At 47.5% G+C, this 115343-nt stretch carries 96 protein-coding genes (2 of these 96 cut by a window edge); 58 read left to right on the plus strand and 38 right to left on the minus strand.

Translation table 11 applies throughout. From position 1 onward, the window contains the following. Both ACXAFQ_RS12665 and ACXAFQ_RS12670 read left to right on the plus strand, forming a co-directional pair. A protein-coding gene (locus ACXAFQ_RS12665; protein ID WP_474822664.1) for a response regulator crosses the window boundary here: on the plus strand, nucleotides 1–576 show its 3' portion. 447 nt of this gene lie to the left of the window's left edge; the window shows 576 of its 1023 coding nt (coding positions 448–1023); the start codon falls outside the window, past its left edge; its stop codon occupies nucleotides 574–576. After that, nucleotides 573–1568: a GGDEF domain-containing protein gene (locus ACXAFQ_RS12670; RefSeq protein WP_474822668.1), complete on the plus strand. Its 996-nt coding sequence runs from the start codon at nucleotides 573–575 to the stop codon at nucleotides 1566–1568. The genes ACXAFQ_RS12665 and ACXAFQ_RS12670 overlap by 4 nt, the downstream gene beginning before the upstream one ends. Here the strand turns inward: ACXAFQ_RS12670 and ACXAFQ_RS12675 are convergent. From ACXAFQ_RS12675 to rapA, 6 genes are all read right to left on the minus strand, one after another. Then, on the minus strand, nucleotides 1543–3726 hold the full coding sequence (locus ACXAFQ_RS12675) for a response regulator (protein WP_474822670.1): 2184 nt from the start codon (nucleotides 3724–3726) through the stop codon (nucleotides 1543–1545). The two genes, ACXAFQ_RS12670 and ACXAFQ_RS12675, sit on opposite strands and share 26 nt — an antisense overlap. 66 nt (nucleotides 3727–3792) lie before the next feature. Beyond that, a complete protein-coding gene (locus ACXAFQ_RS12680; protein WP_474822675.1) occupies nucleotides 3793–5133 on the minus strand; it encodes an AmpG family muropeptide MFS transporter in 1341 nt (446 codons plus the stop codon). A gap of 85 nt (nucleotides 5134–5218) precedes the next feature. Next, nucleotides 5219–5581 (minus strand): hypothetical protein, encoded by a 363-nt coding sequence (locus ACXAFQ_RS12685; protein WP_474822679.1) that lies wholly within the window; start codon nucleotides 5579–5581, stop codon nucleotides 5219–5221. A gap of 81 nt (nucleotides 5582–5662) precedes the next feature. After that, complete coding sequence (locus ACXAFQ_RS12690) at nucleotides 5663–6547, minus strand: DUF3530 family protein (RefSeq protein ID WP_474822684.1); 885 nt, start codon at nucleotides 6545–6547, stop codon at nucleotides 5663–5665. Between the two features lie 100 nt (nucleotides 6548–6647). Further along, nucleotides 6648–7358 (minus strand): pseudouridine synthase, encoded by a 711-nt coding sequence (locus ACXAFQ_RS12695; protein ID WP_474822688.1) that lies wholly within the window; start codon nucleotides 7356–7358, stop codon nucleotides 6648–6650. Further along, entirely contained in the window at nucleotides 7355–10180 is a 2826-nt protein-coding gene (gene rapA, locus ACXAFQ_RS12700; RefSeq protein ID WP_474822692.1) for an RNA polymerase-associated protein RapA, read from the minus strand. Before rapA ends, ACXAFQ_RS12695 begins: the two co-directional genes overlap by 4 nt. A gap of 213 nt (nucleotides 10181–10393) precedes the next feature. On the opposite strand from rapA, the gene ACXAFQ_RS12705 reads away from it, so the two are divergent. The 3 genes from ACXAFQ_RS12705 to ACXAFQ_RS12715 all read left to right on the plus strand — a co-directional run bounded on the left by ACXAFQ_RS12705 (nucleotide 10394) and on the right by ACXAFQ_RS12715 (nucleotide 13049). Continuing rightward, complete coding sequence (locus tag ACXAFQ_RS12705) at nucleotides 10394–10846, plus strand: TA system antitoxin ParD family protein (RefSeq protein ID WP_474822694.1); 453 nt, start codon at nucleotides 10394–10396, stop codon at nucleotides 10844–10846. Continuing rightward, nucleotides 10843–11424 carry an ATPase gene (locus tag ACXAFQ_RS12710; RefSeq protein WP_474822698.1) on the plus strand — a complete coding sequence of 194 codons (582 nt, stop codon included), beginning with the start codon at nucleotides 10843–10845 and terminating at the stop codon, nucleotides 11422–11424. Before ACXAFQ_RS12705 ends, ACXAFQ_RS12710 begins: the two co-directional genes overlap by 4 nt. A 227-nt stretch (nucleotides 11425–11651) precedes the next feature. After that, nucleotides 11652–13049 (plus strand): PhoH family protein, encoded by a 1398-nt coding sequence (locus ACXAFQ_RS12715; protein WP_070125522.1) that lies wholly within the window; start codon nucleotides 11652–11654, stop codon nucleotides 13047–13049. A gap of 73 nt (nucleotides 13050–13122) precedes the next feature. Here the strand turns inward: ACXAFQ_RS12715 and ACXAFQ_RS12720 are convergent, their stop codons facing one another. The 4 genes from ACXAFQ_RS12720 to ACXAFQ_RS12735 form a co-directional block, all read right to left on the minus strand. Further along, a complete protein-coding gene (locus ACXAFQ_RS12720; RefSeq protein ID WP_474822704.1) occupies nucleotides 13123–14025 on the minus strand; it encodes a hypothetical protein in 903 nt (300 codons plus the stop codon). A gap of 75 nt (nucleotides 14026–14100) precedes the next feature. Then, nucleotides 14101–15051 carry a hypothetical protein gene (locus ACXAFQ_RS12725; RefSeq protein ID WP_474822706.1) on the minus strand — a complete coding sequence of 317 codons (951 nt, stop codon included), beginning with the start codon at nucleotides 15049–15051 and terminating at the stop codon, nucleotides 14101–14103. A 58-nt stretch (nucleotides 15052–15109) separates the two neighbouring features. Further along, nucleotides 15110–16498: a siroheme synthase CysG gene (gene cysG / locus ACXAFQ_RS12730; protein WP_474822710.1), complete on the minus strand. Its 1389-nt coding sequence runs from the start codon at nucleotides 16496–16498 to the stop codon at nucleotides 15110–15112. 152 nt (nucleotides 16499–16650) lie between these two features. Continuing rightward, the gene (locus ACXAFQ_RS12735; RefSeq protein WP_474822713.1) at nucleotides 16651–18378 is read right to left on the minus strand and encodes a DEAD/DEAH box helicase; all 1728 of its coding nucleotides are present in this window, start codon (nucleotides 18376–18378) and stop codon (nucleotides 16651–16653) included. A 184-nt stretch (nucleotides 18379–18562) separates the two neighbouring features. On the opposite strand from ACXAFQ_RS12735, the gene prsT reads away from it, so the two are divergent. Next, a complete protein-coding gene (prsT, locus tag ACXAFQ_RS12740) occupies nucleotides 18563–21343 on the plus strand; it encodes an XrtA/PEP-CTERM system TPR-repeat protein PrsT (RefSeq protein ID WP_474822715.1) in 2781 nt (926 codons plus the stop codon). Between the two features lie 109 nt (nucleotides 21344–21452). Here the strand turns inward: prsT and ACXAFQ_RS12745 are convergent, their stop codons facing one another. Next, nucleotides 21453–22259: an ion transporter gene (locus tag ACXAFQ_RS12745; RefSeq protein ID WP_474822717.1), complete on the minus strand. Its 807-nt coding sequence runs from the start codon at nucleotides 22257–22259 to the stop codon at nucleotides 21453–21455. Between the two features lie 113 nt (nucleotides 22260–22372). Here ACXAFQ_RS12745 and ACXAFQ_RS12750 point away from each other — a divergent pair, with 113 nt between their 5' ends. Further along, nucleotides 22373–22537: a hypothetical protein gene (locus tag ACXAFQ_RS12750; RefSeq protein WP_474822721.1), complete on the plus strand. Its 165-nt coding sequence runs from the start codon at nucleotides 22373–22375 to the stop codon at nucleotides 22535–22537. 80 nt (nucleotides 22538–22617) lie between these two features. Here ACXAFQ_RS12750 and tolC read toward each other — a convergent pair whose 3' ends face one another. Next, entirely contained in the window at nucleotides 22618–23994 is a 1377-nt protein-coding gene (gene tolC / locus ACXAFQ_RS12755; protein WP_474822723.1) for an outer membrane channel protein TolC, read from the minus strand. A gap of 246 nt (nucleotides 23995–24240) precedes the next feature. Between tolC and nudF the strand changes: the two genes are divergently transcribed. The 6 genes from nudF to ACXAFQ_RS12785 all read left to right on the plus strand — a co-directional run bounded on the left by nudF (nucleotide 24241) and on the right by ACXAFQ_RS12785 (nucleotide 32073). Further along, entirely contained in the window at nucleotides 24241–24867 is a 627-nt protein-coding gene (nudF, locus tag ACXAFQ_RS12760; RefSeq protein ID WP_474822726.1) for an ADP-ribose diphosphatase, read from the plus strand. Between the two features lie 38 nt (nucleotides 24868–24905). Beyond that, nucleotides 24906–25301 carry a DUF1249 domain-containing protein gene (locus tag ACXAFQ_RS12765; RefSeq protein ID WP_070125514.1) on the plus strand — a complete coding sequence of 132 codons (396 nt, stop codon included), beginning with the start codon at nucleotides 24906–24908 and terminating at the stop codon, nucleotides 25299–25301. Beyond that, nucleotides 25301–26038, plus strand: a complete 738-nt coding sequence (locus ACXAFQ_RS12770) for a metallophosphoesterase family protein (protein ID WP_474822730.1) — start codon at nucleotides 25301–25303, stop codon at nucleotides 26036–26038. Before ACXAFQ_RS12765 ends, ACXAFQ_RS12770 begins: the two co-directional genes overlap by 1 nt. Continuing rightward, a complete protein-coding gene (locus ACXAFQ_RS12775) occupies nucleotides 26035–26619 on the plus strand; it encodes a YqiA/YcfP family alpha/beta fold hydrolase (protein ID WP_474822734.1) in 585 nt (194 codons plus the stop codon). The genes ACXAFQ_RS12770 and ACXAFQ_RS12775 overlap by 4 nt, the downstream gene beginning before the upstream one ends. Nucleotides 26620–26733: 114 nt before the next feature. Continuing rightward, nucleotides 26734–28629 carry a DNA topoisomerase IV subunit B gene (parE, locus tag ACXAFQ_RS12780; RefSeq protein ID WP_474822736.1) on the plus strand — a complete coding sequence of 632 codons (1896 nt, stop codon included), beginning with the start codon at nucleotides 26734–26736 and terminating at the stop codon, nucleotides 28627–28629. Between the two features lie 495 nt (nucleotides 28630–29124). After that, on the plus strand, nucleotides 29125–32073 hold the full coding sequence (locus tag ACXAFQ_RS12785; protein ID WP_474822738.1) for a TonB-dependent receptor: 2949 nt from the start codon (nucleotides 29125–29127) through the stop codon (nucleotides 32071–32073). A gap of 88 nt (nucleotides 32074–32161) precedes the next feature. On the opposite strand, the gene ACXAFQ_RS12790 is transcribed toward ACXAFQ_RS12785, so the two are convergent. Further along, on the minus strand, nucleotides 32162–32614 hold the full coding sequence (locus tag ACXAFQ_RS12790; protein WP_474822741.1) for a GNAT family N-acetyltransferase: 453 nt from the start codon (nucleotides 32612–32614) through the stop codon (nucleotides 32162–32164). Nucleotides 32615–32819: 205 nt separating this feature from the next. Here ACXAFQ_RS12790 and ACXAFQ_RS12795 point away from each other — a divergent pair, with 205 nt between their 5' ends. The 3 genes from ACXAFQ_RS12795 to ACXAFQ_RS12805 all read left to right on the plus strand — a co-directional run bounded on the left by ACXAFQ_RS12795 (nucleotide 32820) and on the right by ACXAFQ_RS12805 (nucleotide 40546). Beyond that, entirely contained in the window at nucleotides 32820–34430 is a 1611-nt protein-coding gene (locus ACXAFQ_RS12795; protein WP_474822745.1) for a PAS domain-containing sensor histidine kinase, read from the plus strand. A 174-nt stretch (nucleotides 34431–34604) separates the two neighbouring features. Next, the gene (locus ACXAFQ_RS12800) at nucleotides 34605–39080 is read left to right on the plus strand and encodes an EAL domain-containing protein (protein WP_474822748.1); all 4476 of its coding nucleotides are present in this window, start codon (nucleotides 34605–34607) and stop codon (nucleotides 39078–39080) included. 2 nt (nucleotides 39081–39082) lie between these two features. Beyond that, nucleotides 39083–40546: a GAF domain-containing protein gene (locus ACXAFQ_RS12805; protein ID WP_474822752.1), complete on the plus strand. Its 1464-nt coding sequence runs from the start codon at nucleotides 39083–39085 to the stop codon at nucleotides 40544–40546. Nucleotides 40547–40682: 136 nt separating this feature from the next. Here the strand turns inward: ACXAFQ_RS12805 and ACXAFQ_RS12810 are convergent, their stop codons facing one another. Then, nucleotides 40683–41861: a GGDEF domain-containing protein gene (locus ACXAFQ_RS12810; protein ID WP_474822754.1), complete on the minus strand. Its 1179-nt coding sequence runs from the start codon at nucleotides 41859–41861 to the stop codon at nucleotides 40683–40685. A 169-nt stretch (nucleotides 41862–42030) separates the two neighbouring features. Between ACXAFQ_RS12810 and ACXAFQ_RS12815 the strand changes: the two genes are divergently transcribed. Both ACXAFQ_RS12815 and ACXAFQ_RS12820 read left to right on the plus strand, forming a co-directional pair. Further along, nucleotides 42031–42702, plus strand: coding sequence for an HAD family hydrolase (locus ACXAFQ_RS12815; protein WP_474822757.1), 672 nt, complete (start codon nucleotides 42031–42033; stop codon nucleotides 42700–42702). Nucleotides 42703–42786: 84 nt separating this feature from the next. Next, a complete protein-coding gene (locus ACXAFQ_RS12820; RefSeq protein ID WP_474822761.1) occupies nucleotides 42787–44073 on the plus strand; it encodes a hypothetical protein in 1287 nt (428 codons plus the stop codon). Nucleotides 44074–44110: 37 nt separating this feature from the next. Here ACXAFQ_RS12820 and ACXAFQ_RS12825 read toward each other — a convergent pair whose 3' ends face one another. Beyond that, entirely contained in the window at nucleotides 44111–44422 is a 312-nt protein-coding gene (locus ACXAFQ_RS12825) for a hypothetical protein (RefSeq protein ID WP_474822764.1), read from the minus strand. A 108-nt stretch (nucleotides 44423–44530) separates the two neighbouring features. Here ACXAFQ_RS12825 and ACXAFQ_RS12830 point away from each other — a divergent pair, with 108 nt between their 5' ends. Then, entirely contained in the window at nucleotides 44531–44722 is a 192-nt protein-coding gene (locus ACXAFQ_RS12830; RefSeq protein ID WP_070123760.1) for a hypothetical protein, read from the plus strand. 1 nt (nucleotide 44723) lies between these two features. Here ACXAFQ_RS12830 and epmB read toward each other — a convergent pair whose 3' ends face one another. Then, a complete protein-coding gene (gene epmB / locus ACXAFQ_RS12835; RefSeq protein ID WP_474822768.1) occupies nucleotides 44724–45749 on the minus strand; it encodes an EF-P beta-lysylation protein EpmB in 1026 nt (341 codons plus the stop codon). Nucleotides 45750–45785: 36 nt separating this feature from the next. Here epmB and efp point away from each other — a divergent pair, with 36 nt between their 5' ends. The 5 genes from efp to ACXAFQ_RS12860 all read left to right on the plus strand — a co-directional run bounded on the left by efp (nucleotide 45786) and on the right by ACXAFQ_RS12860 (nucleotide 51226). Continuing rightward, entirely contained in the window at nucleotides 45786–46355 is a 570-nt protein-coding gene (efp, locus tag ACXAFQ_RS12840; RefSeq protein ID WP_070123762.1) for an elongation factor P, read from the plus strand. A gap of 56 nt (nucleotides 46356–46411) precedes the next feature. Next, complete coding sequence (gene epmA, locus ACXAFQ_RS12845; protein WP_474822773.1) at nucleotides 46412–47392, plus strand: elongation factor P--(R)-beta-lysine ligase; 981 nt, start codon at nucleotides 46412–46414, stop codon at nucleotides 47390–47392. Between the two features lie 164 nt (nucleotides 47393–47556). Next, nucleotides 47557–49965, plus strand: a complete 2409-nt coding sequence (locus ACXAFQ_RS12850) for a TonB-dependent receptor (RefSeq protein WP_474822777.1) — start codon at nucleotides 47557–47559, stop codon at nucleotides 49963–49965. Between the two features lie 122 nt (nucleotides 49966–50087). Further along, nucleotides 50088–50717 (plus strand): gamma-glutamylcyclotransferase, encoded by a 630-nt coding sequence (locus ACXAFQ_RS12855; RefSeq protein ID WP_474822781.1) that lies wholly within the window; start codon nucleotides 50088–50090, stop codon nucleotides 50715–50717. Beyond that, complete coding sequence (locus ACXAFQ_RS12860) at nucleotides 50714–51226, plus strand: GNAT family N-acetyltransferase (protein WP_474822786.1); 513 nt, start codon at nucleotides 50714–50716, stop codon at nucleotides 51224–51226. The genes ACXAFQ_RS12855 and ACXAFQ_RS12860 overlap by 4 nt, the downstream gene beginning before the upstream one ends. Nucleotides 51227–51257: 31 nt before the next feature. Here ACXAFQ_RS12860 and ACXAFQ_RS12865 read toward each other — a convergent pair whose 3' ends face one another. Then, nucleotides 51258–51857, minus strand: coding sequence for a peptidylprolyl isomerase (locus ACXAFQ_RS12865; RefSeq protein ID WP_070123767.1), 600 nt, complete (start codon nucleotides 51855–51857; stop codon nucleotides 51258–51260). An 11-nt stretch (nucleotides 51858–51868) separates the two neighbouring features. Beyond that, a complete protein-coding gene (locus ACXAFQ_RS12870; RefSeq protein ID WP_474822790.1) occupies nucleotides 51869–53062 on the minus strand; it encodes a methyltransferase in 1194 nt (397 codons plus the stop codon). A gap of 26 nt (nucleotides 53063–53088) precedes the next feature. On the opposite strand from ACXAFQ_RS12870, the gene ACXAFQ_RS12875 reads away from it, so the two are divergent. From ACXAFQ_RS12875 to tyrS, 4 genes are all read left to right on the plus strand, one after another. After that, on the plus strand, nucleotides 53089–53724 hold the full coding sequence (locus ACXAFQ_RS12875) for an alpha-ketoglutarate-dependent dioxygenase AlkB family protein (RefSeq protein ID WP_474822793.1): 636 nt from the start codon (nucleotides 53089–53091) through the stop codon (nucleotides 53722–53724). Between the two features lie 2 nt (nucleotides 53725–53726). Next, nucleotides 53727–54047: a BolA family protein gene (locus ACXAFQ_RS12880; protein WP_070123770.1), complete on the plus strand. Its 321-nt coding sequence runs from the start codon at nucleotides 53727–53729 to the stop codon at nucleotides 54045–54047. Nucleotides 54048–54144: 97 nt separating this feature from the next. Beyond that, complete coding sequence (locus ACXAFQ_RS12885) at nucleotides 54145–54945, plus strand: LuxR C-terminal-related transcriptional regulator (RefSeq protein ID WP_474822796.1); 801 nt, start codon at nucleotides 54145–54147, stop codon at nucleotides 54943–54945. A 91-nt stretch (nucleotides 54946–55036) separates the two neighbouring features. After that, on the plus strand, nucleotides 55037–56287 hold the full coding sequence (gene tyrS, locus ACXAFQ_RS12890; protein ID WP_474823638.1) for a tyrosine--tRNA ligase: 1251 nt from the start codon (nucleotides 55037–55039) through the stop codon (nucleotides 56285–56287). Nucleotides 56288–56502: 215 nt separating this feature from the next. Here the strand turns inward: tyrS and ACXAFQ_RS12895 are convergent, their stop codons facing one another. Further along, a complete protein-coding gene (locus tag ACXAFQ_RS12895; RefSeq protein WP_474822799.1) occupies nucleotides 56503–59346 on the minus strand; it encodes an alpha/beta hydrolase family protein in 2844 nt (947 codons plus the stop codon). 339 nt (nucleotides 59347–59685) lie between these two features. Between ACXAFQ_RS12895 and ACXAFQ_RS12900 the strand changes: the two genes are divergently transcribed. Further along, entirely contained in the window at nucleotides 59686–60642 is a 957-nt protein-coding gene (locus ACXAFQ_RS12900) for a TIM barrel protein (RefSeq protein WP_474822803.1), read from the plus strand. 27 nt (nucleotides 60643–60669) lie between these two features. Beyond that, entirely contained in the window at nucleotides 60670–62292 is a 1623-nt protein-coding gene (locus ACXAFQ_RS12905) for a carboxylesterase/lipase family protein (RefSeq protein WP_474822807.1), read from the plus strand. Between the two features lie 107 nt (nucleotides 62293–62399). Here the strand turns inward: ACXAFQ_RS12905 and ACXAFQ_RS12910 are convergent, their stop codons facing one another. Then, entirely contained in the window at nucleotides 62400–63332 is a 933-nt protein-coding gene (locus ACXAFQ_RS12910) for an AEC family transporter (protein ID WP_474822811.1), read from the minus strand. A gap of 206 nt (nucleotides 63333–63538) precedes the next feature. On the opposite strand from ACXAFQ_RS12910, the gene ACXAFQ_RS12915 reads away from it, so the two are divergent. Continuing rightward, nucleotides 63539–64183 (plus strand): phosphatase PAP2 family protein, encoded by a 645-nt coding sequence (locus ACXAFQ_RS12915; protein WP_474822815.1) that lies wholly within the window; start codon nucleotides 63539–63541, stop codon nucleotides 64181–64183. 20 nt (nucleotides 64184–64203) lie between these two features. Here ACXAFQ_RS12915 and ACXAFQ_RS12920 read toward each other — a convergent pair whose 3' ends face one another. Beyond that, nucleotides 64204–65502 carry a nitrate- and nitrite sensing domain-containing protein gene (locus ACXAFQ_RS12920; protein ID WP_474822819.1) on the minus strand — a complete coding sequence of 433 codons (1299 nt, stop codon included), beginning with the start codon at nucleotides 65500–65502 and terminating at the stop codon, nucleotides 64204–64206. Nucleotides 65503–65967: 465 nt separating this feature from the next. Between ACXAFQ_RS12920 and ACXAFQ_RS12925 the strand changes: the two genes are divergently transcribed. Genes ACXAFQ_RS12925 through cynS form a run of 3 tightly spaced genes read left to right on the plus strand, consistent with a single transcriptional unit; the run spans nucleotide 65968 to nucleotide 69054 of the window. Further along, the gene (locus ACXAFQ_RS12925; RefSeq protein WP_070123780.1) at nucleotides 65968–66837 is read left to right on the plus strand and encodes a formate/nitrite transporter family protein; all 870 of its coding nucleotides are present in this window, start codon (nucleotides 65968–65970) and stop codon (nucleotides 66835–66837) included. Nucleotides 66838–66869: 32 nt separating this feature from the next. Next, entirely contained in the window at nucleotides 66870–68585 is a 1716-nt protein-coding gene (locus ACXAFQ_RS12930; RefSeq protein WP_474822825.1) for a bifunctional protein-serine/threonine kinase/phosphatase, read from the plus strand. 19 nt (nucleotides 68586–68604) lie between these two features. Next, nucleotides 68605–69054 (plus strand): cyanase, encoded by a 450-nt coding sequence (gene cynS, locus ACXAFQ_RS12935; RefSeq protein ID WP_474822829.1) that lies wholly within the window; start codon nucleotides 68605–68607, stop codon nucleotides 69052–69054. A 67-nt stretch (nucleotides 69055–69121) separates the two neighbouring features. Here cynS and ACXAFQ_RS12940 read toward each other — a convergent pair whose 3' ends face one another. Beyond that, nucleotides 69122–69391 carry a hypothetical protein gene (locus ACXAFQ_RS12940; RefSeq protein ID WP_474822831.1) on the minus strand — a complete coding sequence of 90 codons (270 nt, stop codon included), beginning with the start codon at nucleotides 69389–69391 and terminating at the stop codon, nucleotides 69122–69124. Between the two features lie 106 nt (nucleotides 69392–69497). Further along, nucleotides 69498–69929 (minus strand): OsmC family protein, encoded by a 432-nt coding sequence (locus ACXAFQ_RS12945; RefSeq protein ID WP_474822833.1) that lies wholly within the window; start codon nucleotides 69927–69929, stop codon nucleotides 69498–69500. 416 nt (nucleotides 69930–70345) lie between these two features. Here ACXAFQ_RS12945 and ACXAFQ_RS12950 point away from each other — a divergent pair, with 416 nt between their 5' ends. From ACXAFQ_RS12950 to ACXAFQ_RS12975, 6 genes are all read left to right on the plus strand, one after another. Then, complete coding sequence (locus ACXAFQ_RS12950; protein WP_474822837.1) at nucleotides 70346–71911, plus strand: SulP family inorganic anion transporter; 1566 nt, start codon at nucleotides 70346–70348, stop codon at nucleotides 71909–71911. 327 nt (nucleotides 71912–72238) lie between these two features. Continuing rightward, the gene (gene nirB, locus ACXAFQ_RS12955; protein WP_474822839.1) at nucleotides 72239–74782 is read left to right on the plus strand and encodes a nitrite reductase large subunit NirB; all 2544 of its coding nucleotides are present in this window, start codon (nucleotides 72239–72241) and stop codon (nucleotides 74780–74782) included. A gap of 11 nt (nucleotides 74783–74793) precedes the next feature. Next, nucleotides 74794–75147: a nitrite reductase small subunit NirD gene (gene nirD / locus ACXAFQ_RS12960; protein WP_474822842.1), complete on the plus strand. Its 354-nt coding sequence runs from the start codon at nucleotides 74794–74796 to the stop codon at nucleotides 75145–75147. Nucleotides 75148–75174: 27 nt separating this feature from the next. After that, nucleotides 75175–77946 (plus strand): nitrate reductase, encoded by a 2772-nt coding sequence (locus tag ACXAFQ_RS12965; RefSeq protein WP_474822846.1) that lies wholly within the window; start codon nucleotides 75175–75177, stop codon nucleotides 77944–77946. After that, complete coding sequence (gene cobA / locus ACXAFQ_RS12970) at nucleotides 77939–78829, plus strand: uroporphyrinogen-III C-methyltransferase (RefSeq protein ID WP_474822850.1); 891 nt, start codon at nucleotides 77939–77941, stop codon at nucleotides 78827–78829. The genes ACXAFQ_RS12965 and cobA overlap by 8 nt, the downstream gene beginning before the upstream one ends. Then, nucleotides 78813–79805, plus strand: coding sequence for a glycosyl transferase family protein (locus ACXAFQ_RS12975; RefSeq protein ID WP_474822855.1), 993 nt, complete (start codon nucleotides 78813–78815; stop codon nucleotides 79803–79805). The genes cobA and ACXAFQ_RS12975 overlap by 17 nt, the downstream gene beginning before the upstream one ends. Here the strand turns inward: ACXAFQ_RS12975 and ACXAFQ_RS12980 are convergent. The 7 genes from ACXAFQ_RS12980 to ACXAFQ_RS13010 all read right to left on the minus strand — a co-directional run bounded on the left by ACXAFQ_RS12980 (nucleotide 79796) and on the right by ACXAFQ_RS13010 (nucleotide 83598). Further along, nucleotides 79796–80110, minus strand: a complete 315-nt coding sequence (locus tag ACXAFQ_RS12980; RefSeq protein WP_070123790.1) for a S26 family signal peptidase — start codon at nucleotides 80108–80110, stop codon at nucleotides 79796–79798. The genes ACXAFQ_RS12975 and ACXAFQ_RS12980 overlap by 10 nt on opposite strands. After that, complete coding sequence (sodN, locus tag ACXAFQ_RS12985) at nucleotides 80111–80593, minus strand: superoxide dismutase, Ni (protein WP_474822862.1); 483 nt, start codon at nucleotides 80591–80593, stop codon at nucleotides 80111–80113. It abuts the gene before it with no gap. Between the two features lies 1 nt (nucleotide 80594). Then, the gene (locus ACXAFQ_RS12990; RefSeq protein ID WP_474822867.1) at nucleotides 80595–80807 is read right to left on the minus strand and encodes a hypothetical protein; all 213 of its coding nucleotides are present in this window, start codon (nucleotides 80805–80807) and stop codon (nucleotides 80595–80597) included. A gap of 12 nt (nucleotides 80808–80819) precedes the next feature. Then, nucleotides 80820–81290, minus strand: a complete 471-nt coding sequence (locus tag ACXAFQ_RS12995; RefSeq protein ID WP_474822871.1) for a hypothetical protein — start codon at nucleotides 81288–81290, stop codon at nucleotides 80820–80822. Beyond that, nucleotides 81283–81636, minus strand: coding sequence for a hypothetical protein (locus ACXAFQ_RS13000; RefSeq protein WP_474822875.1), 354 nt, complete (start codon nucleotides 81634–81636; stop codon nucleotides 81283–81285). The genes ACXAFQ_RS12995 and ACXAFQ_RS13000 overlap by 8 nt, the downstream gene beginning before the upstream one ends. Nucleotides 81637–81853: 217 nt before the next feature. Next, nucleotides 81854–83233 (minus strand): class II fumarate hydratase, encoded by a 1380-nt coding sequence (locus ACXAFQ_RS13005; protein WP_474822879.1) that lies wholly within the window; start codon nucleotides 83231–83233, stop codon nucleotides 81854–81856. 20 nt (nucleotides 83234–83253) lie between these two features. Beyond that, entirely contained in the window at nucleotides 83254–83598 is a 345-nt protein-coding gene (locus tag ACXAFQ_RS13010) for a hypothetical protein (RefSeq protein WP_139138936.1), read from the minus strand. A 119-nt stretch (nucleotides 83599–83717) separates the two neighbouring features. Between ACXAFQ_RS13010 and ACXAFQ_RS13015 the strand changes: the two genes are divergently transcribed. From ACXAFQ_RS13015 to mobA, 9 genes are all read left to right on the plus strand, one after another. Next, nucleotides 83718–84914, plus strand: a complete 1197-nt coding sequence (locus ACXAFQ_RS13015; RefSeq protein WP_474822886.1) for a putative manganese transporter — start codon at nucleotides 83718–83720, stop codon at nucleotides 84912–84914. A 271-nt stretch (nucleotides 84915–85185) separates the two neighbouring features. Beyond that, complete coding sequence (locus ACXAFQ_RS13020) at nucleotides 85186–85782, plus strand: hypothetical protein (protein ID WP_474822889.1); 597 nt, start codon at nucleotides 85186–85188, stop codon at nucleotides 85780–85782. A 276-nt stretch (nucleotides 85783–86058) separates the two neighbouring features. Continuing rightward, entirely contained in the window at nucleotides 86059–87525 is a 1467-nt protein-coding gene (locus tag ACXAFQ_RS13025) for a NarK family nitrate/nitrite MFS transporter (protein WP_474822893.1), read from the plus strand. A 29-nt stretch (nucleotides 87526–87554) separates the two neighbouring features. Then, a complete protein-coding gene (locus tag ACXAFQ_RS13030; protein WP_474822897.1) occupies nucleotides 87555–89276 on the plus strand; it encodes a bifunctional protein-serine/threonine kinase/phosphatase in 1722 nt (573 codons plus the stop codon). Between the two features lie 441 nt (nucleotides 89277–89717). Continuing rightward, nucleotides 89718–91034, plus strand: a complete 1317-nt coding sequence (locus ACXAFQ_RS13035) for a CmpA/NrtA family ABC transporter substrate-binding protein (RefSeq protein WP_474823642.1) — start codon at nucleotides 89718–89720, stop codon at nucleotides 91032–91034. Nucleotides 91035–91055: 21 nt separating this feature from the next. Further along, complete coding sequence (locus tag ACXAFQ_RS13040; RefSeq protein WP_070123799.1) at nucleotides 91056–92045, plus strand: ABC transporter permease; 990 nt, start codon at nucleotides 91056–91058, stop codon at nucleotides 92043–92045. Between the two features lie 16 nt (nucleotides 92046–92061). After that, the gene (locus ACXAFQ_RS13045) at nucleotides 92062–92913 is read left to right on the plus strand and encodes an ABC transporter ATP-binding protein (protein ID WP_474822904.1); all 852 of its coding nucleotides are present in this window, start codon (nucleotides 92062–92064) and stop codon (nucleotides 92911–92913) included. A gap of 88 nt (nucleotides 92914–93001) precedes the next feature. After that, on the plus strand, nucleotides 93002–94204 hold the full coding sequence (locus ACXAFQ_RS13050; protein WP_474822906.1) for an alginate export family protein: 1203 nt from the start codon (nucleotides 93002–93004) through the stop codon (nucleotides 94202–94204). After that, nucleotides 94183–94758, plus strand: coding sequence for a molybdenum cofactor guanylyltransferase (mobA, locus tag ACXAFQ_RS13055; protein WP_474822908.1), 576 nt, complete (start codon nucleotides 94183–94185; stop codon nucleotides 94756–94758). Before ACXAFQ_RS13050 ends, mobA begins: the two co-directional genes overlap by 22 nt. Nucleotides 94759–94772: 14 nt before the next feature. Here mobA and ACXAFQ_RS13060 read toward each other — a convergent pair whose 3' ends face one another. The 4 genes from ACXAFQ_RS13060 to ccoG all read right to left on the minus strand — a co-directional run bounded on the left by ACXAFQ_RS13060 (nucleotide 94773) and on the right by ccoG (nucleotide 98597). Then, entirely contained in the window at nucleotides 94773–95363 is a 591-nt protein-coding gene (locus ACXAFQ_RS13060; RefSeq protein WP_474822913.1) for an HD domain-containing protein, read from the minus strand. Nucleotides 95364–95434: 71 nt separating this feature from the next. Continuing rightward, on the minus strand, nucleotides 95435–96064 hold the full coding sequence (locus ACXAFQ_RS13065; RefSeq protein ID WP_474822917.1) for a thiol:disulfide interchange protein DsbA/DsbL: 630 nt from the start codon (nucleotides 96062–96064) through the stop codon (nucleotides 95435–95437). Nucleotides 96065–96184: 120 nt separating this feature from the next. Beyond that, the gene (locus ACXAFQ_RS13070; protein WP_474822919.1) at nucleotides 96185–97192 is read right to left on the minus strand and encodes a serine/threonine protein kinase; all 1008 of its coding nucleotides are present in this window, start codon (nucleotides 97190–97192) and stop codon (nucleotides 96185–96187) included. Beyond that, nucleotides 97164–98597 (minus strand): cytochrome c oxidase accessory protein CcoG, encoded by a 1434-nt coding sequence (gene ccoG / locus ACXAFQ_RS13075; RefSeq protein WP_474822922.1) that lies wholly within the window; start codon nucleotides 98595–98597, stop codon nucleotides 97164–97166. The genes ACXAFQ_RS13070 and ccoG overlap by 29 nt, the downstream gene beginning before the upstream one ends. Before the next feature lie 224 nt (nucleotides 98598–98821). On the opposite strand from ccoG, the gene ACXAFQ_RS13080 reads away from it, so the two are divergent. The 6 genes from ACXAFQ_RS13080 (at nucleotide 98822) to ACXAFQ_RS13105 (ending at nucleotide 107243) form a co-directional block, all read left to right on the plus strand. Then, entirely contained in the window at nucleotides 98822–99226 is a 405-nt protein-coding gene (locus tag ACXAFQ_RS13080; RefSeq protein WP_474822925.1) for a hypothetical protein, read from the plus strand. Nucleotides 99227–99367: 141 nt separating this feature from the next. Beyond that, the gene (locus tag ACXAFQ_RS13085) at nucleotides 99368–99928 is read left to right on the plus strand and encodes a DUF3299 domain-containing protein (protein WP_474822929.1); all 561 of its coding nucleotides are present in this window, start codon (nucleotides 99368–99370) and stop codon (nucleotides 99926–99928) included. Between the two features lie 259 nt (nucleotides 99929–100187). Continuing rightward, the gene (locus ACXAFQ_RS13090) at nucleotides 100188–100718 is read left to right on the plus strand and encodes a DUF3016 domain-containing protein (protein ID WP_474822931.1); all 531 of its coding nucleotides are present in this window, start codon (nucleotides 100188–100190) and stop codon (nucleotides 100716–100718) included. A gap of 248 nt (nucleotides 100719–100966) precedes the next feature. Further along, nucleotides 100967–105490, plus strand: a complete 4524-nt coding sequence (locus ACXAFQ_RS13095) for an ExeM/NucH family extracellular endonuclease (RefSeq protein ID WP_474822935.1) — start codon at nucleotides 100967–100969, stop codon at nucleotides 105488–105490. Nucleotides 105491–105642: 152 nt separating this feature from the next. Further along, nucleotides 105643–106392 carry an SDR family NAD(P)-dependent oxidoreductase gene (locus ACXAFQ_RS13100; RefSeq protein WP_474822939.1) on the plus strand — a complete coding sequence of 250 codons (750 nt, stop codon included), beginning with the start codon at nucleotides 105643–105645 and terminating at the stop codon, nucleotides 106390–106392. Then, on the plus strand, nucleotides 106392–107243 hold the full coding sequence (locus ACXAFQ_RS13105; protein ID WP_474822944.1) for an amidohydrolase family protein: 852 nt from the start codon (nucleotides 106392–106394) through the stop codon (nucleotides 107241–107243). Before ACXAFQ_RS13100 ends, ACXAFQ_RS13105 begins: the two co-directional genes overlap by 1 nt. Before the next feature lie 17 nt (nucleotides 107244–107260). Here the strand turns inward: ACXAFQ_RS13105 and ACXAFQ_RS13110 are convergent, their stop codons facing one another. Beyond that, nucleotides 107261–107419, minus strand: a complete 159-nt coding sequence (locus tag ACXAFQ_RS13110; RefSeq protein WP_474822948.1) for a hypothetical protein — start codon at nucleotides 107417–107419, stop codon at nucleotides 107261–107263. Between the two features lie 381 nt (nucleotides 107420–107800). On the opposite strand from ACXAFQ_RS13110, the gene ACXAFQ_RS13115 reads away from it, so the two are divergent. Beyond that, on the plus strand, nucleotides 107801–108739 hold the full coding sequence (locus tag ACXAFQ_RS13115; protein WP_474822953.1) for a sugar phosphate isomerase/epimerase family protein: 939 nt from the start codon (nucleotides 107801–107803) through the stop codon (nucleotides 108737–108739). Between the two features lie 46 nt (nucleotides 108740–108785). Here ACXAFQ_RS13115 and ACXAFQ_RS13120 read toward each other — a convergent pair whose 3' ends face one another. The 3 genes from ACXAFQ_RS13120 to ACXAFQ_RS13130 all read right to left on the minus strand — a co-directional run bounded on the left by ACXAFQ_RS13120 (nucleotide 108786) and on the right by ACXAFQ_RS13130 (nucleotide 111452). Beyond that, the gene (locus ACXAFQ_RS13120; RefSeq protein WP_070123815.1) at nucleotides 108786–109970 is read right to left on the minus strand and encodes a mandelate racemase/muconate lactonizing enzyme family protein; all 1185 of its coding nucleotides are present in this window, start codon (nucleotides 109968–109970) and stop codon (nucleotides 108786–108788) included. 161 nt (nucleotides 109971–110131) lie between these two features. Then, nucleotides 110132–110917 carry a class II aldolase/adducin family protein gene (locus tag ACXAFQ_RS13125; protein ID WP_474822958.1) on the minus strand — a complete coding sequence of 262 codons (786 nt, stop codon included), beginning with the start codon at nucleotides 110915–110917 and terminating at the stop codon, nucleotides 110132–110134. 58 nt (nucleotides 110918–110975) lie between these two features. Continuing rightward, nucleotides 110976–111452 (minus strand): NUDIX hydrolase, encoded by a 477-nt coding sequence (locus ACXAFQ_RS13130; RefSeq protein WP_474822960.1) that lies wholly within the window; start codon nucleotides 111450–111452, stop codon nucleotides 110976–110978. Nucleotides 111453–111714: 262 nt separating this feature from the next. Here ACXAFQ_RS13130 and ACXAFQ_RS13135 point away from each other — a divergent pair, with 262 nt between their 5' ends. Together ACXAFQ_RS13135 and ACXAFQ_RS13140 are read left to right on the plus strand one after the other, a co-directional pair. Next, nucleotides 111715–112782 (plus strand): efflux RND transporter periplasmic adaptor subunit, encoded by a 1068-nt coding sequence (locus ACXAFQ_RS13135; RefSeq protein ID WP_474822964.1) that lies wholly within the window; start codon nucleotides 111715–111717, stop codon nucleotides 112780–112782. A 2-nt stretch (nucleotides 112783–112784) separates the two neighbouring features. Further along, nucleotides 112785–115343, plus strand: partial view of an efflux RND transporter permease subunit gene (locus ACXAFQ_RS13140; RefSeq protein ID WP_474822968.1) — the 5' portion only. The gene runs 549 nt beyond the window's last position; 2559 of the gene's 3108 nt are visible here — the first part of the coding sequence; it begins with the start codon at nucleotides 112785–112787; its stop codon lies beyond the right edge, outside the window.

Genomic DNA, 115343 nt, shown 5'->3' on the forward strand with positions numbered 1-115343 from the left:
CGCGAACTGGTGAACGTGGCGATGGGCCGGGCAGGGGAAAACTTAGCCAGGTTATTGGGCGAGTTTATCGACTTACCCATTCCAAACGTTAATGTTATTGAAGCCACCGAGCTACACATGGCAATCGCTGAAGCCCACCAAAACGATCGTGTATCGGCCGTATCAAAAGGCTTCACCAGCGCAGGCATTAAAGGTGAAGCACTGGTCATATTCAGCGATACTAAAATGGAAAACATTGTTAAGCTGCTAAACTACGGTGAGCACGCCAGCAATGAGGATTATCAGCTTGAAGCATTGATGGACGTGTCTAACATCCTCACCGGCGCATGCCTGAACGCCTTGTCTGATCAGCTAAATGTTTCTTTCAGTCATAGCCATCCTATTCTTCTGGGTCAGCATAGCGGCGTAACGACAATTTTGAATAGTAACGCCAGCCGATGGGGCAAGCTCATGGCCATTGAAATAGCGTATGCCATTAAGACCCGCGATATCAGTTTCGACTTGTTGCTGTTGTTCCCGGAACAATCCATGAATAAGATTTATACCCGCCTGGTGGAAGAGGAATTTGTGGCATGATCAATGACGACATAATGCAAATGCATTGGCAACATGATCTGCTCAGTTCTATCGAAGTTGGCATTGTGGTGATGGACAAGCACTTCAATGTTGAAGTGTGGAATCAGTTCATGGAAAACCACGCAGATCTTCGCCCTAGTGAGGTCATTGGTAAATCGCTGTTTTCTTTGTTTCCCGAAATCGAAGAAAGCTGGCTGCGAGGTAAAGCCGAGCCCGTATTTAATCTGCGCACGCCGGTTTTTATCATTTGGGAGCAGCGGCCCTATCTATTTCAGTTTGGCACTAATCGACCCATCACGTCTGATGCTACCTATATGTTTCAGAACGTCACCATGTTTCCGCTCTCGTCGCCCACTGGAGAAATCAATAAGCTTTGTATGTTGGTTTATGATGTAACCGACCAGGCACTGGGCAAGTTACGCGTTGAAAGGCTGAACGACGAATTGCAGCAAATGAGTTGTGTTGACGGGCTCACTGGCTTATATAACCGTCGCTATTGGCAAGAGCGCTTTGACAGTCACTTCAAATTACAGCGTCGCAGAGACAATACCTCGACGGCCATGATGCTAGATATTGATCACTTTAAGAATATTAATGACACCTATGGTCACCAGGCTGGCGATGAGGTGATTAAAACCCTCGCGCGCGTGATTCAGAAAAGTGTGCGGGAAACTGATCTCGCAGGGCGTTATGGCGGTGAGGAGTTCGCCATTATACTGGTGGATTCGAATCAGCAAAATGCGGCAAAAGTGGCAGATCGCATTCGCAGGCTGGCAGAAGCCATGATGGTCGAGCATGAAGGCCAGCAAATTAAATTTACCGTCAGTGTTGGCCTTAGTGAGTATCGCGCAGATGTAAAAAGCAATATGGCGTGGCTTGAACAGGCCGACCAGGCGTTATATTTGTCAAAGCACAGCGGCCGAAATTGTGTCAGCACCTGGGATATGGTGGGAGCCGATACTGCGCCTAATCCTGAACAAGCAAAAGCCTGAGCATACTTTTGAGTTCTTGGTAGGCAACTGGCTTAACCAGGTGATAACGTATGCCTGCAGCAAACGCTCTTTGTGCATCTGCCGGGTAGGCACTGGCGGTCACCGAAACCAGCTTCGACTGACACCCTCGCTCTTTCAATAGCGTTGCCACTTCGAAGCCTGAGATATCAGGCAAATGCAAATCTAGCAGAATGGCATCGTAATTTTTCTCTATCGCTTTATGCAGTGCCGTTTCACCATCGGCCGCGATGCTTACCTCGTACCCCATGTTTTCCAGCATATCGCACAAGATCTCTGCATTAATGGGCTCATCTTCAACAACTAGCACTGAGAAGTCACCAGAGGGCGGGGCATGGAACGACTTATTAGAAGCGAGCGCTTTGATCGCATCGGTAAAACGATTTTTGTCGATGGGCTTCACAAATACCTGCCAGGCCGTGGCATCAGAATTGGCGATCACATTCGCGATGTGCGGAGAGGCCGATACCATCATTACCGGAGGCATATTCTTGCCCCAAATGGCTTGTAGGTATGTAATAAGTTCTACACCATTTATACCCGGCATGTAATAGTCTGTAATGATGCCGCTGTAGCTTTTCACCTTCTCCTGATTTGCCAATAAATCGGCGCCAGATTTGTAGGTATCAACGGCAAACCCTTCTGCTTCAATCATGCTTTGTATGTAGATGCGGGTTATTTCCTGATCATCCACCACCGCAAAACGATTGGAAAATTGTTCATTGGTGAGTGCTTCTGGTTGATGCTTGGCTGATTCTAAAGGCACCGTTAAAGTAAACTCAGAGCCGCTTTGCAATGCACTCGATACGGTTATACTTCCGCCCGCCTTCGCTAATAACTTTCTCGCTGTATAGAGGCCGGTACCTGCTCCGCTAAAGGAATAGGCAGGATCATAGCTGGTAGTAAACCGTTCGAATATGCGTTCCAACTCGTCTTCATGAATCCCGATCCCGGTATCGACAACACGAATGATGATAACGCGAGCGCCGTCGACGATTGCCACCCGATTGTATACCGACACCATGCCGTGGGGCGTAAATTTAACGGCATTGTCTAAAACGCTTTTAAGCGCTTTAACTAACAGCTCAGGATAGCCATGAACGAGATAAGGTAGACTACTGTCGTTGACTATCTGGTGATTTAGATTTTTCTTCTGACAGTTGTACAAGAATTCACTGTAAGCATCGTCGAGTGCTCTTACAAGTATGAAGTCTTCCGCTTTCGCTGTGACAGAAGTATCGCCAGACAGGCTTTCCATCAGGTTACTGCTCAGAGATAAAAGTGTATAACAAGCATTTTCCGCTTTCTGTAGCAAGGCAGCCTGACGGTTCTTTGCATTGGGTAAGAGCTCCAGCGCACCAATGATAACGGCAATGGGCGATCTGAATTCTCGGCTCATTGCCTTAATAAACTCTTCAGTGGATGACACCATCCGGTTGGTTTGCTCTCGTTCGTTTAATATATCGTTGCGGGTTTCCTGAACCATGGCGAACTGATCAAGAACCAAATTCTTTAATGGCCTGAAAAGCATAAGAATAATTATTAAGGCAAGGCATGTTGTGATGAACCACACTACTAACAGCATTATCTGGTTAAATTTGATGTCTCTGGAAAGTTGCGTTTCAAAAAGCTGAACGGCTCTGTCTAAATCTCTCAACATGGCGGTGGCCGCAGCGAGTGTTACGGGTTTTAGGTTTGAGCCGCGAGCAGCCGACGCACTTGCCAGATACAAAGCATTCTCACCGTATTGCAATGCTTTCTTGTCGAGAGCGCCCTCATCACTAAAGTATAGCTGCTCCAGTTCTTCTGATAATGGCGTAAAAACGCCTTCCAGCGACTGCCTGCCAACCAGTACTTCGTGGTTGCGAAGAAACTCAGATGTTCTGGAAATTAACTCATTTCTTAGTCGTTTTTGTTCAACTTCTTTGCTTTCATCGGTGAGTAGTGTTTGCAGAAAGGCAATGCGTTGAGACAACATGCGTTGATAACCGGCAATATTAATAATTTTCGGCTGAATTTGTGTTGAGTCAAGATATGACTGGGTCCAAACAAAATATCCGGTCATAAGCAGCGTGATTGCGCAAGCTGCCAGCATGTAGGTTCGGCGTATTTTCTCTTTTATTGAGTCTCTGGTCAGCATAAGTCGAAAAGCAAAGAGGAATTATAAAAGCTTAGCTCAGGGATAGAAAACTGCTAGGTCAGCGAACTAACCAGCCTGCTGCTCAGCGCGAATAATGTACTTTTTTATTCCACGTAAAAACAACAGGCTGGGAATCACCATTAAAGCGGTAATGATAAAGAATGTCGACCAGTCGCCATTAAGTTTATCCACCAGATACCCGCTTCCTGAGGCAAGCAGGTTTTTACCCGCCACGCTTAACGAGGCCATCAGCGCATACTGAGACGCCGAAAACGTGCGATTACACATAACCGATATGAAAGCGACCATTGCCACCGTACCCCAGGCGGCAGTAAAGCCGTCGACAATGATGGTGAGGGCAAACAACGTTTTATCAGGACCTACATGGGCCATTAGCGCGAACATCAGATTGCTCGAGGCCATCGCTATACCCGCAATCATTAGGCCGCGATAAATACCGTAGCGCATGGTCATCATGCCGCCCAGAATGGAAAACACAATCGTCACCCACCAGTTAAGCAACTTAGAGTAGCCGCCGATCTCACTCTTGCTGAAACCTAGCTCTATGTAAAACTGCAGGCTCATTCTGCCGAGGAAGGCTTCGCCAATTTTAAACAGAAAAATGAATAACAGCAGTGAAAGCGCCAGGCGGACACCATTTCGTTGAAAGAATTCGCGGAAAGGCTCAGCGATTGTGACAAATAGCCAGGCACCTATTTTTTGCAGGGCCGTTGGGGATGCGCCTTTAGCGCCAAGTACTTTTTCGTAATAGGCCGTTGCTTGTGAAAGTTGCGCTGTGCGATCAACAATCGGTTCTTTGGCAACGAAGGTAAATAACGTGATGCCAGACATGATAGCTGCCAATAGCAGGTAAATATCGTTCCATGCCCAACCTGTCCAGTCTGCGATGAAAAAGGGCAGTGCACCTAATCCACCATAACCTGTCCACCATCCGGCAGTAGCCATAGACGAGCCTGCCGCTAGCTTCTCCCGCTCATTATCCTCAATTATGTCGATTCTGTAGGCATCTATAGCGATGTCTTGCGTTGCTGAACACAGGGCAATAACGAGTCCGAACAAGGCAACATAAAACAGTGACGAGGTGGCGTGTAGTGTACTCATCAGTAAACAACTGCCAATGATACAAAGCTGCATAGCAAGAATCCAACCCCGGCGCTGACCAAGCAGCGGCACCTTCAAGCGATCTAAAAGTGGAGACCAAAGAAAATTAATGGCGTAAACCGCGAATATGCTACCAAACAAGCTGATATCGGTGCGCGACAGCCCTTCGTCCTTTAACCAAGCTGTCATGACTGAGCCTATCATTACCCACGGAAAACCACTGGCGATGCCAAATACAAAGATGCTGAAAAGACGTTTGTCCAGAAAGGACTGAAGAAAGTGCATGATGAAAAAGTCCGTCCGATGGGATAGGGGAGAGGACTATTTGATCACGGATACCAATGTAAAACAACCAAAGGCAGAAATTAGTTTACGGGCGAACACCTGCGCAATCTAGCGGGCAAATTCCTTTACCTTCGAGGAATGCTAAGCAACGATGTAACTCTTCAACTAGCAAAGGATCGGATTTGAGTTTTTCTTCCGTCCAAAAGTGTAGTTGATTGAGTGTGTGCCAGAACACGCGCTCTCGTTCTGTATAAGGCTGATCGAGATCGTAGTTCACTAGACTCCACTCTTCGAGCGTGTCCCAGAAGAAAATGTCTAACTCGGAATGCGGTATAATACTTTGCCAAAAGCCCCGAAGATAAAAGCATAGTTGGTTGGCTTTGGCGTCGACAAAAGACAACAACATAATATTTAGCCTGTTAACTGATTCGCCTGACAGTATAGTCAAAAAAAATTCCATTTTGTGTAAAATCTAGGCAAAAAGAAACAGGTTTATGAAAATAATCAGAAAAAAGTGGGTTGGAAATCGTTACCACCCCAGATGATTAACCCATCCGTAAATCTCTTTGCTTAGGGTACGGCTAAAAATAGTGTCGCTGGAATTGGTAGCTTGGAAGAGCGGAGTAGTAAGCGCTTTATTGCGATAATGCAGTTTTAGCGCCTGTGTCGCAGCCAGCTTTTGTTTGGCTGCGCTATTTGCTGTCCATTGGGTGTTGATGGGGAACTGTAAATCTAGGACCGGGAATTCTGTAGCAGCCAGCTGTGCTGGAATTGCGCCGTTTGCTTCAGATTGTGGCCAGTATGGACTGATCACAACCATGCCATCTGGGGGCGGTAAAATTTCCGCAGACGTTAATGCAATCAGTTGGGCGGCGCTCATGCCCTGACTGATCACGAGTCTAAAGCCTGGGATCGTCTCTATGTGCTGAAAAACTGCGTTTGCTAAAAGCGCGACTACCGAGCGGTTGCTGGCGGGATCGACCATGGCCTCTCTTGCTATTGCCCGTGGGTGCATACTTGTTGCCCCAGACGCCTCAATAATTGCAGGCGCGTTCTCATTGTTTTCACCCGGTTGAGAAGGTTCCATTGCCTGTGAAACCGATGCGCTTACGTCAACTCCCAGCGTTGCTGCTGGCACCACCAACGTGTGCCATCCCCGGTGATTCAATTTAACTGCGAGGGCGCGAGCGTTATTCAGGGTAAGTCCTTGATAGCCAGTATCTGTAAAAATGAGTGCCACGCCGCGACTTAATGACGTTGTTGGTTCACCACTGAAAACCGGCATATCTTCATCGCCAACCAATATGGTTTGATACTCGTCTGGCAGGTATTGATTCCGGATGTCGTCAGCTAACATCGCGCTCTGTAGAGGCAGTGCCAGTAAGCAGGACAAACAAATCAGAAAATGACGCACATTCACTCCGGGTAAAAAATTACTCACGCTCTAAGGCGTATCGGCCGGGGCTGGCGAAATCTAAAGTGTTTCTTATTGCTAAAATGAGAGAAGTAAAAATCTACTCTGATAGTGCAAGTGGTTCAGGCCGGTAGTCCATGAATGGAACATGGGCGGTAAATCGTTGCCATTGGCCAGAGGCTGGATGCTGCAAAATTAACGTTTCTGCATGCAGTTGCAAACGGGGAGCAAGGTCACGTGCTTCGTCGTGGGCGTAAAGTCTGTCACCCAGTATAGGATGCCCAATCGACAGCATGTGTACTCTGAGTTGATGAGAACGCCCCGTCACCGGTAACAGTTCCACCCAGGTTTCATTTTCCAATCGACGGATCACGCGGTAATACGTTAGTGAAGGCTTACCATTCTCATGATCGACTTTCTGCTTAGGACGGTTAGGCCAGTCAACAATCAGAGGTAAAGTCACTTCGCCCTCGTCTTCGGCAATAACACCGTCAACGCGGGCATAATATCGCTTCTTCGTGAGGCGGTCCTGAAACTGCCGAGAAATCTGGCGATGGGCTTCTTTGTTCAGCGCCATCACCATAATGCCAGACGTCGCCATATCTAATCGGTGCACCACCGTGGCGGTAGGTAACACCCTTTGTACCCGACTAATCAGCGCATCTTTATGCGCGGGCTGAATACCCGTGACACTCAGCAAGCCGCTCTGTTTGTTGGCCACTACGATGTCGTTGTCGTAATGCACCAGCGACAGATACGGCGTCATCGGTGGATTGTAGATAAACGGCTTTTTGCCTGGCGGCATACTCATGGGTTGTTTACCACTATACGCAGACCTTCCAGTTGCACCGTGGCCGACTGCAACGCTTTGGTGAGCGCATCACGTTGATGCTCGATAAACGCAATTTCGCTGTCGCGAACAGCCGGGTTTTGCGCTTGTAGATCTTTCAAACGCTGCGCCTCGCCAGTCAATGTGGATTGCATGCTTTCAATGGCATCGTGTTGGATCTGATTCGCTTTTTGCTGTGCCAGAGTGGTCGCTTTTTCAATATGCAGGGTAAGCTGTTGCTGTAGCGCCTGAATCAACTGTTGGGAGATCTTTCTGCCTGCTTTACGTGGATACCCAAAGTCCAGTTCTACCGGTTTGCCGTGGCCGTCAAGGCAAATCAAGAATGGCGTGGCAGGCATAAAGCGGCCTGGCTGCAATGTACGATCAGCATTGGCTTGCAATACAAACAGGGCTTCCAACCAGTAGGCGCCTTTGGGTAGTTCTCTGTCGGCAATAAAACCAACACTCGCTTTACCCATCACGTCGGTTAAGATCATATCAATGGCGTTATGCACCAATGGATGATCCCAACTCAAGAAGTGCACGTGTTCAAGGGTCGTAGCGACGTGGCGGTCATACGTGACTGTCATGCCTTCAGGGTCTAAACCTGGCAGGTGATTCACCATAGACTCCGATGGCGTGAGAATATAGCAGTCGTCGCCTTTGTCTTCCTGGTTTACACCTAGCGAGTTCAGCAGTCGGCCCATGAAGTAAGGCAGGATAGGATCGTCATCCAGTTCTTCAATATCTTCAATTAATCCTTCAACCCGGCCTTCACCAGAAGCGTTTAGTTCAAGCAAGCGGTCGCGGCCCGCATCGAGTTGAGCTTTGAGATCATCATTAAGGGTTTTACTGGCACTAACCAATGCATCAACTTGCGATTCATCTTCAGGGTCAAGACAAGCGCCAACCAGTTGAGCCTGCACTTCTGCAAATACGCCCGAACCTGTAGGGCAGGTGTGTGTGAACGCTTCCAGGCCATCGCGGTACCACTTCAACAGCACTTCCTGGGCGGTGCCTTCCAAATAGGGCACATGGATCTGAATATCTTTGGTTTGGCCGATACGGTCAAGACGACCAATACGTTGCTCCAGCAGATCCGGCGTTAGCGGCAAATCGAAAAGCACCAAGTGGTGAGCGAACTGGAAGTTACGGCCTTCACTACCGATTTCACTACACAGCAAAATTTGCGCACCTTCTTCCGGGTCGGAGAAATAGTGCGCCGCTTTATCACGCTCAACAATACTCATGCCTTCATGGAAAACACTGTGGCGAATACCGCTGCGTGAGCGAATCACTTCACCCAGCTGTTGGGCGGTTATTTTATCCGCACAGATCAGCAGCACTTTGGCAGGGCGTACCGTTGGCAGAAAATCCAGAAGCCAATCTACCCGCGGGTCTGCATCGAACCAACTGTTAACCAGGCTGCTTTGACGCTCTGGGTACAGGGCATCAAACAGTTCGCCACCACAAACAGCACTGTCGTACATTTCCGGTAGTGCCAACGGATAGCTGTTAAGCATACGCACCGGGAAGCCTTCGATACCGGCGCGGCGGTTACGGAACAAAATACGGCCGGTGCCGTGGGTATCAATCAGTTGGCTCAAAATGGCCTGTCGGGTGCTGGGCTCATCAACATCGCCATAACGGGCCAGAATATCCGGTGCTAATGCTGTTAGCTGAGATTTTGCGTCTGCGTTTAACGGCGCGTCGTCGAGCAGTGGCGCAACTGCATCGGCCAATTTGCTATATTCACTTTCTTCTTTGAGGAATTGCTCATAACTGTGGAAGCGGGCGGCGTCGAGCAGACGCAGGCGAGCAAAGTGACTTTCGTGTCCTAGTTGATCGGGTGTTGCGGTAAGCAACAATACGCCAGCCGTAATACCGGCCAGTGCTTCAATGCGTTGGTATTCTTCTGATGGCGAGTCGCTGGACCAGGCAAGGTGGTGGGCTTCGTCAACAACCAGTAAATCCCAGCCTGCATCCAGTGCCTGTTGATGGCGTTTCGGATTGTCGGTTAAGAAGCTAATACTACACAGCACCAGTTGATCGTTTTCAAACGGGTTACCGCCGGATTCATCCAGCGCATCACAGCGACTTTCATCATAAATAGCGAAAGCCAGGTTCACCCGGCGCAGCATTTCAACCAACCACTGATGCACTAGCGAATCTGGCACTACGATCAGCACTCGCTGTGCACGGCCGGTTTTTAACTGACGGTGAATCACCAGCGCAGCTTCGATAGTTTTACCCAGGCCAACCTCGTCGGCCAGAAGAACCCGCGGCGCGTGACGGTTACCCACTTCCGATGCAATATGCAACTGGTGAGGAATAAGCTCAATACGCGCACCCGCCAAACCAATGGTGCTGGATTGCATATAAGCATGCTGATGCTCTAGCGCTTCTTTGCGCAGTTCAAACCACTTAGGCACATCAGTCTGCATGCTGAACAGACGTTGCTCAGGCTGATTCAGACGGATTTGATGATCCAGAAAGGTTTCTGCCAGCTTGGCGGTTTCTTTGGTGTCTTCCCGCAGGCCGTGATAAATCAGAACGCCGTTGTTTTCTTCGACTTCCTGAATTTGCAGTTTCCAGCCTTCTTCGCTGGGCACCACATCGCCTTCTGTGAATGTCAGGCGGGTGAGGGGCGCGTTATCCTTCGTGTAGGTTCGACTTTCGCCGGATGCCGGAAACAGGATTTCCACGGCGCGAAAATCAACACTTAATACTGCGCCAAGACCTAATTCAGACTCGGTATTGCTTAACCAGCGTTGACCTACAGAAAACGTACTAACAGAACTCATAAACTCACCCTTAATTTTTGCGGCCGGTATTGTACTTAACGTACTGTGATGAATAAAGGCAATTGGACCTGTCAGTATAGAAGAATTCCAGGTTTCCGGAGTAGTTCAGGCTTCGATGGAAGTTTCACAAGCGACAGACTAGCTAACAAACTTGTAAAATTGTAGCGATTAGCTACAATTTAGATTGTTTTAGCCTGACTTGAATAAAAGTGTATGAGTAAGCATTCAACCCCTTTGCGTTTAAATGAATCATTAGTCAGCGATGCTAAAGTTATGTCGTCTGTTTATCACCGTTCCACCAACGAGCAGATCGAATACTGGGCGCATATTGGTCAGCTTGTCGAAACGACATTATCTGCATCAGACATTGCTCTGCTACTGGCTGAAAAAGCCGAAGTTACAGTTTCGGTATCAGGAAATCGTACAGCTACTGATGCGGTAGAGTATAAAAAGTCGGATGAGAAATTTGATCCACTGACATTAATGAACACAGTAGCCGAAGATTCACAATCGGGTAGGGTAGCCGCGGCGTTGAAGCAGCGTCAGCATGTTCTCTATGAGCCCGCCGGAGAACCCGGTATGCTCCGTGCGGTTTATCCGAATGGAGAAACTGAAGTCGGTATCTTCAAAAACGGAAAATTCAAAAAACGTAAGCGCGTGTTGTGACCAAAGAAATCATTATTCTGGCTGGTGGCAATGGCGCGGGTAAAAGTACCTTTTACGAACGTTACCTCAGCAAGAGGCAAATCCCGTTTCTTAATGCGGTTATATATGCCGCGAAACACTGGCCAGACTCGCCCGAGGCACATAGTTACGAGGCTGCAAAAGCTATTGAGCAGGAACGGTCATTGCACCTAAATCTGGGGCTGAGTTTCTGTTTCGAAACCGTGTTTTCCCATCCCTCTAAAATAGACTTCATTGCTAAGGCACGGGCCAGAGGATTTGATGTGCACCTTATCGTAATTCACATTGCCAGCGAACCCGAGGTCAATATGGCCAGGGTGGCGGACAGGAAACGTCGCGGCGGCCATGGTGTGCCTGATGATAAGGTGGCGGCGAGAATACCGCGAACGCTGGAGCATGTTCAGTCAGCACTGGATTTGTGTACGTCAGTGTCTTTCTATGACAATACCTTCATCGATGAGCCTTTTTGCCCTCAGGGCGTTTATAAGAATGGTTCTTTTCATCCTCATCCAGCCTGCCCTCAAACAAAAAGCTGGGTAAATAAGCTTCTGGAACGTTAACCCGTTCCTGCTTATTCAGCGTTTCTGAAACTGGCCGTAACAAAATGCCGTGCTAAAAAAATCGCAAAAATAAGTGCTAAATCCTGAAAACTGGATTATGGTGGAATTGAAAGTCGACGCGACACGGAGTAGAGCGTCAGTTCGACAGCGACATCTTCTCCTGCGCGAGACTCTTGATTGCACGTCAGCAATTGGGCGGGCCGGTTATACTCTTGTCGGAGCGAAGGATGCCAAGAAAAAAATCTACAGAAACAAAGATCTACGTTTTAGATACCAATATTCTGCTACACGAACCCCTTGCATTTCTCTCATTCAAAGAAAACGACGTTGTCGTGCCAATGACAGTTCTTGAAGAACTGGACTACATCAAAGACAGTAAGAAAGACGTTGCCCGCGATGCCAGGGTTTCCATTCGATCAATGGAAGATTTACTTCACAACGCCACCCCCGAAGATATGCTTGCCGGTGTGTCTATGGAAGGGTTGGGGGCGGGCGAGAACAAACCTACCGGATCGCTATCTATATTCGCCGATCTGAATATGGTGGAATCTCAGCAGGTATTTACCAGCAACGAGAACGACAACCGCATCATTAATGTTGCCCTGCATTTACAGAAAACCTATGCGCCACAACAGGTGGTGCTGGTAACCAAAGATCTCAACATGCGCCTTAAAGCCAAAGGTGCCGGTTTAGCTCATGTTGAGGATTACCGTACCGATCAGCTCATTACTGATATTAAGTACCTTTCTAAAGGCTTCCATAAATTTGAAGGTAACTTCTGGGAGAAAGTGAAATCTGTAGAGAGCCGCTCTGAAGGGCGAGATACGATTCACACCCTGCCGCGGAACATCATGGAAGATCCGTACATCAACGAATTCCTGCTGGATGATTCCAAGCATTTTGCCGGTATTATCGAAGGTATTACGTCCGACACGTTGGAAGTACTGGATCTCGGCTACGAGCGTTTGATGAGCCGTCATGCCTGGGGCATTACGCCCAAAAATATCGGTCAGGCCATGGCGCTGCATTCATTGCTCGACCCGCATATTGACCTGTGTATTCTTACCGGCCCGGCGGGTAGCGGTAAAACGCTGCTAGCTCTGGCAGCTGCGCTGGAAATGGTGGTCGAGAAGAACATGTACGATAAAATTATCGTTACCCGTTCAACACCGGAAATTGCAGAATCCATTGGCTTCCTGCCCGGCACTGAGGAAGAGAAAATGGCGCCGTGGCTGGCGGCAATTACCGACTCGCTGGAAGTGCTGCATAAGCATGACGAAAACGCCAAGAGTTCCATGAATTACATCATGGAAAAAGCCAACATTCAGTTTAAATCGGTGAACTTTATGCGTGGTCGCAGCATTCAGAACTCTATTGTTATTCTGGATGAATCGCAGAACTTAACGGCGGCGCAGTTAAAAACCATCATCACCCGCTGTGGTGAAGGCACCAAGCTGATTTGTTCTGGTAACTTGGCGCAGATCGACAGTAATTATCTGTCAGCAGTCACGTCCGGTCTCACCTATCTGGTAGAGCGGTTTAAAAACTTCTCAGGTAGTTCCACCATCAATCTGGACGGGGTTGTTCGTTCAAGACTGGCGGAATTTGCTGAGCAGGAATTGTAGTGCATTTTTTCACTAACTGAATCAGGCGCCACTCGGCGCCTGAATTTCATCGCAAAAATCTTTCTTTGTATTGCTACTCACACTGTACCGAGCCGTAACAGGTCAGCACATTTTCTTCTTGTCTGCATTTTGTATCAATAGTGCACCCGCTATTGCCCTCAAAGTGTTTGAATTCTTGTACCCAGTTAACGCTCAGATACCAAAGGTAGTCCTCCATGGCATGATAGTTTTCTAACGAGCTGAAAGTAAACTTGCCTGCCCAACTAGGATCGCTTGGTAGCTGGTTACAATCTGAGTCTAGTCCACTATCTTGACTGTATTCTATCCCGTCTTTGAGCCGATTAGGCTCGACCACAACAGAAGAACCATTTGCAAAGCGTAGTCTGAATGTCATGTCATCTAGCTGCAAAACACTACTTACAGTGAAGTTTAGGGTATTGTAAGCGGAAGCAAACGTTGTCCAGACATCGTCACGATTTGTTATTTCGCTGAATACCTGTTCCCTCAATGAACTATCTACAATGAATTCATGTGCACTCGCTGTTGTCATATGAATATCGACATTACCAACTTCAGAGTCAGCCAGACAATTGTAAGATGGGTTGCTATCTGTTGATTTTCGTGAATAAGAGGTGGTCGATTGGATACCACTATAAATAAAAGTATCTAACACATCTTCACGTGCCTGAAGATATTCTTCATAACGAGTTCTGACGTTCGTTGGAGTCACAATCTCGTTGGCTACGATATGCTCAATGAAGTCATCAATAGTCTGTTTTTTAACCTCATAGGTGCGAACTAATTCACGTTCCGTATTAAAAACATAAACAATGTCTTTGTAACCTGATGGGCGGCGGGACTCTGCAAGTTGTTTCATCTGTAAATCTGTGCAATCCATGCAGTGATAAGTTTGGGTGTCGCTGTGCGCCATAGGCGAACCAAGAACTAATAGCAGTGTTGCTACACAGTACTTCATGACTTAATTCCTTTTATTTTGATGCATAAATCATTTATGCAGTGCTCACACTACGGGAAATACAAGCGAAATCAATTAGTTTTGAATCAGCTCCAGCGTATACATGCCTTTAGCAATATCCTTTTTGGAAGATTCAGCTATCTCGCCAAATTTAAACTGCGCCGGGCCGGTGGGCTCTATCAACACATAGGTTTTGCCATCAGCTTTCAATGTTGCTTCGCCTTTCTTCGGCGTAAGCGCAATGCCTAACAGTGCATGTTCTGGTAACAACACCAGCACCATGGCCGTATCGGGAAGAAAAGCACGAGCAATCGAAGCAATTAACACTGATTTGCTGTCGCAGTCGCCGCGGTTTTCATTAAGTAGCTGAATGGGCGGCGCAAAGCCAGAACCGTTACTCTGCGCGCGGTTATCAAGCGCATCATATGGAATACTCTGCACCCAGCTCAGTAACAGATTAAAATATTTACGGGCGTCGGCCTGGTTGTCCACTTGTTCATAAAATGCCTGAGAGAGAGGAATGAGCGACTCTGTCATCTCTTTCATGTAACGCACATGGTCGGGCTTTATGGCTTCTTCATTAAAAAGCGTACGATAGCGAGTAAAATAGTGTTTATCGAGATAGTCGTCGTAGGCCTGTTCTTTGGCCTGGGCTAACTGCCCTTGAATGACTTTGAGTTTTTCTTCACTACGGGCTTTTACATTGGTAAGTACAGTGTCACCTTGCTGTCGAATTTTTACGTTGGCATCCCGAGGATCGAACTGACGGGCTACTTTCAACAGCTCTACAGTAACGTAGCGCATGGCTAATTCTGGCCGATAGTTTTTCTGCTCGGTAGGCGCTGTGCTTAATTTGCTCTTGTCTAGGGTGAAGACGATATGCCGGGAGGTTCCTTCGCTGTCTAACCACTTGTATTCAAAACGTTGCCCCTCATCCAAACGACTTTTTTTAAAGTTCAGTTGTTCTGCGACGGCAGCGTCAGCGATTAAAAAAAGCGCGAGACTCAGCAGGAAGCGTATATACATGTTTTAGGCCCGTTTCTTCAACAATAACAGTATGGAATAAAACGGGCGGTTAACAAAGCTAGTGTGTCGTAAACCAGTCTAACTGCTTGTGTAAAGACACCACGGTGCCAACAATAATAAGTGTTGGTGGCTTCATTTCTTCCAGTTGAGGGTGGGCAGTGATGTCGGCAAGCGTACCTGTGATCACCTTCTGGTCGTCCCGGGTGGCTTTCTCAATAAGCGCGATAGGGGTATGTGCGTTAAGCCCGTTATTGATTAATTTTTCGCAAATCACCGGCAGGCCAGTCAGGCCCATATAAAACACAATGGTTTGATTTTGATGCGCAAGGGCAGGCCAGTTTAAATCGATTGTACCGTCTTTCAGATGGCCCGTAGCGAAAGTCACAGACTGGGCGTGGTCGCGGTGGGTAAGCGGAATACCAGCGTACGTACTGGCACCACTAGCTGCTGTAATGCCCGGCACAACCTGAAACTCGATACCGTGCTCGATGAGCTCCTGAATTTCTTCACCACCACGGCCAAATATAAACGGGTCACCGCCTTTTAAACGCACCACGCGATTGCCTTTCTTCGCTTCACGTACCATCAGTTCGTTTATTTCGTTTTGAGGAAGGGTATGATTACTCTTTGCTTTGCCGACATAGATTTTTTCTGCATCACGACGTACCAGTTCCAGAATGGCAGGGGAAACCAGGCGGTCGTACACCACCACATCGGCTTTTTGCATCAAACGTAACGCGCGGAATGTGAGTAAGTCTGGATCACCAGGCCCCGCGCCCACCAAGTAAACCTGACCTTCAATTTTCTGTTCGGTTTGCGCTGCTGCCAGTGCTTCCAGAAATTTGGCGTCGGCTTTTTCGTCTTGGCCTTTTTCAACCAGTTCAGCGATATCACCGTCTAGCACATCTTCCCAGAAATAGCGTCGTGCAGTCACACCCTTCAATGAGGTTTTTACCTTCTCACGGAATTTTTCGGAAAAAGCGCCTAAACGGGAAATATTCGCAGGGATCACAGATTCCAGCTTTTGACGCAAATAGCGTAACAACACCGGCGCAACACCGCCGCTGCTCATGGCTATCACAATAGGTGAGCGGTCGATGATTGATGGCGTAATGAACTGACAGAGTGGCGTGTTATCTACCACATTAACCAGAATGCCTTTTTCCCGGGCAATGTCATGCACATGCTGATTCACGTCAGGTTCGCTGGTGGCGACAAATACCATTTGCTGGTTAGAAAGGTCGCTGTCGGCGAATTCGCGTTCAACCAAGGTAACACGAGGATCATGCGCATAGGCTTTTACGGTATCGCACATCCACGGCGCGATAACGGTGACCTGAGTTTCTGATTTTAAAATCAGTTCAAGTTTGCGTGCAGCTACTTCTCCAGCACCCACAATCAGGCAGTGCGTGTCTTTGGTATCTAAAAAGAGCGGGAAGTAACGCATGATATGAAAATCCTCAGAAATCAGACCTGAACGGTTCAGGTTATCGTGTCTGCTATTTTGACGTGGTTTTTATAAATTAAAAAATCTGTTTTGCGAATTTATATTTCTAAAAGGCATATAAAAAAGGCAAGCGTTACGCTTGCCTTTGATACTTAGTTTTTACGAGGTTGACGACGCTTCGGCGGCGTGTCTGACCATTCGCGCAATGATAAGCGCTGGCCAGCAACTCGGGTGTTCTGCAACAGTTCTTTGGTTTCACGTGGCATGCCTTCCGGCAGGTCTACCGTACTGAACTTGTCGTAGATTTCGATAGCACCAATGTTTTTACTGTTGATGTTACCTTCGTTAGCAATAGCACCAACGATATTACCCGGCTTGGCACCGTGAGTATGACCCACATCGATGCGGTAGCGTTGCATACCAGACTCTGGCTTGCTAGAACCACGACGCTGACGACGATCACCACGGTCACCTCTGTCACGAGGACCACGGTCGCCTCTGTCACCGCGAGGACCGCGATCTTCACGAGACGGCTTGCTGTGCAGATCCGGACGATCTGACTCTTTCAGCAGCAGTGGTTCGTCGCCCTGAGCGAGCTTGATCAATGCAGCAATCAGCACTTCAGGAGACGCTTCGGTTTCCTGCTGTAGCGACTCTACGATTGGCATCAGTGATTCCAGAGAATCATCTTGCGTCGCTTCACCTACCGCTTGCTTGAACTTGCTCAGCCGGGTTTCATTCAATTCAGTGATTGAAGGAATTGGCATACGCTCGATAGGCTGACGTGTTGTTTTCTCAATAGAGAACAACAGACGCTTTTCGCGCTGAGAGATAAACAGAATGGCATCACCGTTACGTCCAGCACGACCGGTACGGCCGATACGGTGAACGTAAGATTCGGTATCGTAAGGAATGTCGAAGTTGACAACATGGCTTACGCGCTCAACGTCCAGACCACGAGCTACTACGTCGGTAGCAACCAGAATGTCGATGGTACCTTGCTTGAGTTTCTCAACCGTACGCTCACGGGCGTTCTGTGGAATATCACCGTTTAGCGGCTCAACGTCGTAACCACGGGCAGACAGTTTGTCTGACAGCTCAACGGTGGCTGTTTTCGTGCGCACAAAGATGATCATGCCATCGAAAGGCTCAACTTCCATAATACGGGTAAGCGCTTCAAGCTTGTGGTGCGGCGCAACCTGACAGTAACGCTGACGAATAGTACTCGCCGTGGATACTTTGGATTCAATTTTAACGTGCTTCGGATTTTTCAGATAACGCTGGGTAATCTTTTTGATTGGCCCAGGCATGGTGGCTGAGAACAGCGCTGTCTGCTTTTCTTCCGGAGAGTGACTTAAAATGGTTTCAACATCGTCGATAAAGCCCATGCGCAGCATTTCGTCAGCTTCGTCGAGAACCAGGAATTTAAGTTCACTTAAGTTTAATGTTTTACGATTAATGTGGTCGATAATACGGCCTGGCGTACCCACAACAACTTGAACGCCACGCTTAAGCTGACGAATTTGGTTATCGTAAGATTGACCACCGTATACAGGTAGCACCTTAATTTTCTTTGAAAAACTGGCATAAACCTGAAAAGCCTCGGCCACCTGAATGGCGAGTTCGCGGGTTGGAGCAAGTACCAGCAATTGCGGTAACTTCGCTTCCGGGTCGATATTTGCGAGCATTGGAAGTGCAAAGGCCGCAGTCTTACCAGTTCCTGTTTGTGCTTGACCTAACAGGTCATGCCCTTCAAGAAGTAGCGGAATACTTTCAGCTTGGATAGGGGATGGCTTTTCATAGCCAACTTTCTCCAGAGCCTGTAATATGCTTTCTGGTAAATTGAGGTCTTTAAATGTCAGCTCGACAGTATTGGTCATTAATGATCCTGAATGATAATGAATGAGGCGGGCGCGGCACACGCCGGCATGAATACCCGAGGTACCTCTGAATCATGTATCTTCTCTGAATCATGCATCTTGAGGCGGCGCGGGCGCGTTACTAAAGAGGTATTATATTCCAGATAGGCATGGAATACCAAACAAGAAAGTAAAGGTATAAAGGATGAATCACAATAAAACAGGAAAACGCATTTTAGTACCTCTGGCTGTGGCAGCTTGTTTGTCTGTTGGCCTGAGCGGATGCAGTAAGAAAACCACGGAAGAACACCTTGATGCGGCGCGACAATTTGTCGCCGCCAACGACCAAGACGCCGCACTGATCGAATTCAAAAACGCTATCAAAAAAGACCCTAAAGCGGCGCTGCCACGTTTTGAGCTGGGTAAATACTACTTACAAATTGGCGATTACGAGAGCGCAGAGAAAGAACTCAACCGCGCTTTGGACTTTGGCCAGCCTCCCTCTGAAGTGCTTCCTTATATTTCCGTTGCTTATCAGAAAACCGGCGCTGAAAATGCGCTGGCCGATGTGGATTATCGTGCCGAGGGCATGACAGCGGTAGAATCTGCCGAGGTTGGCTTTTATAAATTGCAGGCCTTGGCGCAGTTAGAGAAGAACGAAGAAGCACTGGCCATTATTGATGACTTGGAGACTTTAGATACCTCTTCGGTTTACCGAGGGCTGGCACTCGCCTACCGCGATATCATTAATCAGAATTTAAGTGCTGCCCTGGCGTCTTTTAAAGCCCTGCGAGAGCAGTCCCCTAATAATAAAGATGTGCTACAGCAACTAGGCAAATTAGCCTTAGCTGAAGGCGACAAAGCGTTAGCGACCGACGCCTTCGGTGATTACGTTAAAGATAACCCGCAAGACATTACCACTAAATTTGCTTACATCACTTTGCTGGTTGAAGCAGGAGATACGCAAACTGCGGGGCCGATGGTAGATGAGCTGCTGAAGGCTAATCCGCAACATCCTCTACTCAACCAGTATAAAGGTGTAATCGAAGCGAACGATGGCGATTATGAAGCCGCAGCCACCCATCTTCAGGTAGCGATGCAAAACGGCAACAACAATCCAGCTTTACGTTTGCTAGCAGGCTATGTTGCTTACCAGATGCAGGATTTTGTTACTGCGAATAACTATCTCACCGAAGTGGCACCCGATTTACCGCCCGATCATCCAGCGCTGAGCATGTTGGCTGACAGTTTGCTACAGGTCGGTGAAAGTGAAAGTGCTACTGAAATACTCAATCGTGTGGACGTTGAAGGGCCTGCTGGCGCGTCATTATTTTCTAAAGCTGGTTATCAGCTGCTTAAGCAAGGTAATGTTGTTGATGCAAAAGCCATGATCGAGAAGTCGTCAGAAATGAGTGAGACGGCGGATGATCTGGCCCGCCTCGGTGTTCTTCAGCTGTCGGTTAACGATATTGATGGTCTTGTGAATCTGGAATCTGCGGTACAAAAAGCGCCTGACAACAAAGTGACGCAACGTACCCTTATTACTGCTTATATCAGTACTAACAAGCTTGATAAAGCAAAAGCCGCAACTCAACAGTGGTTAGAAAATGAACCTGAAGACTATGCACCTTATTTGTTTCTTGCAGAAATTGCTTTTAAGCAAGGTGACAAAGAAACTGCACAGGCGCAGATAGAAAAAGCCAAATCACTGGCCCCTGATTCTGCCGAAATCGAGTTGGTAGAGGCCCGCTTCCTCCTGGCCGAAGAGAAATTTGATGAGGCGGTGGTCGTACTTAATGAAATCCTGGCTGGCAACGCCGATGATGCAAAAGCACTGACCGTACTTTACACCGTGGCGACGCAAACGGACGCGGCAGACGAAGCGCAAGTGGCGCAACGGGTATACAGTGAAATAGGTAAGCATGCTGATAACTTAGATTTACGCATTCTAGCCGGCCGCATCGCGTTTTCTCAAAACAATTATGAGAAAGTCATTAGTCTGCTTTCTTCTGTTGAAGAAAATACCGCTACACCTCGCGTTTACTGGAACCTGAAAGGTCAGACATTGATTCGTCTGAATGACGTGGTTGGCGCAGTGGAACATTACGATGCGTGGTTAAAGCTTTATCCACAAGATAAAACCGCGGTGTTGGGTAAATTGTTGTTAGATGATTCCTTGCAGCAATTTAATCACGGACTCAGCCTGGCAAATGCGTTTTTGGCCAAACAGCCTGATAGCCAAATTCGTTTGTTAAAGGCCCACTTTTTGGCAATGACACGCCAGCCTAAACCGGCAAAAGCGATTTTGCAGGATATGCCAGACAATGTGCGAGCTATCCCGTTCGTTCGCGGCATCAGTGCGCGCATTGCTATGTTGGAAGGGCGTGGTGCCGAAGGTCTTGAAGATGCCCGCGCGGCTTACAATGAGAAACCAAATGCACCGAATACCATGTTGATGATGGCGGTATTGGAAGCATCTGGAAAAGCTGATGAAGCGGCGGCATTCCTAGAGCAGCATTTACAAGCACATCCTCAAGACGTACGCACTGCGATGATGAAGGCTGAAAGGCAGATTGGTACAGATAAGGCCGCGGCCAAAGAAACCTACGAGAAAATCTTGCAACAAACGCCTGAGAATTTCGTGGTGTTGAATAACTTAGCTTATTTGTACTTCGAAGACGGCGAGATAGATAAAGCGCTGCCGCTGGCGCGCAAAGCTGTAGGTCTGCAGCCTAAAAACGCCGATTCGTTAGATACCCTTGCGCAAATTCTGTTGCAGCAAGATAAATACGAAGAGTCACTGTCGCTTTATGAAACAGTGGTGAACGATCAGCAGGTGTCGGATACCGTTTATCTTAACTATGTGCAGGTGTTGCTGGATATGGGGAGAAAAGAGGTGGCCCGACGTAAAATTCAAAATCAGGAATTTACTTCTGCAGACGGCAAAAAGCGGGCTGAACGTATGCGTGTACGCTACAGTTTGTAACGCTAGCCACCATATCTCGTCACCATAAATCACTAAGCCCGCTGTATTAGCGGGCTTTTGTTTATAAGCGTGTAGATAAAAAGGCGTATGGCTAGAAAGTTGTGAACCCCTACTTCTGCTTTATCTCATCTACCGTTTGTCTAAGCGATTTTAATTCAGCCATGACGTCTTCTAGTGTGGGTTCGTTATTCTCAGCAGCGGCTTCTCGTCTGGCCGCCGCATTTTCCTGTTCCATTACGCCTACCACAATACCAATAACCATATTCAGGAAGGCAAAGGCTGACAAGAAGATAAAGGTCAGATAGTAAATCCAGCTAAGCGAATACACCTCCATGGTTTCGTACATGACATCGGTCCAATCTTCGAACGTCATAATGCGGAATAAGGTAAGCATGGAGATGGTGATATCGCCCCACAAATCCTCATTGATTTGTGCAAATAAGGTGCTGCCAATGGCGCCGTAAATGTAGAAGATGATAAACATCAGTAACATAACATAACCCAGCTGAGGCAGGGCTTTTACCAATGAAACCAGCAAAATTCGCAGTTCCGGAATAATCGATATCATCCGCAGTACCCGGAAAACCCGGACAAGTCGGCCAATCAGCGCCAAATCCGTACTTTCCGCAGGAATGAGGCTTACAATAACAATAATGGTGTCGAACCAGTTCCAGAAGCTTTTGAAGAAATCCAGTTTGCGGCGCTCAGCCAGAAAACGAATGGTGATCTCAGTGAGGAAAAAAGCACTGATAAACCAGTCAAGGATAAGAGTGACAGAGGCAAATCCCCGCGGCATGTCGTAGGTTTTCGCACCTACAAGTAGCGCAGATACGATGATGACGGAGATAACAAATATTTCAAAAGTTTTGTTTGAACGAATGCGTTCAAACCGGTTTTGCAATTCAGAAGCTTTCATGTTTGTTGGCTAAATTACTACTAAGGTATAAAAATTAAGAATCAAGAGTGTTTCAAAAAAGCGGTGTGATTTCCTACAATGAACGCAGTAGTACACTGTTTGAGGAATGTATAATGGATGACTCTCTGGCACGCTTGCAAGGAAAATTAAAAGACACCAGTGAAAAACTGGAAAACTATAATCGCAGTAAAGAGCAAGCCGCCACACTGAAAAATGAATTGAGTGAGTTACTTAAATTGCTGGAAAGTCTTCCCGGCCGCCAGGGTGAGGCCGTTTAGGCTAAGAACGCTGTGAAACTCACACAAAAAAGCCGCTTATCGAAATGCTTCGTTAAGCGGCTTTTTTAATGCAATCCGTATCAGCCTTCAGATTGTTGTGGCTGCAAACCTTTATTAATGGTTTCAATGTCCATCGCGGTTAGCGTACCGGCAGCTTGTTTCAAGCTCACTACGGCCTGAATAAAGTCATAACGGGCGCCAGACAGGTTACGACGGGCATCAAACAAGTTCTGTGTGCTGTCGAGCACGTCAACAATAGTACGTGTACCCACATCAAACCCGGCTTCCGTTGCTTCCAATGCACTTTGTGCAGAAACAACCGCTTGCTCTAAAGCGCGGATAGTCGACATTGCCGCTTTCACATCGTTAAACGAGCTACGAATAGACTGCACAGTTTGGCGATAGGTCAGTTCTAAATCCTGACTAGCAGAGATGTAGTTAAACTTCGCTTGTTCTGTTTGACCAGATACACGCAGACCCTGGAAGATAGGCACGTTCAACTGAACGCCAACGCTGTAGCTGTCCAGATACGGCGTGGTGTTGTCGACAACAGTTGTTGGCGTTGTTGTCACACTATGTGTTTTGTCTTTGCCGGCAGATGCAGTTAAGTCTAATGTCGGCAGGTGCCCTGCACGAGCAGAGGCAATGTCTTCTTTAGCAATATCCATCGCCAAACGATTCACCAGCATTGCCAGGTTTTTCTCTTCGGCGGTATCCAGCCACTCTTCTGGTGACGCCGGTTGCGGCATGGTGGCAGAGAATTTCTCGGTGTTCAGTTCAAACAGCTTGTCGTGATATTTACCTGAAATTACGCGCAGTGCTTCAAGAGCAAGTTCAACCGCGTTGCTGGCCTGAATTTCATCGGCCTCAGTTAAATCGTAATTTGCTTGTGCTTCATGCACGTCAGTAATGGCAGTCAGGCCTACTTCAAAACGCTGTTTGGTTTGCTCCAGCTGACGGCCAATGGCGCTTTTCTGGGATTTCACGAATTCCAGATTGTCTTTGGCACGCAAAACATCGAAGTATGCAGTGGTAACACGAACAATCAATTCCTGCATGGCTGACGCCAGTTGCGCATCGCTTTGCTCTGCCACTTTTTCAGCGCGGTCCAAACCAACCCAGTTCGCATGATCATACAGCGACATAGACAGATTCAACCCGAAGCTGGTGTTATCGCTGTCTGAATCGATAGAGATAATACCTTCACCTAAAAACTGCGCACGCTCAGATGATGACGTTGTATAACCAACGGTACCTGAAATCTGCGGCAGCAGGTTTGCACGGCTGATGGTGATGCCGGAAAACGCAGCGTCACGCTGTGCTTTCGCTTGGTTAACCACCGGATCGTTTGCCAATGCTTGTTGATAAACTTGTAAAAGGTCGTCTGCAAATGCCGTTGCTGGTACACCCGCGGTGATACCTAATCCAACCACCAACGAGATGAGTGTTCGTTTCATTAATGTGCCTTCCTGTAATTATTGACGGCCTACGTTTTCATAATGTAATGAAGTGTATGAAATCACTTCGTAAACCGGTAGTCTGTTCTGGTAACAGGGCATGTTTAACTGTAACAGAATATGTTACCACCACTTTCCGCTAATAAGCTAAAGTGTGGAATTTGCCAGACAACCTCAATATTGCCTGCCTGATTAAAATTAGTTCGGACAGTATAATATGTCTTTTACATGCGAGAGTGAATGTAAATGAACAAAAAAATCGAGACATTTAACTCAAACGATATACAGATTGAAGCAAAAACCCCACTTTATCAGGGGTTCTTCAAGATGGTGCGTTACGATTTCCGGCACCGACTTTTTGCCGGAGGCTGGAGTGATATCGTTAAACGAGAAATCTTTGAGCGCGGCCATGCGGTTGCAGTATTACCCTACGATCCTGTCACCAAAGAATTTGTGCTTATTGAGCAAATTCGCATAGGTGCGCTGGCGACCAGCGATAATCCCTGGCTAATTGAAGTGATTGCCGGAGTGATCGATGAGGGTGAGACCATCCACGACGTTTGCTGTCGAGAAGCTGAGGAAGAAGCTGGTATTACCTTGCAGAACGTGACCCGTGCGATGAGTTATCTGGCCAGCCCAGGCGGTACCACAGAGCGTATTCATATTTTTATGGCCACTACCGATTCCACCACGGCCAGCGGCATTCACGGCCTGGATCACGAAGGTGAAGATATTCGCGTACATCGTGTTGCTGAAGAAGATGCCCTTGAATGGCTGGAAAGTGGCCGCATTGACAACGCAGCAACCATAATTGCGCTACAATGGTTCTTCATGCATAAACAAAAGCTATTGAAAGACTGGAGTCAGGTTTGAGTCAGACAACGCGAAAATACGTACCACATTTACCAAGCATGCAGGCATTGTGCGAGCTGAATTACAGCCGTCTAATGAAGCTGCTGCCGGATTGTGATACGGAAACGCTTGTTTATCAATTTACTATTGCCGACCGCTTCACCTACCAGATCCGCATTGATGAGTCTGCGAGATACACCTCTACACTCACCATCGAACAAAATAACGCGGGCGCCCCCGATTATATGAAACCGTCGATGTCGGTGCGTTTGTATCACGATGCGCGTATGGCGGAAGTGATCACCAGTCAAAATACCGGGGCCTTTGCGCCGTCTTACGAATACCCGAACAACAAAATGCGTCAGCGCAACGAAAAGCTGATGATTAATATCTTTCTCGCTGAGTGGCTACAATTCTGCATGAAGAATAAGCCGACTGTGTCAGCGCCGGTGTAATGCGCCTCGTTCAGATATCTGACTGCCATTTACTGGCGGATACACAGCTCGCCCTTTACGATGTGAACCCTTATGAAAGTCTAGAGCGGGTACTGTCGCTGATAGCGCAAAACCCGCCTCAAGCCCTCATCGCTACCGGCGATATCAGCGGTGATGACAGCCCTGAAAGCTATGGCCACTTTATTACACTGATGTCTCGCTACTTGCCTGCCTGTGACTGGCGGGTAATAGCAGGAAATCACGACAGCAATACCCAATTCCTGCCATCGTTTAGTGGTAATGTGCTAGAGGCGGGACGTAGCTGGACGTTAGGAGAGTGGCGTATCCACGGGCTCGATACCCGTTTCGTCGACGCCAGAGGCAAGGTGCAAAGCGAGGAGTTAGCTGCGGTGGGTAATGATATTGTTGCTCATCAGAAGGCCAGTCATTTACTGGCGCTACACCATAACCCAGTAATCACTAATAGTTGGATGGACAAGCATTTGCTGGAAAATGCCGATGCCCTGAAAGCCTGGCTGTCGAACTACCCGCAAATTGCCGGTATTATCCATGGCCACATTCATGCCGAAACTGAAACTACATTTGCGGGTGTGCCCGTAGTATCGGTGCCGTCTACCTGTTGGCAATGGGATTTAGCGCCCGAGTTTGCTGTAGACGACGCGGCGCCAGGTTTCAGAGAAATTAGCCTGTCGCCCGACGGCAAATGGACATCAACAATCAGGAGAGTCGATCAGTGAGCCACGTGTTGTACCTGCATGGTTTTTTAAGTTCCCCAAAATCCGTCAAAGCGCAGCAAACGCTGGCTTGGTGTACTGAACACCGCCCAGATATTACGCTGCACATTCCTCAGCTATCGAACTACCCGTCGGAAGTGGGCGAGCAATTAAAAGCGTATTTGAAGAATCATCCACAGTTATTAGAAAATGGCTTACGGGCCATCGGTAGCTCCATGGGCGGTTACCTTTCCAGTTGGCTGGTAGAGCAGTTTGGCGGCAAAGCGGTATTGGTCAATCCGGCAGTGCGTCCTTATGAGTTGCTAATCGATTTTGTTGGTGAACACGTTAATCCGTATACCCGCGAGCCGTTTTCAATTGTAAAAGAAGACATGGCTGTGCTGAAAGCGCTGGAACATGAGCAACTGGCGCACCCGGAAAACTACATGGTGTTATTGCAAACCGGTGATGAAACACTCGATTACCGGCAGGCAAGAGCAAGATATGCGCGCAGTAGTCTGTTAATTGAACACGGTGGTGACCACAGCTTTGTGGACTACGACAAACATCTGCCCGCCATCTTTGAGTTTCTCGACGGCCGCTAAAACAGTGCGCGTTGAGGAATTGCCCGGCTCCCTGATGCCTGCTAACATCGAGTAAAAATCGTGACACGCCAGTGTCTATAATAATTAGCGTCTATCTTTAAAAAAAGCAGTCTTATGTCGAACCAGTATAATTCCGAAGCGATTGAAGTCCTTAATGGGCTGGAGCCGGTGAAACGCCGTCCCGGCATGTACACTGACACTATGCGTCCTAACCACTTAGGTCAGGAAGTGATTGATAACAGTGTGGATGAAGCACTGGCCGGGCATGCTACAAATATTAAAGTAATCCTGCATGAAGACCAGTCACTGGAAGTTATCGACGACGGTCGTGGTATGCCGGTGGATATTCACCCGGAAGAGAAAATTTCCGGTGTGGAACTGATCATGTCCAAACTGCACGCGGGCGGTAAATTTTCCAATAAAAACTACGCGTTCTCTGGTGGTTTACACGGCGTAGGTATTTCGGTGGTAAATGCCTTGTCTACCCGTGTGGAAGTGGTTATCCGCCGCGACAGCAACGTGTATCAGATAGACTTCGCCAATGGTGACAAAGTTGAAGAATTGCGTGTTATCGATACCTGTGGTCGTCGCAATACCGGTACACGGGTGCGATTCTGGCCCGATCCGCAATATTTCGATTCGGCAAAATTCTCGGTATCACGTCTTGTGCACAACCTTCGTGCAAAAGCGGTTCTATGCCCCGGCCTGCGCATTCGCTTCGATAACAAAATAAGCGGCGAAAGTACCGAATGGCACTTTGAAGATGGACTGAAAGATTACCTGTATCAATCGGTACAGGAGTTTGAAACCGTACCCGCAGATTCGCCGTTTGTTGGCGCGTTTTCTAGTAACACGGAAGCGGCTGACTGGGCAGTAATCTGGCTGCCGGAAGGTGGTGAACTGGTTACTGAAAGCTATGTGAACCTTATTCCTACCGCGCAGGGCGGGACCCACGTTAATGGTTTACGTCAGGGCTTGTTGGAGTCTATGCGCGAGTTCTGTGAATTCCGCAACCTAATGCCACGGGGCGTGAAGCTGTCTCCAGATGATATTTGGGATCGCTGTGCTTACATACTGTCGACCAAAATGCAGGACCCACAGTTTGCTGGTCAGACAAAGGAGCGACTTTCCAGCCGTCAGGCCTCTGCCTTTGTTTCCGGTGTGGTAAAAGATGCGTTTAGTCTGTGGCTGAACCAGCATACTGATATCGCCGAAGCGCTGGCTGAAATGTGTATCAGTAATGCTCAGCGTCGTTTGCGCCAGAATAAGAAAGTGGCTCGTAAAAAGGTAACACAGGGGCCCGCGCTGCCAGGTAAGCTTACCGATTGCTCCTCGCAAGATATCTCCCAGTCAGAACTCTTTTTGGTGGAAGGGGATTCAGCCGGTGGTTCTGCTAAGCAAGCCCGCGACCGTGAGTTTCAGGCCATCATGCCGCTACGGGGTAAAATCCTAAATAGCTGGGAAGTGGATTCCTCACAAGTACTCGGTTCGCAGGAAATCCACGATATTTCCGTCGCTCTGGGTATCGACCCCGACTCTTACGATTTATCCGGTTTACGTTACGGTAAAATTTGTATTCTTGCCGATGCCGATTCCGACGGACTGCACATTGCTACCTTGCTGTGTGCCCTGTTTGTACGCCATTTCCGTGCCCTTGTTAATGCAGGTCACGTGTATGTTGCTATGCCGCCGCTATTCCGTATCGACGTAGGTAAAGAGGTGTATTACGCGCTGGATGAAAGCGAAAAGCAGGGCATTCTGGACCGTATTGAAGCTGAGAAAAAACGGGGCAAGGTGAATGTTCAACGCTTTAAAGGTTTGGGTGAGATGAACCCGCTTCAGTTGCGTGAAACTACGATGGACCCTAACACACGCCGTTTAGTGCAACTCACCATAGATGATGACACGTCCATGCTGGAAATGATGGATATGTTACTTGCTAAGAAGCGTTCCGGTGACCGTAAAACCTGGCTAGAAAGCAAAGGCAACATGGCTGAAGTGGTGTCGTAAAACGAATATTCATCACAGGTATCTTTTAAAACCCGGTTTAATCACCGGGTTTTTTGTTTTCTGAACCTTGAATAAATATCTTTTTAATTGTTTTAAAAATGTTATCAGAATAATTCTCTAAAAATTATTAATATGACTTTTGTCTTACTCTACATTGCTTAATAAGCTGTTAAGTAAAATTTAATCATTTCGGAAGAATCAAGTCATTAAGTTAGATGAAATTTATAAGTGTATGAATATATATGGTTTTAATAATATTTCATTTTGATTTAATAAGCTTTTACGACTCGATAATTAATCTAGAAGAAAAAAGATTAAAAAAGTTAAAGTGCGTTTTTTCTGAGGTGGAAATGCTTTTTTGATTTTATTTTGCTCGATCTTTACATTCCTAATTGACAATTAAAAATGCCAGCGATAATTATAAATGTGTGAACCTGGACACAAAATAAAAATAATAAAAAGCAAAAGTTAATAAATAACTACAGGGAAATAATAATGAAACACAGAAAAACACTCGTGGCAGCAAGTGTTGCAAGCTTGTTGGCATTATCAAGCCAGGTTTATGCAGCAGGTGGTACATTAAAAATTCAGGTGACGAATTCAGATGGCTTACCTGTAGCAGGTGCAACCGTATCGGTTAAATCTCCTGACACACTTACATCAAGAACCGCGACGACAGATGAAAATGGTTTACTTCGCGTTGCTGCGTTAGACCCCGCACGCAACTATACAATCTCAATTGAAGAGGATGGTTACCTCACCGTCAATAAAGAGAATGTCATCGTTGTTTCGGACAAGGTTTTCGAACTCGATTATATCCTTGCCACCTCCGAGCAAGACTATGAAAAAATTGCCGTAACCGGCAGCAGAACTGCTACCTATATCGATACCACGTCATCTACGGTTGGTATGGATATTACGTTAGATCTCACTGAATCGTTACCTACCGGTCGTGATTATCAAAGCTATCTTCAACTTGCACCCGGTACCAAGCCTTCAGCTTCTGGTAACCCATCGTCTAAATCGGGTGTGAACTATTCTGATATTGGGGGAACGATAGGAAGCTCTAGCGATAACGTTTACTATCTCGACGGCATCGATACCACGGATGCGAACTCAGGTGGCTTTGGTTCGAATATTAACTCAGAAATTATTCAGGAACAGCGGGTACTCACCGGCGGTATTCCTGCAAAGTATGCGGGTGGTACCGGTCTGGTTTCTATCGTAAATACCAAGTCTGGCGGTAATGAATTCAGTGGTTCGGTGAACTATTATCTGCAGAACGACAGCCTGGTAGGTGACAACGATCACACTGAAGGTGCGCAATTCTCAACATACGATACGGCCGTTACCCTCGGTGGTCCGATTATCAAAGATGAACTGTGGTTTTTTGCCTCCTATCAAAAGAAAAACCGACAAGACGATTTGTATACCGAAGATGGTGTTTTCGCTCGTTCAGTCGAAGAGGATTCTGATTTGGGCTTTTTTAAGCTCACATGGCAAGCCACCGATCGTGATATGCTGGAAGTGTCGTGGTTTAACGATCCACGAGAAGTATCCGGTTCGAGCGATCCTAATGTATTGAACAACCGGGACTCATCAAATAAGTACGGCGGTGACAACTACAAAATTGAATATACTCACTCATGGGATGATTTAATTGTTTCACTGAAAGCATCAAAGCATGAAAAAGAGAGCTCCGTAAACGCCGCGTATACTGACACCCGAAACGATATCGCTTACTTGAATTACGATGCTACCCAGGAAGAAACGGACCAGGGTGGGTTGGGAACCAACAACGAGCAGCACCGTAATCGTGAACAATACAACGCTGATCTTACTTATTATTATGACACCTCCTATGGCCTTCACACCATTGAAGCCGGTTACGGTTTAGTAAAAAATACCTTGGAGCAGGACTCTACTTATACCGGTGATGGTCAGTACACTTCAATTGGTGCAAACAGCGCTGGTGCCACGCTGGGAAGTTACACATCTGGTATCGGGTGGCAGGGGACTATCGATCTTTCCGAAGGCGACTACGCACGCATCATCGAAAACATGGAAGGTTCAGCCGATTACAGCTATTACCAGGGGCTGCTCGACACAGACGGCAGTGGCGTTATTTCGTCTGACGAACTGGCGAGTTTGGTATTCAATAGTACGGCGGGCAATCCCACCGGCGATGTTAATGTTTATCGTATTATCATGACGCAAACAGCACCGGTAGAGATGAGAAGTGAAGGGCAAACGGCATACGTTCAAGACACGCTCACTTTGGACCAACTTTCTATTACCGCCGGTATTCGTGCCGAGAAGTGGGAACACTATGGATCTAACGATGCCAAGATTGCCACTTTCGACTGGGAAATCGCGCCGCGTCTAAGCTTGTCTTATGATTTGTTCGGTGATGGCGCCAGCAAGGTATTTGGTTTCTACGGTCGTTATTACGATCCTGTTCGTACCAATATGACAAACTTTGCTGGTAACGTGACAGGGCCGGTTCGTGAAGAGCAAATATATGCAGGCGACCGTTGGTTAACATTCCGTACCCGTGGTGGCGAGAGTGGTCAGGATGCGTTCTTCGCGCCAACCACAAAAACACCTTACACCGACGAATACATGATCGGTTATGCCACGGCGCTTAACGAAGAGTACGCAGTCGAAGTAACCTACACTGAACGTAAAACACGCGATATCCTCGAAGACTACGACTTGGGCGTATATACACAGGATCTTGCGGGTACGTCGCTGGAACTACCATTATCTTACTTTGGTTACGATGAAATTCCTGATTCGAACTACGTTATTGCCACGTTGGAAGGCGGTGAGCGTGACTATAAGGGTTATGAAATTTCTTTCCGTCGTAACCGTATTGATAACTGGCAGGCTTATGCGTCATTAACTTATAACGATGCAGCGGGTAACACCAACTCAGACAGTAATGCTGACTTACAGGGTGACTTAATCTGGATGGACCCTCGTGCGCCGGGCATGTATGGTGATCAGCCGGGTAATATTGAGTACCTGTTCAAAGCTTATGGTACTTACTATTTCGACAACGGTATTGAAGTCGGGGCAGTGTATAACTGGAATTCAGGTTTCACCTACAGTGCCACTTCTCTTTTGTATAGCCGTCATGTCCCTTTACGTGTAGATGAAGCTTATGACTTTGGTGGTTACAGCGACCGCTGGGCGCAAGAAGGCGTCGTGGGTAGTCAGGAAAGTGACTCCTACGGTACCTTGGATGTTCGGGTGAAATACACCTATGAATTTGATTTTGCTAAAGCAGAATTCTTCCTGGATATCTTTAACGTGCTTGACGACCAAGCGGGTATTCAACAAATGGACGTTGTAGCCGGAGATTTAGGTTATGAGTTCGGTGAAGATATCGACTGGGTTGAGCCTCGACGGTTCTATCTGGGCGCTCGTCTTACCTTCTGATCGATAAAGACTTTTTATCTGACAATATTGGAAGCCGGTTATGATTGATATGACCGGCTTTTCTATTCTGTGATTAAACCTTAAACCTTCACTTCGTCAATTTCATATCAATATGCGGAATACCATCTTCCATATACATGGTGGAGGTGGCTTCGAAACCATATTTTTTATAATAGGCGGCGAGGTATTCCTGAGCGCCGATTTCAATGCTTAGTCCTGGCCATGTTTGCTCGCATACTTCGAGGGCTTTACCGATTAGTTCGTGCCCCAGTCCATTTCCGCGATGACGGGCTACCGTTAATACGCGTCCAATACTCACCGAGGGAAAGCTTAGTCCTGGCGGCAGCAAACGGGCGTAAGCGGCTATCTCATTGTTGGCAAAGCCCACAAGATGAAGCGTATCGGGATGGATATCTTTTTCATCCAGTTCCGGGTACGGGCAGCTTTGTTCCACCACAAAGACATCAACCCGTTCCTTCATAATGTTAAAGACCTGCGTTGTAGATAAGTCTGAAAAATGAATGGCTTGCCATGTAAGCATTACTTTAAACCTGTGAAGAATATTGCACTGACTGTAGCAGTCTTTACTCGGCGCGTCACCACCATCCAGGCTTGTAAACACTGGCGGTTTTGCGCTTCTCTGCTAGGTTTTATTGGTAGTCCTGTCTCGTAGATGAACGCGTAAATTCACTGTCAATGAGGCTTTGTTGATGGCGCTAAGTGAAAAACCGAATGGAAAGTAAAAGATGAGTGATCAGAGTGGGTTTGAAACTGTATTTAGAGACTCCATGGACGGGCTGGCAATTCTTAAAAACGACATTTTTGTCGATTGTAATCAATCAATGCTGAATATCGTCGGCGCAACACGACCTGAACAATTTGTTGGTCATACGCCTGCTGAGTTTTCCCCGCCGTTCCAACCTGACGGCATGTCATCTGCTGAAAAAGCAGAAATAATGATTAGTCAATGCATCGATTTAGGTTGTACACGTTTTGAGTGGGTGCATATAAAAGTGGATGGCACGGAATTCTGGGCGGATGTGTTGCTGACAAAAATGACGCTGGATGGTGAAGATGTGATTCATACTAGCTGGCGGGATATTTCCGAAAAAAAGTTGCTCGAACTCGAAACGCATAAGCAAAAGCTCACCTTCGAAACACTGTTTAATGATTCATTAGATGGCTTGTGCCTGTTAACCAAAGAAGCCTATATCGATTGTAATCCGGCCTTTGTCGAGCTGTTTGGTTTCAAGGAGAAAAGCGAAGTCATTGGCATTACGCCCATCGATATTTCTCCTGAATACCAGCCCGATGGTCAAACATCACTGAATAAAGCGACGGCAATTATCCAAACGGCCTTCTCAGAAGGAAAGATACGTTTTGAGTGGATGCATCAGAAGCTTGATGGCACTGAGTTTTGGTGTGAAATTGTGTTGTTTAAGATTACGGTTGAAGACCAAGAGGTACTCTATGCGAGTACCCGAGATATTTCAGAGAAGAAGGAGCTGGAAATTGCGCTTCAACGGAGTTTCGATGAAGTAAAAACATCGAATCACGAACTGGAAGATATGCTGGAAAACCTGCAGCAGACACAGGAGAAGCTGGTTGAATCGGAAAAAATGGCGAGTTTGGGGTCGTTAGTAGCCGGTGTTGCCCATGAAATTAACACCCCTGTAGGAATCGCGCTAACCGGCACAACACAACTCATGGAGGAAAGCCGGGATATAGCGCAGCGGTATGAGGAAGGGGCCATAACGGAGGACGACTTCGAGGAATTCCTTTCAATGGCCAACGAGCTATCTGAATTGGTAAAGAAGAACCTGCAGCGCACGGCACAGTTAGTGAAAAGCTTCAAACAAGTTGCCGTAGACCAGACATCGGAAGAAGATCGGGAGATAAACTTTAAGGTGTATTGTGAAGAGGTGATTTCAAGCTTGGCTTCCGTCGTCAGAAAAGGCCAGGCAAAAGTGTCGCTGGATTGCCCCGATGACATTCAAATTATGACCAACCCCGGCTTACTCGCACAAGTGCTAACTAACTTGATTGTTAACTCAATCAATCACGGGTTTAGCGAAAGTACTGGCGGCAGCATCTATCTGCAAATTCGCGAGCACGAAGAAGGTGAAATATCGATCGTGTATAAAGATGATGGCAAAGGCATCAGCAAAGAAAATTTGCAGAAAATCTTCGACCCGTTTTTTACCACTAATCGCGGAAAGGGCGGCACAGGGTTAGGGCTTAATATTACTTATAACATCATTACCAGCGCCCTCGGCGGCAGTATCAAATGTACCAGTGTTGAAGGAGAGGGGGTGGAGTTTGCTATTCAGTTTCGGGCGAAAAACACGCTTTGTTAGTGAAGTATCTCTAAATCCTCGAATATTGCTTACTATAAATGAGTAGCGATGCAAGTGGTCGTGTAGCATAGTATATATTCAACATTATTGTTGAAATTAGAAATTTAAAAGTTCTAATCAAAATCAAACGGAGAGGGTGACTGTTTAAACGTGCAGTTACTGAGGGAGACAGTAATGGTTCACGACACCAGCTTACCTTTTATCGCTGGCATTGGTTCATCGGCGGGTGGTATTGAGGCACTTATTGAGTTAGTCAGCAATATACCGCCGGAATTAAATGTATCGTTTATCATTGCTCAACATCTGTCTCCCAGCCATAAAAGCCAGATGGCAGAAATCCTGTCTAGAGAAACCCCGCTCCCGGTCATTGAAATCACCGATGGCTGTCGTGTAGAAAAAGGCAAAATCTATATTGCGCCCTCAGGCAATCATATTCGTTATCGCAACGGTCATATTTACCTGCAAAATGAACCCGTACAAATTTCGCCAAAGCCTTCCGTTAATGTATTACTTGAAAGTCTTGCCGATGAAATTGGTGACCATGCCATCGGTATTATACTTTCCGGTACGGGGAGCGACGGCACGCTCGGTTTAAAGGCGGTTAAAAGTGTGGGTGGCTTCACCATCGTGCAAGACCCTGATTCGGCTAAATACGATGGTATGCCTTCATCTGCTATCTCCGCTATGCCCGTAGACAAAATTGTTTCACCGGATGCGATGGCTAATGAAGTTGCGAATTTCGTTAATAATATCAGTGATGACTTTCTTCCAAAATCCCATGATGTGCGGGAAAAGTTGCTAAACACCATGTTTGAACTGATTCGCGCAGAAACCAAGATAGATTTTGGATTTTATAAACGCTCAACGCTGTTGCGACGGATTAATCGTCGAGTTATTTATACCAATACGGCAACACTTGAAGCCTATCTTGAGATCCTCAAAGAGAATACTGAAGAAATTCATGCACTCTCAAAAGAACTATTGATATCAGTGACTAATTTCTTCAGAGATAGCACGGCATTCAAAGACATCAAGTACTACATCAGTGAAATAGTCAGAGATAAGAAAAATGAAGATAGCATAAGAGTATGGGTGCCGGGCTGCGCTACCGGAGAAGAAGCGTACTCTATCGCTATTTTGTTCATCGACGAATTAAAGAAACAAAATAAAACCTCAGATTTAAGAGTTTTTGCTACCGATATTGATGATCAGGCGTTACAAATTGCTAGGAAAGGGTGTTATAGCGCACACGCTGTTAATGCAGTAGACAACGATATTCTGGAAAAGTACTTCCACTATAGTAGCAACACGTATACCGCTAAGAAGAAGTTACGAGAGCGCATTACCTTTTCCAGACAAGACATTACCCGAGATCCGCCATTTCTTCACCTCGATATGGTGACGTTCCGCAACGTCATGATTTATTTCAATGTCGATTTACAGGCCCGCGTGCTGTCTATTCTGAGATATGCCCTAAATACTGGGGGAATTCTATTCCTTGGTAAATCAGAGTCCATCGGATTGAAAGATGAGCTGTTTGTGCCAGTAGATAGAAAATCCCGCATCTTCAGAGCCAGTTTATCCAATGAAAAGCCGAGTTTGCCCAGAATGGGGGCGCAGTCAGAAAGACAGCCTGCAAAGCAAACAAATGCTGTGGATTACAATAAAGCCGCACTGATAGAAGCCGCGTTGGTGCTGGCAAGCCCATGTATGCTCATCAACGAAAACTTTAAGGTGTTACAAAATCACGGCAACATCAAACCCTTTATTCATATTCCCGATGGTGCTCCAGAATCGAACCTGACGAAGCTTATTGCTCATGCTTTTTCAGCCGAACTGGTGGCAGGCGTTGCAAAAGCAAAACGTACAGGGGATAAGGTGAAAAGCCAGTCTCATGCCATCGAAACTGGCTCCGATGAGCAGTGGTACATGACAATCATGCCTGTTTACGGTATTGATTCAGAAAGGTTTCTGGTGCATTTCTCAAAAGGAAAAAACACCACCGATACGCAATTAAACACCCAAAGCGAAGATGTTGGTGAGTTACTGGCAGCCCGCGAGCAATTGCAAACACTGACGGAGGAAATGGCGGCGTCTGCAGAGGAAATGCAAGCGCTGAATGAAGAAGTGCAAGCTGCTAATGAAGAGTTGCAGGCAAACAACGAAGAGTTGGAAGCCACCAATGAAGAGCTCCACTCAACAAACGAAGAATTGCTTAGCGTAAATGAAGAAAACGCGCGCAAAACTTCAGAGCTTTCTATGATCAATATGGAGCTGGAAAGTACCTACAACACCATTGATTTCCCATTCTTTGTTTTCGATACTGACCTGCGATTAAAGCGTAGCAATGATATTGCAAACCGAAAGTTTCACCTGAATGTGGGAATTTATAAAAAATCTATCCACGAAATGAACCTTCCTGATTACTTCACCGATATTGAAAGGCGTATGCGTGAAACGCTTAGCGGCGGCGGGAAAATGAACTTCATTATTCAGCCTAGCATTGATGAAACGTACAACGTGTTCATAACACCGGTCACCGGAATCGATAAGAAGTCGAGTTGCTTGATTGTTGCACTCATAAATAATTCTGAACTCGTTAAAGCGCATCATCGGGTTGAGAAAAGTCAGGAACAGCTACTGGCTATTATGAACAACTCGTTATCACTGGTGGCATTGAAAGACGCCACCGGTCGCTACGAGTTTGTTAATGCACGCTTTGAAGAGCTGTTTGGCTTAAATAACGAAGAGGTTATTGGAAAAACTGACAAGCAGTTGTTTGATGAGGCGGTAGCTAGAGACCTGCGCGAGCGCGATTTAGAGACAATGCGAACCCTTTTACCGCGCAAAACTGTCGATGAAGTTTTTGGTCCTAAGGGGAAAGTAATATTAGAAAGCGTGCGTTTTCCGGTGTTCGACAGTGAAGGCACAATAAAATCAATCTGTACCCAGGCCAATGATATTTCTGGGGCACGACATGCGAATGATCAACTTAAACTTGCCGGTAAACTGTTTGATCGAGCTGGAGAGGCCATTCTTATTACCGACAGTTCAGCAAATATCGTTACCGCCAACCAGGCTTTTACCGATTTTCTCGGCTATTCAATCAGTGAGCTTTCTGGTTTAAATCCTCGTAAGCTGGCTTCCGGTCAGCATTCCAAGGGGTTCTTTGAAAACATGTATTTCGCGCTGGAAACGATGGGCTATTGGCAGGGCGAAATTATCAACCGACGGAAGTCTGGCGAAGACCTTACTATGTGGCTAACTATCAATGTGGTGAAAGATGCCAGTGGCAGTGTAGTGAATTACGTCGCCACTTATAGCGATATCAACGAAATAAAAAGCGTGCAGCGCAAAATAGAGTTTCTGGCTACCCACGATGAACTTACCAAATTGCCCAGTCGCAATCTGCTGATGGAACGGTTAGATCTGATGCTCAGCCATGCTCGACGACAGGAAACCTTATGTGCCGTGTTGTTTTTTGATCTCGATGATTTTAAAAATATCAACGACAGTCTAGGCCATGATATCGGTGATGAGTTACTCAGGCAGGTTGCTAAGCGGCTGCGCAAATGCATCAGAGATACCGATATTCTTGCCCGTATGGGAGGCGACGAATTTGTTGCGGTGGTAAGTGCTGAAGAGCTAAGCGAAATTAAGGACGTATCCGACCGCATAATCAAAACATTGAGTTCACCCTTTGAAATTATTGAACATACACTCTTTGTCTCGGCCAGTATGGGCATTGCTATTTATCCCGCTGATGGTGATACGAATTTCGCTCTACTGAAAAATGCCGATACGGCAATGTACCGGGCCAAGGAACTCGGCCGTAATCAGTATCAGTACTTTACCGAACAAATGCGCAGCGATGCTGAAGAGAAGATGCAAATAGAGCAGTCGTTGCGGGATGCTTTAAAAGAAAGCTTGTTTGAAGTGGTTTATCAACCCCAAGTTGATACTAAAACAGGTAATGTGATTGGCGCCGAAGCATTATTGCGAGGCCATAATGGCGCGCTAGAGCTTACTTCACCGAGTGCATTCATTGAAGTCGCTGAGAAAGGGCGGCTTATTGATGAAATCGGACTGCATGTATTGTCTAAGATTCTTTCTGACGTACGCAGTTGGCAGGAAGATGGGCTAAGTGTCCCCAACATTTCAGTTAATGTTTCTTCGAAACAGCTAAAAAATAATCGCTTTATTACTCAAGCTAAATTGCTGCTAGATGATTTCTGCGTTAAACCGGAAGTGTTTACCATCGAAGTAACTGAAACTGCCTTGATGGAAAAGGTGGAGAAAAGCATCGAGACTCTTAGTATGCTCAGCGACATGGGCATGAGTATTAGCGTAGATGATTTTGGTGTTGGTCAGTCATCGCTAACTTACTTGCGCAAATTGCCGATAAATGAATTAAAGATTGATCAAAGCTTTATTCGTGGCATGGTACAAGAGCAAGATGATCGTGCCATTACCACAACGATTATTCGAATGGGCCATGCACTGGGTTTGAAAGTGGTTGCCGAGGGTGTAGAAACAAAAGCGCAGTTGGACATTCTACAGCAGGAAAATTGTGATGTCGTGCAGGGCTATCACTTCTTCCGCCCCATGCCTGCCCAAGAATTCCGAGAGTTGATTAAATCCACGGGATAGTTATGGAACAATGCGAGTCAGAAAAGCTCCACCTATCAGGGCAGATTCAGCCCTTTGGGGCTTTTTTGCGCATTGACCCGACGTCAAACGTGGTTACTCATGTCAGTAAGAATATTTCCCAGTTCTGCGATATGCCTTTCGAAGATATACTCGGGAAGTCGATAAGAGATTTGCCCTGGTTTCCTTTGGGAGTATTGTCTGATTTGCCTGATGTTCTTGGCTCTCGCTTATTAGATATCAAGAACAATAGTGCGGGTGAACCGTTGTATTTTCGATTAATCCGTGCTGACAACGCGATCAACGTAGAAATTGAATCACAGGAGCGGAGTGCTTCTACCTCTCGCTATTCACATCAGGATGCTATCTCATACCGATCGTTGCAGGGTGATTGGACTGAGCCGAATTATTTTAATTATCTAACTTCTGTCATCAATCAATATTTACCATTTAATCGAGTAATGCTTTATCGGTTTGAGGAAAGCTGGATTGGCGAAGTTGTGGCAGAATGCAGTAAAGATAATCGCACCTTATATCAAGGGCTGAAATTCCCTGCCTCAGACATCCCTGCTATTGCCAGGCGACTTTATTTTCTGAATCCCTCGCGACTCATTCCCGATGCAACGTCTGAAGCCGTCGATATTGTTGGTCTGAAAGAAAGTGTACCGGACTTAACCTATTCAGATTTACGTAGTGTTTCGCCAGTGCATATTGAATATCTGAGCAATATGCAGGTGCAAGCTTCGCTTTCTATTCCGGTTATTGTATCCGGAGAGCTATGGGGATTAATTGCCTGTCATCACCCTACGCCGTTAAAGGTTGACGTAACGCAGCGAAATGAAACTGAGCGTTTAGTCGCTTCTTTCAGCAGTAGCTTTGGAGCCTTTATTGCGGGTGAACGATTGAAGTGGTTGCGAATGGCTGAAGCAGCGACTAGTCGTCTCAGCCTAGTCCTTACAAACGCAGACGAAGATACACAATTAAAATTGCTGGCAGAGTCAATTAAAACCATGTTTAGCTGCAAAGGGGTGGTGGTGTTTCAAGGTGACGACTATGAATTTTGTGGCTTGTCATCCTGGCGGGAATACCTGGTCTTGTTGAAATATGCAGTTGATAAACATTTACTCGGGAATGTGACTGATATCACCGATATTCGCGAATATATTGCGCAGCCACAAGCGAACTTTCCCATTCGTGGTGTGCTGGTAATGCGCGAGAGCTTTGAGCGTTCTGGAATCACCGCTATGGTTCTTCGACAGGCAGAGGTTATTACAAATGTTTGGGCAGGCAATCCCGATAAATCAATCTTAAAAGCAGATGAAAATGGCTTAATTATGCCTCGAAATTCATTCAAAAAGTGGTCTGAAACTTCCGGTGACAAAGGCGCTCCATGGAGTAAGCTGGATATTCTGATGGCGAAGAAAATTCGCGCAGTCATTCTTGGATTGCAACATCCCACTCTTAGATAACAAAAATTACATGGCTTTGGCTGGACGAACGGGGTCGTGCAGGCGTTTTTCAACATGAAGCAAGCGACTCAGTGAGTCGCTTTCTTGCTAGGACAATGTGTAGCAGCGTTACTTTTTCTGAGGCCATATCATCTCGTTATGCTTTAACCAGCGACAGTTTGTGCTGATTAAACCGTTCGGCTTTGTTACGCCCCCCTTTCTTAGCGCGGTACATCGCATTGTCAGCCCTTTCCAGCACTACGTGCCAATTCAGGTCGTCCGGCTCCATGGCGGCAATGCCCAAGCTAACGGAAAGGGGAATGGTGTCTGTGGGGGTGACAAACGGCGCGGCATGAATTGCTCGACGCACTCTTTCAGCGACGACTTCAATGTCGTTGATTTGCAGGCCCGAAAACATTAACACGAACTCCTCGCCGCCGTGGCGAAAATGATAGTCGTATTCTCGGGTGGCGTCTTTTGCCACGCTAGCGATATGTTTCAAAGCATGGTCGCCAATCAAATGGCCGTAGGTGTCGTTTACCGTTTTAAAATAATCGATATCGAAAGTCACAAAAGCAAACGTGGTTTTGTCGCGTTGACAGCGGGCAAACTCCCGGGCGGCAAATTCGTTCAGTGCATGACGGTTATACCATCCTGAAAGGGCATCAGTTCGAGAAAGGTTTCTAAGTGTCGTTTCACGATGCCATGCATGAATAAATATCACCCCAAGCGTAATTCCTGCATCGTATAAGGTGGTGGCCAGCAAGTTTGTTGTTTGCACAATGTCATCACCGAGATACTTTAGTTTTTCCGGGTAGGACAGCACCATGCCCATATGGACGAGCGTATAAACAATAAATAGGGAAAGTGCGCATCCCGCAGCCCAATATCCTTTTCCCAGTGAAGAGTTTCTAAAACGCCAAAGATGAAAAAGCGATAGCCCATTTAAGGCCATCATCATTGGCAGAATAGCGAGGAACCGAAAGGTAACACTTTCACTTACAAGGGGAGCAAACTGAATCAGAAACACCATGGCACAGATAGAAGCGATGGTGAGGTAAGCATTTTCATTGCGAGTATGTCGAACAATGCCGCTGAAAATGAATCCGTGGGCGGCGATATACATCACATTAGAAAGCACCGGCGATAACAACCAGGGAAGCGTGAAAAACGTCGATACAAGAATTGAGAGGTTACAGCCGAAGAACAGAACACCGGCAATAGCCCAATCGCACATCGCTTTGTTCGTTTTATTTGTGATGTACAGCGACACCAAGGCGGCAGCTGTCATCGCACTGAACATTGCAGTGCTGATTGTCAGAGTTAACAAATCCATTTGATATCCAAAGTGAAGAGAAGCGTATCGGACTCCGTGATACAGGGTGGTAATCTGATGCATAACCCGATGCAATTCAATATCAATGCGATGAATGGGTAATGATTTGTGAAAAAAAACAGGTATTGTAGATATCAACTAAAGGTCTTATTAAGCGGAGCCGGAATTTATGGCCAGTCAACGCGCAGTTAACAAAAACACCCGTGCTATTTTGTTTGATCACGACGGCACCTTGATTGATTCCGAACAGGTCCATTTTACGCTCTGGCAAAGTGTGCTTCGCGACTACGGAGTAGAAATATCAGAAGTGTTTTACGCAGATGTCATGGCGGGGATTCCCGTTTCACAAAATGCTGTTGATGCGGTGAATGCATTTTCGCTGAGCGTTTCACCTGAGCAATTGGCCGCTATTAAACATGCGCGTTCCAATGCGTACCTCGCCAAACAACCCTTCCCGTTAATGCCTCATGCCGTCGACACCATCAAGAAGTGTTATCAAAGCGGGTTCCAACTGGCTATCGTTACGGGCGGAAGTCGTCAATCAGTGGAACGAACGCTGGATGCCCGGGGTATTCGGCATATGATTTCAGTTACGGTAACGGTTGAGGATGTGGAGCACAGTAAACCCGCTCCGGATTGCTACCTTAAAGCCATGAAAATGCTGGGCCGAAAACCCCAAGAATGTGTTGCCGTTGAAGATACGGAACACGGTATGCGTTCGGCGCTAGCCGCAGGGGCCAGCTGCGTGGTTATTCCTACTAGCCATTCTGCGCAGCACGATTTTTCTGGCGCAACAGCACAATATCCGTCCTTGCAAGCCTGGTGGATGATGGAACGCTAGGCAGTTTAGTCATTGGTAGCATTGAATTTGTTGGCGAATTCTTAAAAAATACGATGAGCTTTGATAATTAAAAAGGCGAATTTCTTGCGCATAATACGTGGTCTGATCATTCTTTTTTTGCTTTGTTTGTTGGCGCTAACAAGCATCGTGGTATTAATGGTCGAAACTGAACCTAAAGTTGATGTTAAAGCAGCGGAGCAGGTTGCCGATGCCGACACCGTTCATGACTTATTAGCGCAACTGGAATCCAGTGTGACAGACCGGCATCAGGCCCACACGATTACCATAAGCTCGCAACAACTGGATGCTATTGTCGGGTTTCTTCAACGCGCGACCGCCGGTTTTAGAGGGAAAGTGTCAGTCACGCCAGACGCTACACGGGTGCAAGCAAGTATTGCCATTCCGATAGAATTGTTCGACGGTTATCTGAATATTGATGCCACGTTGTTGCCTGCCAATGCCTTTGTGCTTGAGCAAGTGAAGGTGGGCGACCTCCACATTCCCGGCGGCATGGCCGTAGGCCTCGCTGAATGGCTTGTTAACCGTTGGACGCAGAGCAATATTGCCACGCAGGCTCGCGAGCAAATAGAAAAAGTCAGCATGAGCAATGAAGAAATCTTGGTGTCATTACGCCCTATGGATGGCTTTCTGCGTCAGCTTAACGAAGTGAAAAATGGTCTGTCAGTGGATCAGGACGACGAACTTCGGGATATGACGGCTTATTATCTTCAGTATATTGCCTGGCAAGACATTACTTTGGCCGATACGCCGCAACCGGCGATCGATTTTATCCGACTGACAATGAAGCGCGCAGCGCAGCGCAGTTCGCCAGAAGATGCCGCCGAACATAATAAAGCGGCTATTCTGGCATTAGCGATTTTTATCGGCCATCACCGGGTAGCGAATTTTGTTGGTGATGTGCAACCCGATGCAGAAAAAGCGTTAAAACCACTCACACCGCCACTGCTCCGCGGCAGGAACGATCTTGCCCGGCATTTTCTCATTTCGGCAGCGCTTAAAATTCTCAGTGAGCAGGGTGTAACGCTGGCCATTGGCGAATTCAAAGAGTTAATGGACCGCGCCATTGGTGGCAGTGGTTATTCGTTTGTTGATCTAAGTGCAGATATGGCAGGTGTCGAATTTGCTGAGGTCGCTACATCGCCCAAGCATGCCCAGGAAGTGCAAAAAATGTTGTCAGAGATGCACGACGACAGCGTGATTATGCCGCCCATAGATGGTTTGGCAGAAGGGTTATCGAAAACCCAGTTCGAAGACAAATTTGGTGCCGTTGACAGTAACGACTATCTTGATGAGGTTGCCAAAATTAAAGCGCGTCTTGCCACTATTGCGCTCTATCAGTTAGATAACTGACAGAGCGCGCCAACATCGCTGCGGCCAATATGCGGCTCTATTGTTTTCCTACAGCCTGAAACTGAGCCAGGGTAGTTAACGCCAGCTCAATTTTCTTTACCAGCGGGGCGAGGCCAGCCTTAAACGTGGCTTCGTCGCTGTCTTTTATGGCTTGCCAGTCTCTGGCGATTTCTTCGACATAGGGGGAGAATCGCTTTGAGCTGGTTTCAAAACCACTTTCCTCGGTAAAAATGGCCTGAAATTTTCCTTTTTGAGACTGCTGTAATTGATCAAGAAATGCATCTGCATCAATGGCTTTACGGTGCAGAGTCTGCAAAGTGTCCTGAAGTTGGTCGTTGATCGCCTGCATGGTTCTCCGAAATTCTGCTAAAGTTGTTTAAAGTATGGTCGATAACACTGAGAGGTGGGCAATTCTGCCCACTTTTTTATCTTGCTACAAGCAACAAAGGAAACTGGTATGGATATACAAGGTGCAGGTGCCTCTGGTACATCCGGTGCGTCGCTTGAGTTGGCCTCTCTGAAGCTGGCAAAAAGCCAGCAGCAACAAGAGGGAAAAGCTTCGCTTCAGCTGTTGGAATCGGCCGCTGACGTACCAAAACCATCATCCGGGAATCCGTCGTTGGGTGCCAACGTAGATACTTACGCGTGATTTAAGGGTGTAATTGTAAGTCGACAGGCGTTTTGCCGGGCTGGCCGCCAATCTCCCTAGTGAGTTTCGGTACCAGATACCCCGGCAGGCGCTTTATCATTCCGGCCATCAGCATTTTGGCTTTATCATCGGACACCTCGAAGTGGGCGGCGCCGAGTACTTTATCTAACTGAAATAAATAATACGGCATTACCCCTGCCTGGAAAGACGCTTCTTGTAAATCAACCAAGGCATCTTCAGAATCATTCACCCCTTTAAGCAACACCGACTGATTAAGTAACGTGACGCCCGCCTTGCGCAGCAGGTTAAGGCGTTCTGATAATAATGCACTGAATTCGTTGGCGTGGTTAGCATGCAGTACCATGATAACCGGTATGGGCAGCTCACTTATCCAGTTAACAAACGCGCTATCGAGCCGCTCTGGCATCACTACGGGTAAGCGGGTGTGAATACGCAAGCGACGCACGTGGAGAATGCGCGCTATTTTATTGGCTAGCCAGCTCAAGTGGTCATCTTTGGCCATGAGTGGATCGCCGCCAGAGAAAATCACTTCGTTGATGTTTTTATCGGCAGCAATGTACGCCAGGGCTTCCGTCCACTCCCGTTTGCTCACCGCGTTTTCAGCGTAGGGAAAATGACGACGGAAACAATAGCGACAGTTCACCGCACAGCCGCCACGCACAATCAGCAAAACCCGGCTTTGATATTTGTGTAGTAGCCCCTTCCCAGCCGTGTCGTGCTCTTCCAGCGGATCAGCACTGTAACCGGGGGCTGCTTCAAACTCATCTGTCAGCGGCATCACCTGGCGCAATAAAGGGTCGTGCCAGTTGCCTTTCTCCATCAATGATGCAAAGTGGCGGGGAACACGCATGGGAAATAATCGTCTGGCAGCACCGTGGTGACCAAGGTGCTCAGTATCGAGATCGAGGTAGTTCAACAGGTCTTCCGGGCGAGTAAACGCCATTGCAAGATCTTTTTGCCAGTTTGTCTCTACAGACAGCCTATTTTTAGGTATTATTTGCGCCACTTCGTATTTACACCTTATGTATTGGCAGAGAAAAATATGGCTTTTTACAGCACTAACGAATTCAAAGGCGGCCTCAAGATCATGCTTGACGGCGAACCTTGTAACATTCTTGAAAACGAATACGTAAAACCAGGAAAGGGTCAGGCATTTAACCGCGTTAAAATCCGTAAACTTATTTCCGGTAAAGTCCTTGAAAAAACGTTCCGCTCTGGTGAAACAGTAGAAGGCGCTGACGTGATGGATACGGAATTGGCCTATCTGTACACCGACGGCGAATTCTACCACTTTATGAATAACGATACATTCGAACAAATCGCGGCAGATGAAAAAGCGGTTGGCGAAAACGTTAAATGGTTAAAAGAGAATGATGTGTGCACCATCACGTTGTGGAATGGCGCGCCTATCACTGTTTCTCCGCCTAACTTCGTAGAGCTGGAAATTACCGAAACGGATCCTGGCCTGAAAGGCGATACCGCAGGTACCGGTGGTAAACCAGCAACGCTGTCTACCGGCGCTGTTGTTCGTGTTCCTCTGTTCGTACAGACAGGCGAAGTGATCCGTGTGGACACGCGCTCTGGCGAATATGTGTCTCGCGCACAAAAATAAGCAATTCCTGACGGCGCGCTTGCGCCGTCTGCTTTTTTCACTTCAAGCTCCCGCTTATGCAAACACCTTCTGACGCCTGGCAGCCCACCGCCGCCTTCGATAACCTGCGCCAACGCGCGGCACTGTTACGCACCATTCGCGAATTTTTCTATCAGCGCGATGTGTTGGAAGTCGATACTCCACTGTTAAGCCACGGCACCGTTACCGACGTGCATCTTGCAGCCTTTTCCAGTGCTTTTTCTCACAGCGAAACAGGCAAACCAGAAATGCTGTACCTGCAAACCTCGCCAGAATATGCAATGAAGCGCTTGCTGTGCGCGGGCAGTGATTCTATCTATCAGATTTGCAAAGCGTTTCGCCACGAAGGGGCAGGGCGGTTTCACAATCCGGAATTTACCATGTTGGAATGGTATCGTACCGGATTCGACCATCACGCACTGATGGCGGAGGTGGATGAACTGTTGCTGGCCACGTTGAATACCGCTCCGGCAGAAAAGATCAGTTATCAGGACGTGTTTATACACCAGCTATCGGTCGACCCATTAACGGCATCGGTAGAGGTGCTGCAACAAAAAGCCATTGAGTGTGGCCTGGATATGAATGCCGGGCTTCCGGACGATGCCGATACGCTGCTGCAACTACTTTTCAGTTTGTACATCGAGCCAGTGATAGGTGTCCATTCACCTTGTTTTGTCTATGGCTTTCCAGCATCACAAGCTGCACTCGCGAAAGTTAATTTAAACGACCCACGCACAGCAGATCGCTTTGAGGTGTATTTTAAAGGCGTTGAGTTGGCTAATGGTTTCTATGAACTTGCGAATGCCAGTGAGCAGCGCCAGCGTTTTCTTGCCGACAATGTAAAACGTGAGGAAATTGGCTTACCTCCTTTACCCGTAGATGAACATTTCCTTTCCGCACTGGCGTCAGGACTACCCGACTGTGCCGGTGTGGCACTCGGTATCGATCGCTTATTGATGCTCAAACTGGGTGCTTCTCATATACAAGACGTAATCACTTTTCCGGTTTCCCGGGCCTAATTTGATTAGTTTGTGCTGAAGGGCTAACAATATCTTGATAGTGTAATGTTATATCATCGATAACATGCTGCTATCAGCGTTGAACAGGGATTGACCTCCGGCTGCTTTCCGTTGAAAATGTTATAACATCACCACAGTCCAAAAGTAGTTGACGGAAAATTTCCATGTATAAAACTTCCTTACTTGCTGCAGCAGTGCTAGCGGCGTTCAGTAGTGGCGCGTTCGCCACGACAATAACAGGTAAAGTGACCGACGAGTCAGGTGCGCCAATTAAAGGCGCAGAGGTGTCAGTAGAAGGTTCGCGTAGAACCGTGCTAACGGATGAAAATGGCGTTTACACCATGGCCGATATTAGCGCTAAGGATGTACATGTTCATGTGTCTTCAAGCAAATACCTCCACGGTGATAAAGATTTAGGGCCAGTTTCTGGCAATCAACAACTGAATTTTACGCTGGCACCAGCATCAGTAGAAAATATCGTGGTAACCGCCACCGCTATGCAAACATCCGTACTCGAAAGCGTAACGCCGGTTTCTGTGCTCAGCGGAGAAGAGTTACGCCGTAAGCAAGAGCCCACTTTAGGTGAAACCCTGAAATCTATGCCGGGTGTGCATTCTTCTTATTTTGGTCCGGTGGCGAGCAGTCCGGTGATCCGTGGTGCTGGTGGCCCCCGTGTGAAGATTGTGCAAAATGGTTTGGATGTTGGCGATGTATCGCGCATTGGTCCTGATCATAACGTGGCAGCAAGTACCTCAAGTGCGACACAGGTGGAAGTGTTACGTGGCCCGGCAACGTTGCAATATGGCTCGGGTGCCATTGGTGGTGTGGTCAACGTGGTAGATAAACGTATTCCGCAAGAAATGCCTTACGGCACAGAAGGGGAAGCCGAACTGCGTTACAGCACCGTGGATAACGGCAAATTTGGCAAAGTGGATGTCACCACAGGCAAAGACAACGTGGCATTCCATTTTGATGGATTCAAGCGTAAGACCGATGACATTGATATTCCTGGTTATTCTGAAGCTGAACCTGATGACGATGCTACCTACGGTACGCTGGGTAGCACAGACATGGATACCACAGACTTCAATGCGGGCATTAGCTACATCCAGGATGAAGGCTACATTGGCTTCTCAGTAGAAAAGCTCGATAACCTGTACGGCGTGCCGGGCCACCACCATCATCATGAGGAAGAAGAGGAAGAAGCCGCAGAAGAGGAAGGCGCCGAAGAGGGCACTAAAATTGATGTGGACATGACACGCTATCAATTGGCCGGCGAATGGCATTCACCCACTGACGGTATCGATAATATTCGTTTTGCTGCCGCTTACACCGATTACAGTCATGTTGAAATTGAAGATGGCGAAATCGGTACCCAGTTTAACAATGAAGGCGTGAATGCCAAATTGACCATCGCGCACACAGGCATTGCAGGCTGGCACGGCGTGTTTGGTATGCAATTGACAAACAGCGACTACGAAGCGATTGGGGAAGAAGCCTTTTCACCGCCAACAACAACGGATACGCAGGCGCTGTTCCTAATTGAACAGAAGAAGGTTGGCGATGTGACCTTTGAGCTAGGCGGACGCTTGGAAAACACCTCATACGATGCCGACGATGCCACCGTAGAGCTTCATGTTGAACACCTCGATGAAGAGGAACACGAGCATGAGGAAGAAGAACATGAAGAAGCGCTGACGTTCAACTTCCCGGACTATGACTTTACCAGCGTATCATTGTCTGCCGGGGCAAACTGGGAATACCAGCCTGGTTATTCTGCTGCGTTAACGTTGTCCCGCAATGAACGTGCGCCGAGCCAGCAAGAGCTTTTCTCTGGTGGTCAGCATATTGCCACCCGCACGTACGAAGTGGGTTTGGTTTATCAATTAGATGATGAAGGTGAACTGTCTGACACGCTGCGCGATGTGAACGAAGAAGTCAGCACCAACCTGGATTTAACGTTCCGCAAATTCAACGGGGATTGGGGTTATACCGCGTCGCTGTTTTACAACCAGGTAGACAACTACATTTACGAAAGCGGCACCGGATTAGTGGCCATTTCTGAAGAACATGAAGAGGAATTGGCTGAAGAAGGAGCCGAGCACGAACACGAGGAAGAAGAAGGCACACCGGTGTATTACTTCCAGCAGTCTGACGCTGATCTCTACGGCTTCGAAGCGGAAGTGTTCTACAACATTTCAGACGAGTGGCGCATAGAAGCCTATGGCGACTATATTCGTGCCAAGCTCGATAATGAAGATTTACCGCGTATTCCACCGTTACGTTTAGGCTCGACCTTGCGTTATCAGGGGCAGTCGCTCGGTGGTGAAGTGGGCGTTGAATGGTATGACGAGCAAACCAAAACCGCGCCTTACGAAACGGCTACCGATGGCTACACGCTGTTAAACGCCAGTGTGGAATACGATATCGCCTCAGCTGGGGTCGATTGGGTTTTATTTGCCCGTGCAGATAACATCACTGATGAAGAGGCCCGTGTACATACTTCATTCCTGAAAGATTTGGCACCGCTACCGGGCCGCAACTTCTCTGTAGGCGTACGCGCTGTGTTTTAAGTCACTGGCATGTGAACCGGGTGATGTGTGTTCCCGTAAATCCATCCTTCGTATTTACGTGAAGGCCGGTTCACTAATCGCTATACTGGCTCCCGTTATGGTTTTCCATCGCGGGAGTTTTTTTGCAGTTTTCAGAATTAACATCGTGGATGCGGGCTACGGAGAATAAGCCACTGATACTCGGCTACGGTAGCCTGATGAGCAGTGACAGCCGTCGTCGTTTCTCTAATATCGAGCATCAAGGTCTGTTGGTACAGGTTGCTGGTTATACCCGAGCCTGGATCACGCGCAGTCTGGAAGAACAACAAACGTATGTGGGTGCGTTGCCTGGCGCTCAGGGTTGCCTGAATGCGCAGCTCATTGCTACAGATATCGATCCCGCCCTTGCCGACCGCGAAAGAGACTATCAATTCGAGCAGGTTCCAGTAACACAAATTTCGACTCTTCTACCAGCGCAATCCGCCCAGGCTTTACGAGATTTTCTCGGGGAAAAGCGAGTCTATATTTGTCGTTCGCTGGCTAGCTACCCGGCAGAAGCCAATTATCCCATTCATCGGTCTTATGTCGATACGTGTATGGTTGGCTGCCTGGAAGCGGGGGGCGAAGAAGCCGCCAAAACGTTTGTCGAGCAAACCGGACACTGGAATCAGCATCTGATAGATGACAGGCGCGATCCACAATACCCACGTGCCGCTAAGGTCTCACCGGCACATCGTGACATCATTGACACCATTCTGGGGGCGCTGCTATGAAACTGTCTACCTCACAATTAGATTTACGCCAACCCCGACATGGCGATGAACCTTGGATCTATGCACTTAACCACGACCCACTGTGGTTGCGTTTTATTGGTAACCGTGGCGTGAACACCTTGCTCGAAGCCACTACTTATATCGACAATGCCATGAAGCATTTCGATACCCACGGCTACGGTTTGTTCGCTATTGAAGATCGATTAACGGGTAAAGCCCTTGGCATGTGCGGGTTAATTAACCGCGGGCTGTTCTCTGCGCCTGATTTAGGTTTTGCGTTATTACCTGAAGCTAGGGGAAAAGGAATGGGTGTCGAAGCCTGCGAGGCGGTTATTGCATTTGCCCGTGAGCAGTTATGCGTGGACTACCTCACTGCCATGACCCATGGTGAAAACCATGATTCGCAGAAACTGCTTAGAAAGTTGGGCTTTAGCAGACAAGGCGAACTGTTTATGCCGGGCATTCGCGGGCAACAGTTTTTCTGGCTGGAAATGAAAACGCCCCGTTGATTAACGGGGCGCGGGTTTATTCATTTGTGACTTAAACCGGTGGAAGCACCGTCACTTTTTTCAGAATGATAGGCTCTTTGGGCGAATTGACTTCACCAATAGCAGGCTGATAATCGAGTTCTACTTCCATCATTTTCTCAATAACCGCTTCGCCTTCAACAATCATTCCGAATACCGAGTAACCCCAGTCCCGTCCCGGGTCCAGGTTGCTGTTGTCATTCATATTGAAAAACCACTGACGAGTAGCCGAATGCGGGTTGTTCTGACGTGCCATCGATATGGTGTACATTTTGTTTTTCATGCCGCTGCCCGACTCATTAAAAATCGGATCGTATTCTGGCTTTTCACCATATTCCACATCGTAGCCACCGCCTTGCACAATATAGCCGGGCACAATGCGATGAAACACCGTGTTGTTGTAACTGCCTGCATCAACATAACGCAGAAAATTATTTACGGTAATGGGGGCGCGGCGGCGATAAAGTTCTACGATTACATCGCCTGCTGAGGTCTCCATTTTAACCCGCGGATAGTAGTTATCTGGCTGAACATGAGAACCGTCTTTTTCTTTTTTCGCAGCCACCGCAGAGGTGGTGATCAGCACTAAAGCCAGAAACAACGTACGTAACATAGTGAACTCCCTTAACGTTTAGCTGAGTTGAGAATCACGAACTTCTGGTGACTGGCAAGCTGACTCACGCCGCCGAAGATCCGCTTTAATTTTATATGGTAATCAAGATGGCGGTTGCCTACCACCACAAGATGGCCGCCACGGGCGAGACAATCTTTAGCGTCGGTAAACATTTGCCAGGCAATATGATCGGTAATGGCATTTTGCTGGTGGAATGGAGGATTGCAGAATACCTTGCTATAACCGCCGTCGCCACGCTGCCTTATTGCATCAAGACAGTTCGAGGGCACAAACTCACAGCGCTCCAGCGCATCAGGAAAATTTTCTTGCACATTCAGCTTTGCCGACGCCAGGGCCATGAAAGACTCATCAACAAACGTAATGCGGGCTTCCGGGGCCAGCGAGAGCGCGTTGAGCCCAAGCACGCCGTTACCGCAGCCAAGATCAATAACACGCTCATTGTTGGTCACATTCATGTGTTCCAACATGAAACGGGCACCGATATCCAGCGATTGGCGGGAGAACACATTCGCATGGTTTGCCACAGACACATTTAAACCGTTTTGAGTACGAACGGACCAACGAGTCGGGTAAGGCGATGTTGCAGGGACGTTGAGCTTGGCGGCATCAGGTGTAGAAAAAATTAAGCGAGACTTTTTCTTTGCTAACGACGTTTTCGTTTCGCCAATATAACGCTCGAACAGTTCCAACACGTTTTTCGTGATGGTTTTTGCTTTCGCCCCAGCAATGATGCGCGTGTCAGGTGTAATGACTTGTTGCAACATAATTAGCTGATGCTCAAGCAATGCCAGTGCCCGAGGGATTTTCAACACGATGGTATCGGGTTTATCTGGCAGCGCGGCCAGACAGTCTGCAGCAATTACAGGCGCACTTACCAAACCTTCCGCAGAAAGGCTTTCTTCGAAGCCGTTTACCACCAGATTATCTTCCAGCGAACGGTGCGAAATCCACGAATCTGACACCCAGTGAGGCGACTGCTCGGCATACCAGCAACCCAGCGCCCCGAAATCGTCATTGAATATGATACATTTGCCCAAAGATGAAGACTGGGTTTCAGCAATGTGATCAATAATCAGCTCATCTGCACTGTCCCAGGCCTGCAAACTCACATGCTGGTGTTTGGCGGGGTGGCGGATAAGTTTAAGTTTGCGGTCGCGAAATGCGAAAACGGTGTTGTCGCTCATGGGTATGGTTAACAGGTTCCAGGTTTATGCAATTTTCATTTTTCGATGATGACAGTGAACACGCTTCGCAGCCTCAAATGATTCCGCTGCCGGGGGCTGATGTGGTTTACATGCCCCGCTGGCTAGCAGATCAAGAGGCCACTGCGTTTTATCATGCGTTGGCATCATCATTAAGCTGGTCACAGGATACCATTAAACTGTTTGGCAAGCCGGTGAAAATTCCCCGCCTGCAGGCCTGGTATGGTGATTTGACCACCCAATACACCTACTCTGGACTCACCATGGTGCCCAAGGAATGGACAACGGAATTGCAAAACCTGCGTTCGCGCTGCGAAAAAACAGCCGGTTGCCGCTTTAACAGCGTACTTGCAAACTGGTATCGACACGGACAAGACAGCATGGGCATGCATGCCGATGATGAACCTGAATTGGGCGTGCAACCGGTTATTGCTTCATTAACCCTGGGCGAAGGGCGCCCCTTTATATTCCGCCACAAGCAAACGAAAGAAACCACACGCATTAATCTGGAACATGGCTCTTTGCTAATAATGCGCGGTGATACCCAGCGTAATTATCTGCACGGTATCAACAAGACGAGCCGTAGTATCGGTGGTAGAATCAACCTTACATTTCGTTATATTTATCCTGCTACACCGGAGTAATCATGGTTGACGTAAAAGCCTTTATAGAACAGCAATTAACAGAAGCCCTGTCGCCTGTGTACCTGGAAGTGCTGGATGAAAGTCATATGCACAATGTACCACCGGGCGCGCAAAGCCACTTTAAAGTTACTGTAGTCACCAGCGATTTTGAAAACGTGCGCCGGGTACCACGACACCAAAAAGTAAACGGTTTGCTGGCCGAAGCCTTACAAGGCCCGGTACATGCGTTAGCGATGCACACCTACACACCAGAAGAATGGGAAGCCAGAGGCGGCAGCGTAAACGCCTCACCAAACTGCCTCGGCGGCAGTAAGCTGGGGTAGAGGCATTTGGTTTCACCCATCCAGCGGTTAGGTTTAACTTTGCGCATTTACGGTAGCTACGGGAAATTGAAAGTCTTGATTATTCGTTTTGGGTGTTATGCCAGAATCACAAATTAATAGCCTGCTTGCTAATGTCATATCGTCTCTAAAATCAACAAATTTCACCTCTGCATTGATGGCGTTATTCGATTCGGTAGTGAGTTACGACTGCGCAGTGATTCTTGGTTTACGTAATGGCAAGCATCCAATTTATCTGTACGATTCCATCAAGAGTAATCGAGAATTGCTTTTCGAGCGCTACATCACAAACGCTTTTCAGAATGATCCGTTTCATAAGCATTTAACTTCCGTTGAACAGCAAGGCGTTTTCTTATTAAAAGACGTAATCAGGCTAGATACTGATTATCAAACATATATCAATCAGTTCTACCAGCAAACGGGCTGGGAAGATGAGCTATGTATACTTATAGAGGTTGAACCAAGTCGCTGGGTAGCTATTTATCTAGGCTCTACCCAAAAGGGTAAACCATTTTCGTTGTCAAACATCGAAACCTTAAGGTCATATTTCTCTGTCATCCAATCGCTTTGTCAGCAACACTGGAAACAAAAAGAGTTTTTACTCGCTGAACCGGTCTTATCGCCGGAGTCTTACTCCTTAAAAAGACGGGAGTGGCTTGAGCATGGCCTGCTTACTTTTGGCGATGGATTACTTTCAAAAAGAGAAAAACAAATTGTCCGCTTAATATTAAAAGGGCTTGATTCTAAAGAAATTGCTGTGCAATTAGCTATTGCGGAAGGAACAGTGAAAAACCACCGCAAGCGCATCTATACCCAGCTTCGGGTGTCATCTCTCAGTGAGCTTTTCCAAATTTTTCTTAACCATATAATTACTCACTAATTTGAGCTTTTGTCCCTTTAAGGATATATCAGGAAAAAGTTTCGACTCGTAGTCTGTACATCACATTATTCATACGGACGAGACCTTAGTGATGACATTAATTCAAGAACTACAGATGCGCGGGCTAATTGCTCAAGCCAGTAATTTAGACCAAATAGAGCAACAACTTAATCGGACACAAACGGTGTACTGCGGTTTCGATCCTACTGCAGGTAGCTTACACATTGGACATTTAGTTCCACTGATTATGCTTAAACGCTTCCAAGATGCCGGCCACCATGTAATAGCACTGATAGGTGGGGCTACTGGCATGATAGGCGATCCAAGTTTTAAAGCGGAAGAGCGTAGTTTGAATTCTGCAGAAAAGGTTGCAGGGTGGGTCAATGCTCTCATCAATCAAATTGAACAGCTGTTAGCGCCGCATCTAAGCGAGCCAGTGACAATCGTCAATAACGCAGACTGGATGAGTAATATTAACGTTATCGATTTTTTTCGCGATATTGGTAAGCATTTTTCAATTAATACTATGATAAGCCGTGAGTCTGTAAGGCAACGTTTGAAAAGGCCAGAACAAGGCATTACCTTTACCGAGTTTAGCTACAATTTACTCCAGTCCTATGACTTTTCAGTACTGAATCGAGAATATGATTGCAGCTTACAAATCGGAGGCAATGATCAGTGGGGAAATATCGTCAGTGGTATTGACCTCACTCGTCGTCAAAATCGCAAGCAAGTATTTGGTTTGACTTTACCTTTGATAACCAAATCAGACGGTACGAAATTCGGAAAGACAGAAAGTGGAACCATTTGGCTTGATCCAGAAAAAACCTCACCATACATGTTTTATCAGTTTTGGTTATCCACATCCGATGCCGATGTGTTTAATCTCCTTCGGTATTACACACTCCTTCCTTGTGATGAAATCGATAAACTCGAATGGGAAGATAAAAAGGCCCAGGGCAAACCCCAATCACAAAAGATCCTTGCGCAACACATTACACGTTTTGTGCATGGTGAGGCTGGGCTTCAAAGCGCAGAGCGCATAACGGAAGCATTATTTACAGGTGGGGTTGAGAAGCTCAGCTACAGTGAAATAAAACAGCTAGAGTTAGATGGAATGCGTACAATTGAGACACCTCAGCTAAACCTTGTCGAACTGTTAATCGAATCAGGGTTTGCTAAGTCAAGACGTATTGCTAGAGAGCTCATCGAAGATAAAGCTATTAGCGTTAACGGTGAGAAAGTTATATCCGGAAATGCGCGGCTGGGTTTTCCACTTTTTGACGAATACTGGCTACTTCAGCGCGGTAAAAAGTATTTTTGCTTAATTAAACGCAAATAGAGCGGCTGATAAAAATATACTTATTTCTTCGTCAAAAATTGATGTCATTGCTCTAAGTTACTGAAGAGTAAAGTGTTGCAAAGGGCATTCCTGAGTTCGCTGAATGCCCCGATTTAATGAGTTTGCTTGAGATATAACCAGGAGGAAGGTCCACTTCCTAAGGAACTTCAAGTTCCCCTGGTAGCCTCTGCTAGATTGTGCCCTCTCAAATTCACCTAGTGCAAATTAAAGGTTTCGCTAAGCTGCGGCTTGTTATAGATGTCTTTCAGCACTACCTTGATGTCGGTAAACTGCTGATTGTATGTATCTAAAACATGGGAACTATGGAAACGTGTTTTTCTGAGTATAGAATGGTAGCGTGGGTAGTTATAAAAAAATGTGCGCTCTAATATACTGACTTCGCCATTTGCTTTTACACCGTGCCATTCAATAACCACACCAAGCGGTTGATCGGCGGCTCTAAACATATTGCTGGTGGAAAGTTTATAGTCGATGGCTACTCGGTCTCCCGGCTGCAAAGATAAACCTTCAACAGAGCTGAAAGCTTCCTCACCATTTGCCAGTTTGCTGAATAGGCCACTTTCGATTTTATCAATGAGTGTGCTGCTAGGCGCAATATTGGCGTATTCCTTCATTAATACTTCAATACTATCGCTATCGCCCTCAAGTCTGGTTACGAGTTCAGCAACAATGTTTTTAAATAAGTATTGGTATTGATCATCTTGAGCTTTCGGCACCGACTTCATTGCAGACAAACACTGTTTCGTTCCTCCTTTTGTCCAGAGGCAATCCCAAAATTGCGTTAGCAGCGTGGTACGGTAACTGTTATCTAGTGCGATGGATTTATCGAGAAATGTTTTAGCCAGCAAAGGCTGTGGTGCACCGAATCTATAATCGAACAGATACCGGTAAGTGAGTTGATAAGCCGCATCAGCATTCCCTAACTCAGCAGCCTGCTTAAGCAGCGCAATGGTATCCGGTATTGATGACACGGATTCTTTCGCAGAGAGTTGGCTTAGTGCGAGCTGTAATAATGCCTCAGGTTGGCCGGTAGTTGCGGCTTGCTCATAAAAATAAGCCGCTCTTTTTTCGTCTTTATCTACGCGATTATCTCTTGAGAAACCATTCGCCACTAAAAGCAAATCCTCAGCGAGTAACTTTTGTTGCGCTTTGTTGACCGTTTTAATAGGTAGTGGAGGAATCGATAATTGGCGGCGGATAAAGTCGTCAATCAATACATGTTCGTGTTGATCGCCACTCCAAATTGAATGGCCGTGACCGGTATGTTTGTAGTAAGCCCGTTCGAAAGGAATTCCGAGCTTGGTCAGCACATAATCCAAACGTTGAGTATGTTCGAATGCTGCAACATCATCTTCGTAGCCTGCTGTAAGCAATAAGGGTTTAGCGATTTTTTCTGCCAAATATAGGGGAGAAATATCGAACAGGTTCTCATCGTATTCCCCAATTGTATTTTCAACTTTCTTTAACCATTCTTCGCTGGTTTTCACGTTGCTTTGATTAAAAACCAGTGGCAAGTCATATATGCCGAATCGCGCTACTACGCAATCCACTAGATCTGGATGTAGAATGCTGAGCATAAGCGCTGAATAGCCACCGTAACTGGCTCCCATAGCACAGCTATTTTCAAAAGAGTGATGTTGTTCAAGTTGTGAAATAGCCTGCACGATGTCACGTTCTATTTGCTGGCCAAACTCGCCAACGCCGCCTTCTCTGAAAGCCTTGCCGAAGCCAAATGAACCATGAAAGTTGACTTGTAAAACGGCATATCCGCGGGTGGTATAAAACTGTACAACACGGTTGAAGTCGGCCGTGTCGCGTACACCAATCGGTCCACCGTGAGGCATTACCAAAAGTGTATTGTTGTCCTCACCAACTGCGGGATAAAAGTAAGACTCAATTTGATTCGATGAGGATTCAAAAGTGAGCAGTTGTGCTGCAGAGAAGCGATATTCATCTAAATCAGGTTGAACGGAAAACAGTAAGCTTGCGACTTTGTTCTGTACATCGTAAACGTAGAGATCGGCTGGCGCATCAGGGGCGTAGGCTGCAACAACATACACGTCCGCTTCGGCACTATAATCAACCAGAATAGCATTGCGTCCATTTAAGTTAGCATTCAGTACAGACTGTCGGTAACTGTGTACGGAATTAAGGTATTCAACGGTGAGTTCGCCACCTTTATAGTATGTAACAGAAGTCGGTTCTCCTGTTTCATAATTGACTTCGGCAGATAGCAGGTCGTAGCTTTCGTGCTCGTATAATACTTCGCCAAAGGTTTTTGTGGGGATGTTATACCGGTACAGTGCAATCTTGTCGGTAGATATGTCACTGAGTACGGCCAGGTTGTTCTCGTCGATAAACCCCATGGGTTTAAAGCTATATTCAGTGTTAAAATCTTCCAGCAACGTGTGCCATTGCGTCCCACGCAAAGTGCGGTATTTCATTGAAAATGTAGAAGCTTCACTGTCGTAACTTAAACTGAGCAATTGGTCTGATGGTGAGTCATAGAAATAAAAGACTGACTCATCAATGAGTCCGTCAATTTCGTCCTCGCCTTGCCAATCGACTTGGGTTAACGCCATGGGATCTGTGACAAATATTCTGGTTTTACCTTCTGGAGGTTTATGCGCAAATACGAGTTTCTCGGAAGCAGAGTGAGCGCGACCGAGTACATATCCGGGTTGACGAATTTGGTGGGGCGATAACGACGGCATGCCATCATCATTAACGTTTATTTCAATGATGGTCGTTGCTTCAATACGCCGCTCTTTTGCGATTACTGATACCTCAAGATACAACTTGTTCGCGGAGAGCCAGAAATGATTGATCAGCTGGCCGCCTTCACCCAGGTCCGCTACCGGAATGAAGTTGTCTGACTCACGTTCAATGAGGCCAACGCGAGGGCTACCATCATTATATTCAAACACGGCCACATAGCTTGCATCTGGTGAAAGCCTGGGTGAACGATACTGCTGATTAGAGAATATTTTTGAGGCGGGTACAGGGCTTTCTATTTTGTTTTCTTTTATTTGCGCCACAGCCCGTCACTAATGTGGATAATGCGAAAATTACAACAAACCACTTAAAACATCTTCCTTGCATACTGCTATCCATTTGTTTTTTGAACGGTCTATATATCAGTGGGTTAGAGGTATCTCAACTTTCAACATTGGCTAGCAAAATCTTAGTTGTACCAGTAGTCATCTGCCATAAACCCCTTTTCTCTGCCATTTATCGGAATTTCGCAAAACAACAGTTGTAAAATGATATCGATGTCACTAATGTAGGCAATCTATAGGTTGATAACATTTAATTAACTTCTTTGCGCATGGCCGAAGTGGCACTTAAGTGCAGAGTTATTGATAAGGGAAACAAACATGACATCGTCACTTTCACGTCGACACTTTTTGAAAGCTGGGGCAGCGGTAGCGGGTTTGATGGCCGTGCCGGGCGCAATGGCGCATTCTATGACCGCAGGCTGTGGTGCTACGGGTACCCGTCCTTACGGCATTCAGATGTACATGGTACGTGACATGCTGGCGAAAGACTTCAAAGGCACGGTGAAAAAGCTGGCTGCAGCGGGCTTTAAACAACTTGAACTGTTTGGCGTTGGTGGCTCGGTTACCGCTGAAGGTGCGCCGCTGTTTGGTTTGAGTGTCGATGACATGGCGGCAATGCTGAAAGAATATAAACTCAGCGTGCCATCCGTTCATATCAATTCAGATTTGGAAGATATCGACTACATTCGTGAAATGGGTGAAAAGCTGGATATCGACTACTTTATCGAACCGATGGCGGGTGAGTTTTTAAGCTTTGCTGATGGCAAAGTGACGTTGAACCAGCCTTCAACGGTTGAAGAAGTAAAAGCCATTGCGGCACGCTTAAATAAACGTGGCCAAACCATGAAGGATTTGGGCTTTAAGTTTGCTTACCACAATCATAATTTTGAATTTGATAAAGTGGATGGCCAGCTTATTTTCGACATCATGATGGAAAACACCGATCCTGAACTGGTAAAAATCGAGTTAGATTTAGGCTGGGTTTCGGCTGCCGGACACGATCCTGTTGCTATGCTGAAGAAATACGAAGGCCGCGTGATTGGCTGTCATATGAAAGACTACAATGGCTCACTGCCGCTTACTGACGATCCGCGATTTATCATTCCTGAAATGGCACGCATTGGTACACCGGGCGATGGCAAAAGCGACTTCCCGGCTATTGTGAAACTGCTTAATAAACAGAACGTGAAATATCGCTACGTGGAAGTAGATGTAACGGAAACACCGTTTGAAGATGCGGTACGTGGTTTGTGCCATTTGAGTGCGTTAGGCTAACCCATAATTAGAATAAGGAAAGTTGCTATGAAAACACGTGTATTTACTTTGTCAGCGATTGCAGCGGTGATGTTGTCAGCCTGTGGTGAGCAGGCAGCAGAACAGCCAGAAGCGAGTGCGCCGATGAATGACACCCAGGTTAGTATTGCTAATGGCACCATTGAAGGGGTGAAAGACGATGACATTCTTGTTTTCAAAGGCATTCCTTATGCTAAGCCGCCAGTGGGTGAAAACCGCTGGCGTTCACCACAACCGGTTGCAGATTGGGACGGCGTGAAAGCGACTACCGACTACGGCAATGACTGCGCACAGAAACCGTTCCCAAGTGATGCTGCTCCTTTGGGTAAAGAGCCAGCGGAAGACTGTTTATATGTGAATGTATGGGCGCCGCAGCCAGGCGAGGGTAAACGCCCTGTTGTGGTTTGGATCCACGGTGGTGGCTACGTTAATGGCGGTGCATCGCCAGCCACTTACGATGGCAGTGAATTCGCCCGTGCGGGTGTGGTATTTGTTAGCTTTAACTACCGACTTGGACGTTTTGGCTTTTTCGCACATCCTGCCTTATCTGCTGCAAAAGAAGGCCCGCTGGGCAACTATGGCTTTGAAGATCAGATCGCGGCGATGAAGTGGGTACAGGAAAACGTTGAAGCGTTCGGCGGTGATGCGAGTCAAGTGACTATTATGGGTGAATCTGCTGGGGGCGGCTCGGTGCACAACCTCATGCAAACACCTAGCGCGCGAGGCACTTTCCAGCGTGCAATCATTATGTCGGGTGGCGGTCGTTCTTTAATGGGCGAGCGTTATCTGGATAAAGACAGCAATGGTCAGCCTTCGCTGGAGCAGATTGGTGTGAACTTCGCTGAAAAACATGGGATCGAAGGCACAGGCCCTGAGGCATTGGCTGCATTGCGCGCATTACCTGAAGAGCAAGTTGTCGATGGTTTGAATTTGATGGCGCTGTTTATGCCGCAGGGTGGCGTAGTCACTTATGGTGGCCCGGTTAACGATGGTGAAATTGTGCAGGGCGCAACGCAAACGATGCTGGAAGAAGGCAAAGTGGCTAAAGTGCCAGTAATGGTAGGCACCACCAGTCAGGATATCGGTTTTGCAAGCTTCCCTGACAAAGATGCCTTGTTCGCTTCTTTTGGTGAATTCGCTCAGGCTGCCCGCGATGCTTACGATCCAGATGGAAGCGCCGACTTGCAAACACTGGTTGCCAGCGTGGGCCAGGACTTCACAATGCAAGAGCCTGCTCGCTTTGTCGCTCAACAGATGACACAGATGGACGAAAACGCCTACTTGTATCGCTATGACTATGTGGCAGAGAGTGTACGTGATGGAAAAGGCACTCCCCATGCGGCGGAAATTCCATTTTTCTTTAAAACGGAAGACGTGAAATATCCCGAATTTACCGAAAAAGATGCCGCTGCGGCTGACCTGGTATTCAGCTATGTGGTGAGCTTTATTGAAAATGGCGATCCGAATGTGACCAGACTGCCAGAGTGGAAACCTTACGATGGCGAGCAACATAACATGATGCACTTCAACATGGATGCCGAAGCTGTACACGGCCAAGATCCATGGGCAGACCGACTGAATGCTGTTCAAGGCGCGACGGAAGCGTTTCAGGCATCTACGGGCACTAAATAAGTCGATTTATTATCGGTAATCAAAAAAGCGCATCATTGTGAAATGATGCGCTTTTTTTGTTTGGGCTAGGATCAGTCAGTTCGTTAGTGACTGGTCATAAAACTGCGTTACACCAGGTGCCAGGCGCTCAGGGTACCAAAAGCGACCGCTGTAACCGGTAGAGAGAACAGTGTTGATACCGCAATAATACTGGCTGCCAGGCGGTGATCGCCACCCATACTGCGTACCATCACATAACTGGCTGCTGCGGTTGGCGCAATCGACAGTAAAAGAACAATGCCAAGGCTCATGCCGGTAAACCCAGCCGCATAGGCCAAGCCAACCATGAGTGCCGGATACAACACACACTTGCTGATAGTGCTTAAGGTAATGTTGTACCAATCGGCAGAGAACGAGCGAAATTGCAGTGATGCGCCAGTGCACAGTAGTGCCAGTGGCAGAGTGAGCTGTGCAAAGTATTCGCCGGTACGGGTAACAGCCTCAGGCAGGTGCCAGGAAAAATAGGAAAACGGCAGCGCAATGACAATGGAAATAATCAACGGATTGCGGGTGATGCCTTTTACTTGCTCCATCACCGAACGCTTTCCGGGTTGATAAAAGTTCAGCACCATCACTGAAAGAATATTAAACAGAATCGTAATACAGCCCAAATAGACTGATGCTGCTGCCAGCCCATCCTGACCGTAGGTGTTGGCACAATATGCCAGACCTATAATGCCCATATTGGCTCGAAAGCCGCCTTGCACCACCACGCCCCGTGACTGATAAGGGCGTACTGTCTGGCGCGCCGCGAGAACCAGCAGTGCCGTCATAATGAGTGTTCCTGCCATCCCGACACCAATTAAAGGCAAGTTGGCGGCATGACTAAAGTCAGCCTGACTGATAGACAGAAACAGCAACGCCGGCAGCGCGACTTTGAATACCAGCTTGGAGCCGGTTTCAACAAAGTTTTCGTCTACCAACTTAATACGGAAAAACAGCCAGCCCAGTAGCAATAGCAAGAGAACGGGTAGCAACGTGGAAGTAATAAATGAGAACATGGATGGCACAAAGAAAGTCGGAATAGGTACATTATATCAACTTTCGCCTATTCATTTCTGTGACTGTCGTGGCTTATCTCTGCTGTTTCAGCTTAATCAATTCCCATATTCTTGAGTGATGAATGGATCTGAATGCGCTTTGTAAGGGAATAAAGGAAAAAACGCGCAGGACATTTGTTATCTCTTTTCAGCACAAAGCATCGCACATGAACAGGTATAGGTTACTGCTGCTGGCAAGCATTGTATTACTCTCGCTGCTGGCAGTATGGACCCATTATCAACCTATTCCCGCACTGGATAAAAGCATTATGCTCTATTTCCGTAGTGCCGTTGATCCCGCCAAGCCAATAGGGCCGGAATGGTTGGCTGTGCACTTTCGCGATATCACTACATTAGGAAGTAACTGGTTTCTTTTACTGCTTACAGCGCTTGCGGCAATAACTTGTGCAGAAAAAGGGCATCGAGATAAAGCCCTGTTTATTTTGATTACGATAATCAGCGGAATAGCATTCAGTTTCGCGCTCAAATATGGATTTCACCGACCTCGCCCCGAATTGGTGCCGCATATTACGAAAGTGTACACAAGCAGCTTTCCGTCAGGGCATGCCATGAGCTCCTCATTGACCTATGCCTGCTTAACCAGCCTGGCTTTGCAATTGGTTAAGGAGCGCATTTTACGACGTTGCTTTGTAGGTACTGCGGTTATTATTGTGATGCTGGTGGGAATAAGCAGAGTATTTCTTGGCGTTCACTGGCCCACCGATATTCTGGCTGGCTGGAGCGCAGGCTTAGGCTGGTTCTGCCTCTGCAGTTTGCTTATGAGCAAACTTGTTCAGAGCAAATCAGCTTAAAATCAAGGCAAATCTGGTATTCAGGCTTTTACTTTTTTGGTGGCTCTGACTACTCTTTCGGCCACATCGATGAGTTTACAGTTTTGATCCATTGCGGTCTTTTGTAAACGCCGGTAGGCCTGATCTTCAGTCATGCCCCACTGCTGCATGACCAGCAATTTCGCCCTATCGATACATTTCTGATCGGTAATGGCCTGGCGCGCTTCGTCTAATTCAACGGACATCTTCTTGATATGCTGTGACTGCTCACAAAGCAAATCGTAAAAAGAACGATGGGCCGACAGGTTCTCTGCATTCGCTATAATTTCGTCGCCAAAAGGTTCTGAGCCTTTAAGTCCAGGCATTTGCGGATCAAATAGCATGGTGAGAGGTGTACCGGAAGCTGCCGGTTCCTGCTCGAGGGTTTTGATTCGTTTATGATGGTTTTTCAGCTCGGCATCTGCCCGCTCTACCAGTGCAGAGGCCAGCGAGGTTAGTCGATCGGTAAGCAGTTCCTCAACGCTTTGCATGGCGTCTATTCGCGATGTGGCGATGTCGTACCACACTTCGCTGAGCTGCCCGTCTATAGGGCTGCCGTCTGCAAGCTGGTCGATCATTGCACGAAGGCGCTCAAGATCAGTTTGGGTTTGACTGGACTCAATGGTTTTCCATTGCTGATTCGCATGTTTTTCTGCGAAGGCTGCAAATACATCAAAACTGTGCTGCTGCGCCTGTTGCAAGTGATGCAGTTTGTCACACAGACCCACGCTGAAATGGGTTTCGGCGAAGCCAATGGCTCCCCATGCCCGCTCTTGCCCTGAAAATTCCTTCCCCTGAAGAAAATTAAATAAGGCCACGAGTTGGCGTGTAATATCGGGGTCACTGGCGACGTCAGCGGCTTCGAAAATCACCGACAAAAGCCCGCTGATAAGACGACAATAAGCTTGAGTGGACGCAAGTGAGGTTAAATGCTGCTCACCGATTTTTTCGCGCAACGAGGATAAGTTATCGAGCCCTTGCAGAGCCATGCTAATGCTTACCAACAAGCGCATATTGGCTGCGCTCTCATCTCCGCTCATATAAAGCGACTTAAGTAAGCTTCGTAAATTCTGTTCAACCTGATTGCTGTCTTCTATTTGTTGAAGACGTTGCTGTTCGAAGCGCTCTCCGCCAGAGGCCAGGAAAATGTTGCTGATCCCCCGTTCTCGCTGCAGTTGGTGAATAACATCTTTAACCGATGTTACGAGCTTACAGTTAGAGGCGAGTTGATTGAGCGCTTTAATCTCGGCATGTTTCGCAGCAAGCAGAAATCGCTTAGTGGCGTCACTGATTACAGCCATAGTGGTGTCCGATAAGGTGTCTGAATGACGTTGCGGTGTAATTAAATGGTAGCAAAGCTCGTTCCAGTATTAAACAGGTTTACCTTATATGCGAATAACAAGGGCTATAACGGAACGATAAATATTTTGGCGTGTATTCTAAAGAGCAAGTGGGCGTTTTATTTCACGATTCTGGATCTTATTGGTGCGCTGGTTGGTTTTCCGTGGTGCAGGGAAGGAAACATAGAAAGTGTAATAGTGGTTGTATTTTGCTCTAAGTAAATGAATTTATGCGCATTTTTATTTCTGGCCCTGAAATTGTATTGGAATATTCGACGACGCAATGTTGCGTACAACAAAATGTAATTTTGGATAATGACGTCCAATACCACACCGGAAGCGGTGCATGGTTGGGCGTTTTTTTGTGCCCGCATTTTGTTGTAAGTAGCAATTTACTTAACCCTGAAACATTAATAGGTAATTAAAATGGCTTACTTACTTCCTAATGAATTTGTAACAAAGATGGTAGATGCGGGTGAATCCAAAATATACATGTCTACCCGAGATACTCTGATTCGTGCTTATATGGCAGGTGCTATTTTGGCGCTGGCGGCGGTTTTTGCCATTACTATTGCGGTTCAAACCGGTGTGTTTCTGATTGGAGCAGTACTGTTCCCAGTTGGCTTTTGTATGCTGTACCTGATGGGATTTGACTTGCTGACCGGTGTATTCATGCTTACGCCATTGGCCTGGTTGGCAAAACGCCCCGGTGTTACCTGGTCACAGATTTTCCGTAACTGGGGCCTGGTTTTCTGCGGCAACTTTGCCGGTGCACTAACCGTAGCGTTCCTGATGTCTTTTATCTTTACCATGGGCTACAACACTGACGGCGGCGCTATTGCCACTAAAGTGTCCGGTATTGGTGAAGCGCGTACCCTGGGTTATGCACAATATGGTATGGAAGGCTGGCTGACCATTTTCATTCGCGGCATGCTGTGTAACTGGATGGTATCTCTGGGCGTAGTGGGCGCCATGGTTTCTACGTCGGTAAGTGGTAAAGTACTGGCTATGTGGATGCCTATCATGCTGTTCTTCTTCATGGGCTTTGAGCACTCAGTGGTTAACATGTTCCTGTTCCCATTCGGCCTGATCATGGGTGGTGATTTCTCAATCATGGATTACTTCCTGTGGAATGAGATCCCAACTGCGCTGGGTAACTTAGTGGGTGGTTTGGCATTTACTGGCTTAACGCTTTACACCACACATTATCGCACTGCACCAAAACGTAAACTGGCAGCGCAATCTGCGCCAGTGTCTGCGTCTTCTGACGACGACTCAAAACCAGCTTTAGTATAAAGACAGTAGCCGGCCAAAAGGCCGGCTTTTCTATGCTTCAGTTATCGATTGGACAATTCTCGAGTGCCGGCGAAAAGCCTGAAAACCAAGACAGTTATGGATTCAGGCTTCCCGCGGGCGACTTGCTCACCTTCAAAGGGGCTGCCGTTGCACTGGCCGATGGCATCAGCACCAGTTCCGTTAGCCATATCGCCAGTCAGGTTTCAGTCAAACAATTCCTCGAAGATTACTTTTGTACCTCTGATACCTGGTCAGTTCCCAAAGCGGCAGAACAGGTTATAAAGGCTGTTAACCGTTGGCTGCTCGGGCAAACGCACAACTCACAGTTTGCTGGCGAACCAGATAAAGGTTACGTGTGCACCTTCAGCGCGCTTATTTTTAAACATGATCTCGTGCACAGTTTCCACCTGGGGGATGCCCGAATTTATCGGTTACGGGGTAGGGTGCTTGAGCAACTCACCCATGAACACCGAGAGTATGTAAACAGCCAACAGCACTATTTAGCAAATGCCCTTGGTGTGCATCACGACGTAAAAATTGATGTGAGTAGTCGTCGCACGGCGCAGGGTGATTGCTTCATTTTAATAACCGATGGCGTTTATGAACACGTTGATGATGGGGCAATCTGTCAAATTGTCCACGGTAATCGGCATGCGCCTGAACTCGCTGCTCAAATGTTGGTGGAAACCGCGTTCGGTAACGGCAGCACCGATAATCTTACCGCTCAGGTGGTTTGGGTCAATGACGTGCCGTTACAGCAAACTTTACAGATAATTACCGGCAATGATGAATTACCTATTCCGCCAGTGTTGGAAGTGGGTAATAAAATTGACCAGTTTGATGTATTAAGAGTGCTGCACAGCAGCGCCCGTAGTCACGTTTATCTCGCGAATGACACGGTTTCAAACAAGCTGGTGGTGGTCAAAGCGCCCTCTATTGAAATGGCTGGCCAGGAAGCGCATCTCGATGCATTCAGAATGGAGGAATGGATAGCTCGCCGGGTGAAATCCCGTTATGTGGTGGGGGCGCCAGAGCAACGCTTTGGCAAAACGGCGTTCTATAGCGTAACGGATTACGTGGCGGGTAAATCACTGGCGCAATGGCTGGAAGATAACCCGCAACCGGATCTAGACACCGTTCGCCTCATCATTGAGCAAGTGGCGCGCGCATTAATGGCGCTACACCGAAAAGACGTGTTGCACAGAGATTTACGCCCTGAAAATGTCATGGTAAACGAACACAGTGCCGTTACCCTGATTGATTTGGGGGCCGCGTCAGTGGCGGGCATTAACGAGTTTATCGACAGTGAAGACGTGGTTCCTGGCACCGCGATTTACGCCGCACCGGAGTATTTTCTTGGTCAGGCCGGGAGCGAATATTCAGATCAGTTCTCTTTAGCGGTTATGACCTACTACATGCTGAGCGGGCGGTATCCTTATGGAATTAATGTGGCGAAGTGTCGTAGCGTCACCGCTCAGCGCAAATTGAAGTACGCCAGTGTCCTCGATGCCGACCGAAGCATTCCTTTTTGGCTTGATCACACATTAAAGCGGGCGCTACAACCCAATCCGGTAAAACGTTACGACGTATTGTCGGAATTCATACACGAACTTCATCATCCGAATCCAGCATTTCTGCGCCGCGAGCGCCCGCCATTATTAAAGCGTAATCCCGTTGCTTTTTGGCAGGGGGTAAGTGCGGTGTTGTTATGCCTGGTGCTATTTCTTCTCTTTGAGAAATTCCAATAACCTGAAAATGGAGCAACCAATGATTACTGATAGACAGCAAGTCACCGCCATGATTATGAGCGCGAAAGTGAGCAAGCAAATCAAATGGTCCCAGGCCGCCGAAGTAATTGGTGAATCAAAAGAATGGAGTACGGCAGCCTGTTTGGGGCAGATGGCCATGACGAAAACTCAGGCTGAAGCCGTAGGCACGTTGTTCGATTTATCCGAGGAGGCCGTTGCATGGCTTCAAATAGCACCTTACAAAGGCTCTTTGCCTACAGCAGTACCTACCGATCCATTGATTTATCGTTGGTACGAATTGGTGAATGTGTATGGCACAACGTTAAAAGAGCTCATCCATGAGGAGTTTGGTGACGGCATTATGAGTGCTATCGATTTCGAAATGGACTTAACACGGGAGCCAGACCCGAAAGGGGATAGGGTGAAAGTGGTGATGTCTGGAAAATTCCTGCCTTACAAAACCTACTAAACGATCTTGTGTTCCCTCGGAGGATAACTCCAGAGGCTTCGGGGCATGTTTAGCATGCCCCATTTTTCTATTTTCTCACCACATGCAAAAACCAGCCAACAAACACTGATATCAAAATTGAGAAGAACCCCAGTAACGGTAAAATTGAAAGTACCCAGTTGCGTACTTGTTCCGGTTCGGCATCTACGCCGAGTGGCAAAAACAGCAGTCCAAGTGTGGTTGCTACGAAAATAGCAATTGAGGAGGTAAGGGTTGCACGCCACAGCGGCAATGGCATTACCCAATTGATAATAAAAGCGATAATGATAGCGACGGCGGCAAGTAAATATGCAATCACGTTAACTCCCGAAAGCCTGTAAAAAGCGCATAGTCTGCAATGCTGCGGGCAGAATTGCAATGCTGCAACAGACTAACCGGAGTGTTGAAGCGTTTATTGCACTAGGTTAGTTAGACAGTGTGTAATCTAGAGTAATCTCTGCGTTGAGAAGCTTGGAGATTGGGCAGTTCTGCTTCGCACCATTGGCAATTTCAGCAAACTTGTCGTCATCGATTCCGCTAACTTTTGCTTCCAGTGTCAATGCAGACTGAGAAACCTTAAAGCCGTCTCCGTCTTTTTCTAAGGTAACGGCAGCATCAACTTTTAACTCGCCTTCGCTGTAACCTGCATCTGAAAGTGCAAATGAAAGTGCCATGGCGAAACAACTGCTGTGCGCACCGGCAATTAATTCCTCTGGGTTAGTACCAGATTTATCTTCGAAGCGTGTATTAAATCCGTAAGGTTGATCACTCAGTGCACCGCTTCCTAAACTTACGTGGCCTTTACCGTCTTTACCCAGAGGCTGATAATGCGCTGAACCTGTTTTTACAATAGCCATAATGACTCCCTTTGCGTTATTAGTGAGAAAACCGGCACAGCTGAGTATTATCGGTAATACTTCATGCTAAGCCGTAAACCGGTTTCCATGTTGTTGTCACAATCGTTTGATTAGGTGTTGATAAGAGTCAATGCAGCGACTATGCCGAATCAAAATGATAAAATTGGCTTCGCCTCTAGCCCTTGTAGCGTATGGGAAAAAGAAACATGGGCGTGTTTTTTAGCCAGCGATGTGTCAGGTTCTATCTTCGGAGCGACTGTAACCGTTACAGCATCGTTGTACCTTTTGCATGACATTAGATGGGTCTCTTAAGTGACTTTTAACATTTTGTTAAAAGATTTTAATGAGGCATGGTGATAGAATCGCCGACCGTTTTTTAACCACACTGTTTAAATCACACAACCTGTTGGACACCTATGTTTGATCTGATAAATAGCAAAGACAGCAACATAAAAAATGATGTGCTGTCTGGCATTACTGTTGCGCTGGCCTTGGTACCCGAAGCGGTAGCCTTCGCATTCGTAGCGGGCGTTGAGCCAATGATTGGTTTGTACGCTGCCTTTATGATGGGCCTCATTACCTCTGCCATTGGCGGTCGCCCGGGAATGATTTCCGGCGCAACCGGTGCGATGGCCGTGGTCATGGTGGCGTTGGTGGCGCAACATGGCGTGCAGTACTTATTTGCTGCGGTCATTCTTGCCGGTATCCTGCAGATATTGTGCGGTATCTTCCGTCTTGGCAAATTCATCCGACTGGTGCCTTATCCGGTAATGTTGGGCTTTGTGAATGGCCTTGCCATTGTTATTTTCCTGGCCCAGTTAGGTCAGTTTAAAGTTCAGAGTGTTACCGGTGGCCTGGAGTGGATGCAAGGCACCATGCTTTACATCATGCTGGGGCTTACCGCGCTCACCATGGCAATTATTTATCTGCTGCCAAAGCTGACAAAAGCGGTACCTGCGTCGCTGGTCGCCATCGTTACCATTACCCTATTGGTGCATGGTCTTGACCTTGAAGCCCGCACGGTTATCGATTTTGTCCGTGACCTGTTACCGGCCGATCAGAAAGACACGGCAACCCTGGCCGGTGAATTGCCGTCATTTGCTATTCCTATGGTGCCGCTGAACTGGGATACGCTGATGATTATCCTGCCTACCTCGGTGATTTTGTGTCTGGTTGGTTTGATTGAATCGCTGCTGACGCTGACATTAATTGACGAACTCACCGACACCCGTGGTCGTGGTAACAAAGAGTGTGTTGGTCAGGGGGTGGCGAACACCGTAAACGGTTTCTTTGGTGGCATGGGTGGTTGTGCCATGATTGGTCAGTCGATGATCAACATTAATTCTGGTGGCCGTGGCCGCTTGTCGGGTATTACTGCAGCTGTCGTGCTGTTGGGCTTCATTTTGTTTGCCGCTCCTCTTATCGAAATGATTCCGCTGGCGGCGCTGGTGGGTGTCATGTTCGTGGTGGTAATCGGTACGTTTGAATGGGCATCATTCCGCATTATTCGTGGCGTAAATAAAGAAGACGCTTTTGTTCTGTTCCTGGTTACTGCGGTGACGGTTATTTCCGACCTGGCTATTGCGGTTGTGGTGGGTGTGATTGTGTCTGCGTTGGTATTCGCCTGGAAAGCAGCCCGCTATATTGAAGCCAAAACCCATATCGATGAAGATGGTTGGAAAGTGTATACACTACGCGGTCCGGTGTTCTTCGGCTCAATTCATCATTTTAAAGAAATGTTTGATGTGGCCGGTGATCCCGAGCATGTCGTCATTGATTTTAATAACAGCCGTATCTGGGATTCCTCCGGTATTGATGCGCTGGACAGCCTGGCTGATAAATATGAACAACAGGGCAAGAAACTGCATATTCGTCACATCAGTGAGGAATGTCGGGGATTGCTGAAGAAAGCCGATAAGTTTGTTGAAATTAACGTTAATGAAGATCCTCGTTATCGTGTAGCAACAGATAAATTAGGCTGAGATTAATCCCGGTACTTTGCATTTTTATGGTGCAAATGCATTTTGATAGTGCGATTTGTTTCGGAGAACCCTTTGGTTGACGACCTAAGTTATTGAAATTTAGTTATGAAAAAATTGGCACTGTTAGTGCAAGGTAATAATCATACTGATACCACCGGTATCAATGTCAGGTAACGCAAGCTTATCTATAGCGTGTTCTCCGCTTTAGCAGCATCAACCTGATGCAGAAAAATTTTGTGCACGTTTAGTGCGAAACAGGCAAAGAAGCCCACCTTCAGTTTTTACTGAAAGTGGGCTTTTTTTATGGCTCAGAATAAGGGTTCAGAAATGACAGCATCAACGACTAGCAAGCGAATCGTCATTGTCGGTAACGGCATGGTCGGTCACCATTTCGTCGAGCAGTTGGTAAACAGCAACGCAAACTGCGAAATCATCGTATTGAGCGGTGAGAAACGTCTGGCTTATGACCGTGTTCATTTATCATCGTGGTTCAGCGGCAGTCGCGCTGAAGATCTGGCTATGACTGATGAAGCCACTTACGACAGTTGGGGCGTGAAATACTACACCGACGCCATGGTGACTGAGATTAACCGTGATAATAAGTCTGTCAGCACGGCGCAGGGCACGTTCCATTACGACGTGCTGGTATTGGCTACCGGTTCTTATCCTTTTGTTCCTCCTATTCCTGGCAACGACCAGGAGCACTGCCTGGTATATCGTACTATTGAAGATCTCGAAGCCATTGAAGCTTCTGCGGCAGTAAGTAAAACCGGTGTTGTCGTGGGCGGTGGTCTGCTCGGACTCGAAGCGGCGAATGCACTAAAGCAAGCCGGCCTCGAAACTCATGTAGTTGAATTTGCGCCTCAGCTTATGGCGGTTCAGCTCGACGAAGCGGGTGGTGACCTGCTGCGCAATAAAATTGAAGATCTTGGCGTGGTTGTTCACACGCAAAAGGCGACACAGGTTATCGAAGCAGGTGAAGAAGCACGTTATCGTATGGCATTTGCCGACGGCAGCGCGCTGGAAACCGACATGATTCTGTTCTCTGCCGGTATTCGCCCTAGCGATCAATTAGGTCGCCTAGCGGGTCTCGATGTTGGCGAGCGTGGCGGTATTATCATTAATAACCAGTGCCAGACTTCAGATCCAAACGTATACGCTATTGGTGAATGTGCACTTTGGGAAAGCCGCATTTATGGCTTGGTTGCTCCGGGTTACTCAATGGCGCGGGCTGCCGTTTCACATATTACTGGTGGCGATCTGGAATTCGCCGGTGCTGATATGAGTACCAAGCTGAAGCTGATGGGCGTTGACGTAGGTTCAATCGGTGATGCCCACGGCCGTACAGCGGGCAGCTTAAGTTACACCTATCACAACCAGCCTGAAGGTATTTACAAGCGCCTCATCGTTGATGGTGCACAGAAGAAAGTGATCGGTGCTGTGCTGGTGGGTGACACCAGTGACTACGATACACTGCTTCAATATAGCCTGAACGACATTGATATTCCTGAACATGCCGAGTCGTTAATCTTGCCATCTGCCGGCGAGAAGCCAGCCCTGGGTGCGGATGCACTGCCTGACACCGCCACCGTATGTTCGTGCCACAACGTCTCTAAAGGTGATATTACTGCGGCTATCGACGGCGGTTGCTGTAGCGTAGGTGAAGTGAAATCCTGCACTAAGGCTGCAACCGGCTGTGGTGGCTGTGCGGCACTGCTTAAAAACGTGGTTGACGGTGAACTGGAGAAGCGTGGCGTAGAAGTTTCTAAAGCCATTTGTGAGCACTTCAACTATACCCGCCAAGAGCTGTATCACATGGTTAAAGTGGAAGAAATCCACAGCTTTGATGAACTGCTCGAAAAGCACGGTGAAGGTTTAGGTTGTGATATTTGTAAGCCCGCTGTGGGCTCAGTGCTGGCTTCGGTGTGGAACGATTACATTCTTACCCAGAACAACCTGCCGTTACAAGATACCAACGATACCTACCTAGGAAACATGCAGAAAGACGGTACTTACTCGATTGTACCTCGTGTTCCAGGTGGGGAAATTACACCTGAAGGACTCATTCTGATTGGTGAAATCGCCAAAGAATACGGTCTGTACACCAAAATTACCGGTGGTCAACGCATCGACTTGTTCGGCGCACGTGTAGAGCAGTTACCTGATATCTGGGAAAAACTGGTAGCGGGTGGTTTTGAAACAGGTCATGCCTACGCCAAATCTCTACGTACCGTTAAATCTTGTGTAGGTAGCACCTGGTGTCGTTACGGTGTTCAGGATTCTGTAGGCCAGGCCATCGATCTGGAAAACCGCTACAAAGGGTTACGTGCCCCGCATAAAATTAAATTTGCTGTATCTGGTTGTACCCGTGAGTGTGCAGAGGCACAAGGTAAAGATATTGGCGTTATTGCCACCGAAAATGGTTGGAACCTCTATGTATGCGGAAACGGTGGTATGAAACCGCGTCACGCAGACCTCTTTGCTACCGACCTCGACAGCGAAACGCTGGTGAAATACATCGACCGAGTACTGATGTTCTATGTGAAAACCGCCGACCGTTTACAACGTACTTCTGTCTGGATGGAAAATCTGGAAGGCGGTCTGGATTACCTGAAATCAGTGGTTATCGATGATTCACTGGGCATTTGTGACGAGCTGGAAGCGCAAATGCAACTGGTTGTAGACGCTTACCAGTGTGAATGGAAAACCACCATTGAATCACCTGAAGCCCGCAAGCGTTTCCGTCAGTTTGTTAACAGCAAAGCCATCGACAGCAATATTCAGTTTGTAGACGAACGTGGCCAAATTCGCCCAGCGACTGAAGCTGAAAAAATTGCGGGTGCATCACGCATCCCGGTTGAACTGGTTTAAGGAGAACAACAATGCAGGCAACAGCAGAAATGACTCAACAATGGCACGACATCTGTGAAGAAAGCGATTTGGTGAAAAACAGCGGTGTATGCGCGCTGATTGACGAACAGCAAGTGGCTATTTTCACACTGAAAAACAAAGATGGCATCGCGGTTTACGCGGTGTCAAACTGGGACCCAATCGGCAAGGCTAACGTCATGTATCGTGGTATTGTCGGTTCTCTTGGCGGCGAGCCTGTTGTCGCCTCCCCACTTTATAAAGAGCACTATTCACTGGTCACCGGGCGTTGTCTGGAAAATGACGAAGTGAGCCTCAGCGCCTACGATGTGCGCATCGATGATGGTCGGGTGCTGGTTGCACTTTAAAATTCTGACAGTGTTGAGGTCGAGTTCATGAATCATACCCATACTCACATTATCCCGGTTAAGCCGGTTCCCGTGTCGACAGAAAGTGTGCCCTCCCTTGCGCAGACAACCTGTCCATATTGCGGCGTGGGTTGTGGTGTGGATATTACCATGCAGCAGGAAGCCGGTAATACCGTACTGACGTCGTTGACAGGTACGCCGGAGCATCCGGCCAACTTTGGTCGCTTGTGTGTGAAAGGCACCAACCTGCTCGACACCAATAGTGAAAACGGTCGTTTATTGTTCCCTGCTATCAATGGGGAACGTGCAAGTTGGGATGAAGCCACTACCGCTATTGCAGAAAAAATGGCGAGTGTGATTAAAACACACGGTCCCGATGCCGTTGCTCTGTATGTTTCTGGGCAATTACTGACAGAAGACTACTATGTAGCAAACAAGCTGATGAAAGGGTATGTGGGCAGCGCGAATATCGATACCAATTCGCGACTGTGTATGTCTTCTGCTGTTGGCGCTTACAAGCGTGCGTTTGGTGAAGATATCGTACCTTGCAATTATGACGACCTCGAGCAAACCGATTTACTCATTCTCACCGGCAGTAACGCGGCGTGGACCCATCCGGTTTTGTTCCAGAGAATGGAGCGAGCTAAGCGTCGTAATCCTGATATGAAAGTTGTGGTAGTCGATCCCCGGGCTACCGATTCTGCTACCCTGGCCGATTTTCATATTGCGTTAAAGCCCGGTACTGATGCTGTTCTGTTCAACGGATTACTCACATTTATCGCCGAAAACGATGCGTTGGATAACGCGTTTATTCAGGCATCGACAAACGGTTTTACCGACGCACTGAAAGCGGCGGCTGATTTTTCGGTTAGCGAAGTGGCAAGTCAGTGCGACATTCCTGAGCACGAAGTGTTAGCGTTCTACTCGCTATTCTTAAATAGCGAGCGTGCCATCACGTTTTTCTCCATGGGCATTAATCAGTCAAACAGCGGTGTGGATAAAGGCAACGCCATTATCAACTGCCACCTGGCGTCAGGAAAAATTGGTAAAGCAGGTAGTGGTCCATTCTCGATTACCGGTCAGCCTAACGCCATGGGGGGACGTGAAGTAGGTGGCTTGGCAAACATGCTGGCTGCGCACATGGATATCGAAAATGCAGATCACAGAGAACGTGTTCAGCGTTTCTGGGATGCGCCGACCATTGCAGAAAAGGGCGGCCTTAAAGCCGTTGACCTGTTCAAACGTATTAACGAAGGCAAGGTGAAGTTTGTCTGGATAATGGCAACTAACCCAGTGGTAAGTATGCCCAACCGTTCTGAGGTTGAAGCGGCCCTGAGCAAATGCGAAATGGTGGTGGTGTCTGATATCGTTCAGAAAAACGATACATTGAAATATGCCCATATTACCTTACCGGCCACCGGCTGGTCTGAAAAGAATGGGACAGTAACCAACTCAGAAAGACGGATATCTCGCCAGCGAGGCTTACTCACCCCACCGGGCGAAGCTAAGCATGACTGGCAAGCAATCAGTCTGGTGGCAGCAAAACTTGGCTTTGAAAGCGCGTTTAATTACCAACATCCAGCAGACATTTTTCGCGAACATGCGCAGTTAACGGCATTTGAAAACGACCGTGAACGGGCACTCAATTTGTCTGCCTTTAACCATATTTCTGTCGCTGAGTACGACAACTTGCGCCCAGTGCAATGGCCGGTTACTGATACTGCCAAAACAGGCACGGCGCGCATGTTTGAAAACGGCCAGTACTTTACTGCCGATGGCAAAGCCCGTTTTATTGCTATCACTCCGCGACTCCCTGAACAGCAAACCTCTGCTGAATTTCCATTTGTGCTTAATACCGGCCGAAGCCGTGACCAGTGGCACACCATGACTCGAACCGGAAAGGCAGCAAAGTTACTGAAACATGCGCCTCATGCAACCCTTGCTCTGCATCCCAAAGACAGAGAAGCATTGGGTATTGAAGTGAACAGTTTTGTGGCACTGAACAGTGCCTGTAACACCGGCGAACCGGTTATTTTACCAGTAGTTGAAGATGCGCAACTGCGTCGTAAAACCTGTTTTGCGCCCATCCACTGGTCGGCAAGCTGGGGTTCAAATATTACCCTCGGTGCACTGTTCAATGGGGCACACGATCCGTTGTCTGGCCAGCCAGAACTGAAGCACGGTGCGGTAAACCTTACGCCGGTCAATTTCGAACTGAACGGACAGCTGATCATTGCCGACGACAGCAAGCTCAATATTGTTAGTGAACATTTTGACTACTGGGCAAAATCGGTGCTAGACGGTGGTTCAACGCTGCGTGTGGCCAGCAATCGGGATGTACCCACAATGGCCCGTTTACTCCGCGGGGCTTTGCCTCAGGCATGGGTGCTCACCATGATGCAAAGTGCCAATGGTTTAGTGGTGTTAGCCACCCACGACAAACAGCTTCAGTTTGGCTTGTGGTTAGCTGAAGACTTTCCAGCATTACCGGACGAATGGCTGGACGACTGTTTACAAAAAGAGGCGATAGACACTGAACTGCAAGCTAGCTTGTTGCGCGGACAGCCGGATGAAGCCTTCCTTAACGGTAAACTGGTCTGTAGCTGCTTCAATGTGCGTGAAAAGTCCATTGAAGTCGCCATTGCCGAAGGCGCGTGTTCAGTAGAAGCGCTAGGTGAAAAACTCAAATGCGGTACCAACTGTGGCTCGTGTAAGCCCGAGCTAAAACAAATTCTGCAACGTCAGCCCGTTCTCACTGCTGCCGTAGCCCATACTGAAGAGGTTGTTACCTATGATTAATTTAGCCATTAACAAGTTACCACAACTGTTTTTCCGTAAGCGTACGTCGTTTGCTAACAAGCATGATGTGGCGCATCGAAACGATGCGCTAACAACCCTAAGCGGTAAGCAACAAGGACAGGTTTACATTATTGGCGCAGGACCGGGCGATGCAGAACTACTTACCATTAAAGCCTGGAAGTGCTTACAGCAAGCCGACATCGTGTTGTTTGACTGGCTGGTGGATAAATCGGTCATTGCTGAAATTCCTCGCCATGTGAAAACGGAATTTGTGGGCAAGCGCGCAGGCAAGCATTCCATGCATCAGGATGACATTTGTAAGCGTGTTGTAGAACTGGCGGCATCGGGTTTAAACGTGGTACGCCTGAAAGGCGGTGACCCGGCTATTTTTGCTCGTACCTGCGAGGAAACGCAGGCTCTTGAGGCGGCGGGAATTCCATTTGCCATCGTACCAGGCATCACTGCAGCCTCGGGGGCATCAGCTTACACCGGTATTCCGCTAACCGAACGCGACTGTGCGCAATCGGTTACGTTTACCACTGCCAGTTTTAAAGATCAGGACAAAATGCCAGATTGGCAGGCGCTGGCCGAAACCATGCAACGCCAAACCGTTGTAGTCTACATGGGGTTATCGCGCCTGAAGCGTATCAGTGATGAGTTAATCACCGCCGGTATACGCGAAACGTTTCCGGTGGCAGTGATAGAAAATGCCTGCACCCCCAACCAGCAGGTAGTCACTTCCACTGTTTCTTCTATCGCTGAATCTGTTTCAGCGGCAAATCTGCAAGGTCCCGCTTTGCTGATCTTTGGCGAGGTGGTAAAGTCTCGTCAACAGGTCTCACCAGCGCTTCTCCAGCAGGTTTCTCATGTCGCAGGAATTTAGTCAGTACATCAAAATAATCGGTAAAGGTCAGAAAGGCAGTCGCAGTCTCACACAGGAAGAGGCGTTTACCGCAATGAAAATGTTGCTCGCCGGGGAAGTCACCGGCGACCAGCGCGGCGCTTTTCTAATGTTACTGCGTACCCGGGAAGAAACGCCCGATGAAGTCATTGGCTTTGTACGCGCTTGTCACGAGCTCATACCTGCAGAAATCAAAGCACTAAGGCCGCAAGTAGATATAGGCTGTTACGCTGGTAAACGCCGGCAATTACCCTGGTATTTGTTGTCTGCTGCCTTGCTGGCAAAGTCTGGCAAAAAGGTCTTTTTGCACGGCGCCCACGAACCCGGCTCGGGCCGGCTTTATGCAAGCCATGTCTTACCTACGCTCGGCTTACCGGCGGTTGAATCTGCCGCGGCCGCCAAGTCGCAGCTTGATACTCAGGGTGTTACGTATCTGGATTTAGGTATTGTACTTCCGCCATTGAATACGCTTATAAAACTGCGGGAATTTTTTGGTTTGCGGTCATGCGCGAACACCCTTGCACGTTTGCTCAATCCAACGGCTGCGCCTTACTGTGTGCAAGGTGTTTATCACATGCACCTCGACCATAAACACCGCCATGTGAATGAAGCCTTTCGCGATTATGCTTCACTGTGTTTTCGTGGCGATGGCGGAGATCCCGAGGTAAACAGTGAACGTCCAACGGAACTGTTCATTACTCGACATGGTGAAACGGAAATGCCAGTGCTGCCGGAAATGACAGAAAAGTGGGCAATGAAAGACCGTGAAATGGACATCGACGATATGCTGGCGTTCTGGCAGGGCAATATCGAGCACCAATATGGTGCTCAGGCAGTACATGCAACCCTGGTTGCTTACCTTATGCTGTCAGAGGCGCAAAGCCAGGATGAAGCTCAATTGCTGGCTCGCAGCATGTGGGAACAACGAGACAAAGCGGCGCTACCGTTTCAGTTCTGAACGCTATCCACCACGTTCGTTCGCTGACTTTGCCAGATAACCTTACCGAGAATTTGATTCCGGTGAACCCAGCCAATGTCTTCGCAACTGATCGACTCGGCAATATTGTCACCTGCCATATACATACCTAAACCGGGTTCTGTACTCAGAACCCGCTTTACCATTATGCCTCTTAGCGCACAGCGAAAAACAACAAGGTCGTTAACTCTTGGGTAGCCAAAGAGTATGCGGCGCACTAACACAAACGTGCCCGCGGGCAACGTGGGTTCCATACTACAGCCGCTAACCTTGAAGAGCTTCAGCATTTATTTTAATACCGGGTAGACCACTTGTTCCGCAGGCGGGTAAGGGGAAGTGACTACGTAGGTTTCAACGTCTTTGGTTGCCCAGAAATATTCTGAGAACTGATTAACCAATTGCAAAAGCTCTGCGCCTTTTTCCCGGGAAACCGTTTGCTTACACGCTGAACCTGTCATCATGATTTTGTGAACCAGTTCGTGAACATCGGGGAATTTCTCAATTTGCGGCGCTTTAAAGTAATCACCCCAAATGATACGGACTTCATGTTTCACTTTTTCGGCATGGGTTTCTTTTTCCTGCACCAGTCGAATAAGTTGTGCCGTGTTGCCTTCTTCGACCTCGTTGATCAAATCAAGCAAACGAATCACGCTCAACGCTGCTAATTGTGCGCTTACTGGATCGTATATTTTGCAAGGAATATCACAATGCGCACTTGCGCGCTCCACAGGAATTAATGCATCAATTTTTTTTAGCACGTTATGTAACATTTTACTCTCCCTGGATACGCTGATTTCGTTTTACGGCTTTGTACACAGCAAAACCGCATGCACAGGCTGCTGCAAACAATGAGGCATAGAAAAGCACGTGCAGAAATGTACTTGTCCAATGATTATGGTCGTGGCCGGCATGCGCCCATAGAACAGGGCTAAACAAACTGATTGCCAACGCAATCACGGTTTTTATGGAACGGCTACTGAACATATAAAACTCCTATTAGTGAAGGTTCGAAGTGGATGAAAGTCCGGTTTTGACAGGGCTAATGTTTTGATTTTTGTTAAACAAGGCCGGGTCATCGTTGCGTTGCTGGAAAAGGTATAGTTGTTCACAAGCAATTCTTTGCCCCCAACACAAAACCGGTGAATCCGGAAACTGGTAAGCTAATTTATGGATATGTGTTTGCAACGTCTGGTGCAGTTTTGCGGCTTCACCCTGTTGCTTCAATCGCTCGAAAAGATCGGCCAGGTTGTGGTAACTCACCAGTAATGCTCCCACAACAGGGCGAGCGCAGGGCGCGATTTCTATCATGGAATTTGCAATTGAGATGGCACTGAGATAGCGCATACGCGCCATGTTATATGCATCAATTTCGTAGTCTCTGTTCGCCGCAATAATGACTTGTTCCCAATCGCGATAAGCGTTGCTACACGCCGGGTTCATTTCGCTCACGTTACTCAGATCACGCATGAAGCACTGCCTCTCTGATATATGAGCCGGTTTGCAGGGCCTCTCTACTTCTCATCAAGATGCCCTGTTGGTAATCCTCGAGACCAAGTTTGTAGTAAGCATGGCTTAGTTGTCTGGCGAGGCTCTCCATCTTGTCTTTAAGCACATCATTTTCGCCGCCATCAACCTCAAGCAAGATGACGCAAATATCGAAAGCACAACCGAGGTAGGCAATGGCTTCTCTGTAGTGCGCGTCATAAAAAAGCATGCTGCCTTGATATTCATCCCTGGCTAAGTAGTGAATAGCCTGCTCAGGGTGGCTATACACCCATTCCGCGTGTTTCTGACATAAGTAGGTGATCTTCACTGAGGCATCCTTATGTTGTTGGCATTATTGATAACTGCTTCACTTGGATTAACCATAGCGCTGATATTTTGTGAGTGCAAATGATAATTGTTATTATTTACATCTTTTTGAGTGGTTATACTCTTGGGGGAAAGGAACAGGTTTTTTTCAAAAAAGTGTTAGCAACGCCAGGGCAGGGGCCTGGCGTTGCTGATAATTGCGGCTTTAATAACGCGTATTAAACCGTAGTACCGGTTAATTTACGTGGGTCGAGGAGTTTCTTAAGCTCTTCCCGCGAAATGTCTGTCATCTCTTCTGCGACATCCACAACTGGGCGGCCCTCTTTATAGGCTTTCTTGGCAATTTCAGCCGCTGCGTTATAGCCGATAACCGGGTTGAGTGCAGTTACCAGAATTGGATTACGATCCAGTGAAGCTTCGAGGTTTTCCTGGTTCACGGTAAATCCGGCAATGGCGTTATCGGCGAGGATTTTTGCAGAGTTTGCAATAAGCGTGAGGCTGTTCAGCAAGTTATGCGCAATCAGTGGAAGCATGACGTTAAGTTCGAAGTTACCAGATTGACCACCAATGGTGATGGCAGTGTCGTTACCGATAACCTGAGCAGCGGCCATAGCTACGGACTCCGGAATTACCGGATTTACTTTTCCGGGCATAATTGAAGAGCCTGGTTGTAAAGCCGGTAGGGCAACTTCACCTAAACCTGCCAACGGACCCGAGTTCATCCAACGCAGATCATTGGCTATTTTCATAAGGCTGACTGCGGTAGACTTAAGTGCTCCTGACACCGATACCGCTGTATCTTGCGACGCTATAAGGGCGAAAAGGTTGGTGCCCGGCGTAAAGTTGATGTCGGTAATTGCTGAGAGCTCCTGATTGAAGGCAGATGCAAAATCAGGGTGCGCGTTAATGCCCGTGCCAACGGCAGTACCGCCTTGCGCTAAGCTTTGAAGTGCCGGTTGCAGCGATTCCAAAGTGCTAATTTGTTGCTCAATTTGAGCCTGCCATCCTGACAAGCTTTGGTCCATGCGAATAGGCATGGCGTCCATAAGGTGTGTTCTGCCAGTTTTGCAGTAGTCTTTCACGCGGTGACTTTTTTCTGCAATTGTCGCTGCCAGATGACGCAGAGAGGGTAGAACATCTTCCTGAAGTGCGATGGCAGCACTGACATGAATCGTCGTTGGGATCACATCATTACTGCTTTGGCCATAATTGACATGATCATTTGGGTGCACTTTTTCAACGGAATGTGAAGAGGCCACCGTACTGATCACTTCATTCGCATTCATGTTGGTGCTGGTGCCTGAGCCAGTTTGATAGACATCAACAGGGAAGTGACCCATTAGATCTTCCATTTCGACGAGTTCATCACAGGCCCGACAAATGGCATTTGCCCGTTCTGCGTCGAGCTCTCCCAAAGAGAGATTTGCCCGGCTGGCCGCTTTTTTCACTAGTATTAATGCTCTGATAAACGCTTCGGGCATGCGTTGCCCACTTACCGGGAAGTTATTTACTGCGCGCTGCGTTTGTGCGGCATAAAGCGCATTTTCGGGCACTTGCAGTTCACCCATGCTGTCTTTTTCTACTCTTGTCGTTGTCATCTTTATGTCCTTAACGGGTATCAATTAGTGAGAGAAAGTCTGGCCTGAAAAGCCCTGACTTGTGTGAGTTGGTATGAAGAAGTTGCAAATCGGCAAGCAAGGTAAAACGGCTTATGGATAGCGTTGGCACATTGCTGACGCCAATGTAGAGGCAGCTTTTGGTCTCTGGAAACTTGTAGAAGAATGTCTGCACACCTGAGATAACTGAATACTCTTGTCTGGGGATGCAGCTCGGCATATTCCCGCCACAAGGTCACAAAGGTAGTGAGATGTTCAGGCTCATCAGGTTGGCTACCTGTTTTAACTACGGTGGTTACATCAGCTATCTGATGAAAATCGAATTTGCACGGGTTACCCAAGGCCATTACCTCCGATTTTTGAAAAGAAGACTCAGTATACACATATAAATCTTAATGAGAATGATTTGCATTATGTTTGTGTCGCAATTAGAGTTAATTCTTAATCAGTAATTCATGGATCTAACATGACAACACTTTCCTCACGTGGGCAAATGATGAGCCAGGGAATTCAGCAGCACGTTATGTGGAGAAACAAGCGGCTTATATTTCCGTTTGTATTGCTTACGCTACTTGCACTTCCATCGACCAGAAATATTACGATGGCCGTTTTATCCGATGCTTTTTACCAGGTTGCGGCATTCGTATATGTGTCTATGGCGTTGTATTACTTTTTGTCAGAAAGACTCAATCTGGAAAGTGTATTTTCCCGGTTACAGCAACATCCATGGTTGGAAGTGGGCGGAGCCGCTTTACTGGGTGCACTGCCGGGATGCGGTGGCGCCATTGTCGTTGTTACTCAGTACACGAAAGGGGCGGTGAGCTTTGGTGCTGTGGTTGCTGTGCTCACCAGCACCATGGGCGATGCAGCATTCTTGCTGCTGGCACAATCGCCCGCAGATGGTCTTCTGGTGATGGCAATCAGTGTCGTAGTGGGTACATTGTCGGGGCTGGTAGTAAGGAAGTTTCACAATTACAAAGGCAAGCACGAAGACGTCATCAACGTGTCTAAGTCTCTAGGCCAGAGCCGCAAACTCACGCCATTCCACAAACGCATAGTGCGTTTAGTTACCCGATTCTGGTTTTGGAGCATTGCGCCTACTTTTGCTATTGCGCTTTGTATGGCACTGCAAATCGCGCCATGGATTCATTTCGGCATATCCGGTGAAGCCATTAACCTGCTTGGTACGGTATTGGGCGCATCGGCTATCTTGCTGTGGTCATTTTGTAATAGCGGAACCGGTTATCAATCGGTTGCCGGAGAAGAGCCGCCAGAGCCTCCAGAAACCTGGCAAAAGAAGGCTGCGCTTGATACACAGTTTGTACTGTCCTGGGTAGTTGTGGCTTTTTTAATGTTCGAGCTTACGGTGCACTTTCTGAATATTGATCTGGTTGGATTGTTCGATTCTGCTGGCGCCATTACCGTAGGTGCTGCAATCCTTATTGGCTTCTTACCAGGATGCGGGCCACAAATTTTGGTGACCAGCTTATATTTGCAAGGGGCAGTGCCTTTTTCTGCTCAATTGGGTAATGCGATAAGCAACGACGGTGATGCGCTGTTTCCTGCTATTGCCCTATCTCCCAAAGCGGCGTTACTCGCCACGGTTTATTCAGCGGTGCCCGCCTTTATTGTTGGCTACGGCTACTACTTCCTGTTTGAATGAGTTGCTCACACCAATTGCAAATAATAATGATTATTATTTGCAATTGGTGTGATGTAGATCTATTATGCACTTGAACCTATCTTGAAACTCGCACTTGGTTTCTGCCCCTTTCCCTGGGGCAGCTTTTTTTCTTCAAATATGGAGGTGAAAAATGGACGCTCTGTTTTTTCTGCTCTTGTCCGCTGGCACTGCAGTCACCTGTGGCACACTTCTCAGAGTATTGGGCAAATTCAGCGGAGAATAGCCAACTCATTTTTTACAGGATTATTCGATGACCCTTGTGATGCTGCACGGTAGTGTAAGCGCTGAACGAATCAGCAATGCATCTTCATTCACCGCAAATCAGTTCAAGCAATTCCTCAAACAGAAAAAAATGTTTTACAGTAAAAAACGCGTTAGCACATTACTCCTACATCATTATCGTTTCCTAATGTCTCTGTCATCGATATCGGTATACGGCCGTCCCGATACAGATATATTGTCCTGGGGCAGTGGCGGCAACGGGCTGCCCGTTATGCATTGTTTGCGAGCAGATATTCAGGATCTATCTGGTTGCTGCCCTTGGGTGGGTGAATGCGGTAACCAAAAATGCTCTGAAATCGTCTGTTTGGGGAAATTGCTGGCCAGTCAAACTATCTGCGAAATCTATGAAGTTGAGCAAAGACGCTTACATAACTACATCGGCCCGGTAATGAACAAGAGCAGCCGTTTTTTCTACCTGCTGCAGCGATACTGTGACTATCAAAAGTCGCTACTTTTTTCGCGGGTCAATGCACTAGTACTCTCTGGCAAGGATGAAGGACGCATTGCCCACACCTGCATTCTAACCATTAAAGGCTATCAATCAGATTTGCTGGGCATGCTCTAAGTTTGCAAACCAATCTGCACTAAAAAGGTGAGGTTGCACTCATTTAGAACCTCTTTTTCCAGGATGCGCGCAAGTTTTTTCAGTAAGGTTATGATTAAATGTGATTTTTTGTCTTGGCAAAGGATTTGCTTTTATCCTGGCATAAGAGTGAAGCCTCGGCCCACTGTATAATAATAAATTATATTGTCAGTGATATTTCACTGACCACCGGTAATGAAGCCCATAACTGTCCCTTGAGGATAGCTGTGGGTTTTTTTTTGTCTCAGGAAAACGCATATGTCAGCCGAAAAATTCAATCTGTTTTCGTTCACAGGAAAAATGAAGATACTTCATCTTTCCTGGATGGTGTTCTTTATTACCTTCCTCGTGTGGTTCAATATGGCACCGCTCAAGGAGGTCATCGTCAATGATCTGGGCATGAGTATTCAGGAGTGGAAAACACTGTTGATCCTCAACGTTGCGCTCACGATCCCCGCCCGAGTGGTTATCGGTGCGTTAACTGATAAATTCGGCCCAAGAAAAGTCTATTCAGCCCTGCTGCTTATTTCTTCTGTTCCCTGTTTTGCTTTCGCCCTGGCGGATAACTTTACCCAAATGGCATTAGCCCGTTTTGCACTTGGCTTTATTGGTGCAGGCTTTGTTATTGGTATTCGTATGGTGAGTGAATGGTTCCCACCAAAAGAGTTGGGTACTGCTGAAGGTATTTATGGCGGATGGGGTAACTTTGGTTCAGCGGCAGCGGCATTCACCTTACCCACCCTGGCATTACTTTTTGGTGGTGAAGATGGCTGGCGATATGCCATAGGCATTACCGGTGCATTGTGTATTCTGTTTTCTGTTATTTACTACAAAAACGTTTCTGATACGCCAAAAGGTTCAACCTACTTCCGTCCGAAAAACCTGGGCGGTATGGAAGTGACCTCTAAAGGCGACTTCTTCTTCCTGTTGGTGATGAAGCTGCCTATGTATTTAATATTGGCATTGCTGGCGTATAAACTGTCTCCAAGTGGTTTGCCACTGCTTAGTTACACCGCATGCAATCTCATCTATGCTGGATTAACTGCGCTTTACCTGTTCGATGCTTACTCGACATTTAAAGTGAATAAGCCGGTGTTTGAAAAGCCAGTGCCTGAAGCACACCGCTACGAATTCAAGCAGGTGGCAGTATTGAATATTCTTTATTTTGCAACCTTTGGCTCTGAACTGGCCGTCGTTTCCATGCTACCAGCATTTTTTGCTGAAACCTTTGAGTTGAGCATGGCTGTTGCTGGTTTGCTGGCAGGGCTTTATGCCTTTATGAACCTGATGTCTCGTCCTGGTGGTGGCTTAATTTCAGATAAGTTTGGGCGTAAGAAAACGCTTTTGATTCTTACTGCGGGTCTGGCGCTAGGCTATTTCTCACTGAGCCTGATTGATGCATCGTGGCCCATCTGGCTGGCGGTTCTGGCGGTAATGGCTTGCTCGTTCTTCGTTCAGTCAGGAGAAGGTGCGGTGTTTGCGGTTGTGCCACTGATTAAACGTCGTCTTACTGGCCAAATTGCCGGTATGACAGGTGCCTACGGGAACGTAGGTGCGGTAACGTATCTAACAGTTTATGCCATGGTCGATACATCTACATTCTTTCTGGTGATCAGCGGAACCGCCGTGCTTGGTTTTGTCGCATTATTATTTATGAAAGAGCCGAGCGGTACCATTACGGAAGTAAAAGAAGACGGCACCGTTGAACTGATTGAGGTATCCTGATTTAACAGTAAATTAAACGGAATCAGTGCGTGTCGGGTTCAGTGCTTAAAGTCGCGATGGGCGGTCATAGTACCGCCGGAATAAAAGACGAAAATCAGGACGCGTTCGCCGCCTGGCATGGCACCGACGCTGAACTGACTAACAAAGGGGTAACTGCCGTTATTGCGGATGGCGTTTCAGCCTGTTCCCGGGCAAAAGAAGCGTCGCAAATGGCGGTTACCAGCTTTATCAGCGACTATCGGCAAACACCTGTCAGCTGGACAGTAAAAAAAGCCGCAGGCCAAATTCTTACCAGTCTTAATCGCTGGTGCCACAGCCAGGTAGATTATTCTGTTGGCTCGGGCAGTCAGTGTGTCACTACCTTCACGGGTCTTATCTTTAAATCTGCAACCGCATTTGTCTTTCACGCCGGTGATAGTCGGCTCTATCGGTGCGACGCAGGCAATCTTGAGCAAATTACGAAAGATCATACCCTGGGGGGCAACAAAGGCGGATCGCTCATCCGGGCATTGGGTATAGATTCGCGGTTAGAAATTGACTACCAGTCTCTTGAGTTGCGCGCTGGTGATGTGTTCCTGTTGAGTACCGACGGATTACACGGGTTTATCACTGCGGCGGAATTCAAAGAGATATTAAAAGATGCTGATGAAAGTAATCTTGAGCAAAAAGCGGAAGCGCTAACTCGACGGGCCATAGAAAATGGCAGTGACGACAATGTGAGTTGTCTGCTGTTGAAAGTGGTGGCTATTCCCAAACTCAACCTTGAAGAAGCCTGTAAAAAAATTTATTCCCTTGCCATTCCTCCTGCCTTGGAGGATGGCATGAAGCTAGAGGGTTATCGTGTTGTCGAAATGCTGTTTAATGGCACCCGCAGTAGCTTATATAAAGTTGTTGAAGAGGCCACAGGGCAGTTGCGTTGTTTGAAAACGCCATCGTCTTATTTTTCTGACGATCCGGTTTATCTCGATGGCTTTCTTCGAGAAGAGTGGGTGGGCAGTACGTTAAATCACCCGCATATCATGAAAATAGTGCCCCGTCCGGCATCAGCAAAATTTATGTATCACATCTGTGAGTATGTGGAAGGGGCTACGTTACGACAGTGGATTATCGACAATCCAGAGCCCTCATTTGACAAGGTGCGAAGACTTATCCTGCAAATGATAAAGGCGCTTCGGGCAATGCAGCGGCAACAAATGGTGCATCGGGATATTAAACCTGAAAATGTCATGCTGACAGACGCAGGCGAAATTAAACTCATTGATTTTGGGACGGTGCTGGTTGCTGCTCACAAAGAAGTCGGGCTGCAATTGCAGGAGGGTACGCCGTTGGGATCGGTGAACTATATTGCACCTGAATACCTAATCCATAATGAAGCAGATTTCCGCAGCGACCTGTTCTCCACCGCAGTAGTGTGCTACGAATTACTTACCGGGAAACTTCCCTACAGTGAAATGAACAGTGATAGTGCAATACCAGTTAACTACCACGCCTGGGAATATGTGCCGCTGAGCCGGTATCGTTCTGATCTCCCCATCTGGCTCGACGAGTGCCTTAAAAAAGCATTACGACCCAACCCCGCCTACCGTTATGAAGCGTTTTCTGAATTTGAAAGCGATTTGCAAACCCCCGGTGTTTTATTAACTCGCCAAACTAAACAAAAACCCTTGATTGAGCGAAATCCTGTCTTGGTTTGGCAGGGAATAAGCGTGATCTTGATGGCTTTACTCGTTCTTTCCTTGTTTCGTCATTAATTGCGCTAAAAGTCGCGAAAAGGGTGTATTGTGTCGCTAAAGTGCAGTGATGAACCGTATCTGTGCATTTTCGATGCACCCTGTATGGATGATTTGAACGTTATTTGTGCATAAATGCACTACTTTGCTCCAAAAATCGAAAGGACTATCCTCAGTGGTTTTCTAAGTTGTTGATTTTAAGTGTTTTAAAAAATTGGCATCGTTGATGCTAGCTAGATTTTGTCTGAGAGAGACACACAATTAATTAAATGAAATAGCAACGTAGCTGTTTCGAAAGGCAACGAAGCCCACCGCGATTCATCAGCAGATGAATCGCGGTGGGCTTTTTTTTTGGCTGTAAGGAACCCGAAAATGAATCAGTATGAGAAGTTTGATGGAGTGAAGAAAAAGCTGAAAGGTATCGTGAGTGCATTAGCGCTGGCGGTTTCAGTTTCTGGTGTGATGAGTGCTGGAGTGCAGGCAGCTGAAGAAATTGACTGGCCCGAAAAAGAAGAACTGAAATTTGGTTTTATTAAGCTTACCGACATGGCACCCCTTGCCATTGCATACGAAAAAGGCTTTTTCGAAGACGAAGGTCTGTATGTCACTTTGGAAGCACAAGCAAACTGGAAGGTATTGCTCGACCGTGTAATTGACGGTCAGTTGGATGGCGCACACATGCTGGCAGGCCAACCATTAGGTGCAACGATCGGTTTTGGTACTGAAGCACACATCATTACCGCTTTCAGCATGGACTTAAACGGTAACGGTATTACCGTTTCTAATGACATCTGGAAAGAAATGGAAAAGCACATTCCGGTTGAAGATGGTCAGCCTGTGCACCCAATCAAAGCCGACTACCTGAAGCCTGTTGTCGACAGCTACCGTGAAGCCGGTAAGCCGTTCAACATGGGTATGGTATTCCCGGTTTCTACCCACAACTACGAACTGCGCTACTGGTTAGCCGCGGGTGGTATTCACCCTGGTTATTACGCACCACATAAAGGTGACACGTCAGGTCAAATCGACGCAGAAGCTCTGCTGTCGGTTACTCCGCCACCGCAAATGCCTGCCACCATGGAAGCGGGCACAATCTATGGCTACTGCGTAGGTGAGCCATGGAACCAACAAGCGGTATTCAAAGGTATCGGCGTACCTGTTATCACTGACTATGAAATCTGGAAAAACAACCCAGAAAAAGTATTCGGTGTAAGCAATGTGTGGGCTGAAAAATATCCGAACACGCACCTTCGTGTTGTAAAAGCGATGATTCGTGCAGCGATGTGGCTGGATGAAAACAACAACGCGAACCGTCCTGAAGCAGTAAAAATTCTGTCTAAACCTTCTTATGTGGGTGCAGATGAAGCCGTACTGGCGAACTCTATGACGGGTACATTCGAATACGAAAAGGGCGACAAGCGTGACGTACCTGACTTCAACGTATTCTTCCGTTACAACGCAACCTATCCGTACTACAGCGATGCCATCTGGTATTTAACGCAAATGCGTCGTTGGGGGCAGATTTCAGAATCTAAGCCTGACAGCTGGTACATGGATATGGCGAAGAAAGTATATCGCCCTGATATCTACGCGGTTGCAGCGAAAGCACTGATTGCTGAAGGTAAAGCGAAAGCGGCTGATTTCCCTGATTTCGATTCTGAATCAGGTTTCAAACCGCCACAGAGCGAATTTATCGACGGCGTAACTTACGACGGTACCAAGCCTAACGCTTACCTTGAAAGCTTTGGTATTGGTCTGAAAGGCGACACTGTGCTTTAAGCACAGACAGGAGATACGAAAATGAGTAAGTCAGCGTCTATTGTCACATTCATCGGCTCTAAGGAAAGCAGCATGGGTAAAACGTTACTTTCACACTTACAGGCATTGTTGTTGCCGGTAATTGGTTTACTGCTTTTCCTGGCTGTCTGGAATGGTGTGGCTAAAACCATTGATACGTCACTCGGGCAGTTTCCCGGTCCGGCGCAAGTTTGGGAACAGACGCTGACACTCGTTAGCGAACATAGTGCTCAGCGTGAAAAAGCCGATGCGTTCTACGCCCGACAGGAAGAGCGCAATGCCGCAAGGGTCGCCAAAGACCCAACTTACGAGCCAAAAATTCGTGAGTTTACCGGTGCGCCAACCTTTTTTGACCAAATCTGGACCAGCCTATACACCGTTATGATTGGTTTCTTGATTGCGTCACTAATTGCGGTACCGGTTGGTATTGTGTGCGGCCTGAGCAAATCTGCTTATACCGCTATTAATCCACTTATTCAGCTATTTAAACCTGTTTCTCCCTTGGCCTGGCTACCACTGGTAACCATGGTGGTCAGTGCCCTATATGTTTCAGATGATCCAATGTTCTCGAAGTCCTTTGTGACTTCTGCATTTACCGTATCGCTGTGCTGTTTGTGGCCAACACTGATTAATACCGCTGTTGGGGTATCAAACATTGACAAAGATCTGGTGAACGTGAGTCGCGTTCTGCGCCTCAAGCCCCTTACTCACCTGTCGAAAATTGTTTTGCCTGCATCGATCCCAATGATTTTTACCGGCTTACGTTTGTCGCTGGGTATTGGCTGGATGGTTCTGATTGCCGCAGAAATGTTGGCGCAGAACCCAGGTCTAGGGAAGTTTGTATGGGACGAGTTCCAGAACGGAAGCTCAGATTCATTGGCCCGAATTATGGTTGCTGTATTAACCATCGGTGCTATCGGTTTTGTACTGGACCGCATCATGCTGATGTTGCAACGCATGGTTAGCTGGGACAAAAACAGCGTATTACGCTAATTAAGAGGATATGAGCATGAACGCTAAACATCTCGAACTGACTCAGGTAGGAATCGACTTTCCTACACCTAAAGGCCCTTTTACCGCGTTACGCGACGTTAACCTGAATATCAAAAAAGGGGAGTTTATCTCGCTGATAGGTCACTCAGGTTGTGGTAAGTCGACGGTACTAAATATCGTGGCCGGCCTTCATCAGGCAACCACGGGTGGCGTTATTCTGGATAACGTAGAAGTGAAGGAACCGGGTCCGGAACGCGCCGTGGTGTTCCAAAACCATTCTTTGTTGCCATGGTTGTCGGTTTATAAAAATGTAGAGCTTGCTGTAAAGCAAACGCTGCGTGGCAAAAGTAAAGCCGAGATCAGAGAGTGGGTGATGCACAACCTGGAATTGGTGCACATGACTCACGCCATCGACAAGCTACCTTCAGAAATTTCTGGCGGTATGAAACAACGGGTCGGTATTGCTCGTGCGCTGGCGATGGAACCGAAAGTTCTACTAATGGACGAACCCTTCGGTGCACTGGATGCATTAACCCGTGCACATCTTCAAGACTCGTTAATGGAAATCCACGCCGATTTAGGCAATACCGTTATCATGATTACCCACGATGTAGATGAAGCCGTACTGCTTTCTGATCGCATTGTGATGATGACCAATGGTCCTGCCGCCACAGTAGGCGAAATACTTGAAGTGAATTTGCCTCGTCCCCGCGATCGTCTGGTGCTAGCTGACAATCCGGAATACAACCACTATCGCCATGAAGTGCTGACTTTCTTATATGAAAAACAGAAGAAAGTGGAGCCAGTGAGCGCAAGAAAATCAGGCACGGAAAAAGGCGCGTCATCAAGCAAGACTGACGCCGCTTAAAAAACAACACTTAAATAAAAATCAATGAGATAGCTCGGCCAATTGGATCGGGCGGGCTATCTCTGACTCAAAATCAGAGGAATACACAATGAAACCAACTGCATTTTTCAAAAAAACAGTCGTCGCAGTCGCACTCTCTGGTGCAATTTTCCCTGCGATGGCCGCCGACTGGTATGACGCAATGAAGCAATCTACAGCAACCGCTGATTTTCGTGTGCGTTATGAAGGTGTGGATCAAGACAACGCATTGAAAGATGCTAGTGCACTGACTCTGCGTACGCTGGTTGGTGTGACCACCGGTAGCTACAATGGCTTCTCGGTTACCGCGCAAATGGAAGATGTGCGTATTGCATTTGACCAAGGCGAATACTCTGTGCCGCCTACAGGTTTCAAACCAGGCGAATATTCAGTTGTTGCCGACCCTGAGACCACTGAATTACATCAAGGCTTTGTACAGTACAAAAATGAAAACCTGACCCTGAAAGCCGGTCGTCAAATTATCGCTCTTGATGGACACCGTTTTGTAGGTCACGTTGGCTGGCGTCAGGATTGGCAAACGTTTGATGCCGTTTCTGCAAAATACACCTCTGGTGACCTCACAGCATTTTATGGTTATGTTACTCAGCGTAACCGCATCTTTGCTGAAGCACAGGATCTAGACAGCAAAGATCACCTGGTTAACGTGTCCTATGTTAGCCCTATCGGTAAGTTCACGGGTTATGCTTACTTGCTGGAAGTTGATAACGATACCAACAACTCATTAGATACCTACGGTATCAGCTATGCAGGCAGCACTGAACTCGATAAATTCAAACTGATTTATAACGCTGAATTTGCTACCCAAAGTAATGACTCTGGCGCTGCCAGCTACGATGCCGACTATCTGATGTTGGAAGGTGGTGCCGTAGTATCTGGTTTCACCGGAAAGGTTACCTATGAAGTATTGGGTTCAGATGACGGCATGTACGGTTTCTCAACGCCGTTAGCAACGCTACACAAATTTAACGGTTGGAGTGACCAATTCCTGGCAACACCAGCGCAAGGTCTTGAAGATTTGTCATTCACCATCACTGGCCCGCTGTTTGGTGGTAAGGTATTGGCTGCCTACCATGAGTTTGATGCTGACGAAGCTACGGCAGAAATCAGTGATCTGGGTAGTGAACTTAATTTACAATATGTGACCAAGTTTGCAGAACATTTCTCACTCGGTGTTAAGTATGCGACCTACGATGCCGGTGACATTAAAGTGGATACAGATAAAGTATGGGTGTGGGTAGGCTTAAAATTCTAAACAATCAGACAACCGGGGTTATTCTCTGCGGTGGAAAGTCATCCAGAATGGGGCGGGATAAGTCCCGCTTGAAACTGGGGGGCAGCACGTTACTCGACGTCACGCGTCAGCGTCTTTCAATTGTCACAGACAACGTGTTCACTGCAGGCCGGGAAGATTGTGATTTTATCGATACCTACAAAGACAAAGGGCCTGCTATGGCCCTTTTCAGTTTGCTTGAACAAGCTGACGTTGAGGACGGGGCAAGGCTACTTTGCATGCCGGTAGATATGCCGCTGTGTTCTGTTGCCTGTTTACAAGCTGCCCTTGATGCCAGTAGCACTGCGAATTGTAGCGTGTATGCATTAGATGCAGTGATGCCATTAGTGTTGTTGTACTCGGAAGAAGGGTTTCGTCAGTTGCAGCAGCGCACAGCAGAAAACGCATCTTTATCGCTACGGGGCTTACTTCACTGTTTTAACGGCGAAGCGGTTGATTTACAGCGGTTCGGGAACGAACTTATGAATGTGAACGATCCCGACGACTGGGCAACAATTAACGAACTGACGAAATAAAAACGGGTAGCCGTTTACGCGGTCAGCCACCCCTTTGACACCGCCAAATCCAACTGTTCGTTCACATAGGCCCACAATTTAGGTGCACAATGCTCAAGATGGGCATTTCTGGCCAGAATTTTACTTTTCGCTACGTTGTGGCGAACCCAACTTCCACCTTCTGCTGCCATATTCTGGAACACCGGTAAAACCCGATCCATGGCTTTGGCAAATTTAGCATCTGCGGTTTCTGCCGCTTCGAACTCATGCCACAAAGCATGAAGATGTTTCCCCGGGGCGTCAGGCAGCAAGCCGAAAATGCGGTCTGCGGCAGCGAATTCTTTAGCTTCTTGCTCTGCATGGTCTGCCACTTCCGCAAAGGCAAATAGGTCACCGGCATCAATTTCCACCAGATCGTGGATCAGTATCATCTGCGTGACGCGCTGAATGTCTATCGCCTGCTCGGCATAAGGCGCTAACACGTTAGCCATTAACGCCACATGCCAGCTATGCTCTGCACTATTTTCCTGTCGATCGCCATCGCAAGGTAAACGTACCTGTCGCTTCACTGCCTTAAGTTGATCGAGTTCGCGGATGAAATTGGCAAAGGCCTGAATATCGCTCATTGCTATCTCCAAAAAATAAGCTCCAAATAAAAAACGCGCCATTCGGGCGCGTTTTTCAAATCATATTTGTGTTACTGCTGAGAAAGCCAAACAACCAAATCTCTAACGTCATCGAAAGTCATGCCTTGTACAAAGGTTGCCTTGTATTTACCGTTTACGATAAATGTTGGCGTACCGGTCACGTCTTTACGATATTGTTCCTGAATTTTCAGGTTTTTCTTCACCATATTGTCAACGGAGAAGTTAGATGTTTTCGCTAACTTATCGAACTCTTCCGGATCGACATCATTAACCACAAAGATGTTTTTCAGATCAGACATTCCACCTACTGTGGCACGTTGCTGATGAATGTAGTTAAAGATTGCACCGTTCAACTCATCTTCACGTTTTAGCACACGACCAATCATCATGGCGCGGGTGGCGTCATCCTGTACTGATTCGTCAGCACCAGGCATGAAGTTTACGTGGATCTTGGTAAACTTTACGTTTTCTGGCAGGGCTTTTTTGATTTCGGCTACCACTGGCTCGAAACGGAAGCAGTGACCGCACCAGAAGGAAGCGAACTCATAAACCGTAGGCTTTGACGTTGCCGGCTGGTCTAATACTTCGTAATGGGTTCCTTCTTTCCACTTAACGTCATCTGCGCAAGCCTGCAGAGGAAGCAGCAGGGCAGTCAACAGAAATAAAGCAATTTTTTTCATCGGTTAACAATCCATAATACAAAATCAAAAAAAGAGTACCACAGTGATCCCGTGTCGACTAGCGTTCACGACAAGATGTCGCAAACGCGAGTTAACAGCAAGTTTGGGCTTAAGTCTGGATTAATAACCCAGTTTTAGCGGAGGCTCGTGGAGCGCTGCCAATTGTTCTTTAAGCGCAAGGATCTGCCCTTCCCAGTATTTGTCTTCGGCAAACCAGGGAAACGCCCGCGGAAATGCCGGGTCTTCCCAGCGTTGAGACAACCAAGCCATATAATGCACCATACGCATGGCACGAAGCGGCTCAATCAGCGCAAGTTGGTTGTTGTCGAAGCTGTGGAATTCTTCGTAAGCTTCTACCAGCACATCCAATTGCAGCAGTTGTTGTTGCCTGTCACCACACAGCATCATCCACAAATCCTGGATGGCTGGCCCCATACGACAATCATCTAAGTCCACAAACATGGGACCGTCTCGCCAGAGAATGTTTCCTGGGTGACAGTCGCCATGAAGGCGAATAAGCTTGGTTGCGCCATACCGCTTTTGGGTTTCTTTAATCAGCGGGTCAAGAATAGCAAAAAAGGCGGTCTCTAAATGGCCAGGCAATAGTCGGCTTGTGGTGAGGATTTCCCGGGGTTTATCGAGAAAATTCTGCAGATTAAGTTCGGGCCGAAATTGGAAAGGTTTAGCCTGCGCGACGCGATGCATGCGGCCGATGAAGCGTCCCATCCACTCAAGCTGATCGAGGTTATCAACCTCAAACTGGCGTCCACCGGCAGACGGAAATACAGCAAAACGGAATCCGCATGCATGGTGCAGGGTTTTCCCGTCGACTTCCATCGGCGCCACCAGTGGAATATCGGCATCGGCGATTTCTTTGGCGAAACTGTGTTCTTCAAGGATTTGTTCATCGCTCCAGCGGCTGGGGCGATAGAATTTTACCACCAGGCGCTGACCGTCATCGGCCTTGAACTGGTAAACCCGGTTTTCATAGCTGTTCAGCGCCAGCAAGCCAGATTCTGGGTAAATCCGGCAGCTTTCAAGGGCGTCTAATACGGTGTCAGGGCTTAAGCCCGCAAAGGCAAAATCGCCTTGTTCTTTACTATCTGTAGAGGAATTTTGTTGGTTCATCGACTTCCACAACATTGCCCTCAGCATCTTCGGTCCGGACATGGAAATAAATGTCTGTCACCGCCTCGCTAAGGTTCTTCGGAGAGGTTTCCAGAGATAGTGGCATACTGAAGACTTCTCCGCCACCAACAGTTACTGTGGTATCGGCTAAAATATTGTAGCTAGCTAAACCTTTCACCTCGATAGTGTAGGTATGGGTGTCCTGAGATTTGTTCAGAATTTTGATGGTGTAGACGTTTTCTACATTGCCCCGGCCGTTTTCCCGAAACAGGGAGTTGCGATCACGTATCAGGTCGACTTCTAATGGTGAGCGAGTGAGAATATCTGCCATGAGCAGGCCAATCATCACTAACAGTACCACGAAATAGCCAATCAGTTTGGGCCGCACAATATTTGTATGGCCTCCTGTAAGACGCTCTTCAGAGGTAAAACTAATCAGCCCTTTGGGGTAGTTCATTTTCTCCATGACGCCATTGCAGGCATCTACGCAGGCACCGCAGTTGATACATTCATATTGTAACCCATTGCGAATATCGATACCGGTAGGGCATACCTGTACACACAGGTTGCAGTCGATACAATCACCGAGCGCTTTGTCTGCTAATTCTTCATGTTTCAGTTTACGGGGGCGAGGTCCACGTTTCTCCCCTCGATTGTAATCGTAAGAAACCGTAAAGGTATCTTTATCGAACATGGCAGACTGAAAGCGGGCGTAAGGACACATGTGAGTACACATAATTTCCCGCATCCAACCGGCATTCCCATAGGTACAACCTGCGAAGAACAGAATTGAAAATACCGCCCAGAAACTGGCATTGAAGGTAAAAAAGTCGATAAACAATGCACCAATCGGTGTGAAGTAGCCCACAAAGGTGAGGGCGGTGAGCAGGGCAACAGAAAGCCAGGCAATGTGCTTGAGTGATTTGCGCCAGAACTTATCGAAGTCGAGAGGGCGTTCATCCAGCTTAATGCGCTTGTTACGGGGCCCTTCGATTTTTTCTTCAAACCACACATACATATAAACCCAGGTGGTTTGCGGGCACATAAATCCACACCAAACCCGCCCGGCGAAAGTGGTGACAAAAAACAGCGCGAATGCACCAACAATAAAAATATAAGCCAGTAACGTGAGATCTTGCGGCCACAGCGTGAGACCAAAAATGGTAAAACGCTGGTTCATAATATCCAACAAGATAGCCTGATGCCCGTCGTATTGAATCCAGGGGATGAGCGCAAAAAGACCAACAAAAACAAAGCCAAATAAGCGGCGGAACGTCTCGATAGGGCCCTTAACGGCACGAACATAAATTTGGCTGCGAGCCGATGGGCGTTTTTTATTACTGCCACCGGGCGGCTGATGCACTTTTACCGGAGAGACGTTTTTGACCTGAATTTGTTCGCTCATGAAGGCAACCTTACTGACACAGGTGTCTGTTATTTGCTGCCAGTATAGCAAGAGTAAATAAGCCAGACTTAATACAGATCAAGAAAAAAAGCGCATAACAGTCTGTTCCGGCTTATTAAAAACAATATTCAGGTATAAAACTCAAACTATTTAATTAGCTTTCAGGCGGTTATATTCTCAACAGGTTATCAGGTTAAATATAAAGCCGTGTCTCTGCTGTCTGAATGAGATTGGCTTTGCGATTACAGGGTCAGGTTAATCAGATGTGGCGTGGTTTTTTGGTGATTTCAGAGATAGCAGTACTGATCTTTGTGCTCCGTTTGCCAATGGTTCAGTATATTTTTAAAGATGCTCAGGCTGAAGTGAGCAGTTGGTACGAATATGTCGCCACATGGCAGGAACGCAAAGAGTTGGAATCTTTGCTATCGGTAACGGCACCCATGCGGGAACAACTTCGTCCGTTCCAACAGGATTATGTCGATGAAATCCTGCAAAGTCGCGATAGCATCATTTCTTTTCATCACACCTATTGCGTAACCGACGACATTAACCCCTTTATTAGTGGTGGCGAGTTGAGGCATTTTTGCGCCGCCATCGCGAGTACGGAACTGCTGTCTCACTCGCTTTGAATACCCGTAATTTTCATACAACAATCTAAAATTCACTTTTCATTTTTTCGTTAATCTCCCACGTCGTCCGATGACTAGCATGGTCTATTTTTTCAATTTGAGGCAGGCTAAAAAACACTCATATTGAAGACGGTTTTAACAGTGTTCTTTGGTCACTCGCGTTTATTTTGTAGTGTGTTAATGATTTATGGTTTTCTGCTGGCTTACCCGGCTGCGGCAGACAATAAAGAACCCCGAATCTTAGAATGGGAGTATCTTGTACCTCCTGAAGAATTGTTAGTGTTAAAAAATATGCCTGATTCAGTGCGTCAAGTTCAAGATGGCTCTGAGGATGATAAAATCAGTAGTCGTATTCAATCGGGTATCGCTGCACCAACCAACGATTATGAACGAGCGTTAGTATCGACCAATGGCGTTAAAAAACTCGATGGTCAATCAATTCGTATTCCCGGGTTTATGGTTCCACTGGATTTCACAGAATCAGGAAAAATTGTTAGTTTCTTCTTAGTGCCCTATTTTGGCGCCTGCATGCATCTGCCGCCACCTCCTCCCAACCAAATCATCTATGCGGAATACAAGCAGGGAGTAGATTGGACTTTTGATGCTGTCTGGCTTTCAGGTACCTTGCATTTAGCCTTGACAGAGAATGAACTTGCGACAGCTGTTTATTCGATGTCTGATGTTAGCGTTGCTACTTTTTGATATGAGTGCAGTTTAAAATATCTACTATCGTTCAGTGTCTGTTCATTTGAGTGTGGTATAAATAGGTTGCTGTGAAAAATCGAAAGCGAAGTTAGTTGCCAGTATAGTAAACGTATTGCCCGTTGCTGACACAATGGAACAAATTGGCAGCGAGAGGCTCTAAGTGATGTACGGAGGTAGTTTTACGAAGCTGCTCGTAGTGTTTCGTAATGGTATCGGGCAACACTGTGTATTGGTATTTCAATTGAGGAGTCATAAAATGAATTCTGTTTGGAAAATAATACTGGTTTCTTTGGCTGCAGGGAGCTCCCTTGCATCTACTCAGTCCAGTGCCGCAACTGCGGAAATAGTCTGGCAGAATCCAGAAAAGTACGCAGATGTAAGGCCGACGAATGAAAGTCGGGTTAAGTTTCGTGAACGCACTTTCGAGGCCCTCGATAAGTACGTGGGGGAACTCGCTGAAAAGCTGCCTGAGAAAGAAAAATTATCAATGACCGTCACCAATCTGGATCTTGCGGGGCAGGTATGGCCAAGCAGTTTCGTATTTGGCAACGCTACAGGCAGTGACGTTCGCATCATCAAGCGTGTGGACATTCCCCGAATTTCGTTTTCTTATTCACTCACTGATGAGAGTGGAAAAGTATTAAAAAGTGCTGATGTGAAGTTAAAAGACATGAGCTTTCTTGATAATCCATCCACGTTCAGACAAAACGAATATCTGGGATATGAGAAAGCGATGCTGAAAGATTGGTTCGATGAAGAAATGGCCGATGCTCTCGCACAAAACTAACGTTTAGCAAACTGCTCGTTTACAAAAAACCTGACGTCGCTCAGGTTTTTTTATGCCCGCTCCTCGATAAAATTTACATATAAATTTAACCTAATATTCCTGCAGCCCTTACTACGCAAAACCTGTAGACCAGTTGGTCAAAATAATGTCAGTTTTGGTCAAAAAGTTGTCATTTCTCTGTAGTATTTTCTTTATACTCTTCAACTGCACTTTGGGACAGTTTCTAATAACAAGCAGGAGCAACAATAATGAAAGCACCTATCGTGCTTCCTTTGGTATTGGGGATTACAGCCTCAGTCTCTGCCAGTGGCAGTGACTTGCTGATATCTCAGTACGTCGAGGGAAGTAGTAGCAATAAAGCATTGGAACTCTACAATCCAACGACAGAAAGTGTGTCTCTCAGTGGTTATACCATTTCCGTATACAATAATGGTGGCTTGTCAGCCAGTTCCATTGTTGATTTAAGTGGTTCTATCGCGCCGGGCGGTACGTTAGTTATTGCGCAATCAGGCGCGGAAGATGCGTTGAAGGCCCTGGCCGATGAGTTGACAACTCAGAGTCTGTACAATGGTGATGATGCCATTATTCTCACCGATGACGCGGGCAACATACTCGACAGTATTGGTCAGCTCGGTGTCGATCCGGGTTCATCCTGGAGCGAAGGTGGCCTGTCTACCAAAGACCAAACCCTCATCCGTAATAGCTCAGTGACCACGGGCGATATCAACCCTAACGATGCCTATGGACTCGGCGAGTGGGTTGGCCTGCCTCAGAACGATTACACCGGTCTGGGCTCTCACGACTACGATGGTGGTGGTGATGGCGACGGTGGTGGCGATGGCGGCGGCGAAGATGAAGATCTCGGCGGCGTTTGTACCAATTGCCCTGATATCGATAAAGTGGCTGACGCCTCGACGTTTGATCCTGCTGTTTATTATGCTGCAGTGCAGTCTGAAATCGACGCCGGTTCTGATACCGCTATTATTCGTCAAATTCTCAGTGAAACGATCTCTGGTCAGCACGTACTGACGTACAGTGAAGTGTGGACTGCCTTAACGGAAACCGACGAAGATCCTGCGAATCCTGACAACATCCTGTTGATTTACTCAGGCAACTCTATTCCAAAGTCAGAAAATGGTTCGGGCAGCGATTCATCGCAGCCTGATTACTGGAACCGTGAGCATAGCTGGCCGAAAAGTCATGGCTTTAGCAGTTCAAGCGCGGAAGCTTATACTGATATTCAGCACCTACGCCCTTCTGATATCACGGTAAACAGCTCACGTGGCAATCTGGATTTTGATTATTCTGATGCGCCTCTGCCGGAAGCGCCTGCTAACCGCCGTGACAGCGATTCCTTCGAGCCTCGCGATGCGGTGAAAGGCGATATTGCCCGTCAAATGCTGTACATGGATATCCGCTACGAAGGCGCGGGTAGTGATGTTACACCAGACTTAACGCTGGTTAACCGCATCACCAGTTCTGGCGAACCTTCGCTGGGTAAACTGTGTACCTTGCTTGCGTGGAATGATGCTGACCCGGTTGATGTTGTTGAGACTAACCGTCAAAGTGCAATCTACGAATATCAGGGCAACCGCAACCCGTTTGTTGACCATCCTGAGTGGGTGAGCTTGTTCTACAGTGCTGACAGCTGTGATGCTGTAGATCCAGAACCAACGCCTGATCCCGAGCCAGAGCCGGAACCAGAACCGACTCCGGTACCAAGTGGATTCTCACCGCTCACACTGACAGGTGTTTTTGATGGCCCGTTGAGTGGCGGTACACCAAAAGGTATCGAACTGTTCGTTAATCAAAACATCGACGACTTAAGTACCTGTGGTGTGGGCAGTGCAAATAATGGTGGTGGCACTGACGGCGAAGAATTTACCTTCCCAGCAGTCTCTGCGGTTGCAGGCCAGTTTATTTACATCGCCAGCGAATCTGCAGGTTTCGAAGCTTTCTTCGGTTTTGCACCTGACTATACCAGTGGCGCAATGTCGATTAATGGTGACGACGCTATTGAAGTATTCTGTGACGGTGAAGTTGTTGATCTTTACGGCGACATCAACACCGATGGCACAGGTGAAGCCTGGGATCACTTAGACAGCTGGGCATACCGTATTGCCGGTGGTCCATCATCTACCTTTGATGTTGCCAACTGGGAAGTGGCCGGCACCAATGTGTTCGATGGCGAAACCAGCAATGCAACGGCAGCTGTACCGTTCCCAATTGGTACCTACGTTACTCCAGCTACAGAACTGTTCTTCTCTGAATACATTGAAGGTAGCTCTAACAACAAAGCGCTGGAAATTGTGAACCTCACATCTGCACCTGTTGATTTGAGTGCTTACGATGTTCAGATGTTCATTAATGGTCGCGACTACGCAGGTCAAACTTTCACATTAAGCGGCACATTAGCGCCGGGCGATGTGTATGTATTGGCAAACAGCGGCTCAGACAGTGCCATCCTTGCGGTTGCCGATCTCACCAGTGGCTCTTTAACCTTCAACGGCGACGACGCTATTGTGTTACGCAATAACGGTGAAATCGTTGATAGCTTTGGCCGTATTGGCGAAGACCCAGGTTCTTACTGGCAGGGCGGTGATGTTCGCACGCAAAACCGCACACTGGTGCGTAATGCTGCGATTACCGAAGGCGATACAGAAGCCTATGACGAATTCGATCCTAGCCTTGAGTGGGATGTTTACGACCAGGATACGTTCCAGTTCCTTGGCGCTTATGGCAGCTCAGACGGCGGTGGCGGTGACGACATCGGTGTTTGTGGCGACGAAGCAACCTTTATCAGTGAAGTACAGGGTTCAGGTGCTGAATCTCCATTGACTGGCCAAAGCGTGGTTATCGAAGCTATCGTTACTCATGTAACACCTGCACTGGAAGGTCTCTGGGTTCAGGAAGAAGCGGCGGATTCCGATGGTGATGACACCACATCTGAAGGTGTATTTATTGCAAGTACTTCGCTTATCGAAGTTGTTACCGAAGGTGACGTGATTCGTGTTGCAGGTAATGTGACTGAAGATTACGGTCGCACTCTTGTTGAAGCTACATCTGACGCACTGATTTGTGGCACTGGCGCAGTCACGCCGGTAGTGATTTCATTACCGATGGAAAGTGCTGACAGCTTTGAAAAATACGAAGGCATGGTGGTAACTAGCAGTGCAAACTGGACCATCAGCAACATCTATCCTTACAGCGATTTTGGCGAAGTGTGGGTGTCTACAGAACGTCTGTTCAATCCTACACAAATCCATTTGCCTGGTACTGAAGCATCAGCTGCACTGGCTGCAAGTAATGCTCTGGATGTATTAATCATCGACGACAACGCTGACGGTTATGCTTCTGAGTGGATGTTACCTGAGGGTGGCTTCAATCCGGACAATACCATTCGCTCTGGCGACCTGATCACAGGCGTAACGGGTGTGATGGATTACGGTTACTCCGCTTACCGTATTCGTCCTACGGAAGTGCCTTCACTGGTAGCAGAAAACTACCGTGAAAGTTCACCCGATGTGGAAGAAGGTAACTTGAAGGTTGCTAGCTTCAACGTACTGAACCTGTTTAATGGTGATGGTAACGGCGAAGGTTTCCCTACGGAGCGTGGTGCAGATTCACTGTCAGAATACGAGCGTCAGTTAGCGAAAATCGTTAACGCGCTGGTTGAGATCGACGCTGATGTACTGGGCCTGATGGAAATCGAAAACGATGGTTTTGGCCCGTTAAGCGCGGTTGCACAGCTTACCGAAGCCTTAAACGATGAGTTCGGTGAAGGCACGTATGCTTACGTTGATGCTGGTGGCGACCAACTGGGCACCGATGCAATTACCTCAGGTATTCTGTATCGTCCAGCCGTGGTAACACCTGTAGGTTCGCCAGCTATTCTGCTGGAAGCGAATAGTATCGTTGACGAAGAAGGTCCGTTGTTCGTGGATTACGGTAACCGGCCTTCACTGTCTCAACTGTTCACCCACATTGAGTCGGGTAAAACATTTGCTGTTGACGTAAACCACCTGAAGTCAAAAGGTTCAAGCTCAAGCTGTCAGGAAGATGGCGATTTAGAGCAAGGCTACTGTAATCGTAAGCGTACCCGGGCTGCGATTGCTATTACTGCGTTCTTAGAGCAAACCTATGGCGACACGGCGACTATTCTGCTGGGCGACTACAACGCTTACGCAAAAGAAGATCCTATTCAGGTATTGGCATCGGCGGGTTATGCAGATTCTGTTGCCGAAATGAAAGGTAATGCATCTTACAGCTACTCTTATGATGGCCTGGCAGGAACACTGGATTACATGCTGGTGAACCAAGCGGCTATGGACATGATGGTAGACGTAAACGAATGGCACATTAACAGTGATGAGCCTGAATTTTACGATTACAACGAAGAGTACAAGCCGGCTTCATTCCTGAATGAACTGGTATATCGCGCTTCTGACCACGATCCTGTGATTGGTACTTATCTGCTGGAAGCAGAAGAAGAGCCAGTAACCGGCGACTGGGATGGTGATGGCGATGTCGACCGTGATGATGTCACTGCACTGATGCGAGCCATTTTTGCCCGTCAGGAAATTGATATGTCATTCGACCTGAACAACGATGGCCGTGTAAATGCACGCGACATCGGTGCTATGCGTCGTATGTGTACCCGCAGAGGCTGTGCTACGGAAGATGCTACGCCATCAGGCCGTGGCCGCACCCTTACTTCCGCGGTTACGACTAAAGCGGCAGCGATATCAAGCTTGTTAAATCGCAACCGTTAATCTGGTCATAAAACTATGTTTAAAAGCGCTCGGTTAACGCCGGGCGCTTTTTTTGTGTGTTCTAACATCAAAAAGCCCCTTCATTTTTACTTTCATTGCACATCAGTGCATGCTTAAGCGTATTGATACAAAATCGTTTTACAGGAATTAGCATGTCTCAATCAACGCCCGTTTGTGTGGTTACCGGTGGTAGTCTTGGCATTGGCTTAGCCGTGGTGGAGAAGTTCGCCAAGAATGGCTATCAGGTAGTGAATCTGGACATTCGCGATTTTGATAAGCCGGTGAAGCAGGCGCAGTGGATGAATTGCGATGTCACCAGTGAAAGCGCTGTGTCTGACTGTATCACTGAAACCCTCAATCGATTTGGTCGAATAGATGCGTTGGTTAGCAATGCAGGTATGCATTTTTCCGCCACCATCGAAGATACCTCACCAGAAGATTTCGATCGGGTGTTTTCGCTGAATGTGAAGGGTGCCTATCACGCCGTGCGGGCTGTGTTACCCGCTATGAAACAAGTAAAATCCGGAGCCATCATCATTATGGCATCTGATCAGGCAATTATCGGCAAGCGCAATTCCTTCGCCTATAATATGAGTAAAGCCGCACTGGCTTCTATGGCGAAAACCACCGCGCTAGATTATGCCTCCTTTAACATTCGCGTTAATGCCGTGTGTCCAGGTACCATTGAAACCCCGCTGTATCACAATGCCATCGACAAATATGTGGCAGCTAGCGGCGCAGATAAAGCGCAGGTGCACGCCGAGGAAGAGGCCGCACAACCCCTCGGGCGACTAGGGCAACCAGACGAAGTGGCGGCGTTTACGTATTTTCTTGCTAGTGATGACGCAAAGTTTATTACCGGCAGTCTGCACAGCATCGACGGTGGCTACACGGCACAATAATGAAATTTATCGACCCGCACTTACATTTCTTCGCCCTGGACCATGGTGACTATCACTGGTTGAAGCCTGAGAATCCGCCGTATTGGTCCGATAAAGCTGAAATAGCTCAATCCTATACCGAAAGAGATTTACGGCTGTTTGGTGATCTTGAGTTAGCTGGTTATGTGCACATTGAGGCCGGATTTGATAACCAGAGGCCCTGGCGGGAAATAGACTGGCTGGAGGCTAATTCCACCATTCCAATGCGTGCGGTAGCTGGGTGTGATTTACTCAGCGCGGACTTTGAAGCCGTTATGCATGCCATTATTCAGCGTCAGTCCGTGGTGGGAGTGCGTCACATTCTCGATGACAGTGCGTTTAAGATTTTGCAAAATGACAACGCACGGGATGCGCTGGCAATGCTGTCTGAGGCCGGGCTGCGTTTCGATGCGCAGCTTTATGGTGAAGACACTGCCGGCATGGCTGCATTAATTGAAGTTTGTCATCGGTTCCCTTCATTGCCGGTTATTGTGAATCACGGCGGCTTTCCTCCCGCAGCAGAACTAAATTACAGCTCCTGGAAAGCCAGCATGATGGCGTTGGCATCCTGCCCGAACGTGGCGGTAAAAGCATCGGGTTGGGAAATGACAAACCGTTATTGGCGGCCGGAAAGTGCCGGGCTTGTTATCAAAGACCTTATCAGTCTGTTCGGCAACGAACGGGTGATGCTGGCCAGTAACTTTCCTCTGAGCAACTGGCGTTACTCGTATTCCGAATTCTGGGATCTCATGTCTGGCCTGGTAGAGAATAGCGAGTTGGAACGACTGACATATCTTAACGCCAGACACTGGTATGGATTTAGTCATCAGTGAGTAAGCCCGCAAGCGGGCTACTCTTCGATATCTTTGCCAAATTTGTTTTTTAGCCAGATATACACTGACAATTCTGCTGCCACCATCAATATGCCCATAAACAGTGGAAACACGCCGAGAACAAAATCTAGCAAAGCGCCAATACTGAGCCCGCCGCGCCAGCATAAATCAGCCAATGTGCGTTCTTAATTCCATTGGTTTTCATTTAGGGACTCCGTACGGTTATTGAGGCAGATTCAACTAGTGACTTACCCAGCCAACTGGCGTTGGAGTAATTATTCAAAATTAACGAATGCATAGGCACCAGACCTGATACATATCTATGTTGGAATAAATCAGAATGGGTGGCAATTGTCCGTAACAACAGTCTTTTAACGGATTTGTTATCGCGTTTTTTCAAACTATGAGCTCACCTTCTATCAATTGCTAAAAATTCGCAGTGACTAATATTTAATCTTCTCTGGAGAACCAAAATTCTGATTAAGAGGTAACAAACTGTATTCCGTTTCATTTGTTATGTAATTCAATCGCATGACGCTTATCGCCAGCGAGGACCTATGCTTTCCAGACGAGATTTCACCAAACTCTCCACGCTTACTGCAGCTACCGCAGTCGTTTCCGGTAAAACTTTTAGTGAAACTACTACTTCAGCGCCTACTAATGCATCTACGGATGACCTACTTGTGGGTGCCTGCAGTTGGACATTTGGTATCGATGACCATGAAGCAATGATGAAAGCCGCAAGTGAATGCGGGCTAAATGCAATACAGTTTAACGGCCAGCCCTATGACGTACCGGTGAGTGAACTGAAAGCGACCGCAGATAAACATGGGTTAACGATAGTCTGTGCCGACCCGTTCGATACAGAGCCACCTTCTGAACAAGAGGCGACTGTCGAAAATGCCATGGCATTATTTAATCGTGCTATTGATTACGCAGCTGAACTTGGAACGCCTACCGCCATTCATGGCCTGACACGATGGACCATTGCGCAGAAAACGGATGAGCAAAAGTGGCAGCGCCTGGCCGAGCTATGTAATAAATCGATAGCCTACGCAAAAGAAAAGCATGTTCCACTTATGTTTGAGCCCTGTAATTTGTATGAGATCCCCTTAGTTCACTCAACGAAGGATTTTGAAAAATTACTGAGCATGTTGGATGATCCAGGCTATTTACAATACCTGCCGGACAGCTTCCATCTGAATATTCATGAAATCGATCCTAAGGCTGTGCTGAAGAAGTATGCCTCACGAACGGCCATGTTCCATATCTCGGATTCGAACCGGGCAGGCATTGGCAAGGGAAGGCTGGATTTTCACAGTTATCATGATGCCTTGCGAAATGGCGGATTCCGTGGGCCAGCCATTATGGAAATTGTGCTGACAAGCACGCCTGTTAATGTACCACCAAGAAACGATGCTGAGCTGGCTGAGTTCAAAAAGCAGGTTGCATACAGTGCTACGAAGTGGCGTGAATATGCGAAAGTTTACGGCTAATAAAAAAGGTGGCATTTGCCACCTTTTTTTGTCTGCGGTTAAAGTATTATTTCAATGCCGTTACCGACATGTTCGGTGAACGATAAACCACCTCATCATTCAACTCGATACCAATTCCTGGCGTATCGGGCGCTTCGATAAAGCCGTTAACCGGTTGTGGATCTTGAATACACAGCTCGCGGTTCCAGGATTTGGTTGCGTAAGTGTGATGTTCGTGGATCAGGAAGTTCGGGATCGCGGTTTCCAGATGCAGGCTGGCTGCAGTAGCAACCGGGCCACCACACACGTGGGCCTGAATGCGCACATCGTAGATGTCGGCGTAGTCACACACTTTCTTCGCTTCGGTGAAGCCCCCACACAGACCAATATCTGGCTGCAGTACGTCGAGAGACTGATCTTCCAGATATGGACGAATTCCCCAGCGATTATACAAACGCTCACCACCGGCAATTGGCGCTTTCACATTACGGGCAACCTTGTCGTGCAGTTTGGAGTTCAGGTAATTCACTGGCTCTTCGTAATACATGCAGCCAAATTCTTCTACCAGCTCACCCAGTTGAATAGCGGTGGTGGCGCCCGGCAAACTGTGGCATTCAAAGATGATGTCACCTTCGTCGCCCATGGCATCACGAATAGCTTGCAGACGAGCGCGGAACAGCTTCATTTCCGCGCGAGAGATAATCTTCGTGCGGTCGAAGTGGGTGTCACCATTGATGTCATAAACGATGGGATCAACCTTCACAGCGGTGTAACCTTCCGCCATGGCTTTCTCGGCAGCACGACCGTATTCTTCAGGTTGGATCAATTTTGTAATGGTAGTGTCCCAGTCGAACTGCAACTGACTGGCGTAAGAGCGCAATTTGCCGTTAGTTTTGCCACCCAGTAGTTGATACACGGGCAGACCAAGGGCCTTACCTTTGATGTCCCATAGTGCGGTATCCACGGCACTCATAGCGGCGTAAATCACCGGACCGCCACCGAGACCCCAGAAGCTCTCACGCAGCATTTTCGACCACAGACCTTCGGTGTTAAACGGGTTCCAACCGATTAGCATGGCTTCGGCGATTTCTTTAATCATGTGCGCTGCAGCAGAATGACCCCAGTCGTAAGCCAAACCGGCTTCACCTAAACCGGTAATGCCTTCGTCAGTATAAATACGCACAAATACCGGGTTCCAAGGCGGACGCTCGGGGCACTCGATATCAAAAATTTCAACTTTGGTAATTTTCATTTTATGTCCTGAATCTGATTTTGTCGTTTAAGCGCCGCCTTTCGCGGGGGACGGAGTTGGCATTCATAACACGGCGTAAACTCATCCATGGGGCCTCGGCTGCCGCTTCCCTGCGGCAGACGGTTATGAATACCAACCCCTTACCCCAGCTGCGTCGGCGTTTATTCGCAGAATGTCGGGTCTAATTTATATGCGCGGCGCAGCATGGCTGGCCAGGCTTTTTGTCCACCGGTTTCACCGGAGTGGACGATTTTGGCCTGCTCGTAAATGCCTTGTACGATAGGCTCTGGTATGTCGATGACTTCTTCACCGGCTTGCATCAACGACATCTGAATATCGCAAGCACGCTCCAAATCGTAGAAGCGCATAAATGCATCGCCCACGGTGGGGCCAACTGTCAGACCGCCGTGATTGGGCAATAACATGTGATTCGTGTCGCCCAAATCTTCTTGTAGCTGTTTACGTTCGTTGTCGTCTACCGCCAGACCTTCATAACTATGGTAGCTCAGTGAGGGCAGCGAAAACAGCGAGTACTGGCTCCATGGCTTGAGTCCGCCTTTGAGCGATGCAACGCCAATGGTGGCTTTGGTATGAAGGTGTATGACGCACTTTGCGTCTTCGCGCACTTCATGAATTGCGCTATGAATCGTAAAACCGGCTGGGTTTATTTGGTAAGGCGAGCCATCGAGAATATTGCCGTCCAGGTCAACCTTCACCAGATTTGAAGCCCGTACTTCGTCGAAGGTCAGGCCGAACGCGTTAACCAGATAATGGTTGGTTCCAGGCACTTTGGCTGAAATATGGGTGTAAATTAAGTCGCCCCAACGCATGTCCGCCACCAAACGGTAACAGGCTGCGAGGTCCACCCGAGTTTGCCATTCTTCTGGCGACACCTTGTCTTTCAAACTGAAATGTTCGAGTTCAAACACGGAGTCACTCCTTTTCATTTGTATTGATTTAAAGTAGCAGAGGAAGGAAAGACCAACAATCCCGACTTCATCTAACTCATTCTTTATCGGTCTGGCTTTGGCGGAACAGCACTGAAAGGCTATCACGCAAGGGGATAAGATGATCCGGGTTTTGCATATCCCGGATTGTCAGTTGGTAGGCGTCCCGCTTCACCCAACTCAAATTGTCGTTCGCCCAGGCTGGTGCAGCAAAGGGCTGGCCGATACCTTCTAGTCCAGCATGCTGGCTGCACGCATAGATGCCCATGTTGTCCTTTGTTGTAAGTAATAACTTACCAACTTCAACATTAATACCGGTTTGGGCAAAGACTTCACGATGCAACGTGCATTGTTCCGCCTCTGTTTCAGCCGTATGGGTCACGGGCAGTTCGAGTAAACCACTGGCATTTTGCCAGAGTAGCGTGTCGGTATCAGCTTTTATTAAGCAAGCCAGGGTGTCATGTTGCTGGGGCGTACTTTCGATGGTGCGGCATGCCGGAGGCGCGGGCAGGTCAGTGCATCCGAAAAGCGGCAAAAGTAACAATATGGCTGATAAGCGAAACCTAAAAAACATACAACTAGGTAAAATAAATGTTATTCAAATAAAAATTTAAAAAGAGTCTCAGGCTCTTATACAAGATCACTGACTACGTATCAGTGGCGGCAGTATAACAATAATAATCACAGGTCCGAACCGGACTTGTTTTAAAATTTCGGTCTATGGAATGAAATGTAATACAGGTTAACCACCTGAAAGCACGACGATTATCGACCGGGAAATGTTGAAGGAATCAGAGATGTCCATGAAATCTATATTGTCCCCGCTTTTGTTGGGGGTTGTCGCGCTGGGTGGCTTCCTTATTTATGTCAGTTTACCTGAAGAAGAAAAAACAACAGCAAGTAGTGGTTTTGCTACCCCGGTGAGAGCTGAGTCTGTGGTGTTGCAAACGTTCCCGGTTACCATTGAAGCCTTGGGCACCGCTAATGCGAATGAGTCGGTCACCATTACTGCGCAGCAAACAGACCGTGTGCGCGAGGTGAAATTTGACGATGGCGATCACGTTAATGCGAACCAGTTGCTGGTGCAGCTTAGCAACGAAGAAGAACTTGCCCGGGTCGTTGAGCTAGAAGCGAACATCGACGAAGCGCAGCGTCAGTTTGAGCGGGTAGTCAACCTGGCGAAAACCCGTGCCGCATCGCAACAAATTCTCGATGAACAACAAGCCAGAGTAAAAGCCCTGACCGCTCAGCTTGATGTAGCCAAAGCGCAACTTTCTGAGCTGGAAATCCGCGCGCCTTTTTCTGGCGTGCTGGGTATTCGTAATGTCAGTGTGGGTTCGTTGGTGCAGCCTGGCGAAATTATCACTACGCTCGACGATATCAGCGTAATCAAAGTGGACTTCAGTGTTGCAGAAGGACAACTGGCCAGCCTGTCACCCGGACAGCGGGTTTTCGCCCGCTCGGTGGCGTATCCCGGTGAAACCTTTGAAGGTGAAATTTCAACCATCGATTCCCGTATCGATCCCGTCTCCCGTTCAGTTTTGGTGCGTGGTCTCATCAAAAACGATCCGGCGCGACTTCGCCCCGGTATGCTGCTGCAAATTACGCTGGAAAAGCAGGTGCTGGAAACCCTGGTGATTCCGGAAAAAGCCCTGGTTCCTATTCAAGATAAGCAGTTTGTTTTCGTAGTCGACGATGACATGGTGCATCAGCGAGAAGTGATTATTGGTGAGCGTAAACCAGGCATTGTGCAAATTGTTGACGGTCTCAGTGAGGGCGAGCGCATCGTGACCGAGGGCACATTGCGAGTACAGCAGAATTCCAAGGTAAGAGTTCTGGACCCGCTGAACGCTGAAGGAGAATAACCATGTGGTTATCAGATACCTCCGTTAAGCGTCCGGTTTTTGCCACAGTAATCAACCTGCTGGTGGTAATCTTCGGGATTGTGGCTATTTCCATGTTGTCGCTACGGGAATACCCGGATATCGACCCGCCCATCGTTTCGATCACGACGAACTACGATGGCGCCTCAGCTAATATTGTCGAAACCCGTATCACCCAATTGCTGGAAGATCGCATTAGCGGTATTGAAGGCATTAAAAATATCACCTCAAGCAGCCGAAACGGCCGTTCACAAATTACCATTGAATTTCAGCTTACCCGCGACATCGATGCTGCTGCTAACGATGTGCGCGAAGGGGTTAGCCGGGCGCTGAATAATCTGCCAGAACAAGCCGACCCGCCAGAAGTCGCTAAAGCCAACTCCGATGAAGATGTGGTAGTGTGGTTTAACCTGCGCAGTACCAACCTCGACACCATGGAACTGACAGACTACGCCGAGCGTTTTCTGGTTGACCGTCTGTCCATTGCAGAAGGCGTGGCGCGGGTGCGTTTGGGTGGGCAGCGTACTTATGCAATGAAAGTCTTTCTCGATCGCAATGCTATGGCAGCCCGTGGCATTACAGTAACTGATGTTGAAGACGTTATTCGTTCGGAAAACGTAGAGCTCCCTGCCGGTGAAGTTGAGTCTAATGATCGCGATTTCGAAGTCCGTGTAGCCCGTTCTTATCTGACACCCGATGACTTTGCCCAGCTCACCGTAGCGGTAGGTTCGGAAGGCTACCTGGTACGTTTAGGCGAGATAGCCCGAGTGGAACTTGCCCCGGAAGACGACGAGAGTGAGTTTCGTGGTGATGGGGTAAACATGATTGGCCTGGGGATCATTAAACAGTCTAAAGCCAACACCCTGGACGTGGTGCGTTCAGCCAAAGAGCAAATCGCTAAAATAGAAGAAACATTGCCGGACAATATCTTTATTGTGCCCAGCTACGATTCTTCCGTATTCATCGAAGAATCTATCAACGAAGTGTACAACACCCTTATCATCGCCATGCTGCTGGTGGTTTTGGTGATCTACCTTTTCCTTGGCAACGTGCGCGCCACGCTCATACCCGCAGTTACTGTACCTGTGTCTATGATTGGGGCATTCATCGTGATGTACCTGCTCGGCTTCTCTATCAATCTTTTAACGTTACTGGCCATGGTGCTGGGTATTGGATTAGTGGTGGACGATGCCATTGTGGTGCTGGAAAACATTCACCGTCGCATCGAAATGGGGGAAACGCCATTACTGGCAGCTTATCGCGGTACCAAAGAGGTAGGTTTTGCGGTAATCGCGACCACGCTGGTGCTGATCTCGGTATTTGTGCCTCTGGTATTTCTAGAGGGAAATATCGGGCGGTTATTTACCGAGTTCGCACTGGCTATGGCCGCTGCAGTGGCCTTTTCCAGTTTTACCGCTCTGTCGCTGTCGCCCATGATGGCCTCGAAGTTACTCAAAAAACAAACCCGTAATAGTGGCTTTGGTAACTGGCTGGACAAACGTTTTCAGTCAATTGAAGGGCTTTATCATCGTAGTTTGGGAAAAACTATTCACCAGCCCTGGCTGATGGCCTTACTTTTTGTCATAACGTTAACGCTTATCTGGCAGTTGTTCGGCAAAATTCCCAGCGAGTTTACGCCCAAAGAAGATCGCGGCACATTTTACATTTTGATGAAGAGTCAGGAAGGGGCATCCTTCGAAAGTAATGCGGCTAACTTACGCAAAATCGAAGAAATTCTCATGCCCTATCGAGAGGAAGGCACTTTTGATCGACTGCTGGTAAGAGCGCCAGGCTTCGGTACTAACGCAGGCCTTGCAGTGGTTGGCGTAGTACCCTGGGATCAGCGTGATTTCACCTCTTTTGAGCTGATGAACGAAGTGACCAAAAAGCTGGATGCCATTCCCGACGTGCGAACCTTCGGCATGATGCGTAGTGGCATCGCCGGACGAGCCGGACAGCCTGTGCAATTTGTTCTTCAGGGCGATACCTACGAAAACTTAGTGAGCTGGCGGGATATTATTCTGGATAAAGCCCGTGAAAACCCTGGCTTAGTACGCGTAGATTCTGACTACAAAGATACCTCCCCGCAGTTGCAGGTGAATATCGACCGTGACAGGGCGGCCGACCTCGGCGTTTCTATTTCTGATATCGGACGTACACTAGAAGTTATGCTGGGGCAGCGACGTGTCTCGACCTACCTGGACCGTGGTGAAGAGTATTACGTTATCATGGAAGGCATTGAGGAAGACTACCGTAGTCCCAACAGTATCGACAATTTGTATGTGCGTTCCCAGCGCACCGGTCAGCTCATTCCCATGGACAACCTGCTAACTGTAGATGAGCAGGCAACCTCGGCGGTGCTTAACCGCTACAACCGCATGCGTGCTATAACCATTGAAGCTAATTTAGCGGAAGGCTACACGCTCGGCGAAGCCTTGGCTTATTTGGAAAACATTGTACGTACCGAATTACCCGATGCTGCTTCTGTGGACTACAAAGGGGAATCCCAGCTTTACCACGAGCAGGGAAGTTCTTTTATCTTT

Source organism: Alteromonas sp. ABH2_165 (genome assembly GCF_056159945.1).

Coding starts and splice junctions, on each gene's coding strand:
- ACXAFQ_RS13115 (WP_474822953.1), top strand. CDS start 107,801: ATGCTTTCCAGACGAGATTTCACCAAACTCTCCACGCTTACTGCAGCT.
- ACXAFQ_RS12750 (WP_474822721.1), top strand. CDS start 22,373: ATGGATGACTCTCTGGCACGCTTGCAAGGAAAATTAAAAGACACCAGT.
- nirD (WP_474822842.1), top strand. CDS start 74,794: ATGCAGGCAACAGCAGAAATGACTCAACAATGGCACGACATCTGTGAA.
- ACXAFQ_RS12870 (WP_474822790.1), bottom strand. CDS start 53,062: ATGAGCGACAACACCGTTTTCGCATTTCGCGACCGCAAACTTAAACTT.
- ACXAFQ_RS13095 (WP_474822935.1), top strand. CDS start 100,967: ATGAAAGCACCTATCGTGCTTCCTTTGGTATTGGGGATTACAGCCTCA.
- ACXAFQ_RS12905 (WP_474822807.1), top strand. CDS start 60,670: ATGAAAACACGTGTATTTACTTTGTCAGCGATTGCAGCGGTGATGTTG.
- cysG (WP_474822710.1), bottom strand. CDS start 16,498: ATGCGTTACTTCCCGCTCTTTTTAGATACCAAAGACACGCACTGCCTG.
- ACXAFQ_RS13065 (WP_474822917.1), bottom strand. CDS start 96,064: ATGAAAAAAATTGCTTTATTTCTGTTGACTGCCCTGCTGCTTCCTCTG.
- ACXAFQ_RS12675 (WP_474822670.1), bottom strand. CDS start 3,726: ATGCTGACCAGAGACTCAATAAAAGAGAAAATACGCCGAACCTACATG.
- ACXAFQ_RS13080 (WP_474822925.1), top strand. CDS start 98,822: ATGAGATTGGCTTTGCGATTACAGGGTCAGGTTAATCAGATGTGGCGT.
- ACXAFQ_RS12880 (WP_070123770.1), top strand. CDS start 53,727: ATGGTTGACGTAAAAGCCTTTATAGAACAGCAATTAACAGAAGCCCTG.
- ACXAFQ_RS12900 (WP_474822803.1), top strand. CDS start 59,686: ATGACATCGTCACTTTCACGTCGACACTTTTTGAAAGCTGGGGCAGCG.
- ACXAFQ_RS12875 (WP_474822793.1), top strand. CDS start 53,089: ATGCAATTTTCATTTTTCGATGATGACAGTGAACACGCTTCGCAGCCT.
- ACXAFQ_RS12770 (WP_474822730.1), top strand. CDS start 25,301: ATGCGCCTCGTTCAGATATCTGACTGCCATTTACTGGCGGATACACAG.
- ACXAFQ_RS13010 (WP_139138936.1), bottom strand. CDS start 83,598: ATGGCCTTGGGTAACCCGTGCAAATTCGATTTTCATCAGATAGCTGAT.
- ACXAFQ_RS13020 (WP_474822889.1), top strand. CDS start 85,186: ATGACCCTTGTGATGCTGCACGGTAGTGTAAGCGCTGAACGAATCAGC.
- ACXAFQ_RS13100 (WP_474822939.1), top strand. CDS start 105,643: ATGTCTCAATCAACGCCCGTTTGTGTGGTTACCGGTGGTAGTCTTGGC.
- rapA (WP_474822692.1), bottom strand. CDS start 10,180: ATGAGTTCTGTTAGTACGTTTTCTGTAGGTCAACGCTGGTTAAGCAAT.
- ACXAFQ_RS13035 (WP_474823642.1), top strand. CDS start 89,718: ATGAGTGCTGGAGTGCAGGCAGCTGAAGAAATTGACTGGCCCGAAAAA.
- ACXAFQ_RS12980 (WP_070123790.1), bottom strand. CDS start 80,110: ATGCTGAAGCTCTTCAAGGTTAGCGGCTGTAGTATGGAACCCACGTTG.
- nirB (WP_474822839.1), top strand. CDS start 72,239: ATGACAGCATCAACGACTAGCAAGCGAATCGTCATTGTCGGTAACGGC.
- ACXAFQ_RS12815 (WP_474822757.1), top strand. CDS start 42,031: ATGGCCAGTCAACGCGCAGTTAACAAAAACACCCGTGCTATTTTGTTT.
- ACXAFQ_RS12765 (WP_070125514.1), top strand. CDS start 24,906: ATGCAGGCATTGTGCGAGCTGAATTACAGCCGTCTAATGAAGCTGCTG.
- ACXAFQ_RS12810 (WP_474822754.1), bottom strand. CDS start 41,861: ATGGATTTGTTAACTCTGACAATCAGCACTGCAATGTTCAGTGCGATG.
- ACXAFQ_RS13050 (WP_474822906.1), top strand. CDS start 93,002: ATGAAACCAACTGCATTTTTCAAAAAAACAGTCGTCGCAGTCGCACTC.
- ACXAFQ_RS13090 (WP_474822931.1), top strand. CDS start 100,188: ATGAATTCTGTTTGGAAAATAATACTGGTTTCTTTGGCTGCAGGGAGC.
- ACXAFQ_RS12785 (WP_474822738.1), top strand. CDS start 29,125: ATGAAACACAGAAAAACACTCGTGGCAGCAAGTGTTGCAAGCTTGTTG.
- ACXAFQ_RS12705 (WP_474822694.1), top strand. CDS start 10,394: ATGAGTAAGCATTCAACCCCTTTGCGTTTAAATGAATCATTAGTCAGC.
- ACXAFQ_RS12975 (WP_474822855.1), top strand. CDS start 78,813: ATGTCGCAGGAATTTAGTCAGTACATCAAAATAATCGGTAAAGGTCAG.
- ACXAFQ_RS13105 (WP_474822944.1), top strand. CDS start 106,392: ATGAAATTTATCGACCCGCACTTACATTTCTTCGCCCTGGACCATGGT.
- tyrS (WP_474823638.1), top strand. CDS start 55,037: ATGACATTAATTCAAGAACTACAGATGCGCGGGCTAATTGCTCAAGCC.
- ACXAFQ_RS12795 (WP_474822745.1), top strand. CDS start 32,820: ATGAGTGATCAGAGTGGGTTTGAAACTGTATTTAGAGACTCCATGGAC.
- ACXAFQ_RS12830 (WP_070123760.1), top strand. CDS start 44,531: ATGGATATACAAGGTGCAGGTGCCTCTGGTACATCCGGTGCGTCGCTT.
- parE (WP_474822736.1), top strand. CDS start 26,734: ATGTCGAACCAGTATAATTCCGAAGCGATTGAAGTCCTTAATGGGCTG.
- tolC (WP_474822723.1), bottom strand. CDS start 23,994: ATGAAACGAACACTCATCTCGTTGGTGGTTGGATTAGGTATCACCGCG.
- cobA (WP_474822850.1), top strand. CDS start 77,939: ATGATTAATTTAGCCATTAACAAGTTACCACAACTGTTTTTCCGTAAG.
- ACXAFQ_RS13015 (WP_474822886.1), top strand. CDS start 83,718: ATGACAACACTTTCCTCACGTGGGCAAATGATGAGCCAGGGAATTCAG.
- ACXAFQ_RS13120 (WP_070123815.1), bottom strand. CDS start 109,970: ATGAAAATTACCAAAGTTGAAATTTTTGATATCGAGTGCCCCGAGCGT.
- ACXAFQ_RS13070 (WP_474822919.1), bottom strand. CDS start 97,192: ATGAACCAACAAAATTCCTCTACAGATAGTAAAGAACAAGGCGATTTT.
- ACXAFQ_RS12790 (WP_474822741.1), bottom strand. CDS start 32,614: ATGCTTACATGGCAAGCCATTCATTTTTCAGACTTATCTACAACGCAG.
- ACXAFQ_RS12990 (WP_474822867.1), bottom strand. CDS start 80,807: ATGTTCAGTAGCCGTTCCATAAAAACCGTGATTGCGTTGGCAATCAGT.
- nudF (WP_474822726.1), top strand. CDS start 24,241: ATGAACAAAAAAATCGAGACATTTAACTCAAACGATATACAGATTGAA.
- ACXAFQ_RS12885 (WP_474822796.1), top strand. CDS start 54,145: ATGCCAGAATCACAAATTAATAGCCTGCTTGCTAATGTCATATCGTCT.
- ACXAFQ_RS13045 (WP_474822904.1), top strand. CDS start 92,062: ATGAACGCTAAACATCTCGAACTGACTCAGGTAGGAATCGACTTTCCT.
- cynS (WP_474822829.1), top strand. CDS start 68,605: ATGATTACTGATAGACAGCAAGTCACCGCCATGATTATGAGCGCGAAA.
- epmA (WP_474822773.1), top strand. CDS start 46,412: ATGCAAACACCTTCTGACGCCTGGCAGCCCACCGCCGCCTTCGATAAC.
- ACXAFQ_RS12945 (WP_474822833.1), bottom strand. CDS start 69,929: ATGGCTATTGTAAAAACAGGTTCAGCGCATTATCAGCCTCTGGGTAAA.
- efp (WP_070123762.1), top strand. CDS start 45,786: ATGGCTTTTTACAGCACTAACGAATTCAAAGGCGGCCTCAAGATCATG.
- ACXAFQ_RS12915 (WP_474822815.1), top strand. CDS start 63,539: ATGAACAGGTATAGGTTACTGCTGCTGGCAAGCATTGTATTACTCTCG.
- ACXAFQ_RS12670 (WP_474822668.1), top strand. CDS start 573: ATGATCAATGACGACATAATGCAAATGCATTGGCAACATGATCTGCTC.
- ACXAFQ_RS12920 (WP_474822819.1), bottom strand. CDS start 65,502: ATGGCTGTAATCAGTGACGCCACTAAGCGATTTCTGCTTGCTGCGAAA.
- ACXAFQ_RS12965 (WP_474822846.1), top strand. CDS start 75,175: ATGAATCATACCCATACTCACATTATCCCGGTTAAGCCGGTTCCCGTG.
- ACXAFQ_RS12695 (WP_474822688.1), bottom strand. CDS start 7,358: ATGAGTATGCCGCCAGGCAAAAAGCCGTTTATCTACAATCCACCGATG.
- ACXAFQ_RS12720 (WP_474822704.1), bottom strand. CDS start 14,025: ATGAAGTACTGTGTAGCAACACTGCTATTAGTTCTTGGTTCGCCTATG.
- ACXAFQ_RS13125 (WP_474822958.1), bottom strand. CDS start 110,917: ATGAAAAGGAGTGACTCCGTGTTTGAACTCGAACATTTCAGTTTGAAA.
- ACXAFQ_RS12930 (WP_474822825.1), top strand. CDS start 66,870: ATGCTTCAGTTATCGATTGGACAATTCTCGAGTGCCGGCGAAAAGCCT.
- ccoG (WP_474822922.1), bottom strand. CDS start 98,597: ATGAGCGAACAAATTCAGGTCAAAAACGTCTCTCCGGTAAAAGTGCAT.
- ACXAFQ_RS12925 (WP_070123780.1), top strand. CDS start 65,968: ATGGCTTACTTACTTCCTAATGAATTTGTAACAAAGATGGTAGATGCG.
- ACXAFQ_RS12800 (WP_474822748.1), top strand. CDS start 34,605: ATGGTTCACGACACCAGCTTACCTTTTATCGCTGGCATTGGTTCATCG.
- ACXAFQ_RS12860 (WP_474822786.1), top strand. CDS start 50,714: ATGAAACTGTCTACCTCACAATTAGATTTACGCCAACCCCGACATGGC.
- ACXAFQ_RS12805 (WP_474822752.1), top strand. CDS start 39,083: ATGGAACAATGCGAGTCAGAAAAGCTCCACCTATCAGGGCAGATTCAG.
- ACXAFQ_RS13005 (WP_474822879.1), bottom strand. CDS start 83,233: ATGACAACGACAAGAGTAGAAAAAGACAGCATGGGTGAACTGCAAGTG.
- ACXAFQ_RS13025 (WP_474822893.1), top strand. CDS start 86,059: ATGTCAGCCGAAAAATTCAATCTGTTTTCGTTCACAGGAAAAATGAAG.
- ACXAFQ_RS12680 (WP_474822675.1), bottom strand. CDS start 5,133: ATGCACTTTCTTCAGTCCTTTCTGGACAAACGTCTTTTCAGCATCTTT.
- ACXAFQ_RS12825 (WP_474822764.1), bottom strand. CDS start 44,422: ATGCAGGCGATCAACGACCAACTTCAGGACACTTTGCAGACTCTGCAC.
- ACXAFQ_RS13060 (WP_474822913.1), bottom strand. CDS start 95,363: ATGAGCGATATTCAGGCCTTTGCCAATTTCATCCGCGAACTCGATCAA.
- ACXAFQ_RS12850 (WP_474822777.1), top strand. CDS start 47,557: ATGTATAAAACTTCCTTACTTGCTGCAGCAGTGCTAGCGGCGTTCAGT.
- prsT (WP_474822715.1), top strand. CDS start 18,563: ATGAATCACAATAAAACAGGAAAACGCATTTTAGTACCTCTGGCTGTG.
- ACXAFQ_RS12910 (WP_474822811.1), bottom strand. CDS start 63,332: ATGTTCTCATTTATTACTTCCACGTTGCTACCCGTTCTCTTGCTATTG.
- ACXAFQ_RS12745 (WP_474822717.1), bottom strand. CDS start 22,259: ATGAAAGCTTCTGAATTGCAAAACCGGTTTGAACGCATTCGTTCAAAC.
- ACXAFQ_RS12865 (WP_070123767.1), bottom strand. CDS start 51,857: ATGTTACGTACGTTGTTTCTGGCTTTAGTGCTGATCACCACCTCTGCG.
- ACXAFQ_RS12735 (WP_474822713.1), bottom strand. CDS start 18,378: ATGACCAATACTGTCGAGCTGACATTTAAAGACCTCAATTTACCAGAA.
- ACXAFQ_RS12725 (WP_474822706.1), bottom strand. CDS start 15,051: ATGTATATACGCTTCCTGCTGAGTCTCGCGCTTTTTTTAATCGCTGAC.
- ACXAFQ_RS13040 (WP_070123799.1), top strand. CDS start 91,056: ATGAGTAAGTCAGCGTCTATTGTCACATTCATCGGCTCTAAGGAAAGC.
- ACXAFQ_RS12950 (WP_474822837.1), top strand. CDS start 70,346: ATGTTTGATCTGATAAATAGCAAAGACAGCAACATAAAAAATGATGTG.
- ACXAFQ_RS12715 (WP_070125522.1), top strand. CDS start 11,652: ATGCCAAGAAAAAAATCTACAGAAACAAAGATCTACGTTTTAGATACC.
- sodN (WP_474822862.1), bottom strand. CDS start 80,593: ATGTTACATAACGTGCTAAAAAAAATTGATGCATTAATTCCTGTGGAG.
- ACXAFQ_RS13135 (WP_474822964.1), top strand. CDS start 111,715: ATGTCCATGAAATCTATATTGTCCCCGCTTTTGTTGGGGGTTGTCGCG.
- ACXAFQ_RS12995 (WP_474822871.1), bottom strand. CDS start 81,290: ATGCGTGATCTGAGTAACGTGAGCGAAATGAACCCGGCGTGTAGCAAC.